Annotated in this window: 109 protein-coding genes and 1 other annotated feature (2 of these 110 only partly in view); of the genes, 40 read left to right on the top strand and 69 right to left on the bottom strand. The window is 35.5% G+C overall.

From position 1 onward, the window contains the following. The 7 genes from O1A01_RS06555 to O1A01_RS06525 all read right to left on the bottom strand — a co-directional run. Positions 1–341 carry the 5' portion of an N-acetylmuramoyl-L-alanine amidase gene (locus O1A01_RS06555; RefSeq protein ID WP_270065810.1) on the bottom strand. The gene continues 1,048 nt to the left of window position 1, outside the view, so the window shows 341 of its 1,389 coding nt (coding positions 1–341); the start codon lies at positions 339–341; its stop codon lies off the left edge, out of view. Between the two features lie 82 nt (positions 342–423). Further along, complete coding sequence (locus tag O1A01_RS06550) at positions 424–678, bottom strand: hypothetical protein (protein ID WP_066414752.1); 255 nt, start codon at positions 676–678, stop codon at positions 424–426. Positions 679–805: 127 nt separating this feature from the next. After that, a complete protein-coding gene (locus O1A01_RS06545) occupies positions 806–991 on the bottom strand; it encodes a hypothetical protein (protein ID WP_270065809.1) in 186 nt (61 codons plus the stop codon). A gap of 127 nt (positions 992–1,118) precedes the next feature. After that, entirely contained in the window at positions 1,119–1,310 is a 192-nt protein-coding gene (locus tag O1A01_RS06540; protein ID WP_066414756.1) for a hypothetical protein, read from the bottom strand. 221 nt (positions 1,311–1,531) lie between these two features. Then, the gene (locus tag O1A01_RS06535) at positions 1,532–2,518 is read right to left on the bottom strand and encodes a CgeB family protein (RefSeq protein ID WP_270065808.1); all 987 of its coding nucleotides are present in this window, start codon (positions 2,516–2,518) and stop codon (positions 1,532–1,534) included. After that, the gene (locus tag O1A01_RS06530; protein WP_084380336.1) at positions 2,508–3,653 is read right to left on the bottom strand and encodes a polysaccharide pyruvyl transferase family protein; all 1,146 of its coding nucleotides are present in this window, start codon (positions 3,651–3,653) and stop codon (positions 2,508–2,510) included. Before O1A01_RS06530 ends, O1A01_RS06535 begins: the two co-directional genes overlap by 11 nt. A gap of 505 nt (positions 3,654–4,158) precedes the next feature. Beyond that, on the bottom strand, positions 4,159–6,222 hold the full coding sequence (locus O1A01_RS06525; RefSeq protein WP_066422005.1) for a cation:proton antiporter domain-containing protein: 2,064 nt from the start codon (positions 6,220–6,222) through the stop codon (positions 4,159–4,161). Positions 6,223–6,712: 490 nt separating this feature from the next. Here O1A01_RS06525 and O1A01_RS06520 point away from each other — a divergent pair, with 490 nt between their 5' ends. Further along, on the top strand, positions 6,713–7,900 hold the full coding sequence (locus O1A01_RS06520; protein ID WP_066421469.1) for an FtsW/RodA/SpoVE family cell cycle protein: 1,188 nt from the start codon (positions 6,713–6,715) through the stop codon (positions 7,898–7,900). A 13-nt stretch (positions 7,901–7,913) separates the two neighbouring features. Then, positions 7,914–8,660, top strand: coding sequence for a bis(5'-nucleosyl)-tetraphosphatase PrpE (gene prpE, locus O1A01_RS06515; RefSeq protein ID WP_066421472.1), 747 nt, complete (start codon positions 7,914–7,916; stop codon positions 8,658–8,660). A gap of 10 nt (positions 8,661–8,670) precedes the next feature. Here the strand turns inward: prpE and O1A01_RS06510 are convergent, their stop codons facing one another. From O1A01_RS06510 to O1A01_RS06495, 4 genes are read right to left on the bottom strand one after another with little or no spacing between them, the layout of a single operon-like run. Next, on the bottom strand, positions 8,671–9,561 hold the full coding sequence (locus O1A01_RS06510; RefSeq protein ID WP_066421475.1) for an RluA family pseudouridine synthase: 891 nt from the start codon (positions 9,559–9,561) through the stop codon (positions 8,671–8,673). Positions 9,562–9,619: 58 nt separating this feature from the next. Beyond that, positions 9,620–10,414, bottom strand: a complete 795-nt coding sequence (locus O1A01_RS06505; RefSeq protein WP_066421478.1) for an NAD kinase — start codon at positions 10,412–10,414, stop codon at positions 9,620–9,622. A 15-nt stretch (positions 10,415–10,429) separates the two neighbouring features. After that, the gene (locus O1A01_RS06500; RefSeq protein WP_066421480.1) at positions 10,430–11,059 is read right to left on the bottom strand and encodes a GTP diphosphokinase; all 630 of its coding nucleotides are present in this window, start codon (positions 11,057–11,059) and stop codon (positions 10,430–10,432) included. Between the two features lie 54 nt (positions 11,060–11,113). Continuing rightward, positions 11,114–11,488 carry a UPF0738 family protein gene (locus O1A01_RS06495; protein ID WP_066421482.1) on the bottom strand — a complete coding sequence of 125 codons (375 nt, stop codon included), beginning with the start codon at positions 11,486–11,488 and terminating at the stop codon, positions 11,114–11,116. A gap of 142 nt (positions 11,489–11,630) precedes the next feature. On the opposite strand from O1A01_RS06495, the gene O1A01_RS06490 reads away from it, so the two are divergent. From O1A01_RS06490 to O1A01_RS06475, 4 genes are all read left to right on the top strand, one after another. Further along, a complete protein-coding gene (locus O1A01_RS06490) occupies positions 11,631–12,236 on the top strand; it encodes a CYTH domain-containing protein (protein ID WP_066421484.1) in 606 nt (201 codons plus the stop codon). After that, entirely contained in the window at positions 12,226–12,852 is a 627-nt protein-coding gene (locus O1A01_RS06485) for a lytic transglycosylase domain-containing protein (RefSeq protein ID WP_066421486.1), read from the top strand. Before O1A01_RS06490 ends, O1A01_RS06485 begins: the two co-directional genes overlap by 11 nt. Before the next feature lie 268 nt (positions 12,853–13,120). Next, positions 13,121–13,528 carry a globin domain-containing protein gene (locus tag O1A01_RS06480; protein WP_066421488.1) on the top strand — a complete coding sequence of 136 codons (408 nt, stop codon included), beginning with the start codon at positions 13,121–13,123 and terminating at the stop codon, positions 13,526–13,528. Continuing rightward, complete coding sequence (locus tag O1A01_RS06475; protein WP_270065807.1) at positions 13,521–14,390, top strand: ClpXP adapter SpxH family protein; 870 nt, start codon at positions 13,521–13,523, stop codon at positions 14,388–14,390. The genes O1A01_RS06480 and O1A01_RS06475 overlap by 8 nt, the downstream gene beginning before the upstream one ends. A 21-nt stretch (positions 14,391–14,411) precedes the next feature. Here O1A01_RS06475 and O1A01_RS06470 read toward each other — a convergent pair whose 3' ends face one another. Continuing rightward, positions 14,412–14,600 (bottom strand): hypothetical protein, encoded by a 189-nt coding sequence (locus O1A01_RS06470; RefSeq protein ID WP_066421489.1) that lies wholly within the window; start codon positions 14,598–14,600, stop codon positions 14,412–14,414. Between the two features lie 625 nt (positions 14,601–15,225). Here O1A01_RS06470 and O1A01_RS06465 point away from each other — a divergent pair. Beyond that, positions 15,226–15,402, top strand: coding sequence for a hypothetical protein (locus O1A01_RS06465; protein ID WP_169714869.1), 177 nt, complete (start codon positions 15,226–15,228; stop codon positions 15,400–15,402). A gap of 325 nt (positions 15,403–15,727) precedes the next feature. On the opposite strand, the gene pepF is transcribed toward O1A01_RS06465, so the two are convergent. The 4 genes from pepF to mecA all read right to left on the bottom strand — a co-directional run bounded on the left by pepF (position 15,728) and on the right by mecA (position 21,221). After that, the gene (pepF, locus tag O1A01_RS06460) at positions 15,728–17,542 is read right to left on the bottom strand and encodes an oligoendopeptidase F (protein WP_066421722.1); all 1,815 of its coding nucleotides are present in this window, start codon (positions 17,540–17,542) and stop codon (positions 15,728–15,730) included. A gap of 143 nt (positions 17,543–17,685) precedes the next feature. Further along, a complete protein-coding gene (locus tag O1A01_RS06455) occupies positions 17,686–18,831 on the bottom strand; it encodes a competence protein CoiA (protein WP_270065806.1) in 1,146 nt (381 codons plus the stop codon). 113 nt (positions 18,832–18,944) lie between these two features. Continuing rightward, a complete protein-coding gene (gene cls / locus O1A01_RS06450) occupies positions 18,945–20,456 on the bottom strand; it encodes a cardiolipin synthase (protein WP_066421724.1) in 1,512 nt (503 codons plus the stop codon). Between the two features lie 87 nt (positions 20,457–20,543). Then, on the bottom strand, positions 20,544–21,221 hold the full coding sequence (gene mecA / locus O1A01_RS06445; RefSeq protein WP_066421725.1) for an adaptor protein MecA: 678 nt from the start codon (positions 21,219–21,221) through the stop codon (positions 20,544–20,546). Between the two features lie 630 nt (positions 21,222–21,851). On the opposite strand from mecA, the gene O1A01_RS06440 reads away from it, so the two are divergent. Further along, on the top strand, positions 21,852–22,010 hold the full coding sequence (locus tag O1A01_RS06440; RefSeq protein ID WP_157729274.1) for a hypothetical protein: 159 nt from the start codon (positions 21,852–21,854) through the stop codon (positions 22,008–22,010). After that, on the top strand, positions 22,001–22,666 hold the full coding sequence (locus O1A01_RS06435) for a TerC family protein (protein ID WP_066422073.1): 666 nt from the start codon (positions 22,001–22,003) through the stop codon (positions 22,664–22,666). Before O1A01_RS06440 ends, O1A01_RS06435 begins: the two co-directional genes overlap by 10 nt. Positions 22,667–22,745: 79 nt before the next feature. Here O1A01_RS06435 and spxA read toward each other — a convergent pair whose 3' ends face one another. Further along, positions 22,746–23,144, bottom strand: coding sequence for a transcriptional regulator SpxA (spxA, locus tag O1A01_RS06430; protein ID WP_066416607.1), 399 nt, complete (start codon positions 23,142–23,144; stop codon positions 22,746–22,748). Between the two features lie 408 nt (positions 23,145–23,552). Between spxA and O1A01_RS06425 the strand changes: the two genes are divergently transcribed. The 3 genes from O1A01_RS06425 to O1A01_RS06415 are packed head-to-tail and all read left to right on the top strand — an operon-like array spanning position 23,553 to position 28,596. Continuing rightward, the gene (locus O1A01_RS06425; protein WP_066416609.1) at positions 23,553–24,779 is read left to right on the top strand and encodes an efflux RND transporter periplasmic adaptor subunit; all 1,227 of its coding nucleotides are present in this window, start codon (positions 23,553–23,555) and stop codon (positions 24,777–24,779) included. After that, on the top strand, positions 24,776–27,841 hold the full coding sequence (locus O1A01_RS06420) for an efflux RND transporter permease subunit (protein WP_066416611.1): 3,066 nt from the start codon (positions 24,776–24,778) through the stop codon (positions 27,839–27,841). Before O1A01_RS06425 ends, O1A01_RS06420 begins: the two co-directional genes overlap by 4 nt. Before the next feature lie 23 nt (positions 27,842–27,864). Then, entirely contained in the window at positions 27,865–28,596 is a 732-nt protein-coding gene (locus O1A01_RS06415) for an SGNH/GDSL hydrolase family protein (RefSeq protein ID WP_066416614.1), read from the top strand. A gap of 170 nt (positions 28,597–28,766) precedes the next feature. On the opposite strand, the gene O1A01_RS06410 is transcribed toward O1A01_RS06415, so the two are convergent. Next, positions 28,767–29,339 (bottom strand): GNAT family N-acetyltransferase, encoded by a 573-nt coding sequence (locus O1A01_RS06410; protein WP_066416616.1) that lies wholly within the window; start codon positions 29,337–29,339, stop codon positions 28,767–28,769. 183 nt (positions 29,340–29,522) lie between these two features. Between O1A01_RS06410 and O1A01_RS06405 the strand changes: the two genes are divergently transcribed. Continuing rightward, a complete protein-coding gene (locus O1A01_RS06405) occupies positions 29,523–29,711 on the top strand; it encodes a hypothetical protein (RefSeq protein ID WP_066416618.1) in 189 nt (62 codons plus the stop codon). A gap of 210 nt (positions 29,712–29,921) precedes the next feature. Here O1A01_RS06405 and O1A01_RS06400 read toward each other — a convergent pair whose 3' ends face one another. From O1A01_RS06400 to O1A01_RS06375, 6 genes are all read right to left on the bottom strand, one after another. Further along, positions 29,922–31,124 (bottom strand): putative glycoside hydrolase, encoded by a 1,203-nt coding sequence (locus O1A01_RS06400; protein ID WP_270065805.1) that lies wholly within the window; start codon positions 31,122–31,124, stop codon positions 29,922–29,924. Between the two features lie 245 nt (positions 31,125–31,369). Then, positions 31,370–32,311 (bottom strand): ABC transporter ATP-binding protein, encoded by a 942-nt coding sequence (locus O1A01_RS06395; RefSeq protein WP_066416623.1) that lies wholly within the window; start codon positions 32,309–32,311, stop codon positions 31,370–31,372. Next, on the bottom strand, positions 32,312–33,379 hold the full coding sequence (locus O1A01_RS06390) for an ABC transporter ATP-binding protein (RefSeq protein WP_066416626.1): 1,068 nt from the start codon (positions 33,377–33,379) through the stop codon (positions 32,312–32,314). 22 nt (positions 33,380–33,401) lie between these two features. Then, a complete protein-coding gene (gene opp3C / locus O1A01_RS06385; RefSeq protein WP_066416628.1) occupies positions 33,402–34,409 on the bottom strand; it encodes an oligopeptide ABC transporter permease in 1,008 nt (335 codons plus the stop codon). Beyond that, on the bottom strand, positions 34,409–35,338 hold the full coding sequence (gene opp3b / locus O1A01_RS06380; protein ID WP_066416631.1) for an oligopeptide ABC transporter permease: 930 nt from the start codon (positions 35,336–35,338) through the stop codon (positions 34,409–34,411). Before opp3b ends, opp3C begins: the two co-directional genes overlap by 1 nt. A gap of 155 nt (positions 35,339–35,493) precedes the next feature. Then, positions 35,494–37,188 (bottom strand): peptide ABC transporter substrate-binding protein, encoded by a 1,695-nt coding sequence (locus tag O1A01_RS06375; protein WP_066416633.1) that lies wholly within the window; start codon positions 37,186–37,188, stop codon positions 35,494–35,496. A 382-nt stretch (positions 37,189–37,570) separates the two neighbouring features. On the opposite strand from O1A01_RS06375, the gene O1A01_RS06370 reads away from it, so the two are divergent. After that, on the top strand, positions 37,571–37,948 hold the full coding sequence (locus O1A01_RS06370) for a DUF3899 domain-containing protein (RefSeq protein ID WP_066416635.1): 378 nt from the start codon (positions 37,571–37,573) through the stop codon (positions 37,946–37,948). A gap of 58 nt (positions 37,949–38,006) precedes the next feature. Here the strand turns inward: O1A01_RS06370 and O1A01_RS06365 are convergent, their stop codons facing one another. From O1A01_RS06365 to O1A01_RS06355, 3 genes are all read right to left on the bottom strand, one after another. Next, on the bottom strand, positions 38,007–39,191 hold the full coding sequence (locus O1A01_RS06365; protein ID WP_066416677.1) for an amidohydrolase: 1,185 nt from the start codon (positions 39,189–39,191) through the stop codon (positions 38,007–38,009). A 65-nt stretch (positions 39,192–39,256) separates the two neighbouring features. Further along, positions 39,257–40,660, bottom strand: coding sequence for an MFS transporter (locus O1A01_RS06360; protein WP_066416638.1), 1,404 nt, complete (start codon positions 40,658–40,660; stop codon positions 39,257–39,259). A gap of 260 nt (positions 40,661–40,920) precedes the next feature. Beyond that, positions 40,921–43,266 (bottom strand): helix-turn-helix domain-containing protein, encoded by a 2,346-nt coding sequence (locus O1A01_RS06355; protein WP_270065804.1) that lies wholly within the window; start codon positions 43,264–43,266, stop codon positions 40,921–40,923. Between the two features lie 138 nt (positions 43,267–43,404). Then, positions 43,405–43,586 (top strand) — a binding site (T-box leader). 58 nt (positions 43,587–43,644) lie between these two features. Between O1A01_RS06355 and trpS the strand changes: the two genes are divergently transcribed. Beyond that, on the top strand, positions 43,645–44,631 hold the full coding sequence (gene trpS / locus O1A01_RS06350; protein ID WP_066416642.1) for a tryptophan--tRNA ligase: 987 nt from the start codon (positions 43,645–43,647) through the stop codon (positions 44,629–44,631). 55 nt (positions 44,632–44,686) lie between these two features. Here the strand turns inward: trpS and O1A01_RS06345 are convergent, their stop codons facing one another. The 10 genes from O1A01_RS06345 to O1A01_RS06300 all read right to left on the bottom strand — a co-directional run bounded on the left by O1A01_RS06345 (position 44,687) and on the right by O1A01_RS06300 (position 55,787). After that, entirely contained in the window at positions 44,687–45,430 is a 744-nt protein-coding gene (locus O1A01_RS06345; RefSeq protein WP_066416645.1) for a YjbA family protein, read from the bottom strand. Between the two features lie 93 nt (positions 45,431–45,523). Next, entirely contained in the window at positions 45,524–45,739 is a 216-nt protein-coding gene (locus tag O1A01_RS06340; protein ID WP_174522375.1) for a YuzI family membrane protein, read from the bottom strand. 610 nt (positions 45,740–46,349) lie between these two features. Beyond that, complete coding sequence (gene opp4C / locus O1A01_RS06335; RefSeq protein ID WP_066416646.1) at positions 46,350–47,264, bottom strand: oligopeptide ABC transporter permease; 915 nt, start codon at positions 47,262–47,264, stop codon at positions 46,350–46,352. 14 nt (positions 47,265–47,278) lie between these two features. After that, positions 47,279–48,229 (bottom strand): ABC transporter permease, encoded by a 951-nt coding sequence (locus O1A01_RS06330; RefSeq protein ID WP_066416648.1) that lies wholly within the window; start codon positions 48,227–48,229, stop codon positions 47,279–47,281. A gap of 188 nt (positions 48,230–48,417) precedes the next feature. After that, entirely contained in the window at positions 48,418–50,106 is a 1,689-nt protein-coding gene (locus tag O1A01_RS06325) for a peptide-binding protein (protein ID WP_066416650.1), read from the bottom strand. A 95-nt stretch (positions 50,107–50,201) separates the two neighbouring features. Continuing rightward, positions 50,202–51,236, bottom strand: coding sequence for an ABC transporter ATP-binding protein (locus O1A01_RS06320; RefSeq protein ID WP_066416659.1), 1,035 nt, complete (start codon positions 51,234–51,236; stop codon positions 50,202–50,204). Continuing rightward, positions 51,233–52,216 carry an ABC transporter ATP-binding protein gene (locus O1A01_RS06315; protein WP_066416660.1) on the bottom strand — a complete coding sequence of 328 codons (984 nt, stop codon included), beginning with the start codon at positions 52,214–52,216 and terminating at the stop codon, positions 51,233–51,235. Before O1A01_RS06315 ends, O1A01_RS06320 begins: the two co-directional genes overlap by 4 nt. A gap of 399 nt (positions 52,217–52,615) precedes the next feature. Then, entirely contained in the window at positions 52,616–53,407 is a 792-nt protein-coding gene (locus tag O1A01_RS06310) for a DUF2268 domain-containing putative Zn-dependent protease (protein ID WP_066416661.1), read from the bottom strand. 178 nt (positions 53,408–53,585) lie between these two features. Further along, on the bottom strand, positions 53,586–54,821 hold the full coding sequence (fabF, locus tag O1A01_RS06305; RefSeq protein WP_066416662.1) for a beta-ketoacyl-ACP synthase II: 1,236 nt from the start codon (positions 54,819–54,821) through the stop codon (positions 53,586–53,588). 33 nt (positions 54,822–54,854) lie between these two features. Beyond that, positions 54,855–55,787, bottom strand: coding sequence for a beta-ketoacyl-ACP synthase III (locus O1A01_RS06300; protein ID WP_270065803.1), 933 nt, complete (start codon positions 55,785–55,787; stop codon positions 54,855–54,857). Between the two features lie 271 nt (positions 55,788–56,058). Here O1A01_RS06300 and O1A01_RS06295 point away from each other — a divergent pair, with 271 nt between their 5' ends. Further along, entirely contained in the window at positions 56,059–56,313 is a 255-nt protein-coding gene (locus O1A01_RS06295) for a hypothetical protein (RefSeq protein WP_066416664.1), read from the top strand. A gap of 15 nt (positions 56,314–56,328) precedes the next feature. Here O1A01_RS06295 and O1A01_RS06290 read toward each other — a convergent pair whose 3' ends face one another. The 5 genes from O1A01_RS06290 to O1A01_RS06270 form a co-directional block, all read right to left on the bottom strand. Beyond that, positions 56,329–56,517: a ComZ family protein gene (locus O1A01_RS06290; RefSeq protein ID WP_066416667.1), complete on the bottom strand. Its 189-nt coding sequence runs from the start codon at positions 56,515–56,517 to the stop codon at positions 56,329–56,331. Positions 56,518–56,528: 11 nt separating this feature from the next. After that, a complete protein-coding gene (locus O1A01_RS06285) occupies positions 56,529–57,485 on the bottom strand; it encodes a BMP family ABC transporter substrate-binding protein (RefSeq protein ID WP_066416669.1) in 957 nt (318 codons plus the stop codon). Positions 57,486–57,564: 79 nt separating this feature from the next. After that, positions 57,565–58,338 (bottom strand): Rossmann-fold NAD(P)-binding domain-containing protein, encoded by a 774-nt coding sequence (locus O1A01_RS06280; RefSeq protein ID WP_066416673.1) that lies wholly within the window; start codon positions 58,336–58,338, stop codon positions 57,565–57,567. Between the two features lie 105 nt (positions 58,339–58,443). Then, positions 58,444–59,181: an alpha/beta fold hydrolase gene (locus tag O1A01_RS06275; protein ID WP_066416674.1), complete on the bottom strand. Its 738-nt coding sequence runs from the start codon at positions 59,179–59,181 to the stop codon at positions 58,444–58,446. Positions 59,182–59,367: 186 nt separating this feature from the next. Then, positions 59,368–59,493, bottom strand: coding sequence for a hypothetical protein (locus O1A01_RS06270; protein WP_268874275.1), 126 nt, complete (start codon positions 59,491–59,493; stop codon positions 59,368–59,370). Positions 59,494–59,608: 115 nt separating this feature from the next. Between O1A01_RS06270 and O1A01_RS06265 the strand changes: the two genes are divergently transcribed. Next, positions 59,609–59,791: a YjzD family protein gene (locus tag O1A01_RS06265; RefSeq protein ID WP_066416675.1), complete on the top strand. Its 183-nt coding sequence runs from the start codon at positions 59,609–59,611 to the stop codon at positions 59,789–59,791. A gap of 94 nt (positions 59,792–59,885) precedes the next feature. Here O1A01_RS06265 and clpB read toward each other — a convergent pair whose 3' ends face one another. The 4 genes from clpB to O1A01_RS06245 form a co-directional block, all read right to left on the bottom strand. Then, complete coding sequence (clpB, locus tag O1A01_RS06260) at positions 59,886–62,462, bottom strand: ATP-dependent chaperone ClpB (protein ID WP_270065802.1); 2,577 nt, start codon at positions 62,460–62,462, stop codon at positions 59,886–59,888. 449 nt (positions 62,463–62,911) lie between these two features. Next, complete coding sequence (locus O1A01_RS06255) at positions 62,912–63,091, bottom strand: YjzC family protein (RefSeq protein ID WP_066420074.1); 180 nt, start codon at positions 63,089–63,091, stop codon at positions 62,912–62,914. Positions 63,092–63,185: 94 nt separating this feature from the next. After that, the gene (locus tag O1A01_RS06250; protein ID WP_066420075.1) at positions 63,186–63,491 is read right to left on the bottom strand and encodes a metal-sulfur cluster assembly factor; all 306 of its coding nucleotides are present in this window, start codon (positions 63,489–63,491) and stop codon (positions 63,186–63,188) included. Positions 63,492–63,510: 19 nt separating this feature from the next. After that, a complete protein-coding gene (locus tag O1A01_RS06245; RefSeq protein WP_270065801.1) occupies positions 63,511–64,254 on the bottom strand; it encodes a prolyl oligopeptidase family serine peptidase in 744 nt (247 codons plus the stop codon). Positions 64,255–64,362: 108 nt separating this feature from the next. Between O1A01_RS06245 and O1A01_RS06240 the strand changes: the two genes are divergently transcribed. From O1A01_RS06240 to O1A01_RS06230, 3 genes are all read left to right on the top strand, one after another. Further along, on the top strand, positions 64,363–65,172 hold the full coding sequence (locus O1A01_RS06240; protein ID WP_066420077.1) for a Cof-type HAD-IIB family hydrolase: 810 nt from the start codon (positions 64,363–64,365) through the stop codon (positions 65,170–65,172). Positions 65,173–65,278: 106 nt separating this feature from the next. Next, positions 65,279–65,428, top strand: coding sequence for a hypothetical protein (locus tag O1A01_RS06235; RefSeq protein WP_169714868.1), 150 nt, complete (start codon positions 65,279–65,281; stop codon positions 65,426–65,428). Further along, complete coding sequence (locus tag O1A01_RS06230; RefSeq protein ID WP_066420078.1) at positions 65,429–65,623, top strand: DUF3813 domain-containing protein; 195 nt, start codon at positions 65,429–65,431, stop codon at positions 65,621–65,623. It begins immediately after the preceding gene. Between the two features lie 439 nt (positions 65,624–66,062). On the opposite strand, the gene O1A01_RS06225 is transcribed toward O1A01_RS06230, so the two are convergent. Next, positions 66,063–66,881 carry a Gmad2 immunoglobulin-like domain-containing protein gene (locus O1A01_RS06225; protein WP_066420079.1) on the bottom strand — a complete coding sequence of 273 codons (819 nt, stop codon included), beginning with the start codon at positions 66,879–66,881 and terminating at the stop codon, positions 66,063–66,065. A gap of 14 nt (positions 66,882–66,895) precedes the next feature. Then, positions 66,896–67,738, bottom strand: coding sequence for a YitT family protein (locus tag O1A01_RS06220; RefSeq protein WP_066420080.1), 843 nt, complete (start codon positions 67,736–67,738; stop codon positions 66,896–66,898). 142 nt (positions 67,739–67,880) lie between these two features. On the opposite strand from O1A01_RS06220, the gene O1A01_RS06215 reads away from it, so the two are divergent. Both O1A01_RS06215 and O1A01_RS06210 read left to right on the top strand, forming a co-directional pair. Beyond that, positions 67,881–68,741, top strand: coding sequence for a DegV family protein (locus O1A01_RS06215; protein WP_270065800.1), 861 nt, complete (start codon positions 67,881–67,883; stop codon positions 68,739–68,741). Between the two features lie 26 nt (positions 68,742–68,767). Then, positions 68,768–68,929 (top strand): DUF3941 domain-containing protein, encoded by a 162-nt coding sequence (locus O1A01_RS06210; RefSeq protein ID WP_270066382.1) that lies wholly within the window; start codon positions 68,768–68,770, stop codon positions 68,927–68,929. A gap of 20 nt (positions 68,930–68,949) precedes the next feature. Here O1A01_RS06210 and O1A01_RS06205 read toward each other — a convergent pair whose 3' ends face one another. Continuing rightward, positions 68,950–69,804 (bottom strand): CvfB family protein, encoded by an 855-nt coding sequence (locus O1A01_RS06205; RefSeq protein ID WP_270065799.1) that lies wholly within the window; start codon positions 69,802–69,804, stop codon positions 68,950–68,952. Positions 69,805–69,951: 147 nt separating this feature from the next. Here O1A01_RS06205 and O1A01_RS06200 point away from each other — a divergent pair, with 147 nt between their 5' ends. Beyond that, positions 69,952–70,443, top strand: a complete 492-nt coding sequence (locus O1A01_RS06200; RefSeq protein ID WP_270065798.1) for a YajQ family cyclic di-GMP-binding protein — start codon at positions 69,952–69,954, stop codon at positions 70,441–70,443. 38 nt (positions 70,444–70,481) lie between these two features. Here O1A01_RS06200 and O1A01_RS06195 read toward each other — a convergent pair whose 3' ends face one another. Further along, positions 70,482–70,994: a GNAT family N-acetyltransferase gene (locus O1A01_RS06195; protein WP_270065797.1), complete on the bottom strand. Its 513-nt coding sequence runs from the start codon at positions 70,992–70,994 to the stop codon at positions 70,482–70,484. A 104-nt stretch (positions 70,995–71,098) separates the two neighbouring features. Between O1A01_RS06195 and O1A01_RS06190 the strand changes: the two genes are divergently transcribed. Next, complete coding sequence (locus O1A01_RS06190) at positions 71,099–71,968, top strand: SDR family oxidoreductase (protein ID WP_270065796.1); 870 nt, start codon at positions 71,099–71,101, stop codon at positions 71,966–71,968. 35 nt (positions 71,969–72,003) lie between these two features. Here the strand turns inward: O1A01_RS06190 and O1A01_RS06185 are convergent, their stop codons facing one another. The 5 genes from O1A01_RS06185 to O1A01_RS06165 all read right to left on the bottom strand — a co-directional run bounded on the left by O1A01_RS06185 (position 72,004) and on the right by O1A01_RS06165 (position 78,411). Then, positions 72,004–73,044: a LacI family DNA-binding transcriptional regulator gene (locus O1A01_RS06185; RefSeq protein WP_270065795.1), complete on the bottom strand. Its 1,041-nt coding sequence runs from the start codon at positions 73,042–73,044 to the stop codon at positions 72,004–72,006. Positions 73,045–73,321: 277 nt separating this feature from the next. Beyond that, positions 73,322–74,866: an alpha-amylase family glycosyl hydrolase gene (locus O1A01_RS06180; RefSeq protein WP_270065794.1), complete on the bottom strand. Its 1,545-nt coding sequence runs from the start codon at positions 74,864–74,866 to the stop codon at positions 73,322–73,324. 54 nt (positions 74,867–74,920) lie between these two features. Continuing rightward, a complete protein-coding gene (locus O1A01_RS06175) occupies positions 74,921–75,763 on the bottom strand; it encodes a sugar ABC transporter permease (RefSeq protein WP_270065793.1) in 843 nt (280 codons plus the stop codon). After that, positions 75,763–77,055 carry a carbohydrate ABC transporter permease gene (locus O1A01_RS06170; RefSeq protein WP_066420094.1) on the bottom strand — a complete coding sequence of 431 codons (1,293 nt, stop codon included), beginning with the start codon at positions 77,053–77,055 and terminating at the stop codon, positions 75,763–75,765. The genes O1A01_RS06175 and O1A01_RS06170 overlap by 1 nt, the downstream gene beginning before the upstream one ends. Before the next feature lie 75 nt (positions 77,056–77,130). Beyond that, complete coding sequence (locus tag O1A01_RS06165) at positions 77,131–78,411, bottom strand: sugar ABC transporter substrate-binding protein (RefSeq protein WP_066420096.1); 1,281 nt, start codon at positions 78,409–78,411, stop codon at positions 77,131–77,133. Positions 78,412–78,771: 360 nt separating this feature from the next. Between O1A01_RS06165 and O1A01_RS06160 the strand changes: the two genes are divergently transcribed. Continuing rightward, positions 78,772–80,535, top strand: coding sequence for an alpha-glycosidase (locus tag O1A01_RS06160; RefSeq protein WP_270065792.1), 1,764 nt, complete (start codon positions 78,772–78,774; stop codon positions 80,533–80,535). Between the two features lie 86 nt (positions 80,536–80,621). Here O1A01_RS06160 and O1A01_RS06155 read toward each other — a convergent pair whose 3' ends face one another. Further along, the gene (locus O1A01_RS06155) at positions 80,622–81,488 is read right to left on the bottom strand and encodes an AraC family transcriptional regulator (protein WP_235858263.1); all 867 of its coding nucleotides are present in this window, start codon (positions 81,486–81,488) and stop codon (positions 80,622–80,624) included. Positions 81,489–81,646: 158 nt separating this feature from the next. Between O1A01_RS06155 and O1A01_RS06150 the strand changes: the two genes are divergently transcribed. The 3 genes from O1A01_RS06150 to O1A01_RS06140 all read left to right on the top strand — a co-directional run bounded on the left by O1A01_RS06150 (position 81,647) and on the right by O1A01_RS06140 (position 84,968). Continuing rightward, positions 81,647–83,029 (top strand): MATE family efflux transporter, encoded by a 1,383-nt coding sequence (locus tag O1A01_RS06150; protein WP_066420103.1) that lies wholly within the window; start codon positions 81,647–81,649, stop codon positions 83,027–83,029. 198 nt (positions 83,030–83,227) lie between these two features. After that, a complete protein-coding gene (locus O1A01_RS06145) occupies positions 83,228–83,569 on the top strand; it encodes a P-II family nitrogen regulator (protein WP_066420104.1) in 342 nt (113 codons plus the stop codon). Positions 83,570–83,591: 22 nt separating this feature from the next. Continuing rightward, positions 83,592–84,968, top strand: coding sequence for an ammonium transporter (locus O1A01_RS06140; RefSeq protein ID WP_066420105.1), 1,377 nt, complete (start codon positions 83,592–83,594; stop codon positions 84,966–84,968). Positions 84,969–85,544: 576 nt separating this feature from the next. Here O1A01_RS06140 and asnB read toward each other — a convergent pair. Continuing rightward, on the bottom strand, positions 85,545–87,392 hold the full coding sequence (gene asnB, locus O1A01_RS06135; RefSeq protein ID WP_066421866.1) for an asparagine synthase (glutamine-hydrolyzing): 1,848 nt from the start codon (positions 87,390–87,392) through the stop codon (positions 85,545–85,547). Between the two features lie 233 nt (positions 87,393–87,625). Between asnB and O1A01_RS06130 the strand changes: the two genes are divergently transcribed. Beyond that, positions 87,626–88,204, top strand: coding sequence for a DUF2777 domain-containing protein (locus O1A01_RS06130; protein WP_270065791.1), 579 nt, complete (start codon positions 87,626–87,628; stop codon positions 88,202–88,204). Positions 88,205–88,349: 145 nt separating this feature from the next. Here the strand turns inward: O1A01_RS06130 and O1A01_RS06125 are convergent, their stop codons facing one another. Further along, a complete protein-coding gene (locus tag O1A01_RS06125) occupies positions 88,350–90,338 on the bottom strand; it encodes a sensor domain-containing protein (protein WP_270065790.1) in 1,989 nt (662 codons plus the stop codon). Between the two features lie 587 nt (positions 90,339–90,925). Beyond that, the gene (locus tag O1A01_RS06120) at positions 90,926–91,288 is read right to left on the bottom strand and encodes a YisL family protein (protein ID WP_066420930.1); all 363 of its coding nucleotides are present in this window, start codon (positions 91,286–91,288) and stop codon (positions 90,926–90,928) included. Positions 91,289–91,498: 210 nt separating this feature from the next. Here O1A01_RS06120 and O1A01_RS06115 point away from each other — a divergent pair, with 210 nt between their 5' ends. After that, a complete protein-coding gene (locus tag O1A01_RS06115) occupies positions 91,499–92,695 on the top strand; it encodes an ornithine--oxo-acid transaminase (RefSeq protein WP_066420929.1) in 1,197 nt (398 codons plus the stop codon). A 34-nt stretch (positions 92,696–92,729) separates the two neighbouring features. On the opposite strand, the gene O1A01_RS06110 is transcribed toward O1A01_RS06115, so the two are convergent. Then, positions 92,730–93,638 (bottom strand): fumarylacetoacetate hydrolase family protein, encoded by a 909-nt coding sequence (locus O1A01_RS06110; RefSeq protein WP_066420928.1) that lies wholly within the window; start codon positions 93,636–93,638, stop codon positions 92,730–92,732. A gap of 156 nt (positions 93,639–93,794) precedes the next feature. On the opposite strand from O1A01_RS06110, the gene O1A01_RS06105 reads away from it, so the two are divergent. Further along, positions 93,795–93,983, top strand: a complete 189-nt coding sequence (locus O1A01_RS06105; protein ID WP_066420927.1) for an aspartyl-phosphate phosphatase Spo0E family protein — start codon at positions 93,795–93,797, stop codon at positions 93,981–93,983. Positions 93,984–94,017: 34 nt separating this feature from the next. Here O1A01_RS06105 and O1A01_RS06100 read toward each other — a convergent pair whose 3' ends face one another. After that, positions 94,018–95,190, bottom strand: coding sequence for a DUF418 domain-containing protein (locus O1A01_RS06100; protein ID WP_066420925.1), 1,173 nt, complete (start codon positions 95,188–95,190; stop codon positions 94,018–94,020). Between the two features lie 142 nt (positions 95,191–95,332). On the opposite strand from O1A01_RS06100, the gene O1A01_RS06095 reads away from it, so the two are divergent. The 7 genes from O1A01_RS06095 to O1A01_RS06065 all read left to right on the top strand — a co-directional run bounded on the left by O1A01_RS06095 (position 95,333) and on the right by O1A01_RS06065 (position 97,730). Next, a complete protein-coding gene (locus O1A01_RS06095) occupies positions 95,333–95,554 on the top strand; it encodes a spore germination protein (protein WP_066420924.1) in 222 nt (73 codons plus the stop codon). Between the two features lie 22 nt (positions 95,555–95,576). Further along, positions 95,577–95,807, top strand: a complete 231-nt coding sequence (locus tag O1A01_RS06090; protein WP_066420922.1) for a spore germination protein GerPB — start codon at positions 95,577–95,579, stop codon at positions 95,805–95,807. A gap of 105 nt (positions 95,808–95,912) precedes the next feature. Continuing rightward, on the top strand, positions 95,913–96,545 hold the full coding sequence (gene gerPC / locus O1A01_RS06085; RefSeq protein ID WP_066420921.1) for a spore germination protein GerPC: 633 nt from the start codon (positions 95,913–95,915) through the stop codon (positions 96,543–96,545). After that, on the top strand, positions 96,542–96,718 hold the full coding sequence (locus O1A01_RS06080; RefSeq protein ID WP_066420919.1) for a spore gernimation protein GerPD: 177 nt from the start codon (positions 96,542–96,544) through the stop codon (positions 96,716–96,718). Before gerPC ends, O1A01_RS06080 begins: the two co-directional genes overlap by 4 nt. An 11-nt stretch (positions 96,719–96,729) precedes the next feature. Further along, positions 96,730–97,101 (top strand): spore germination protein GerPE, encoded by a 372-nt coding sequence (locus O1A01_RS06075; protein WP_066420918.1) that lies wholly within the window; start codon positions 96,730–96,732, stop codon positions 97,099–97,101. 20 nt (positions 97,102–97,121) lie between these two features. Continuing rightward, entirely contained in the window at positions 97,122–97,340 is a 219-nt protein-coding gene (locus O1A01_RS06070) for a spore germination protein (RefSeq protein WP_066420917.1), read from the top strand. Positions 97,341–97,511: 171 nt separating this feature from the next. Next, positions 97,512–97,730, top strand: a complete 219-nt coding sequence (locus tag O1A01_RS06065; protein ID WP_066420916.1) for a spore germination protein — start codon at positions 97,512–97,514, stop codon at positions 97,728–97,730. A gap of 113 nt (positions 97,731–97,843) precedes the next feature. Here O1A01_RS06065 and O1A01_RS06060 read toward each other — a convergent pair whose 3' ends face one another. From O1A01_RS06060 to addB, 5 genes are all read right to left on the bottom strand, one after another. Further along, the gene (locus O1A01_RS06060; RefSeq protein WP_066420915.1) at positions 97,844–98,155 is read right to left on the bottom strand and encodes an HNH nuclease-like protein HlpB; all 312 of its coding nucleotides are present in this window, start codon (positions 98,153–98,155) and stop codon (positions 97,844–97,846) included. 18 nt (positions 98,156–98,173) lie between these two features. Then, positions 98,174–101,575, bottom strand: coding sequence for an AAA family ATPase (locus O1A01_RS06055; RefSeq protein WP_270065789.1), 3,402 nt, complete (start codon positions 101,573–101,575; stop codon positions 98,174–98,176). After that, complete coding sequence (gene sbcD / locus O1A01_RS06050; RefSeq protein WP_270065788.1) at positions 101,572–102,753, bottom strand: exonuclease SbcCD subunit D C-terminal domain-containing protein; 1,182 nt, start codon at positions 102,751–102,753, stop codon at positions 101,572–101,574. The genes O1A01_RS06055 and sbcD overlap by 4 nt, the downstream gene beginning before the upstream one ends. A 406-nt stretch (positions 102,754–103,159) precedes the next feature. Continuing rightward, positions 103,160–106,918: a helicase-exonuclease AddAB subunit AddA gene (gene addA / locus O1A01_RS06045; RefSeq protein WP_270065787.1), complete on the bottom strand. Its 3,759-nt coding sequence runs from the start codon at positions 106,916–106,918 to the stop codon at positions 103,160–103,162. Next, a complete protein-coding gene (addB, locus tag O1A01_RS06040) occupies positions 106,911–110,426 on the bottom strand; it encodes a helicase-exonuclease AddAB subunit AddB (RefSeq protein WP_270065786.1) in 3,516 nt (1,171 codons plus the stop codon). The genes addA and addB overlap by 8 nt, the downstream gene beginning before the upstream one ends. Before the next feature lie 487 nt (positions 110,427–110,913). Between addB and O1A01_RS06035 the strand changes: the two genes are divergently transcribed. After that, positions 110,914–112,056 carry an MFS transporter gene (locus O1A01_RS06035; protein WP_270065785.1) on the top strand — a complete coding sequence of 381 codons (1,143 nt, stop codon included), beginning with the start codon at positions 110,914–110,916 and terminating at the stop codon, positions 112,054–112,056. 37 nt (positions 112,057–112,093) lie between these two features. On the opposite strand, the gene yidC is transcribed toward O1A01_RS06035, so the two are convergent. From yidC to O1A01_RS06020, 3 genes are all read right to left on the bottom strand, one after another. Continuing rightward, positions 112,094–112,861, bottom strand: coding sequence for a membrane protein insertase YidC (gene yidC, locus O1A01_RS06030; RefSeq protein ID WP_270065784.1), 768 nt, complete (start codon positions 112,859–112,861; stop codon positions 112,094–112,096). Positions 112,862–112,889: 28 nt separating this feature from the next. After that, positions 112,890–113,150: a hypothetical protein gene (locus O1A01_RS06025; protein ID WP_066420219.1), complete on the bottom strand. Its 261-nt coding sequence runs from the start codon at positions 113,148–113,150 to the stop codon at positions 112,890–112,892. A gap of 107 nt (positions 113,151–113,257) precedes the next feature. Continuing rightward, on the bottom strand, positions 113,258–114,757 hold the full coding sequence (locus tag O1A01_RS06020) for an acyl-CoA synthetase (protein ID WP_270065783.1): 1,500 nt from the start codon (positions 114,755–114,757) through the stop codon (positions 113,258–113,260). A 146-nt stretch (positions 114,758–114,903) separates the two neighbouring features. Here O1A01_RS06020 and O1A01_RS06015 point away from each other — a divergent pair, with 146 nt between their 5' ends. Next, positions 114,904–115,343 carry the 5' portion of a YitT family protein gene (locus O1A01_RS06015; protein ID WP_270065782.1) on the top strand. Its footprint extends 181 nt past the window's final position, so the window shows 440 of its 621 coding nt (coding positions 1–440); the start codon lies at positions 114,904–114,906; its stop codon lies beyond the right edge, outside the window.

Genomic DNA, 115,343 nt, shown 5'->3' with positions numbered 1-115,343 from the left:
GAACTAACTATATTTCGGTGCATCGATTCATGTAGCGCTTTTGTTTGAGGTAAAATAGGTCCGTTATATCGAAAACTTTCAAATCCTGTTCCCCCACCGGCATTTATATGAATGGAACAAAAATAGTCTGCATTATTTGAATTAGCAATGTTTGTTCTTGCCTGTAATGAAAGGGTTTGGTCGCTATCTCTCGTCATCAATACCGTAGCATTATAATTAGCTTTTAAGATGCTACTAACTTTTTTAGAAATGGTTAAAGTGAAATTTTTTTCTTGATAGTTATTATTGACAGCTCCGGGGTCATTACCGCCATGTCCTGGATCTAGGACAATTAGTGTCATATTTTTCCCTCCTAATTTTTTAATTAAAGAAGACCGCCGCTTATTAAAGTCAGCGGCCTTCCCTTAAGCCCTCTTTTAATATTTAAAAATCAAATTGAGCTTGAGATTGCCCTTGATTTGCTCGTGCGAATGAATCAGCATCGATTCTAATATTAATGTTATTCACATTTACTACAGATGCATCTGAATCGGATCTACGTTTCTTACTCCAACAATATTGGTCGCTAGCACCAGCTACGTCTCCTCCATATCGCCCCCTAGCTCCAGCTACGCTACCTTTTTGATACTGATCACTTACTCCAGCTACATTACCAGTTAAATTCCATTTGTTACCCAATTTTTTTTCCTCCTTTTTCTAGTAAACTCATTATTATATTATTCGAATTAATAGATTTTGATTGGACTTCCTTTTAGATGATTAACTCATTTTATTACTTTGCTTGGCTAATATTTTTAATATTTTTTTAGTCTTGTTCTTGTGCTTGGACTTGACCTTGATTTGCTCTTGCTGTAGATTCTGCGTCAATTCTAATATTTATATCATTTACATTGACTACAGATGGATTAGTATCACCTCTATCTCTTTTTCCCCTATTAAATTGATCACTAATCCCAGCTACGTTACCATTTAAGCTCCAGTTCTTACTCATTTATTTCCCTCCTTTTTATATGAAACTCACTATTATTTTATTCGTAATAGAATATTTTGATTGGACTACAATATAGTTGAATCTTTCATTTTCTTGACCATTATCAGAGTTTACATTGTTTTTTTCATTAACTTTGTCCTTGTGCTTGACCTTGGTTTGCTTTGGCAAAAGAATCTGCATCTAGTGTTATATAGATATTATTTACATTTACAACAGAAGGTTGCCCCCTTACCGCAGACTTTCGGTTCGTTAAGTCCGTAGTACCAGCTAAGTTTTCAGCTAATAGACGGTTAGTTCCCAGTTCTCTATAATATTTCACTTATAACCCTCCTTTCTATATTTTATTAACTATTAAAACATCCCTCCTTTCTATCAAGTTCACGATATAATATGTTGAATGATAGATTTGAGCGTGGACTACTTACATAAAAATAATGCTCATTTTATAAATTACATATTTACACATTATTATTAATAAAATAATAGAGTCGCGTTAATTGCGACTCTATCATGATTGCAAATCTAATAGTTTTAAGTCTTTTAAAAACAACTTTCTTTTATTTCAATAGAATCTAAAAATGAACTTAACCTTTTCTTCCATGTATGTTCTTGCATACATTTCATACGTCCAGCTTGAGCTATTATATTAGCTTTGGCAGGATTCTCTAAATAATAATATATTTTCTTAATTAGATCATCCCTATCCTTATAACCAACAATTTCTTTATCATAATCAAAAAAATCTTTCATTTCATCAAAATATTCGGTCATTATTAATCTTCCTGTTGCTGCCGCTTCGAAAATACCAACTTTTACGTTAGTATAGCCAGCCCCTGTTTTTGGAAAATTAACAATTATTTTCGTAGAGTACATAGCTTTAAACCATTCATCGTCATAAACTGGCCCTTCTGACTGAATTGGCCAATCTCTCCCAAAAATCTTCACATTGAAACTCTCTCCTAACAAGGGACTGGCTATTTCTAACCGGTTTGGTCGATAATGGCCGATGATAGAAACATCTGAACGGTATTTTTGTTCCGATAAACGTGGTTCAAAAAATCGAGAATCGATACCAAAAGGGAGATAATGAATATTACGATGTCCTAAATCCTTATAGTCCTTGTATGATTTTTTTGAATTGGTTGTGTGATAATCGAATAAGTCTGCATATTTACTTACCGTTGGAAAAACATCTGGGTCGCTTAAAGTTAGACCTATAACGGTACACTTTCTTTTAACCTCTTCCATTACCTCCTTGGAAAAGGTCAAGCCACCGGCACAAAATAATATAATATCCGGCTTAAAGGTCTCTACTTCCTCTTTAATGAATCTCCAATCCACATATACCGGCCCATGTCCACCATATTTTTTGTATGGGTTCTTCACAATATTAGGACGAGAAGAAATATTAATTTCGTGTACATCGTAACCATTTTCCAACAAGCCCATATAAATACTTCTTACAATTCCAGTTTGACCTTCTGTATATCTTCCAATAAATACGATTTTCAAACGTTTATTTATCATTAGAATTCAACTCGCAAATTTCTATTAGACTCTTTCTATTATTATCTTCCCTCTCAATTAAACCTTTTCGTTTATTTTGCTGAATCTTTTTATGAAATGTTGGCCTTTTTAAACAATCTTCTATTTTTTCATAAAGCTTATCGTAGTTAGGATTATTAAATTCAAAACAATAATCATTCAATTGTAGTTCATTAAAAAATTGCCCCACTTTTCCATCATATGAGATACCAATACTAGGTACACCTTCATAGATTGCAAAAATACTAGCATGTAACCTCATTGCAATCATTAAATCTAGTTTGCCACATACATATTTATATCTTTCTGGAGAATTATCGTATGTTATTACTTCTGCATTTCCATTTAACAATTCCGCAAGTTCTTTTGCTTTCTTCACTTCTGAAGGAAGTTTGTTAAAAGGCATGATGTAGTATTTAATGGCATATTTATTAGCTATACTATTTAAATAGTTTAAAAGATTGCCTTGTATTTTTATTAGTTCCTCTTCAGCATAAGACCAATTACGCATATTCAAACCAATATTCAACTCATTAGGTGAGTTTTTCGTTAACTTTTTAGCAACTGTACTAAGTTTTGATGGTAACTTTATTGCTGGATCGGCTGCTAAAACATGTTTAGTAACCCCTAGTTTTCGTAATAGCTCATAGGAATAGGTATCACGTACAGTTATATTATCGGCTATTTCTGCAATCCATCTCATAGTTTGTTTAGAGTCTTCTTGATATAAAGGACCAATACCAACAGCATAAAGCATTGTTTTAACGTTTAACATCTTTGCTAAAATAATGGGGTAAGAATAATAATTCAATGCTCCCTGTTGATTAATAAATATATTTTCAGGACTGAATGAATTATAATCTTGAAAAAGCCCACCACCACCTACAATTAATAGGTTGCAATCTTTTAATTTAGATGTTATTCCCTTTATGTCGCTTCCAAGAATACTAGTGGTATTTTCTTGGTCATAATACGCTGAAATATTATTTGACCTAGTTGTTACCGTTACTTCTACCTCTTTATCAAGATCTTTCAACGTATTTATAATAGAATGAAGGATTGCATCATCACCTGCATTACCTGCACCATAAAAACCGTGAATCAGAACTTTCATCATATCTCTCCTTCTCTATTTATTTAAGTGATAAAGCTCCTTTTAATATATGCAAACGAGCAGTTAATAGTTATATAAAAATAGCGATATAGTTATATTTACTATGCACATTTCTAATTATTTTTAAATAACAAAAGCGCAGGCGCTTTGAACAGGCCCGTACAAACTGGACTGTTCCGGATAGGAAATAAAAGGAAACACAATGAACGTTTGGTAGGCTGTTGTTGACTTATCGTAAGGGACGGAACAGGAAGTTTGATAGGTCCTAAGCGCCGACACAAAAGCGGAGGCGGCTCAGTCTGGCCCGACAAGAAAGGTGCGGCGCTGCCGGTGGAAACTCTTTGTCCACCGGAAGTGACTGACTTATGTCTCGAGGGCCTTTTCCAAAGGAGCTAGACGTAACGTAAGTAAAGTTAGTAGTTATCCACAAAATATACACGCTTATAGTTTCTAAACGATAAAAAGCCATATTAACTGAAATCAGTTAATATGGCCTTAAGACTTTTAATTAATCGTAATCATTCGTAAACAATACTTCACGTGGCACTTCAGTTCCTCTTGACCCACGTAGGTCTGATTGTCCTTCAGCTGGATAGAAAATAATAAAGCTTTCCGGATTCATCGAAGCTAGGCGTTTCGGTATGCGCTCTAGCTGTGGATGCCACCCAACCGTCCCTTTTCTTGCACTTAATACGATAACGATATCGTCTTTTTGCAATGTTTGAAGTTTTTGTTCGTATAGAGTTACCCAATCTTGTACCCATTCCACAATTGTTGGAGGGTTTGGCTTTATTTCCTTCATATGAGCTTTGTACGTATCAGGAAAGTCTTTTAATACATAACATTGAATCGTTGCACCTAAGTTACTAGCTATTACTTTCACTTTTTTTAACGCATCCCAATAACCAGATTTATGGTCCATTCCGCTCGGTATCACAAGAACGATTCGTTTCGTCGTATTTAATTTATGTCCTAATTTCGTAATGAGTACCGATATATTCGTTTGATCTAATACTTGGTCAATAACGCCGCCAAATATCCTCTGTGGACCAGAACGCTCTCCATTCCATCCTGCAACAAGTGTCGTAATTCTCTCTTCTGCAATTGCTCGGTTAATACCGATAGCAACGTTTCGATCAACACGTGTTGTGACTCGGAGCGGTACATCTGCCCCACTAGCGTACGTAACGGCTGCACTTAACATTTTTTCAGCTTTAGCGACTTCTGCTTCAGCTGACCACATATCACGTTGAACTACACTTAACGCATAAAGCGGATTATCGACGGATCGTGTTTGCCTAATGACAAAAGCTAAATCTAACAACCCACTCATCGTTTGCGGATTTGCAACTGGTATTAAAATACGCTCTGGCGCTTCATTACTTTTCATTGGCTGTTGCTCTTCTAATAGTGCTAATTTACGGCCATACTTTTCAACAATGTATGGGCCAATAATACAAGTAATTAAAATCATAATAATAACACCGTTAACCGTTACTTGATCAAGTAAACCGACATTAAATCCTACTAGTGTAGCTGCTAAAGTTGCTGCCGCTTGAGGCGTTGTTAAACCAAAGATTACTAAGTTCTCTTCTTTGGAATAACCGTATAACTTACTCGTTAAGAGGGCTGCACTATATTTTCCAATTAATAAACCTAAAACGATCAAACCCGTTAACACCCAAGCTTTCGGATTGCTTACAAGCACTCTTAAATCCATTAACATCCCGACAGAAAGTAGGAAAAATGGAATAAAAATCGCATTGGCTGTAAATCGAATTCTGTTCATTAACGCACCTTGTTCGAAGATGAAACGATTTAGTGCTAACCCAACCAAAAAGGCACCGATAATTGGTTGAAGACCAGCAACCACCGCTAACGAACCAGCTGTAAATAAAAGGACCATTACATATGTAAATTCTACAGGTCCTTCCGTCGTTACATTGCGGAAAAACCAACGTGATATGAATGGAGTTCCGAGGAAAATAACGGCAACAAAAATAATGATAGAAATGGTCAATTTAACTCCAAAATAAATATCTAACTGACCAGCTGCTGCTCCCGTAATTACTGCAAGTATTAATAAAGCAAACGTATCCGTTAAAAGACTTCCACCTACTGCTGTAGTGACAGCTTTATTTTTTCCTATACCTAATCGGCTAGCAATTGGATAGCCTAAAAGCGTATGGGAACCTAAAATAGACCCGATTAATACAGAAGCAGCTAAATTGTATCCGAGCATTAAGCTTACTAACGTTCCTAAAATTAACGGTATCCAAAAGGATAATAAGCCGTAAACAATACTTCTATTTCGGTATTTTTTAAATCCGTCTAAATCCATTTCTAATCCAGCGATAAAAATAATAAATAATAAGCCTACCGTACCTAATAATTCTATCGTTTGCGTTCGTTCTAATACCCCTAGCCCATTTGGTCCAATTATTACACCTGCTAATATTGGCCCGATAAGACCAGGAATTCGTAATAATTTCATAAAGTAGGGAAAAATAAAGAAAATGATCATTGCAATCGCAAATAATAAAACTGGTTCGGTAATAGGAAATTCAAACAAAGCTTTCCCCCCGATCCTTTCAAAATTGCTTTTTACACATAGTTAAAGATTATACCATCCCCAAACATGACGGTAAAGCAAACAAAACTGCGCATGAAGGATGATGCATTATATTTTATAAAATAATAATACAAAAAGTTGGGTACGGATTTCTATTGTTTTCCCTCGAAAATAGGCTACTTTAGGAAAAATAGCAATTCTATTTAGAAGACATTGATTGTTGTTATTCGTTAATATGGGTCCATCTCTTTTGAACTGATACAATATTTACCTTTCAGATTTAGAACCGTGAGTGGAACGGAGCGGAAGACACTTGACTCCTGCGGGATGTAGAGGGAAGGTCGAGACCCCACAGGCGCAGCCGAGGAGGCTCGACTCCCTCCCCGCGGAAAGCCAAGTGTCTGTAGCGAAGTGAAACGGATTAGCTTAAGCCCGATGGTGAATATTTCACTTGCATTTTTATCTATATTAAAGGAGGAGTAACGTAACGATGGAAGAGAATATGACGACGGAATATAAGATTGATTACACCGTTTTAATGATTATTTTTTTATTAGCACTTATTAGTCTCATTATATTATCTGCCATTCAGCCGTCATTACCAGCTAAATTACAGTCTGTTCATTTTGTTCAAAAACAAACGTTTTGGTATATTATTGGAAGTACTGGTACTGTTTTATGTCTCTTTTTTGATTATGAGCGTTATCGACATTTCGGTTATTATTTATATGCGATTGGAATGATTTTATTAATTGGGTTAGATATATCAATCTCGCCTCAAGTATTAACGATTAACGGGGCTACGAGTTGGTATTCCATTCCTGGCATCGGAAATGTGCAACCGTCAGAATTTATGAAGCTTTTTTATATATTTGCTTCTAGTATCGTATTAACACAGTTTCGTGAAAGCTTAGAAGAAGACGAATTACACTTTGATGCCATTTTAAAAAAAGAATGGATGCTTATATTTAAATTAACTTTTCTATTTTTATGTCCTGTTTTATTTTTAGTTAGGCAACCTGACCTCGGAATGACGATGATTTATACTTCCATCTTCATCACGTATATATTAATTTCAGGTATTAGGTGGCGTTTATTGCTAGGATTAATGACGTCAATCCTACTAATCATTTCTAGTTTTATTTTTTTATATTTAAAATTCCCAAACTTTTTTTACCAATATGGGTTTCATGAGTATCAATTAGGTCGTTTTTATGGGTGGCTAGACCCACATGGTCATTCTGATGCTTATGGATACCAGCTTCTGCAATCTTTAAAAGCTGTTGGTTCTGGAACGTTATACGGAACAGGTTTTGGTCATGTAGAGGTAGCTCTTCCTGAGTCACATACCGATTTTATTTTCGCTATGGCGGCAGAGCAGTTTGGTTTTCTTGGCGGTAGCATTATTATTTCATTGTTTTTCATATTAATTTTTCGTATTGTATCCATTGCCTTACAATGTAACGACACGTTTGGAAGTTTTCTATGCGCAGGTATTGTCGGAATGATAGGTTTTCAGGTGTTTCAAAATATCGGAATGACGATTGGCCTCCTGCCTATTACAGGACTCCCACTTCCATTTGTAAGCTACGGGGGAAGCTCATTAGTTACATACATGGCCGCAATTGGGATTGTGTTAAATGTTTACGGCAAATCGAAACAATATATGTTTGATTAATGGAGGAGAAAAAATGAAAATAGATATTATTGGTGATATACACGGTTGCTATGATGAATTAAAAATTTTATTAGAAAAATTAGGCTACACGATTGATGAAGAAAGTAGGGTTAGACACCCTGAAGAGAGAAGGCTTGGTTTTGTAGGGGATCTAACGGACCGAGGACCTCACTCCTTAAAAGTAATAGAATTTGTAGCAAATGTAGTATCAAGCGGGAAAGGTTATTACGTACCCGGAAACCATTGTAATAAATTGTATCGATATTTTTTAGGAAATAAAGTACAAATAACGCACGGTTTAGAAACAACTGTAGCAGAATTCGAAGCACTTAATAGAAAAGACCAAAAGAAGTATAACCATTTATTTGTAAAGCTTTATGAAAATGCACCATTGTATCATGTTTTAAACGGCGGAAAACTAATTATTGCCCACGCAGGAATTAAGAAAGATTATATTGGGAAGCATTCCAAAAAGGTAAAAACGTTCGTTCTATATGGAGATATTACTGGTGAGTTTGAAGCAAACGGTATGCCTGTTCGCCGTGATTGGGCGAAACAATACGATGGGGACGCATGGATTGTTTATGGTCATACTCCTGTTAAGCAACCGAGGTTTGTCAACAATACGGTTAATATTGATACAGGAGCAGTGTTCGGTGGTTCTTTGTCAGCCGTTCGTTATCCTGAGATGGAAACCGTGTCTGTTCCATCGTCTATGCCGCTAGTAGAAGAGAAATTTCGGGACCTTGATAAGGAGTAGGATTATTATCCTACTCCTCCATATTTAATAGTTGTTGCATATCTGCCGGAAGTTTTGACTGAAAGTGTAACTCTTGCTCTAAAACCGGATGAAAAAATGTTAATTCGCAACTGTGAAGTGCTTGTCGCTTTATTAGGTCTCTTTTTCCGCCATATAAGTCATCTCCCAGTAGTGGATTTCCGACGTATGACAAATGTACTCGAATTTGGTGTGTTCGACCAGTTTCTAATTTTAATTTTAATAAACTGGATTGTGAATACTCTTCCATCACTTCATAATGGGTAATTGCGTGTTGCCCATCTTGTCGCACTTCCCTTTCAATAATACTCGTCTCTTTTCTTCCAATCGGCTCATTAACTATTCCATTTCGTTTCTTTAGCCTGCCATGAACGATTGCAATGTAGGATCGTTGTATAGAGTGATCTTTCTGTTGCAAAGAAAATAAATGGTGAATGTAACGGTTTTTCGCAATGAGCATTAGGCCCGATGTGTCTCGATCTAATCTTGTTACGATATGGACAGCACTATGCAACCCATTTTTTTTATAATAATATAGGAGTGCATTCGCAACAGAACCTGTTGGGTGTTCTCTTGATGGGATTGAATTCATGTATGGTGCTTTATTTAAGACGAGAACATAATCATCTTCGTAAACAATATCGAGCGGCAACTGTTCAGCTTTTAACCCCTCACTACTTATTTCTTCTGGAAAAGTGACTTCTATATCATCACCAATTCGAAGCATATACCTAACTGTTACTCGGTTGCCATTTACAAGAATGGATCCGCCAGCAAACTTAATATCTGCTAGAGCTGATTTAGAAATATGCTTTTCTCTTAAAAATTCCCGGAGTAGTTTCCCTTCGTCTTGTTTTTTTACAATAAAGTGAAGTGTGAACATGTTTTACCCTCTTTAAAATATTAATAAAAAGCAACCAGACAAGTGCTGATTGCTTCGTTTAACCAGAAATAAAGGAATCACGAACTCTTTTCCAAAATGGAAACGGACGAAATCGAGCAAACCTTATTTTCTCTTTAGCCACTCGGCATTGAATCGACTTTACATCTTTATGAAGTAATGTTAAATGATCGATTGTTATTTGATAATCTACATCGTTTACGGGTTTAAGTAAGCATGTATGATGATCTGGTAAAACTAACGGTGAACCGATTGTACGAAAAACACGATTATTAATAGAGGCCATTTCTGCAATTTGTATGGCTGGTAATGACGGATGCAATATTGCCCCACCTAACGCTTTATTGTAAGCAGTACTTCCAGAAGGTGTGGAAATACAGAGACCATCTCCACGGAACGTTTCAAAAGGCTGGCCTTTAATTTCAACGTCCATTACTAACGTTCCTTCTACACTTTTCACTGTACATTCATTAAGCGCTAAATATCTCGTTTCTTTGCCACCATCTATGTAACGGATAATCACCTCTAGAAGAGGGTATTCAATAGTCTGATATGGTGTTTTAGCAATGGCGATGACGAGCTTTTCTATCTCCTCTGGTACCCAATCGGCATAAAAGCCTAAATGTCCAGTATGCACTCCGATAAAAGCAGTCTTATCTAATCTACTTTTGTAGCGATGAAAAGCATATAGTAATGTCCCGTCTCCACCAACGGAAACGACGATATCTGGACGATCCTCATCATAAATGAGCTCAAAGTCTTGCAAATATGTTTTCATTTTTAACATTAACGTATTCGACACTGCATCACCTTTGGACGTAATCGCAAACCTCATCTGCTCACCTCCCCATTATGTATCCATTTCTTTTTTTCTTGAGAATATTGCTTGTGCTTCTTGTATTTCCCCACGGATTTGGGACATTTCTTCGTCTAAAAGATAAGCGGCTTCCGCTGCTCGAACGAGACGTTCATGTATTTCTTGTGGAAACTGACCACTATATTTATAGTTTAAAGAATGCTCAATGGTAGCCCAAAAATTCATTGCTAACGTACGTATTTGAATTTCGACTAGAATAATCTTTTCTCCCTTAATCGTTTGAACTGGATATTCTATAACCATATGATAAGACCGATACCCGCTTTCTTTCTTTCGAGTTACGTAGTCTCTTTCTTCAATAATTTTAAAATCATTCCGCTTCCTCAACAAATCAACAACACGATGGATGTCATCAACGAACTGACACATCATACGTATTCCTGCAATGTCCTGCATTTCTTCTTCTAACCGCTCTAGCGGAATACCTTTACGTGTTGCTTTATCTAAAATGCTAGCAATTGGCTTTACACGTCCTGTTACGAATTCAATCGGTGTATGCTCTGAATGCATTTCAAACTGTGAACGAGCACCTTTCAATTTCACCTTTAATTCATCAATCGCCTGCTTATACGGCGCTAAAAATAAATCCCATTGTTGAATCATACGGCATACCCCTTTTAACTCTCTATATCTGCTTTGTAAGCATAAACTTCTTTATTAGGCGAAAAATACTTCGGTAACTTTCTTCTCCATGTCTTCCCCGTAGTTTGCGTTATCTTTAATATTTTCTACTAAGTATTGTAACTCTTCTGCAAACTGGGTTAATAATAATGCTATTTTTCCTACTACTAATACAATTGCTTTCTTTTCTTCCACCGCATTTTTTATCGCAGACCAAAAAGAATGTGAAATGCTCACATAAACAAATTCTGTTGCTGTTTCTAGCTTATAAATAAATGAAAGTTGGTCAGAATCTACTAACATTTGATTGCTCGCTTGCACTTCCTCAAGAGAGAAAGCCACTTCGTCAGCAAGTAATTGCAATTGCTGTGAATTAACTAACGTTTCTTTAATTTCTATTCTTTTTTGCATGTGCATCTCCTTCCAAGCGATTTCCTCCTATATTTTATCATAGTTTATTCCTTTCCATAAATTTTTCCTCAATCTTTTTCCATTGAAATTAGAATCATTTATGCCGATAATAGAAATAGACAAAGCGAAATGAGGAAATGTTATGCATCAAGAAATAGAGATTGAATTCAAAAATATCATAACGAAAGACGAGTATTCCCGTCTATTAAAAGCATTTCAACATACTGCCGATGAAGGTGTAATACAAATTAACCATTATTTAGATACACCTGACTTCCACTTAAAGCAAAACGGTTGTGCTTTACGTATACGCGAAAAAAATAAGGCGTACCAATTAACGTTGAAGCAACCTGCAGGAGAAGGACTGTTAGAAACTCATGAAACGATTCTTCAGTCAGATATGAACCGAATACTCGATGAAGGAAGACTATTGGATGGTGGTATCTCCTCTGTTTTGAAGACAAGCTTAAATATTGATCCTACTACTGTACAATATTTCGGCTCCCTTACGACAAAACGAGTGCAATTCTCTTATGAAAATGGCCTCCTCGTGTTAGACGAATCTAACTATTTAGGTGTTACGGATTATGAATTAGAATACGAGGCTTCCTCCTTTAAGGAAGGAAAAATAGTTTTTGAAAGGTTATTACACAAATACGAAATACCAATCCGTCCAACAAAAAATAAAATTGTACGATTTTACGAGCAAAAAAAAGCGTTAGAAGGTGACTATAAACATGAGAGTTAATCAGTATCGAACTCTTTTAGAAATTCAAGCGTTACAAAATATGAATGGAACAAACAAAAGCAACAATAACTTAACAACATTTTCTAGCATCTTTCAGCAAACGGTAGGGACTCCCCCTTCACAAAATGTTGGAAATAGCTTATTTACCCATCCATTAAATAGCGCTACAACAGAATCGTTATTACCACTTTTACAAAAATCTTTGGATCCTTTAAACACGAACACAACTTTGTTAACGAAAACAAACTATGACGACATTATTAAAGAAGCCTCCGAAAAATATAATGTCGATGCGAAACTGATTAGATCAGTTATCCAACACGAATCGAATTTTAACCCTAATGCGAAAAGTCATGCTGGTGCGATGGGACTAATGCAATTAATGCCTTCAACAGCCCGTGGCTTAGGTGTTTTGAATCCATTTGATCCGCGAGAAAATATATTAGGTGGAACGAAATATTTAAGTCAAATGCTCCAAAAGTATAACGGAAATACGACGTTAGCACTAGCTGCATATAATGCAGGACCAGGCAATGTAGATAAATACAATGGTATCCCACCATTTCGAGAAACAGAACGATACATTGCGAAAGTAACAGAAAGCTATTACGCATAACTTTAAAAGCCCTAAGACAAATTTAGGGCTTTTTTTAAGTCTATTTTCTCTTCTATAAAATAATATTTGGTAATTATTAGTGATTCCAACTCTTCTCCTAATAGTTTCCTTAGTTTTTCGAATCTAATTATTTGAGATATAACAACCACATTGATAAAATAATATACAATTAAATGAAATATTTGTTATCCATTGTAGATAATAAAAAAGCGTATTAATAGTCCTAAAACATATATTCGCTTAACTATTGAGAAGAGGAGTTCTTATTATGGTGAATCCAATCAAATCACCTTTTGAAGCAATTGGTGGGGAGGATGTTATTAATCGTTTAGTCGATGCTTTTTATGCACGTGTTAGCCAGCATCCAGATTTATCACCCATTTTTCCTGATGATCTAACTGAGACTGCCAGAAAGCAAAAACAATTTCTTACCCAATATTTAGGCGGACCTAATTTATATACTGAAGAACATGGTCACCCAATGTTACGGGCGCGTCACATGCCTTTTGAAATAACACCTAAACGGGCAAAAGCATGGTTAAGTTGTATGCAAAAAGCAATGGATGAAATCGAATTAGATAGTCCTTTGCGAACGGAATTTTTCCATAGGCTTGTACTAACAGCACAACATATGGTCAACACTCCAGATGATGAAGAGGAAGATTCCAGTGATTGAACAAGATAAACACTTTTTTTATTTAAATACAATCAAGCATACAACAAATAAACCAATAGAGATTTACTTATTTATTGATCCGTTATGTCCAGAATGTTGGGGTTTAGAACCGATTTTAAAGAAACTCCAAATTGAATATGGCCGTTATTTCACCATAAAGCATGTGTTAAGCGGGAAGCTTGCTACACTTAATCTAGGTAAGAAAAACGCTCCTGAAACGATGGCAAAGACTTGGGAGCGTACTGCAAATCGTTCTGGAATGTCCTGTGATGGTTCCCTTTGGCTAGAACAACCGATTTCCACACCATTTGCTGCTTCCGTTGCTATTAAAGCTGCGGAATTACAAGGACGAAGATCTGGTAGTAAGTTTTTACGAAAGCTTCAAGAGGTGTTGTTTTTACAAAAACAAGACATCTCTAACATCGACGTCTTGAAAGAATGTGCTATCTCCGTTCAGTTAGATGTGGAAGAGTTCGAAAGAGATTTGAAAGAAGAGTATGCAGCTAAAGCTTTACAATGCGACTTAAAGATCACATCCGAAATGGAAGTGCAAGAAATTCCTTCTCTCGTTTTCTTTAATGAAAATATTGAAGCGGAAGGTATTAAAGTTTCTGGTTGTCACTCATATGAAATATATGTAGAAATACTACAGGATATGATTAACGAGACATTAAAGCCAGATATACCACCATCTATTGAGCAGTTTTTAAAAAGGTTCGAATTTGTCGCGACGAAGGAATTAGCAGTAGTCTACAATTTAACTGAGCAAGAAGTTGAACGAGAAATGAAAAAGTTAGTCCTAAAGCAAAAAGTAGAACAAGTACCAGTAAAGTATGGTACATTCTGGAAGTATTTAGAATAATGAAAGGTCGGTGTACGCTAGTTACACTGACCTTTTTTGTTTACTTTTTAATTGTCGCACTACCTCTTTTGCTTTTATAAGGTCACTTTTACATACTTTTAACGTTTGAACCGGTGGGATGGAGGCTGCAAATCTTATATCTGTCTTCTCCATACTAATTTTATATTTTTTAATTCCTGCATCTCGAAGCAGTTGTTGTGCTTTATACATTTTCTTAACATCATTAGTAGTAAAAACGGGATACGATTTTGTAAAGAATGTGTCAATTAGCCATGAAATTATAAGTTTCCACCTCGCTGTGTAAAAGTAGTCTCTCCCTTTTGTATCCGATAACTATAGGAGACCTTCAACCCCTAAGGATCAATATGAATAAGAGATCTACTAAGATACGGATATTACTATTAAAAGTTTCATCATAATCGCATTTGCTTTACTAAAGCTTCACTTTTAATATCTCACTTCCTAACTTTTGGATCATTATTGACGCACTTGTGAGATTTTTTGCTGCACTTGCGAAATTTATTGACGCCCCCTCCCATCTATTCCATACAAAAGAAAACGCCCCGGCATAAATGCCAGGGCGTTTTCCTTGTCTTTAATAGACAACAAAGGGGATGGGAGAAATTTTTCACGGTCAAACAAAGGGGTATATGTTTGTATGTGAATCGTTTCACATCTATAATATATCAGATTTTGTCGACTTTTGGCAAGTCCCCTTTGTATTGTTTCACAACTTTGTAACATTTCCGTTTTGAATTTTCTAGTAAATTATATATAATCTTTCGCATACATTAGTACAAGACAGATAGTCCATTACGGGGAAGGATGAGTATTTATGAACAAGTGGACCTTTATTTTATCTATTGGGTTTATTATCTTTGCTTTTATTTTAAATATATTTGGTTTAATGCGCGTCTTTCCGCTTTTGTTTACATCGGTTCTTTTGTTTTTATCCTTATTAATTTTTGTGTCGTTATTAAACAATCAGCATCGGTTTAGAGGGTTTAAATAAGATAGAAATAATTTGCTAATATTGACACGTTTATATATTAGCTATTAGTTACTAGTTAGGGTGATAATTTTGAAACACTTTATTCTGTATTGGAGAGTATTTTTCATTGTAGCACTTGTATTACTTTTTATAACAAATGTAATAAGTCCATTTATTTTCAGTTCATTTTTATCCGGAATCATTATCTTTTTTGGAATCCCTTGGGTATATACTAAGATTACAGAAAAGTAGCTTTGCAACTTGTTGTTGTACTATTAGCATCGAATGACAATATATTTTTTACAAATACAAAAGCAAGGTACAATATGCACCTTGCTTTTTAGTATTACGATAGTAGCTTTTCCATTTCTGTAAGCTTTTGCTCGAAAACTTTACATGCTTCTTCGATTGGTGAAGATTGTGTCATATCTACTCCTGCTTTTTTCAGTACTTCGATTGGATAGTCGGAGCTTCCAGCACTTAAAAATTCAATATAACGGTCTACTGCTGGTTGACCTTCTTCCAATATTTGCTTGCTTAATGCTGTTGCTGCACTATAACCAGTTGCATACTGATATACGTAGTAATTGTAATAGAAATGTGGTATTCTTGCCCACTCTAGACCAATTTCTTCATCAATATGAATGTTCTCTCCGAAATATTTCTTATTAAGTTCATAGTATTTTTCCGTAAATAAGTCAGCAGTTAACGCTTCACCGTTTTGAGCTAATTGGTGAATTTGGTGTTCGAATTCAGCAAACATCGTTTGTCGGAATACTGTACCACGGAATCCTTCTAAATAATGATTTAATAAGTAAAGCTTTTTCTGTTCATCATCGATTGTTTTTAATAAATAATCATTTAATAAAGCCTCGTTACAAGTAGAAGCAACCTCCGCTACGAAAATTGAATAATTTCCATACGGATACGGCTGAGTTTTCCGAGTATAGTAGCTGTGAACAGAGTGTCCGAACTCGTGAGCTAACGTAAATAAGTTGTTAATATTATCTTGCCAGTTCATTAAGATGTAAGGATTTGTTCCGTACGTACCAGAAGAATAAGCACCTGAACGTTTTCCTTTATTTTCTTGAACATCTACCCAACGATTGTTAAAGCCTTCTTGAACGATGTTTAAATAATCTTCCCCGAGTGGAGCTAAACCTTTTAACAAATAGTCTTTCGCTTCACCATATGGAACTTTCATTTTCACATCTTTTATTAAAGGAGTATATAAATCATACATGTGTAGTTCATCTACACCTAACACTTTTTTACGTAGATCAACATAACGGTGTAAAAGGTGTAGGTTATCATTAATTGTATTCACTAAATTATCATAAACAGTTTCAGGTATATTGTTGTTACTTAACGCAGCATGGCGAGCTGAATCATAGTTACGTACTTTTGCTTGGAAATTATCCTTCTTGACAGTCCCCGAAAGCGTGCTTGCGAATGTATTTTTATATTTACCATACGTTTCATAAACACCTTTAAACGCATCTTCACGAACACGACGATCTTCACTTTCTAAAAAGCGAATATAACGACCATGCGTAATTTCTACTTCTTCCCCATTCTCATCTTTAATGGATGGGAACGTTAAATCAGCATTATTTAACATTCCGAACGTATTAGAAGAATTGCCCATTACTTCTGATGCTTGCGCTAATAACGATTCTTCTTTTGCTGAGAGAATATGTGGACGCTGGCGATTAATTTCGTCTAAGGCATGCTCATAAAGTTGTAAGTCTGAATTGTCTTGAACAAAATTCTTTAGCTGCTCTTCATCCATTGATAAAATTTCTGGCACAACAAATGATAAAGCACTCGCTACTTGAGTGTAAAGGTTCGCAGCTCGGTCATTTAATCCTTGGTAAAAAGCATTAGTGGTGTCTTGATCATAACGCATATGAGCATATGTATATAATTTACCTAAACGACTAGAAATTTCGTCTTGATATTGTAATACTTCATATAGTTTATTGGCAGAAGTAGATAGCGTTCCAGCAAATTCACTAATTTTCGGAATCATATTTTTCACTTCAAGGAATTCATTTTCCCAATCTTGATCAGTCGGAAAAATATCTTCTAATCTCCATGTATCTTCAACAGTTATTTCGTGACGCTCAGGTAACTTATTCACTGTTTTTTGTTCTGACATTTTGAAACCTCCTAAATTATAATGGCATCCTTCTATTATATGAGAAAATCTCCATTATAAGAAATATTTTGATTTTTTCTCCATTCAATATTATTCGACACTCTCCGTTTTTCTCCTTTTTAATTTTTCCTTTTAAAGAATAGTCATACTAACGAAATTGCTTTTATAAATCTTTCGTCTTGTTTCATTAACTCTTCCATATTAGCGTTAGAATTAATCGACCTTCTTTTCACATAAATGTTTTCCATTTTTTTACTTAGTAATCCAATGGCAACTAACGCTTCAACATATTGGCGAACAGCGTTTGTATAATCGACTCTTTCTACGAGTGGTAACGTTCTTATTTTAATTTTTCCTTCTTTTACTCTCCTTTCAAACATTTGTACAACAGAAGGAAGGTGAATAATAGAGCCGGTAGGTACAGTAAATATACAATCGTAAAAGAGCCATGCTTGCCATTCTATTAAAGGTGTTTGCATGAAAAATTGTGATGGAACAGGAAGACCGATCTCTGCAGGGAGCTGTGTTAACGAAACGCCATAATGTTGATAGCAATATTTTTTTAGCGCTATCATTCCGTTATACAGACAGTATTCGTACCGCCATTTTCGTTTATATTCAACCCAGCGCTTACGCCAATAAAATGGAAGTTTCATACTTGGAAAGCTGTGAACGTATAAATTTTCCGTTGAAAATGATAGGATAAACGCCTTTTGTTGACTATAAGGGAAGTAAGGAATAATGTATGTGAATTTTTTATCGTAAGGACAAAAGCTTATAAAAAATGGAGTGGTAGAATGGGTAGGATAATTTAAATATAGCCACTCAAACGAAGAAATTGTTTGATGAAGGGTATTTTGAAATCTTTTCTTACTTAAAATCCAAAGAGGAAACAAGTTTTGTGAGAAATAACTTTTCGTTCTTTCTACCATTAATGTTGCTGGAATAGTAGAACATTGAAATTCAACGGCATAACGTCTGTTTTTCGTTTCTAGCAGCACATCTATACGTTGCCTCGTTTCTATCACGTAATGTTCCATCGTTGTGTTTCCATATTTTTTTAGTAAATAATAGAGTTGCCTTTTTCCTTCTAAATGGTACAGGGATTCTCGCTCTGTTGAGGCGTTGCAATCTGCACGGTAATGAGCAAAATGAGGACGTCTTTTTTGTCCAACTTTCATTTGAAGTTTTCCACCACATGCTGGGCAAAAATATGGACCACTATTGGGAATTGGCTTACCATCTAATAATGAATAGTACGAGCCATCTTCTCTTTTTGCTATAAACATTTTTCCATCTATCTCCTTTGATTAGCTAGGAAATAGAAACTGACACTCTTTACTTCGACAAATTTTTTATATATCCTTTTAAAAAATAAAAAACCTAGAAATATCTCTAGGTTTTATAAGAGCGGGCTCGTTAAACGGCATAACGACTCCATTATTCTTTGATAGAAAGGTCGATTTGCAAATACTTCTTTAACAATCGGTTTAGAGTTCTTTATATCATCTTCATAGTCTTCCACAAGTTTGTGTAAGCTTTTCGTATTATACAAAAAAGCATTAACTTCAAAATTCAAATGAAAGCTACGCATATCCATGTTTGCAGTACCAATTGACGCAACTTCTTCATCTACAATAATGACTTTACTATGCAAAAAGCCTTTTTCGTATTCAAAAACTTTCACGCCTGCTTCCATTAGTTCAGGAAAATAAGAACGAGAAGCGTAAAAAACAATCTTTTTATCAGGACGGCTTGGCATTAATAACCTTACATCTACTCCACTTAATGCAGCAACTTTTAAAGCAGAAAAAATATCGTCGTCTGGAATGAAATATGGTGAAGCAATCCAAATCGTTTTCCTCGCTGACGTAATCATCGCAAAAAATAAGTTTTTGATAACTTCCCATTCTTGGTCAGGTCCACCTGCAATCATTTGAACTCCGCCATGATTAATATTTTCTTGTAATTTAGGAGATAAATACTCTGGTGAAAGCAAAGATTGTTCGGTCATATAATACCAGTCTTGTAAAAAAATAAGTTGTAGTGAACGAACCGCCTTACCTTTTACATAAAGATGAGTGTCTCGCCAATATCCGAAATATTTATCTTTACCTAAATATTCATCCCCAATATTTAAGCCACCTACGAAGCCGATGTTTCCATCAATAACGATTATTTTTCGATGGTTTCGGAAATTAATTTTATTATTAAACACTGGAAAGCGAACAGGTGAAAAAGGAACAATTTGCACTCCGGCTTCTTTTAAATCATTAATATATTTGTTTGATAGCTTAAAACTACCAACTGCATCGTATAAAAAGCGGACGATGACCCCTTCTTTTGCTTTCTTAATAAGGATATTTTTAATTTTGTTTCCTAAATCATCATGGCGAACGATGTAATATTCTAAATGAATATGGTGGTTGGCTTTTTCTAGTTCTTCTATTATTTTTGAAAACGTCTCGTCTCCATCCGTTAAAACCCTCGTTTCTGTCGCAAATGAAATTGGGCTTCTTCCAAGATTTTTGGAAAGTTGAAAAAGCGAACGATATTCATTACCGAGCAGCTTCATTTCTTCTTCTGAATAGCTTCGATGGCCTTCTATATGTTCTGCTGTATGTTTATCCAATAACGCCTTTTTTTGAAAGAGTCTTTGCTTTCGGACATTCCTGCCAAACAAAATATAAAATATAAACCCTAATACAGGGAAGCTCCCTAATACGACTAACCATGTTAACGTTCTAGTTGGATGTCGATTTTCAAAAAATATGAGAAAAGCAATGAATAGAACTGACAAGGGAAACAAAACGGAGAGTATCCCAAGTACCCATCCACCAAGATAGTCCTTAAAAACATATAAAATAGAAATAACCGCTAACAAAAACAAAGTGACTCTAAACGTATTTTTCAAGTATCCCACCTCCGATGTCACCTAAAACGAGTATAACGTTTTAAGGCTTAAAAAAACCGATTCCATTTCAATGAAATCGGTACACGATTATAGTGAAAAGTGCTTTGAAATTTCTTCCATAGCATTTCCTTTATTAATTATCGTACCATACTCAGCTAGACGGTGAATCGTTACTTGTGTTTCTTCACCGTACTCAAGTAAGACACTTAGTACATTATCTATTTGATCATCCGTATAATGCTCGCTTGCAAAATCTACGTATAAATAATATTTTCCTTCAAAGGAGTATAGACTATTTTCCATGTTATCTAAGTTTTTTAACCGATGACTGACAGAAATGAAATCTTCAAAGTCTTTAAACTTAATCATAAACTGTAGTAAATCTTCATCTTCATTTCCTAGTTCATCATCTTCTTTAGTAGGGTTAAAATGATGATCTAACATTGATTCAATACGCTCATCAACTGGGAAATCCATCTTTTTATCTTCTGAAATTGGAACTTCGAAAGTCTTTCCATCTCTTGATAATTGCGCAAGTGTAACAATTACTTCTAATCCTTTATCTAAAGCTTGCACTTGTATCCAAAGTGGGCCCTCCACAGCAAAATCTTCTTCATCATGAGCCTCATCCATCATTTCCCAAAACAATTCTTCACTACGCTCACGATTGTACCAAATTTCTTCCCTAGAAAAGCCTCTTTCCTCTATATCACCATACGAAATATAAAATTTAACTGTATTTTCGTTAATTCTTTCGATTTCCATTTTTCATAACAACTCCCTTCAATGATAGGTAAATGATACACGCTTCCTACCAATATTTATTTTGGAAGCAATTAGAGATGAACATTAATCCATTCACGTCTCATTTTCCTTTTTTTCGTTCCTTTGGAAGGGAAACCTCCATAAAAACTGACCTATTGTAATACTGTTTCCATTTACTAACTAGCATAAACATATAGTCTATGCATCAATAAAATACCTTGTACTCTTATTCTATGACATTTATTGTTGGAATGGAAATAAAAAATGCTAAATTTCAAAAAAACGACTCCTGCCTATACGAAAAGCGGAGGGCGTTTGGTAGCGGCGTACAAACTGGACCTTTCCTGCCGGAGATAAAGGAAACACAACGAGCCAGGAGGCGAGTTGATGTTGACTTATCGTACGGAGGAAAAGTGAAGTTTGAGCCGGACCTAGCCGCCGGAGCTAGACAATCCGAAAAGCGGAGGGCGTTTGGTAGCGGCGTACAAACTGGACCTTTCCTGCCGGAGATAAAGGAAACACAGCGAACGTCAGTGAGCTGATGTTGACTTATCGTACAGAAGGAAAGGGAAGTTTGATAGCCGCTAACGCCCGGAGCTAGACAATCCGAAAAGCGGAGGCGGCTCGCTTATGTCCAATCAAACTGGAGCTTTCAAACAAAATAAAAGCAATATCCATTTACTTTCCATAAGACTATCAAGTTCGTTTGAAAAAAACAAGCATATTATCCTCGCTTCCCCATTATATTTAATATTAATGGGACAAGAAGGAGAGATATCGTGGACATAGAATTAATTACTTCCATTCTTATTATAATTGGGATAGATATTATACTTGGTGGTGACAATGCTATTTTAATTGCGTTAGCATGTCGTGAACTACCAGAGAAACTTCGTAATAAAGCGATCATTATTGGAACAGTATTAGCTATCGTTTGTCGTATTGTATTAACTATTCTCGCTGTCTACTTATTAACAGTCCCTTTTCTACAATTTGTTGGCGGTGTTTTACTTGCTTACATAGCTTACGGATTGTTAAAGAAAGAAGAAGAGCAAGTTAATGTACGCGGTAGCGCTTCTTTATTCACTGCTATTAAAACAATAATTGTAGCAGATCTCGTTATGGGATTTGATAATGTTATGGCAGTAGCAGGAGCAGCACATGGACAGTTTATTCTTGTAGTTATTGGACTTCTATTCTCCATTCCGATCATTATTTGGGGAAGTAAAATTATCCTTTTAATCATGGAGAAATATCCTATTGTTATATACATCGGAGCCGCTATTTTAGCATACACAGCTGGTAAGATGATGATCTCGGAGCCGATGATTCAACATGCGATTCCTTCTTCGAATTGGCTTAATATATTTCCGTTTGCCGTTATCTTATTCGTAACAGGCTTATCCTATATCCAAAAGTTTACGAGAAGAACGACTATTCAATAAAATTTCCAGTCTTTCCTATTCCTATTATCTATAATTAAAAAATAACGAAGAGGTCAATCTATGATTGACCTCTTTTTAATTACATATTTACTAAGCGTTGTGCTTCTCGTAATTGATAACTTCTAACTTTACGTGGTAAAAATCTACGAATTTCATCTTCGTTGTATCCAACTTGTAATCTTTTTTCATCAATAATAATTGGTCTTCTTAATAACCCAGGGTGCTCTTGAACAACAGAGTACAGCTCCTGTAAAGGCATCGATTCCACATTTATATTCAGTTTTTGGAATACCTTTGATCTTGTTGAAATGATTTCATCTGTACCTTCTTCTGTCATTCGTAAAATTTCTTTAATCTCTTGTAGAGATAGTGGTTCCGAAAAAATGTTTCTTTCTTTAAATGGAATATCGTGCTCCTCTAACCACGCTTTTGCTTTACGACAAGATGTACAACTTGGAGATGTATATAACGTTACCATGAACTTTTCCTCTCCTTTTAACGAATATGGACAATGCTAATCTATAATAATTATTCTTATTTGAAATAACTTTAATTTAGTAATTTCTATTATCAATTATACATGAAAAATGTTAAAAAATATAGTCTAATTTCTTCTATTTATACACTTTACACTTCCTGTATGTACTTTTTTTCCTCACTCCTTTAATATTTAGCCATTGATAATGATTATTAATGACTACTCTTTATACATTATATAACGAAAAATCGAATATAAAAGTTTCATTTTTTTGAACGTTTTAACGAATGTTCACAAAATGTTAACATTTCCAACACTCCCTTTATATCCTGTTAAATCTTAAATTGTACGCTGCACTTATACATGATAGTTTTATATTTAGACAACATAAGTAAGTGGTGATATTTTTTGTTTAAAAAATTTCTATTATTATTTTTACTCCCTTTCTTGTTAGTAGCTTGTACTCAAAAAGAAATAACAAGTCAAAATACGGAAGGCAACGAAATTCCTGTAACAGTAGAAACTGTTTCCGTTCAAAACATTACGAATTCCATTGAGTTATCTGGTGTTGCAGTACCTAGTGTACAAATGCCCCTATTAACTACTTCCCCTCTGACGGTTGAGAAAGTTCACGTTCGAATTGGAGATCGTGTTAAAAAGGACGACCTAATCGTTACGTTAGATTCTTCAACTGCAAAAGAACAAGTCGCTCAAACAAGAGAAGCGATAAATGAACTAGAAAATGCATTATCTAAAATGAAAGAAGTGGAAAATATGGCGAGTAATGATACTCTTCTTTCTGAAATACCCAAACTCCAAGAGGAATTAAACCAATCTCTACAAAAATCTCAAAGCCTGTTAGACGGTGTTGAGACTGGAGCAGTCACCTCACTAGATTTAATTCAAAGTTCAATAGAAGTAATGATAAAACAAGCACAACTTTCGTCTGTAGCTAGTCAAGTTCAACAAATACCAACCTTTAATACAGCAGAATTAGAAATGCAATTAAAACAAGCACGCCAAAGTTTGAGACAAGCGGAGCAATTAGAAGAACTAACACGCATCACAAGTCCAATTGATGGCATTATATCAGAATTAAATGTTATAGAAGATGGAATTGCGACGCCACAATTACCGATCGCTACCGTTATTCAACTTGATACAATTAATGCAACCTTTGCTGTGAATAGTTATCAAGTTAGTAGTTTATTACCTGGGCAAAATGTAACCTTAACTTTTCAAGGTGTATCTGACTCGTACGAATCGTCCATTGATGTCGTATCACCTACTGTTAACCAACAAACAAATATGTTTACCGTTACAGTACCTGTAAGTAATACAGAAGGGAAAATATTAGGTGGAATGCGAACTACTGCAATTGTAGATATTGATGAATTAGAGGCCCAAACTGTAGTGCCCATCGAAGCAGTCCTGTATGAAGAAAATGAACCATATGTTTTTGTAATTGAAAATAATAAGGCGGTTCGAAGACAAATAACAGTTGGTTTCAGAGATGATAAAGTTATTCAAGTTATGGAAGGTTTATCCGAAGGTGACATAGTCGTAACCTCTGGGAAGGAACGATTGAAAGATGGTTCTGAAATTTTAATTCAAGAAAGTGGACAAGATTCATGAATATAGCAAAGTTATCCGTTTTAAGACCAATAGCAATGTCTATGGTTATTGTTCTCATGCTTATATTAGGTGGAGTAAGTATGAGAGGAATGCCTGTGGATTTATTTCCTGAATTAACATTCCCTATCGTGGCTGTTACGACAACGTACGAAGGGGCAGGTCCAGAGGAAATTGAAAACTTAGTTTCAAGCCCTATTGAAAATGCGATGGGAACTTTACCTAACGTAGAATCTGTTACTTCCATTTCTCGGTCTGGAGGTTCACTTGTACTAGTCGCCTTTGAATGGGGTACAGATATGGATTTTGCTTCACTCGACATGCGAGAAAGAATCGATTCGGTTCGTGACTTTTTACCAGCTGGTGCGAATACACCGAGAGTTCTACGGTTTAATCCTAGTGATTTACCGATTGTTCAATTAGCTGTTACCGATCCGACTGGTGAAATGACAAAAGCAAAACAATTGGCTGAGCAAGAAATTGTCCCTGTTTTAAATAATGTTGATGGGATTGCATCCATTTCTGTTGAAGGTGGGGCTGCGAACGAAATACGAATTACGTTAGATCCAAATAAATTAAATTCTTATGGAGTAACGTTAGATCAACTTCAACAAATTATCGCCTCTGAAAATTTAAATTTACCTGGAGGGGCCCTACAGGACCAAAATCAAAATTTACCAATAAGAATAACTGGACAATATGAAAATATTTTTGACGTTAAAAGTCTTCCAATTCCAACTAAAAACGGAGTAATTACACTTGATGAGCTTGGTGAAATAATAGAAACATTAGAGCCAACGACTCAACTTAGTTACTTAAACGGGGAGCCTGCTGTAGGTATTTCTATTTTAAAACAATCAGGCTCTAACACAGTTACTGTAGCAAATGATATCGAAAAACAAATAGAAGAAATGAAAAAAATATTACCAGAAGGGGTACAAATAAAATCAATCTTTAACCAGAGTGATTTTATTGAACAATCCATTCGAGCAGTAGCAACAAATATGATTGTTGGTAGTATACTTGCAGCACTAGTACTTTTTCTCTTTTTAAGAAATGTACGAAGCACATTAATTATCGCCTTCTCGATTCCTATATCTATCGTTACTACTTTTATCTTTATGTATTTCACAGGTCAAACTCTCAATTTATTAACGCTTGGTGGATTAGCATTAGGTATTGGTATGATGGTCGATAACGCGATTGTTATTTTAGAGAACATTTATCGCCTACGCCAAAGTGGATTGTCTTTAAAGGATGCCGCAATTAAAGGGGCTGGGGAAGTTGGACCTGCTATCGTTGCTTCTACTTTGACGACCGTAATCGTCTTTTTACCGATTGTATTTGTTGACGGCTTAGCAGCTCAATTGTTTAAACCACTCGCTTTAGTTATTTCTTTTTCATTACTAGCATCTTTATTTACAGCTTTAATTATTGTACCTTTATTTTCTTCCCTTCTTTTAAAGGTGAATAAAAAGCAATCGAATTTCGAAGAAAGGTTTTCTACTTTTACTCAATGGTACAGACGTGTATTACAATCAGCACTTAAACACCCAAAAAAGACGGTTTCGCTCGTTTTATTTCTGTTTTCTATTTCACTAATAGGCATTCCGTTCTTAGGAAAAGAATTTTTACCTCAACAGGACCAAAGTTTTATTTCTATGTCGGCTAGGTTGCCAGAAGGAAGCGCTTTAGAAGCAACTTACGCTGTTATGGAAGATATTAATGAACAATTACAAATGTTAGATGAAATAGATTCTACGTTTATTACAGTTGGCGGAGCTGATAACTTTTCCGTTCGAGCAGGTACGCAAACGAACCGAGCAAATTATAGTATTTTATTAAAACCTGTAAATGAACGGAATAGAACAGATATGCAAATAGCAGATGACATTAGGCAACGTTTAAAAAACATTCCTGGCGCGGATATTTCAATTTCATCTAGCGATTCCGGCTTTTCATCTCATCCTATTTCATTAAGCATTACAGGACCAGAATTAAACACTTTAAAAGGTATAGCAGATGATGTCATTTCTATAATTTCAGAGGTAGACGGTGTAAGAGAACCTACTTCTAACTATACAGAAGGGAACCCTGAAATAGTTGTTCAGCTTGATCGCACAAAAGCTAGTCAATACGGGATAGGTAGCGCTCAAGTAGCAATGGCTGTTTCGAACGCTACTAGAGGTATTGTTGCCTCTCAACTTGCTCGAGACGGTGAAGAGTTAAATATTCGACTTGCATTAGAAGATACATATACTCAATCTATTGAACAGCTTGAAAATTTACTTATTACAACACCACTCGGTGAAACGATTCCGTTACAAGCTGTTGCTAGCATTAGTCGCGGACAAGGGCCAACGCAAATTACGAGAACAAATCGTTTACGGGAAATAACGGTAAATGCCCATATTGTAGATCGTGATTTAGGCAGTATTGTAGACGATATTGAAAAGGAATTAAGAGATAGGATATATTTACCAACAAACCAATACAAAATCTCGTTCGGTGGTCAAGACGAGCAAATGAACGATGCTTTCTTTAAGCTGGGAGGAGCTCTACTTCTAGCAATCGTTTTAGTGTACATGGTGATGGCCGGCCAATTTGAATCTTATTTCTACCCTTTGATCATAATGTTTTCTATTCCGCTAACGGCAATAGGTATAATTACTGGGTTACTCTTAACGAATCAACCTATTGGAGTTGGCTCACTCGTCGGGATGCTCATATTAACCGGAATCGTCGTTAATAATGCGATTGTATTCGTAGATTATGTCAACATATTAAAAAAGCAAGGTCTTTCAACGACAGAAGCAATTTTAGAAGCAGGTCCTACGAGAATACGACCAATCTTCATGACTGCACTAACAACTATTTTAGGTTTAATTCCTTTAACGATTGGAATTGGAGAGGGAATGGAGATTCAACAACCAATGGCAATTGTTATCGTATTTGGTTTAAGCTTTGCAACGGTGATTACTTTAATTTTCATCCCAGTCGTTTATTACCTATTTGATCAATGGCGAGAAAAAAGAAGAAATGCTAAAGATCAAATAACAGCCTAATTTGTATTGGAGGGGAAAATACAATGATCAAAAAAGGCTTATTTGTTTTCATCCTTCTCTTTGCCTGTTTTATCATTTATCCTGCAGCCAACGCTGAATCACCAAGAAACATTTCGTACATTGCCATCGGTGATTCATTAACTGCAGGTTACGGCTCAACAGAACATAATTATTTAAGAATTAACGGTTTTGTTCCACAGTTTGTTTCCTATTTAAGAGAAGCTAACGAAGTAACAGTTGAAAATTACGGGATACCTGGAATATCAAGCATAGGGCTACTCACATACCTACAAACAGATATAGGCTTGCAAAACCGACTAAAAGGGGCAGATATTATTACACTTTCTATTGGGGGTAATGATTTTTTACAAACAATTAGAGCCCTACCAAATGTTGAAGAACGTGAATTAAAACAGCGAGCGCTCTTGTTAGAACAAACGTATAATGCATTATATGCTTTTTTACGTGACTTAAATAAAGAGGCTCAAATATATTTAATCGGCCTATATAACCCATATCCAGAGAATCATCCGTTACGTGAACCTGGAGTTAGATATGCGGAGGCCTTTAATGAGCAGCTAGAAAAACATAGTAAGAAAGATAACACGTTTCTAATTAACCCTTTGCAACCTTTTTTTAATAAGGAAACTACGTATACGCATATAAAAGAGGACGACATCCACCCTACAGATGAAGGATACACCATCATCGTGAAAGAGCTTATTAAACAGTACGAGGAATTCAATCAAGAATGAAGAAGTTAAGGCTCTCCAAAACATTTAGACAGTGGGAAACGATTCGTTTTCCCACTGTCTTTGTATTAATAACTAACATACGTGCAATATTTAAACCTATTCTATTTTAATGTGTTAGATGTAAAAAGTTCTAAAAGTCAGTCTCTACTGACTTTTAGGACATCCCTCGTTTATATTTGCCGTAGCATATCGTCCTCATTATTTTCATTATATGTTAATACCTTTTCAACAGCTTCATATGATTCACCATACAGTTGCTTATCTTTGTACGTATGAATTTGTTCATACATCTTTTTCATACCATTGTATATCGTTTCCTCATCTTCGTTTGTTGGAGACCAATACAATATTTCCATTTGATTCACTTCGTTCGTTGCTAAACTACGACGTCTATACCCGATAGAGGACGCATGCTGAAATCCTTCACGTTTGTAAAAACGCAACCTTTTTTCCGAATCAGAATCTTCATAATCAATTGGTTCCACCTCTAAAATAATTGGTTTATTTTTATTTTTTAGTTTTTCAATAAGTTTTCTACCTAACCCTTGTCCTCTTGCGTTGCTGGACACGAATAAATAGTCAATAAAAATAAACTGTTCGAACTCCGCATACATTAATACGTGATGTTCTCCTTCATCTTTATGATAAACTTCCCCTTGCTCTTTTAATAATAATTCCATATGTTCCTTCGACTTCATTTCCTCTATTGGAAAATATTGGTTTAGTTTTTCATACCAATTCACAGGTTAGTTAAACTCCTTTCTACCTTATATATATGTGAACGTAAAACAGATTCGTGCTTATAAATGTTAATATCCCCCCTTTCTTTTCCGGTAAACATGCAATACAATAAAGATAAGAGGTAAAGATTTTAATTCCTAAAAATAGTTATTAAAAAGATTTTTACATAAAAAGGGGATGGAATTATGCTTGATTACTTTATCGATTTTACAATTGTGATGGTGTTAATTATTGCGATAACTGCTGTGATGGGTGTTCTTACAAACGGTATTGGGGAAAGACTTTTTGGCGGAAAAAAGAAAACAGTCGTTGCTGATAAATCAATAAGTATCCAAACAGGTTGGAAAAATGTTGGGGGAAAAAACAATAATTAACGGGGCTGTCCTAAAAGTCAGTAGAAACTGACTTTTAGGACTTCTTTTGTTCGTGTCCCTTATTAGGATTTCAAAATTTCATTAGTTATTACTACAAATTGTGTTTATTCTTTATACCATGAAAACCTACTTTCTGAATGAAATCCTTACAAACAAAACAGTGGAAAAACAATTCGTTTCTCCACTGTTTTGTGACTTTTTGGTCAGCCCCTAGTCATTATTCGGTTTATAGGTAACACCTGACGTATACCTATTTCCAGCATTCCATAATAGAAATTCATGAATTCCATTATCATTTAATGCGCGAATTTGTGCTTCTACTTCAGCTTTTCCGTACGGAATATAATTCCCCGCACCTAACCATGTCGCTGTAAAGTCTTGAATCCACGGTCTTGATATTGGTCGGTTTTCTAATTGATCTAGCTTTGCATTTTCAAGCTTCGCATATTCAGCAACAAGCTTATATGGCTCTAGGTCTGGTTTCGGAATTCCGAAATAGGCGGTCCAATGACTTGGATATATCATTGATGAAATGACGTCTACATGCTCGGAAATTTTACTGAAGTTTTGGCCAATGCCAGGAGCTTCAGGTAACGTTGCTGTATAACCAAATATATCTACACTTACTTGAACGTTATATGGCTCTAATCTTTCTTTTGCATATTCAACGAAGTTTGTAACTGCTTCCACTCTCTTTTGAACATTGTCTAATTCCATGTCTTCATAATCGCCAAGACTATATTTTAAATCTTCATCTCGCTTCTCAAAACCTTCTGGAAAACGAACGTAATCGAATTGTATTTCTTGAAATCCTAATTTTGCTGCTTCAATTGCAATGTCAATATTATAATCCCACACTTCTTTCAAAAATGGATTTACGAAAGCTTCTCCTCTTCGATTTAGCCATACTTTATCTCCATCTAAGAACGACCATTCAGGTTTCATTTCTGCAATTACACTATCTTTAAAAACAACAATACGACCGATTGGATAAATTTGCTTTTCCTCTAACGTAGCTATCATTTGATGTGGGTCTTTAATATATGGTTGTGCAATATTAGAAAAAGGTGAACCTTCATCAGGTAAGTAAGTTAAATAGCCATGGTCATCTTTTATATCAATAACCATCGCGTTTAAATCTGTTGTGTCCATTAAATCCAATAGGCTTTCAAATCTACTTCCACCAGCTGAATGACCAGTAACATATATTCCTCTAACAGCATCTGGATATTCAAAAACATGACCAGAATCAAATGCAAATCTTTCCATATCATTCGGTATTTCACGTAGTTGAGTCATAATTGGTTTTAACTGATGTGTTGTTATCCTTTTCACTTCATCTGCTGCGTTTTTTATTGGAAAGAGTGTAAGGAGCAATACGATAGAGACGACGATCGATAATTTTTTTTCCATTTTTATCCCCCATTTACTTTGCTGCTACCTCTATTATAAAGGATACTCGATATTATTTTATGTATTTCAACAAAATTCTTCAAAAAAAACGAAGTCCAATTAAAGGTATTACTTTTACTTTTTATTGAAAATTTATAATAGTATTTTTTATTATTCTATTGTAAAATATATTAGATATTAATAATATTTTAAATATTACTATAAATAAAAAAAAACGACCTCGAATAATGAGATCGTTACAATAATTAGTTGCCATATTGTTTTTTATATTCTGCGTATTCTTTTTCCGAACATAGTACAAGATGACCAGGTTTAATTTCACGTAATTTTAATTCCTCGTCTTTTGAATAATTGTGCATTTTCGGATCATATGCAATACGTTTACGTTGGCGTTCTGTATCAGGATCTGGTTGAGGTATTGCAGACAATAGTGATTTTGTGTAAGGGTGAATCGGATTATTGTATAACTCCTCACTCGTTGTAAGCTCTACAATTTTACCGAAATACATAACTCCAATACGATCACTAATGTACTTAACCATGGAAAGGTCATGGGCAATAAATAAGAAAGTTAATCCTTTTTCACGTTGAAGTTCTTTTAATAGATTAACAACTTGCGCTTGAATAGAAACATCTAGTGCTGAAATAGGCTCATCAGCAATGATAAATTCCGGCTTAACTGCTAACGCGCGTGCAATTCCGATACGTTGTCTTTGTCCACCACTAAACTCATGTGGGTATCGGTTAGCATGTTCTTTGTTTAAACCAACCGTTTCTAACAATTCATGAACTCTTGCTAATCTTTCTTTTTTATTACTTACCAAACCGTGAATATCTAATCCTTCTGCAATAATATCAGCAACCGTCATTCTTGGGTTAAGGGATGCATAAGGATCTTGGAAAATCATTTGCATTTTACGGTTAAATTTTAGTAAATCTTTTTTAGATTTTTTACCGTGTACGTTTTCACCTTCAAACAATACTTCACCGTCAGTAGCATCGTAAAGACGGATGATCGTGCGTCCTGTTGTAGATTTACCACAACCGGACTCACCTACTAAACCTAACGTTTCACCACGGTAAATATCAAAATTTAAACCGTCTACTGCTTTAACCATGTTAGGTTTTCCGACGTTGAAATATTGCTTTAAGTTTTTTATTTCTACTAGTTTTTCTTGCGTAGCCATTTATTCAACACCGTCCTTTACCATAACAGGCTTGTCATAATTGTTTGGCATATTGCGCTGACGTTTTTTAACCGCTAGTGGTGGTTGTACGTCTGGAGCATTTTCATGTAATAACCAAGTTTTAACGTAGTGTGTATCAGACACTTTAAACATTGGCGGTTCCATTTCATGATCAATTTGCAGTGCAAACTCATTACGCGGAGCAAATGCATCACCTTTTGGTGGATCTAATAGATCTGGTGGTGTACCCGGTATCGCATAAAGTGCCGCTTCTTTCAAATCTAAATCTGGCATGGAACTTAAAAGCCCCCAAGTGTATGGGTGACGTGGGTCATAGAATATTTCATCAACAGTTCCCATTTCAATAATTTGGCCAGCATACATTACTGCAACTCGATCTGCTACGTTCGCAACTACCCCAAGATCATGGGTGATAAATACGATAGAAGTATCAATTTTCTTTTGTAAATCCTTCATCAAATCAAGAATTTGAGCTTGAATTGTTACGTCCAACGCTGTTGTTGGTTCATCTGCAATTAATATTTTTGGATTACACGCAAGAGCGATCGCAATTACAACCCTCTGCCTCATACCACCAGAAAATTGATGAGGATACTGTTTGAAACGCTCTTCCGGCATTGGAATACCAACAAGTCTTAATAAATCAATTGCTTTTTCTTTTGCCGCACCTTTGCTAAGTCCTTGGTGTTTAATGATACCTTCCATAATTTGTTTTCCTACAATCATCGTTGGATTTAACGATGTCATTGGGTCTTGGAAAATCATCGAAATATCTTTACCACGGATTTTTTGCATTTGAGATTCTGTTAATTTTGCTATATCTTTACCATCAAATAATATTTCTCCTTCTTTAATACGAGAATTATTTTCTGGTAATAAGCGCATAATTGTTTTTGTTGTAACAGATTTACCCGAACCTGATTCACCAACAATTGCTAACGTTTCTCCTTTTTTCAAATCAAAGGATACACCACGGATTGCCTTTACTTCACCACCGTACGTATCAAAAGAAACGTGTAAGTTATTTACTTCAAGTATTTTTTCCATTATTGTTCACCTACCTTTATGACTAATCTTTCATTTTAGGGTCTAGTGCATCTCGCATACCATCAGCTACTAAGTTAAATGCGATCATTAATAAACTGATAATGATTGCAGGGAAGATCATAATATGAGGGAAAATCTGCAACGATTTAAATCCATCATCAATTAGAGTACCTAAAGAAGCCATTGGTGCTTGTAACCCTAAACCGATAAAGCTTAAGAAAGCTTCAAAGAAAATCGCACTTGGGATGGTAAACATAGTATTGATAATAATTACTCCTACTACGTTAGGTAGTAAATGTTTAGAAATAATTCTATTATTCGTAGATCCTAACGTTTTAGACGCTAATACGAACTCTTGACCTTTTAGCTTTAATATTTGGCCACGAACAACCCGGGCCATACCAACCCAACCGGTGATGGTTAAGGCTATGGTTATCGCTATAATACCTGGTTCCATTACTAGGATCATCAAAATAACGATAACAAGGTTCGGTATTCCTACTAGTACTTCAATAATACGTTGCATCACGTTATCTACTCGTCCACCATAAAATGCGGAAATACCACCGTAAGCAACACCAACAATCATATCAATTACTGCTGCAAGTAACGCGATATAGATAGAGATTCTAGTACCAGTCCATACACGAGTCCAAAGGTCACGGCCTAGTGCATCTGTTCCAAACCAGAAATAATCCTCTACCCCTCTTGCTTCGTACATATCTACACCGTTTTTCGTTCCGTCTAGTATTCCTAAATTCTCAATAACTGGAATTTTCGGAGGTAGATTTGATCTAGTTAAGTCCTGTTCTTTAAAGGTATATTCATTCATAAATGGCCCAAAAAGTGCCAAAAATCCGATAACAATTATAATGAATACACCAAAGATTGCAGCCTTATTTTTCTTTAGGCGAATCCAAGCTGTTTGCCAATAATTTAAACTCGGTTTAGTTATTTTTTCACTACTATTAGGATCAATAGCTGCCGGTTGAAATAAATCTTTATTTAAGTTTTCATAGTTGTTTTTCATTATTTCTTACCTCCAGCTAAGCGAATACGCGGGTCGATAACTCCATAAAGAAGGTCAACTAATAAAATTACGAAAATAAACAATGCCGCAAAGAATAGCGTAGTCCCCATAATTACAGGATAATCTAATGTTTGAATGGAAATTACGAACTGCTCTCCTAAACCAGGAATAGCAAAGATTTTTTCAATTACTAGAGTACCTGTCATTAAGCTTACTGATAAAGGTCCTAATACCGTAACAACCGGGATTAGTGCATTACGAAGGGCATGTTTATAAGCAATATCAAAGGAAGAAGCTCCTTTTGCTCTTGCTAATGTAATATAATCTGACCCTAATACTTCAATCATTTCTGTTCTCATAAAACGGGATGCAATCGCAATTGGGAACATTGCTAATGCAATCGTTGGTAATATCGTATACTCCCATCCATTCCAAAAGGCGACAGGGAACAACCTTAACTGTACTGCCAAATAATACTGTAATAGCCCTGCAAATACGAAGGATGGAATAGATTTTCCAATTACAGATAGGATCGTGGATGAGTAATCAATCCAAGTATTTTGATTGAGTGCTGCTACCACCCCTAAAAATATACCTACTATCGTTCCAACTACTAACGCTTGAAAACCTAATTGTGCTGACGGACCGATTCGTTGACCGATAATTTCTGTAACAGATCTATTATCGTATTGAAAGGATATACCTAAGTCACCCTTTAATAAACTGCCCATATATTTTGCATACTGCACAGGGACAGGGTCATTCAACCCATACTTTTCTTGCAGTATTACTTTTTGCGCATCGGTTAGTTTTTCTTGCATCGTAAAAGGAGTACCAGGCATCAATTTCATTAAGAAAAATGTAAATGAAGCGATTAAGAATAAAGTAATGAACATATACAGTAATCGCTTTAAAATGTACTTTGCCATTAACCGCACCTCCTGTTAGATGTATTGTAAAAGTATGAAAATTTTCTTTAAAATGCGAAAATTTCAATATAAGGGAAAAAGAGAGTATATGTACTAATATACTCTCTTTTCTCCACTTTCGAAAGAAAATTAATTATTCTGATATAACTTATTCCTTAGTTTTTACCAGTGATATAAGTCCACTTGTAAGTGAAATCTGGACCAAAGTTATGTTGGTATACGTTTTTCACGTATGGTTGCCATAATCTAGTTGTACCACGTTGGTAAAGAGGTACAATTGCTGCATCCTCTTCTAATGCAATACGCTCAGCTTCTTGCATTGCTTCAAAACGAGCAGCTGGGTCATTTGCATGAGTTGTCATTACATCGTTAATTAATTGGTCATATTCTTCGTTAGAATATCCCATCTTGTTATTTCCACCATCTGTAACCCAAAGGTTAGCAAATGAGATTGCATCTAAATAGTCTGGACCCCAACCTGCAACTTGCATGTCATAATCTAATTGCTCATCAAGTTGTAAGCGTTGTGCGAACGGTACTTCTTTAAGACGAATAGTTAAACCTGGTAGGTTAGTTTCGAATTGGTTTTGGAAATACTCTTGCATTCTTTTCGCAGACTCAGTATCGCCACCAAGAATTTCTAACGTTACAGAATCTACACCTAATTCATCTAAACCTTGTTGCCATAATTGTTGTGCTTCTTCTACATTGAATGAGTTAAAGTTACCGTATTCATCACGGAAGTCTTCCCCAGTTTCTGGGTGAGTTACGAATCCAGTTGGGATGAAATAATCAGCCGGGATAGATCCATTATTTAAAATAATGTTCGTTAAGTTTTCTTTATTTACAGCCATTGCAATAGCACGACGAATGTTTTCGTTTGCTAAAGCTTCATTTCTAGTTTGGTTAAGCTTTAACCAGAAAATAACTGGTTCTAATTCTTGTGTTAAGTTAGGATCATTTTGGAATTGAGTAACGAACTCAGAAGATAATCCTGGTGAAATATCAATGTTACCAGTTGTGTAAAGGTTAACACCAGTAGATACTTCTTTAACAACTTTTACGTTAATTTCATCTAATACTACCGTTTCAGCATCCCAGTAGTCAGCATTTTTCTTCATTGTCCAACCAACTTCATGCTCCCAGCTATCAAGTACGAATGGACCGTTATAAATTAAATGTTCTGGTTCTAATGCGTATCTGTCACCTTGTTCTTCTACGAACTCTTGATTTTGAGGGTAGAATGTTGGGAATGTCATAAGTGATAAAAAGTATGCGACCGGTTGCTCTAATGTTACCTCTAGAGTGTAATCATCTAATGCTTTAACACCAAGTTCTTCAATCGGAAGGTCTCCGTTTGCAACTTCAGTAGCATTTTGGATTTTACCTGTCATCATATATGGACCGTATTCAGATCCTGTTTCAGGGTTTACAGCACGTTGCCATGCAAAAACGAAATCGTTTGCAGTAACAGGTGTCCCGTTAGACCAAACAGCATCTTCACGAAGAGTGAATGTATAAACTGTTCCTTCTTCATTTACTTCATGAGTAGTTGCAATACCTTCTACGATTTCATCGTTTTCATCAAGACGATATAATCCTTCGAATACGTTGTTCATAACGTTAAAAGCAACTGCATCTGTTCCAAGTACAGAATCCATTGTTGGGATTTCCGCACTTTCTAAAACGTTAAGTACTTGTGGTCCAGTAGGCTCTCCTTCACCTGCTTGTTGATCAGTACCTGTCCCACCATTTTGTGCATTGTTATTTCCGCCAGCACCACATGCTGTTAAAAATAAACTAAGTACAAGAGAAAAAGTTAAGAACATCAAAAATTTAGACTTTTTCATTTTGTTTATCCCCCTTCTAAAATTATGTCGATTTGTGTCGCTGTTTGAGGTAACGAATTTTATTATACAAGTTTTCTAAACATTTTGCATACATTTTTTTTACACAAAAGTAACAAAGTACTGTTATGACTACCTTCATAGGAAATAAAATAGTTCTTTAGACCTATATATTTTAGTGTGCTAAATTACTAAACACCCCTCACCCTAGCCTAATGTTACAAAGATGTTACAATAAGTAATTCTAACCTTATAGTGTATCATTTGTATTTTTATATACGTTTTTGTACAATACTTTTTATAACAATTTTAAAGATGTTACGTTTAGGAAACACACTATGTTGTTTGTTTTACGAACGTTACAAAAGTAAGGAGTTTTATACTAATGCTCGTTAAGCATTTGCGACAAAGTACGATATACTTTCTCATTTTTTTAGCACTCACATTACTTATTAGCCTTGTCTACTACCGAACAATCAATTTGCTCACTTTTATTAATACTTCTTTTGCTGTATCAAGTGTAATGATTTTTGTATCGTTGTTTGTTTTTATTACTCAAAAAGGCTTCTTTGATGGAATTACATATGGATTCAGGAGAATTTTTGCAACAAAACAAGCATTAAAAGAAATGGAACATGATGTCCGTAATATGCGACCTCCTTCCGAATTAGCGGCACCAATTAGATTAACTACGATGTTTAGCGGGGCTTGTATATTGTTTTTATGCATGATGTTTTCTTTATACTTTTTCTATAACTTTTAATGAGCACTTTCAAGTAGAAAAAGCTCACATTATCGTGAGCTTTTTACCTAATATGACTTTAGCTATTCATGTACTCTAAAACAACATAACCTACTGATTTTGCGGCAACGAGAATAGCTTCTTCATCGATATCAAACTTAGGATGATGATTGAAATATGGTGTAGTTACTCCTTTTGGTGTACAACCGATATAAAAATAACAGCCTGGAACCTTCTCTAAATAGTACGCAAAATCTTCTGATGGAGACATCATAGGGAATTCTGTTATTTCTTTAATATCTGCATCTGCCACCTCTTTCAAAGTTTCCGAAACAAAGGTTGTCAATGTTGGATCATTATATAGCGGTGGATAGTCTCGTTCATACGTTAGTTCACAATTAACTCCAAAAAGTTCTTCTATTCCTTTCACAATACGATGAATTTCTTTCTCAATAATTTCTCTCGTTTCATTGTTGGAATAGCGAATATCCCCTTCTATTTCAATACTGTCTTTAATCACATTAAAGCTTCCTTTACCATCAAACGATCCAATTGTTACAACGCCCGCATTCATTGGGTCAACTCTACGGCTAACAATAGTTTGCACTGCTGTTACGAAATAAGCACCTGCAACAATCGCGTCATTTGCCTTATGTGGCGATGAGCCATGTCCACCACTTGCCTGTAAGTTTAGTTTAAAATAGGATCGACCATTAAAGGAGTAGCCACTACGATAGCCAACAGTCCCTGCAGGTGCGAGCGGTAATACATGGATGCCGAAAATTGCATCTACATCATCTAAATGTCCCTCTTCTACAATGCTTTTTGCTCCTCCAGGTGGAACTTCTTCTGCATGTTGATGTATGATTTTTACCGTTCCATGTAGCTTGTCCTTTAATTGAATTAGACAGTCCGCTAAAACGAGTAGATAAGCTGTATGAGCATCATGACCACAAGCATGCATAACACCATCATTTTTTGACTTAAAAGGAACATCCAATTCCTCTTTTATCGGAAGCGCATCAAAGTCAGCTCTTAATGCAACAGTTTTACCAGGTTTTTCACCTTTAATCGTAACAACTATACCCTCCCCATTACCTGCATTTGTAACGATCTCAACATCTTTTCCACTATAAAAACTTGCTATATATGCTGCTGTTTTTTCCTCTTGAAAGGAAAGTTCAGGATTTTCATGTAAATAACGACGAATATCAATCATTTCATTTTTTCGTTCTTCTAACATCGTCATCAATTGTTCTCTCATAAAAAGGTCCCCTTTCATTACTTTGTAGGAGGTAAAATGGATTACCTCCTACTTTTTTTACTTATCTATCCAGCTAATTTTTCTACTCTTTTTTCTTTTCTAGAAGCGTTTGGAACAAGAATAATGATCGATAATAATGAAACAGCTGCGAAAATAACGTTCGTGATAATTCCGACTGTTGCGGATACATGAACTGTACTTACTGCTGCTACAGTACTATAAACCGTTGCAGAAATGGCAATACCAAATGCATTACCTAATGAACTTGCCATTTTATAAATACCTGAAGCTTCTCCGACCTTATCGTCTGGTGCTGCCGAAACAGCAGTATCAGTTGATGGAGTTGCATACATTCCTAAACCTAAACCGAAAAGGATAAATCCGATGAAAACCATTGCTGTGTAAAGGAATCCTGGTAAAAATGTTAATCCCATTAAAGCAACACCGACTAACGTAATAGCTGAACCCCAAATCATCGGTTTTTTGGCACCTGTATTTTGCATGATCTTTTCACCAACACGAATCATACCTAAAACCGCTATTAAATAACCGATAGAAAGTAAACCAGATTGAAATGCAGTAAAACCGCGACCTACTTGTACATACGTATTAGCAACGATTAATGTCCCTGCTACAGCATTTAATAAAAAGTTTGAAATGGTTGCTCCCGTATATGGTTTGTTTTTAAATAATTCAAAATCAATAAGAGCATTTTTCCTTTTTGCTTCGTATTTAACAAATATGATAACTCCAAGAACGGATGCTACTCCTAATAATATTGTTGGTAAACTTGTCCAACCTAAGTCAGCACCTTGTGTTATTAATATGTTAATCGCTAACATCGTAACGATAAATATCCCTAATCCACCGAAATCGAACTTAAATTTACCTGTTGTTTTTGCTTTGCTTTCTGGTACCTCTTTAATTAGCCACATCGCTAAAAGTGCGAAAATGATAGAGAAAATGAATATCCATTTCCATCCCATATATGTTGCAATTGCACCACCGGCAAAAGAAGTAATACCAGAACCTCCCCAAGAACCGATAGACCAAAAACTAAGTGCACGTTGTCTTTCAGCACCTTCAAAATATGCTTTCATTAAAGCAATAGTAGCGGGCATGATACAGGCAGCAGATAAACCTTGCAGTATACGACCAATAATTAGTAATGTTGCCCCTTGTGCAAGTACTAAACATAATGAACCGATTACACTTAAAATAAGACCAATATACGTAATTTTCTTTCTTCCCATTCTATCAGCTAATCCACCTGCAACAACAATGAACATACCGGAAAAGAGAGAAGTTAAACTTATCGCTATATTTAATGCCCCTAGTTCAATACCTAAATCGGCTTGGACCGCGGGTACGATATTTACCATCGCTTGAGCAAATAACCAAAATGTAATAACACCAAATACAATACCTGCAATCATCTTATTCGTACCTTTATAGTTGGTAGCTTCCATGATGATCCTCCTTTAAAAATAAGAATATTGTTTCTTAGAGTAATGATTACTTGAATTTTTATTTAATAAGCAGCTTATTAACATACTTTTATTTTAAAAGAGATAATGAAAACGTATAAGTTATTACTTGCTCAGTTTTTCACAAACTCACACCCACTTCTTTATCACCAAATTAAATAGGTAAAAAAATGACGGCTATTTTTTTACCAATATAAATAGAACCAATGCTCGACACATTGATTCCTTCATAATAGTACTGCTTACGTGATTATTTTACGTATTTCAAAAAAATGGATTGCGTTAAAAGTTAAATAGGAATAAAACGACCACTCTTTGTCGAAGGACTTATCAAAGATTTCCAAGGATGGTTGACTAGTTTCGACGATATATTGAATCACTTCTTCATCAATACCATATTTACTATTTAAATTTCGCCATTGATTATAAAGTGCTCCGTGCTCCTTATCAAAAATATGTTTTCTAATTTGATACTCACCTGGTTCAAGATTTGATATCGTGACGTGAATATCTTTATTTAACTTCTTTAACAATGTTTCTTCCGTCGAATAATAAGGATTCACATTCGTATAGTTCATTAATACGAGCTGATAACCCCATTCATTTTCCGTCATGACATATTCGTTACCTTTTACAATTATTTCGCCTTGGAGTCTCCGCAAAAATTGTAGGGCAAAAAACGCTGGGCGCTTTCCACTAAAATAGTGATAAAGCTCCATTCCTTCCATACTAATTCCTCTGTTTTTCACTCGATTTTCATGCAGTTCTGTATTAATCCAAAAGCCAATTGATTCAACTTCCTTTGCAACCTCAAGAGCACTTTTAAAAACTAGCGCTCCGCGAAAAAATGTACCGTTTGTATAGCGAGTATTACCTGTCAACGTATTCCAGCTGACAAGGTGTAGTGGCTTTTCTTTATGATTTTTTCTTATATAGTTTTTAAACTTACCGGTTTTTTCGATTATATAGTTTTCCGCTAGCGCAAACCTCTCATCCTCTAAGTTTTCAAAATCTATTATTTCATTTTGGTTCGTTTCATAGCCAAAAAAATCGATTGGAACGTTCTTTTCTAATATCCACTCATGTTTTTTATTAGCTTTTTCATCCCTATAGGAAAAAGGAAAAAACACTCCTACATTTGTTTTAGGTATGAGACGTTTTATTGTTTGATACAACTTTAAATAAACACGGCTCATCTCCGCTTCACTGACAACGGTTGTAGCAGGTTCATAAAACATAAATTTCCAAGATTGCAAAAATGATCTCCCATTTACATTAAGACAATGCTTTAGGACGCCCTCTAGTTCTTTAAAATACTGCTGTTCATTTTCTGTTATTTCTTGATAATCTACACTTATAAATAAGGAGATTCCATGTTTTTGTAGGAAGGCTAGTGCAAAATCAGCATTATAATAAGGAGAAGTTGTTGCAACATCTTCGTCTGTTTCTACCGCAGGTGTTATCGTTGAACCATAAATTAGTCTGCTAACAGATACATAGTCTAATCCTAAATATTTTTTTGTCATTAACAATTGGGATCTGACGTCTTCTCTTAATACTTCTTTTAATTCCCCAATAGATAGACTATGGTTAGGAGTCACAATTTCTTCCTTTTGGTTTTTGTATAGTGAAACATCAATGATTAATTCCTCTGAACGCCACTCTGTATTTTCAAAAGAATCTATGACGTCCTCATTAAGGAAGATTTGCAGCTTTTTCAAAATATCCCTTGATTGCTTTAGTTCTAACGTATCTTCATGACTATGAATTTTTACAACATCCGTTACACTTTTTTGATGTTTTTCTCGATAAATTTTTGGTGTGTCATTATATGTTTCTTTAAATAAAGTCGTAAAAGATTTAGCACTTGGAAAACCATTATCAATAGCAATCTGTCCAATAGGATGCGACGTATACAGCAAATCCTTCACTGCATGATTAAGTCTTATTTTCGTTAAATAGCGATTAAAACCAATATCCATTTCTTGCTTAAAGTAACGCGATAAATAACTCGCTGAAATATAAAATTTCTTAGCCGTATCTTCTAGTGTAATTGCTTCTCTAAAGTTTTCTTCTATATATGTAATGACTTGTGTAATACGTGGATTATCTAAATTATGTTTTTCCGTGCTTAGCGCTTTTTGTTTAAAGCCACGTATTAAAATTAATAATATTTTACTTAAATAGGACTGCATTTCAACCTTATAGCTTTCATCTCTTCGATAATTAGAAATTAACATCTCCGCAAGCAACTTTCTTATAGACTTAACTAAATGTACGCGACCCATATCAATTTCTTTAGAAAAGCATTCAAAGCGATAATCTTTATAAGCTGGGTAGTATTTATCCATATATTCGTTTGATAGAGTAACAACTACCACTTTATTTTTATTATTACTCTCAATTTGATAAAGTTGATTTTGATTAATAACTAATAAATCTTTTTCTTCTAACGTATAGAAACGGCTATTAGTTTCGACTGTTAGTTCCCCGTTTATTAGCATCATAATTTGGAGACCTTGGTTTAACTTCGGATTTAATAATTGAAATTCTTGTAAGCTTATTGAATAATCAGTTTCTTGAAACATTTTGTTTCCTCACTTATTTTTTGTTTTTTCAACCTTAAACCTTTTTCCGTTAACAATTAAAGGAATTATATTACTTTCTCCCTTGCATTTCCTTTTAAGACTATTTATAATATATAAAAATAACATAAAAAATTAAATAACCTAGCAATGAAAAAGGCGTAGTACGGTTTATCCACTGATTTTTAGAGAGCTTGTGGTTGGTGAGAACAAGCATCAAGGTAAAACGGAATTGGACTTTCGAGCTATTTAACGATTAAAGTGATCTTGCGGCATTGTCTGTAAGATAACAAGGGTGGCACCGCGGTTCATTCGTCCCTTTTTTAGGGATGAATGGGCCTTTTTGTATTTGTATTAATTTTTATAAGGAGTGTTTTTACTATGAAAACTATATTCTCTGGGATTCAACCGAGTGGTAACGTTACGTTAGGAAATTATATTGGAGCTATGAAGCAGTTTGTGGAATTACAAGATGATTATAACTGCTATTTCTGTATCGTTGACCAGCATGCGATTACCGTTCATCAAGATCCTCAACAGTTAAGAAAAAGTATTAAAAGCTTAGCAGCTCTATACGTAGCAATAGGACTAGACCCTGAACGCGCAACACTGTTCATTCAATCAGAAGTACCAGCACATGCCCAACTTGGCTGGATTATGCAATGTGTTGCGTACATTGGTGAACTGGAACGAATGACTCAATTTAAAGATAAGTCACAAGGTAGTGAAGCAGTTTCAGCTGGATTATTAACATATCCTCCATTAATGGCTGCTGATATTCTTCTATATAATACAGATGTTGTCCCAGTTGGCGAGGACCAAAAACAACATTTAGAGATTACACGAGATTTAGCGGAGCGATTTAATAAAAAATATCGAGAAGTGTTCACAATACCAGAAGTAAAAATCCCTAAAGTTGGAGCTAGAATTATGTCGTTACAAGAGCCAACTAAAAAGATGAGTAAGTCAGATCCAAATCAAAAATCGTTCATCACCTTGTTAGATGAACCAAAGCAAATTATTAAGAAAATTAAAAGTGCTGTAACCGATAGTGAAGGCATTGTAAAATACGATAAAGAAAATAAACCTGGTGTATCTAATTTACTATCCATTTACTCTATTTTAGCTAACGTAACAATTGAAGAATTAGAGCAAAAGTATGAAGGAAAAGGGTACGGTGATTTCAAACAAGATCTAGCTAACGTTGTAGTAGACGCATTGGCACCAATTCAAGAAAGATATAACGAGCTAATAAACTCCGACGAGTTAGATCAAATTTTAGATGCAGGCGCTGAAAAGGCAAATAAAGTAGCCTTCAAGATGATTAAAAAAGTAGAAAAAGCGATGGGACTAGGAAGAAAAAGATAATATATATTCTATTAAAGCAAAATAGAGCGATGCAATTTTGGCATCGCTCTTATTTTTAGTTTACTTTTGGCTGTTGTTCCATGTCCCACAATTTTTCAAAGAATGGTTGTCCTTTTATAATATGTTCGCACAGCTCTTCGTGTTTCTCTGTCCAACCACTTTTTAATTCCGAATATAGCTGTTCCCATACTTCATGAAAATCCATACATTGAATCATTTCGTATGACACTGGATTCCATTCTGTATACCAATATCTTATTTCTGCTGTATTTTTCGTAGTTTTTAATTGATCTAATGCCATAAATAACAATTGTTTCAATTGTCTTTCTTTTCTAGTCAATCCTTTCATCATATCTGGTGAAGGCGACAGAATGTGATATTCTTTATTATTTACACCGTTGAAATCGTACTTTTCTACTTCATGGTTTTCTACCATATCGTAAACTAGTTGTTCTTGTCTTGGTATTAATCTGCTTTTTCGTATCGGTATGTTATAGCCGATCGTATCTACTGCTAATATACCTTGTCCATCTGTAACGATAAAACAATAGTCTTGCTGAATCCGTTCATGATTTTTCCTAATGTAGCTCTTCTGAAAAACGTCTTCTAGTAATTTCGCAGGAAGCTCTTGTAAATCATTTTCGATATAATGGAATAAAACACTTTCTACAAAAAGTAATGGAACTTGATCTAGTAACTCTACGCTGTCTTCTTTTCTCCATTCATGAAAATGACAAACATTATAGCCATTCTCTTCACCTTCAAACCAATTCACCCAAACATCATGGAGATATAACATGACTAACCCCTCACTTTATTTCTACTCGTTATTATCCATAAGTATAGGCAGACAAGTTCAAATTTATTCCATAATCTATATATTCATGGAAGTTTAATTAGAGGATTTTTTTCCATCAGGGGTGTAAATACTTGAAGCAACAATTAGTAGACCTATCGGTAAGAGGTAACATTCTGGTCGTTTTAATATGAATAAAAGGTAGCCTTTTAAATCTACTCCGTTTACAAATAAGTTTAAATAGGCAAGTGTACTTATGCCTCCAGCAACGGCTGAGCCAAAACCTACTAAAAATATAAATGCTCTAATCATCTCTATCACTAACAATCTTCGTTATCATACTCGTTCCTCCTTGTCCTACTCTTTATTTACTATATTCTATGAGAGGTTGTGAAAAAAATGATAAAAATAAGGAGAAATAGGCACGTAATCTTGTAAGTAAGTTGAGTTGGAGGCGCTTTTCAGTAGGTCAACCTTGGAAATTTTTACTGTTTTTAAGTTAGTCCGTTTCACTTCGCTACAGACACTTGCTTTCCGCGGGGAGAAACGGAAGCCTCCTTGGCGCAAGCGCCTGCGGGGTCTCCCGATTCCTCTTCTTCCCGCTGGAGTCCAGTGTCTTCCGCTGCGTTCCACTCACGATTCTAAACCTTAAGTACAAACCTTTAACCTTAAAACCGTTCAAAAACTGAAAAACTATTTTCATTCGCAACGTTGCACATTTTCACTTTCATAGGTGTCTATCTTGGGAATAATTTAGGGTTTGAGCTTGATTTTTGCACTACATTTCTAAACTTCGAAAGGGGAAATTTTCCGGAAGTTTAAAACAAGTACGAGAAATATATGTATATCCTAAAGTTGTCTCATTTTATATTCTTTCTAAATATAAAAAAGTAGAAAAGCCAAGATTGGCATCTTGACTTTTCTACTTTTCTAAAGTTTTTGGATCTAACGCGTCACGTAGACCGTCTCCTATAAAGTTAAACGCTAGTACTGTAAATAAAATCATTAGACCTGGGAATAAAGGATACCATGGATGCTTTAACATAATCGTAAAGTTTTGAGCATCTTGTAACATATTACCCCAACTTGGTGTAGGTGGTTGAATTCCAAGACCTAAATAACTTAATGTAGATTCTGCTAAAATTACTCCTCCTACCGATAACGTTGCTGCTACTATAATTGGTCCTAAAGCATTTGGTAAAATATGCGAGAATATAATTACATAGCTTCTTGTTCCTATTGTTTTTGCAGCTAATACGAATTCACGAGTACGAAGGGATAGAAACTCTCCACGAACTAGACGTGCTGTTCCAGTCCAACCAGTAAGCGCAAAAATGATAATTAACTTATCTAATCCTGGCTCAAAGATTGTTACTAACGTAATTAATAAGAATATGTTCGGGATTGAAATTACTACGTCAACGACACGCATTAAAAACGCATCTATTTTTCCACCGAAATATCCTGCAACTGCTCCAATAACCGTACCAATCGTAATTGCCCCTGCAACGGAAGCGAAACCTACCATTAAGGAGACTCTAGCTCCGTATAAAATTCTAGCAAATACGTCACGACCATATCGATCTGTTCCTAACCAATGTTCTGCGTTTGGAGCCTGTAATCGATTAAGTAAGTTTTGCTGTTGATAAGGGAATTGTGTAACTAATGGTGCAAAAAGTGCTAGCCCCATAATAATCATTAAAATTATTGCCCCAACAACTGCTAGCTTATTGTTGAAAAACTTTCTAACAGTAATTTTCAGTAACGTATCCTGTTTATTTTTCTTGGGGTCTAACGATAAATTGGAATTAGGTTGTGTAGATGGTTGTGTTTGCATCGATGCTCCCCCTTTTAGTATTCAATACGCGGATCAAATACAGCGTAAAGTATATCAGCGATTAAGTTTCCAATTACAACAAGTACTGCAGAAATAACCGTAAGTCCCATTATTACAGGATAATCACGTTGGAATGCTGAATCGATAAATAACATTCCGATTCCTGGCCATGCAAAAATACGTTCTACAACAACAGATCCGCCAATAAAAGAAGGAAGCATTAAACCGAAGATTGTAATAATCGGAATTAAACCGTTACGTAATCCATGTTTATACACTACTTTGTTTTCTTTTAATCCTTTCGCTCTTGCTGTACGCATATAATCTTGCCTTAAAACTTCAAGCATACTAGATCTTGTATAACGTGTTAAACCAGCCATATCAGCTGTAGCTAAAACTAATGCAGGCATGATTAAGTGATGTATTCTGTCCCAAATACTAAAAGGTGCATTTAATGTAGCGACTCCACCAGTAGGCATCCATCCGAGCTGAACAGAAAATAGCATAATCATCATTAAACCGATCCAAAAGTTCGGAGTTGCTAGTCCTAAAAATGATGTCACTGTTACGGTGTAATCAGTTAAAGTGTATTGCTTCCTGGCCGAAATAATACCGAATGGTATCGATATAATTAATGCCAAAACTGTGGAAACTACCATTAGTAATAATGTGTTTGGTAAACGGTTCATGATCATTTCACTTACAGGTACACCACGACGAATTAAAGAGTTCCCAAAATCACCCTGAACCATATTACCAACCCATTTTAAATATTGAACATGAACTGGGTCATTTAAACCGTACTTTTCTTCAAATGCTGCTAAATCACCTTTACTAATGTTAGGGTCTAACATTAAGGAAGATGGTCCACCTGGAGCCATTTTGATGATCGCAAATGACAGAATAGTAATCCCAAACAATAACGGAATTGCCATTAAACAACGGCGAATAATATATGAGATCATAGCTGATTCTCCTTTTCTGTCTAAACTTTATGCGGGCTATTTTTAGCTTATATTAATACTGTAATGTGAACAGCATTGCTTTCAAATTCAACTTACATTCGACAAATTTTGTACAAATTTGAAGAAAAAAGGGAAAGGGACAACCCCTTCCCCTATTTCCTATATAACTATATTTTAGTTATTAGTTATTATTGTTTTAACCACCATTTGTGGATGTTGTAGTACTCTAAACGCGCATGGAACTCAAAGCCTTCTAAGTTTACAGGCATTGCACGGTGTGCGTTTGGATAGTATAAGAAAGTATATGGTTGATCTTCAGCGATCAATGCATTAGCTTGCTTAATATAATCCGCACGCTCATCACGGTCCATAGTAGACATGTTTAGATCCATTAACTCGTCAGCCTCTGGGTTAGAGTATGCAACGAAGTTTAAGCCTTCTTCAATTTCTTTAGAGTGGAAAATACCACTTGGATCTGGATCTGTAGATAATGCCCATCCTAAGATGATTGCATCGAAGTTCCAAGCTGGTGGGTTAACATCAGCTAAGAATGCAGACCATTCCATAATTTCAGGTTTTACTTCAATACCGATTTGAGCGAATTGCTCTTGAACTACAACCGCGATATCTTCACGGATTTTGTTACCTTGGTTCGTTTTTAAGCTGAAAGAGAATTTAACTCCGTCTTTCTCAAGGATGCCGTCAGCACCTGGAGTCCAACCAGCTTCTTCTAACATTTGTTTTGCTTTGTCTACATCGTAGTCAAATTTAGGAACGTTCTCGTCATAAGCCCAGCTTAATGGAGACTCAGGTACGTGAGCAACTTCACCGTCACCAGCCATGATAGAAGCAACGATTGCTTCACGGTCGATAGCGTGAGTTAATGCTTGACGTACTTCTTTTTCTTTGAATAAGTCGTTACGTAAGTTGTAACCTAAGAAAGTGTAAGATAATGCTAAACCAGATTCGATTTTAAGATCTCCAGCTTCTTCCCACTCTAAAACAGTGTGGTAGTCAGATGCAGGAACTGTGTAATAATGTACGTCACCTGTAGCTAATTGCGTTAATAAAGCATCAGCATCAGGAACGATTTTGTAAGTGATTGTATCTAAGTAAGGACGACCTTCATGGTAGTCTTCGAAAGCTTTAACGCGTACATATTGTCCATCTGCCCACTCGTCAAATACGAAAGGACCAGAACCGATTGGATTTTTCGTGTTAAACTCATGCTCACCTAAGTCAGCAACTGGAACGTCACCTAAAATATGTTTAGGTAAGATTGGGAATCCAAATGCTACGTGAATAGATGGGTCGATATCACTTAAAGTAATAACGATTGTTTTCTCATCAGTAGCTTCGATTGATTCGATTTTCTCGAAGTAACCTTTACGAGGACCATCATAATCTTCATGTAAAGGAATGCTTAAAGAGAATACTACGTCTTCCGCAGTTAGAGGCTCTCCATCATGGAATTTTAAGCCATCTTTTAATACGAAAGTGTTAACCATATAATCATCAGATTGATCCCAGCTTGCCGCCATAGAAAGTGTAGTTTCAAAAGAAGTGTCACTTCCAATTAGAGAATCAAAGATAAATCCTTCAATTGCAGAACTTGCAGTGTCAGAAGAATAGTAACCGTTAAATAATGTCGGGCTACCTGTAGAACCTAAGATTAGGTCTCCTCCATAAACAGGCTCATTGCTGTCTACTTCTTCTTCCTCATCTTCTGGATCATTGCCAGTGTTGTTAGTAGCGTTGTCAGTGTTGTTGGTGTTGTTGTTTTCGTTTCCACCAGTGCTACCACTACAAGCCGCTAAAAACATTGATAGTACTAATGCTAGTACGATGAATAATAAAGACTTTTGTTTTAGCTTCATCTTGTGTTTCCCCCTTTAAATTTTTAATGTTCTGAAAATGTTCGGTAAAATATTACCTTCCGTTTTCAATTTATATCATCGTTGCTTATCACCTATTATTCATATAGGTGACAAGCAACAAAATGATCAGGTTTAACTTCTTTAAATTGCGGCATAATTTCTCTACAAGCATCCATCGCAGCCGGACATCTAGTGTGGAACACACATCCTTTTGGAGGGTTTGCCGGACTTGGTAACTCACCTTTCAACACAATTCGTTCTCTTTTTACTGTTTGACCTTTTCTACGCAGAGTTGGTACCGCAGAAAGTAACGCTTGTGTGTAAGGATGAAGTGGATCATTATATAAATCATGCTTGTTAGCCAACTCCATCATTTTACCTAAATACATTACCCCTACACGGTCGCTTATGTGTCGTACAACACTTAAGTCATGAGAAATGAATATGTATGCCATTCCCATTTCTCTTTGTAGGTCTTGCATTAAGTTAATAATTTGAGCTTGTATCGATACGTCTAGTGCAGATACAGCTTCATCCGCAATAATTAAATCCGGATTTAATGCAAGTGCTCTAGCAATACCAATACGTTGACGTTGCCCTCCAGAAAATTCATGGGGATAACGACTAATATATGATGGGTCTAAACCAACTGTTTCTAGTAGGTTTTCAACCTTTTCATCTCGTTCTTTAGGTGTAAACAATTTATGAGTGTTGTATGGTTCTTTCAGAATAGCCCTTAATGTTTTTCTAGGATTTAACGTTGCAAAGGGATCTTGGAAAACCATTTGTATATCACGGCGAACGGTTGCGCGAAGTTCACCTTCACTCATTTGCGCAATATCTCTTCCTTTAAAGAAGATGTTTCCTGCCGTTGGTTCATAAAGCCTAATTATTGTTCTTCCTGTTGTAGACTTTCCACAACCAGACTCTCCAACTAGACCAAGCGTTTCACCCTTTTTCACAAATAAGTTTATGTCATCAACTGCCTTAACATTACCAACATTTCTTTGTAATAAGCCAGCTTTTATCGGGAAATACTTTTTCAACCCTCTTACTTCTAGCAAATAATCTGGGTTACTTTCTGTTACAATATTATTAATCTCGTTGTTCTTTGTATCTGTTGCTGTCATTGTACTGCCTCCTCCCCATCATATAAGAAGCACCTTACCGAACGGTTCCCATCTTCGTTTAGAAGATCTGGTATCTCGCTAAAGCAACGGTCAAATGCTTTCGGACAACGAGGAGCAAAACGACAACCTTGCGGTAAATTTGTTGGTGGTGGTACATTCCCCTTAATGGACTCTAATCTTGATATTTCATCTTCAATATTAGGGATTGAATTTATTAAGCCTTGAGTGTAAGGATGTAATGCGTCTTCGAATAAGTCCTCAACAGAAGCTTCTTCTACTACTTGCCCACAGTACATAACTACTACACGATCAGCAACTTCGGATACTACTCCTAAATCATGCGTGATTAATAGAATAGAAGTATCAAATTTATGACTTAAGTCCTTCATTAAATCTAGTATTTGGGCTTGTATTGTTACATCTAAAGCTGTTGTAGGCTCATCTGCGATTAAAAGCTTCGGATTACAGCTCATTGCAATTGCTATCATTACCCTTTGTCTCATTCCACCGGATAAACGATGTGGGTAATCATTTATTATTTCTGCAGCCCGTGAGAAACCAACAAGTTCTAGCATTTCAATTGCTTTTTTTATAGCCTCTCTTTTTGAAAGCTTTTGGTGAAGAGTTAATACCTCTGTAATTTGTTCACCAATTGTTAGTACTGGATTGAGTGAAGTCATTGGTTCTTGGAAAATCATTGATATATCGTTACCACGAACTTTACAAAGTTCATTTTCAGTTAATTTTGTTAAGTCTTTACCCTCAAACACTACTTCTCCACCAACGATTTTTCCTCCTGGACTTGGTACTAAGCCCATTATAGAAAGTGAAGTAATCGATTTACCAGATCCAGATTCCCCTACTAGTGCAACCGTTTCACCCTTTTTGATCGTGATATCCACACCATCAACAGCAGGCACCGATTCTTTTTTTCTGAAAAAGTGAGTTTGTAAATTCCTCACTTCTAATAAAGCTGACATAAAGCAGTCACCATCCTTTACTCTTTCGTTGCTACGTCTAAAAGGTGTTCTTTACCATATCTTTTTTATTGTTATAAATATTTTAAATACTTATTACACAAATATTACAAAAATATAAATCTATTTATTGGATACAGTAACTAATGAAGTTGTTTTGTAACATTATTTTAATAAACTAACTATGTCCTATTTACTAAATTGTTTGAAAATAGCTATCACATGTATGTATAATATTACAAAAACTTTACAAATTCAAGTGGAATTTTTAAAAAAACTAAAAATTTATTAAATTTCCATTTGGGCAAATCTTTAACATTTATTGATTATATTAAAAAATATGAAAAAAAACTAGCATTTTCGCTAGTTTTTTTTAATAATTCGACTTTTTTTACTATTCTTTCAAGGATTGTATCGTTTTATTATTTTTTTCAAATCATCTAACTGTAAAGATAGTAATTTTTGGTAGGGAAGTTTGCTTGTTTTTAACGTATTTTGAATTAAATAATAACCTATACAGTATCCTAACATTTTGGGATACCCGCGTTTTCCATATAATAGATTCATATGTTCTTTTTCATAGTTTTTCACATGTAGATTCGGTACAACAAATTGTAAATAGTATTTATTGCATGTTTCGTTATTGTAATAGTTGGTCCATTTCGAAACATAGGCTTCACCTAGTTGGTCTTTCACAGCACTTTCTGCTAAACCCTCTATTAAAATCGAATCAAAAAAAGTATATTCATCCTCTTTCTTTTTTTCTCTTCTTAACACACAAATGTGGTTATATTCGTGAGTTAATAGTGCTTTTAATTCGTTTTTATTTATATGCTCAGGTAAAAATAAAAACAACTTATCTTTAAAAGCAACACCTGATTTCCCGTTAAAATCTTTTTGAATTTCTCTGTTATATACATCAGACGGAAAGATAAACACTGGAATAGTAGGACCATTCCATTTTTTCTTTAATTCTTTGTATGCTTCCTGAACAATACCCCACACATCTTTTTCTTTAAGACTATCTATTGTCTCAAGTCCACCTCTAACAGGGCAATACATACCATGACTACGCAAATAATCATACAATTCCTTATCTGTAACATCTTCAAAAAATAATAAAAGTCTTTTACAAAGTTTTAACGGTTCAAAATAATCTTGTTGTAGCCATTTATCGGTTTGTATAATCGGCATTTTATACATCCCTTTACATATGTTTTCAACATTTTATGTAGAAGAGTTCAAATGGGTGAAAGGACTAAGTATTAGCTTATAAGCGATATTTACAAAGTCCCTTGTTGGAAATAGTTCTATTCCAGTGTTAAAAAAACACCCAAAAGTAAGATTATAAATCTAACTTTTGGGTGTAGTATTATTCGTATTTCTTAAATATTATCGTTGCGTTATGTCCTCCGAAACCTAATGAGTTACTTAAGGCAACTTTTACTTCTCTTTCAATTGCTTTATTTGGAACATAATTAAGGTCACATTCTGGATCTGGAGTTTCAAGGTTAATTGTAGGTGGAATTATGGACTGTTCAATAGCTTTGATTGAAAATATTGCCTCCACACCTCCAGCTGCACCTAATAGATGTCCTGTCATTGATTTAGTAGAACTAACCGCTATATTATAGGCATGGTCTCCTAATACTTCCTTAATGGCCATTGTTTCGTATTTATCGTTATATTCCGTACTAGTACCGTGAGCGTTAATGTAATCAATATCTTCCGGCTTTAGTCCGCCATCATTTATTGCCATTTTCATTGCTCTTGCTCCACCTTCACCAGCTGGTGCAGGTGCTGTAATATGATGGGCATCTCCAGTAGAGCCATATCCTACGATTTCAGCGTATATTCTTGCGCCTCTCTTTAACGCATGTTCTAACTCTTCCAGTACTAGAATTCCAGCACCTTCTCCCATAACAAATCCATCACGATTTTGGTCAAACGGTCTGCTTGCTGTTTTAGGGTCTGTATTGAATGATAATGCTTTCGCAGAGCTAAATCCAGCAAACGATATGTCTGTTAACGGCGCTTCTGTACCGCCTGTTACCATAACATCTGCATCTCCGCGTTGAATTACTTTAAAAGCATCTCCAATACAATTTGTTCCTGTCGCACATGCTGTTACTGTACAAGAGTTTACCCCTTTTGCACCTAATGCGATCGAAACCTGTCCTGTAGCCATATCTGGAATCATCATTGGTACAAAAAATGGACTAACACGTCTTGCACCTTTTTCTAAAAACGTTCTATATTGATTTTCGAACGTTTCCATTCCACCAATACCAGAACCTACCCAAACACCTACACGTGGAGCATTTGACTCATCAATTGTTAAATCGGCATCTTTTACTGCCATAAATGATGCTGCAACTGCGTATTGAGTAAATCTGTCCATTCTTCTTGCTTCTTTTTTATCCATAAATTTTTCAGGATCAAAATCTTTGAGCTCCGCAGCTACTTTAGCTGGAAACAACTCTTTATCTACTCTCGTTAAAGGTCCTACCCCCGAAACTCCGTTAATAGCATTTTGCCATGCTGTTTCTGCGTCATTTCCGATAGGTGTTACGGCTCCTAAGCCAGTTACAACTACTCGCTTTTTCATTTATTAGTACCCCTTTCAGTTACTTTCTTTCGATTATCTTCCCCAACGGATGGCAATAGCACCCCATGTTAAGCCGCCACCAAACCCGACCATCACTACTAGATCATCATCTTTTATTTTTCCATTTTCTAATTCTTCCACAATCGATATTGGAATGGAAGCTGCCGAAGTGTTTCCATATTTATGAATCGTTTTCGACATTTTTACAACTGGTAAGTTTAATCTTTCTCTTGCTGCTTCCATAATTCTAATGTTTGCTTGATGAGGAATAAGGAAATCTACGTCCTCTTTTGTTAAACCAGCCTTTTCGATAACATTAACTGCAGATTCTCCCATTTGACGAACAGCAAACTTAAATACTTCTCTACCATTCATTTGAATATATTCATCTTGATACAAATGTTTAGCTCCCGTACCGTCTGAACCTAACTCAAATGATAAAATACCTCTTCCTTCTGAAACTGGGCCTAACACAACCGCTCCTGCCCCATCTCCGAATAATACTGCCGTATTTCGATCCGTCCAATCGGTAATTTTTGAAAGTTTTTCTACACCTACTACTAAGATATGTTTATATACATTTGTTTCAATAAACTGTTTTCCTGTTATTATTCCGTACATAAAGCCTGCACAAGCTGCACTAACATCAAATGCTGCGGCCCGATGTGCTCCTATTCTTTCTTGAAGAATGCAACCTACAGATGGAAAAGGCTGATCTGGAGTTACGGTTGCAACAATTATCATATCAATTTCCTCTGCGGAAATACCAGCATTTTCAATCGCACGTTTAGCTGCTAATGTTGCCATATGTGATGTATCCATTGTGTCTTCAGCAACTCTACGCTCTTCTATACCTGTTCTTGTTTTTATCCATTCATCTGATGTATCAACCATTTTTTCTAAGTCTGCATTTGTTAGCACTTTTTCAGGTACGTAACGACCAATTCCCATTATCCCTGCATTCATTTCGCTACACCTAACTCTCTAAAATTTATTATCAATTATTATGACTTGGTACTAATTTTATATTATTTTTTGTTGATTGACAACTATTTAATAACTATTTTAAAGCTATTGATGGTTTTAACTGTAAATATAGGATTAAGTAATAGAAGTCCAGATAGAAATAATAAGGAAAAAACCTATTTATATAAGACATTTACCCAAACATGTTAATAGTAGCGGAATAAGATAGAAGTAGAAAGCAAAAGTACAGTATGTTAAAGGGGGATGGAATATGGAAAATAGTAAAGTGGAAGAGGTACAAGTACAAGAACAAGAAGTTGATCCTTTTACACGGTTAATGTTTGGAACACCTCCATCGGCACCAAAGACCGAAACAAAACAGAACGAAACACCAACACAAGAAGGAAGTTTACCTAATTACGATATCATTTTAGAACAAGTTGATTCTATTATGGAATCGGTCAACCGTTTAAAACCTTTAGTAAAAGAGTTATCCCCATTATTAGATTTAATACGAAAAAAATAGAGGACTAGAATGTTTCTAGTCCTCTTTACGTGCTAAACCTTCTTGTAAGCCAAGTTCGTATGCTTCATCCATTACTTTCGTTAGTAAAGAAATCATTGGTTGAATTTGTTCAAGATTCAACTCTACCCCTGACTCTTCAAGGAACTGTTTCGCTTCAGGTAAATGTTTCATGGCAATTTGCATATACAACATATTTTTTTCCATCGTTGTCACCTCTATTGTTGGTTTGGTAGTAGACCTGTTTGTTTATATAATGTAATATGATTTTCAATAGATCGTTGGAACTCTTCATCCACTAACGGGCTAAATGCACCTAGTGATATTACTTCGTCCTCAAAATCAAAAAATAGAGAGCCGGCAGTTAACTGCCCATCTTGAAAACGTCGTGCAACTATTTCGTAAAGCTCCGGTACATGTTGAATAGTACTCGTTAAAACTGTATTTTCTCCTAAATCTGATTGATCTGAGACGTATCCAATTGCGTATAAGCCTTTTTCTTTTAACGTATTAATTACAGGAATATTATATCCATCACCTGCTGGATAAACAATATCAACATCATTTTCTAACATTTCATTAAGCAACATTACCGCTAATTCTGGGTCGTCCCAATTTTGAGTGAATTCGATATGAACTTTTATATCTGGATTTTCAAAATAAGCACCTTCGAAATACCCGTCTACCTCTGGCTGCCATTCAAACGCAGCAAGCACACCGATATTATTCGTTTCTGTCATATGACTAGCTACCATCCCGGCAAAAAAGCCCATTGCATTAGCATTAAAATTTAAGGACGTTACATTTTCACCATATACTGCTGCATTAAAGCATACAAAATGAATATGTGGGTAATCTTTCGCTATTTCATTAAACACTTGTGCATATTGATTGCCGTGACCGAATATAAGATTAATTCCTTTTTCATCATATTCCTTTACTGCACTTTTTATAGAAGCTGATTCCTCTATCCCTTCCATATAAAATACATCTACGTTAAATTCGGATTGAATTTTTAACAATCCCTTGTACCCTTTTGTCCCCCATACTTGATCATGAATGGTATCTGGAACTAATAAGCCTACCTTATGTAATTTTTCTGATTGTTCAACTTGTCCACATCCTGCTAAAAAAAGGACAAGAAAGAATAAGAATGAAATAGTTCTTATTTTCATAAAAAAAGCACCATCCTAAAAGTGAGTTTTAGTTGGATTTTTACCGAATAGATTGCATCAACATGGTGCATAAATATTATTATTCTATAATCCTTTTACTTCGTAATTTTATCATGACGAATCTTTTCTGTAAATGTAGTCCTTCTTCTACTGTAATAGTTGGTTTATACGAAATAAAATCCCAAATTATTTTGTCGTTCTCGTTTATCCAGACATCTACTTCTTTGACTGGGATATTAAGCTCTTTACTAATTATTTCCCAAGAATTTTTTTCTGGATTAGTTGCAAATAATGTGGTCTCTGTTACCTTTTCTTCCCACAAGGCAACTAACGCTTCACATAAATTTTCTATATAAAGATAATCTTTTCTTTTAATTTGTAGTTCTTGTTGTTGTTCATCGTTACGTTCTATCCGTTGAAAAATAGCCTGTTGAATAGGGGAAGATTCTGAATCCCACGGTCCAAAAAGTTCTGGAGTAATTACTGTAATATATTTATCATTCGAATTAGTTAAGTTCCTATTATTATGTTGTAATGCAGAACAAGTTACAATGACTTTTTGCACACAGTTTGATAGCTGATTAATTTGTTCTACTTCCTCTTCTGTCCACTCTTTTTCCGCACAAATAAATAAAACATCATATTCTTCTTTATCTACATTCGATTGTAAATCTTGCATCAGTGCATATTGAAAAAAAGCATTCCTACCAATTTCCATCAATTTTTCTTCTTCTGATTCCGTCCGTTTTATTATTGGATCAACCGCTAAAACATCAAATTCCTTTGAGATTAATGTTTGGCATAATTGAAAACCTATAAAGCTAGTAGCACCAACAACTATTGCACTACTCATATTTTCCACACCACCTCTTTAATAACTTCTCTCAAACATCTTATACAGTATCGTATGCAAAAACATAATAATAGTCCCTATCATCGAGAATTCGAAGTAGGGACTTTATAGCCTATGTTCATACTTACGGAAAAATTGACAAATGGAATATCCGTAACTATATCGTTTTTCAACTAAATGAAAGGTAAGTTGGATTGGACTTTGCTCTTTTTTTCTAAGTTCTTCAAATTTTTTGCAATGACGATTTGGGTCATAAATGAACCCCGTTGTCGTTTGCCATATTTTAACTGGAATAGTCGTTTTAAATTGTTCCATTTTTAGTAATTTTAGTTCATTATCCATTTGTTCTATCGGAAAGTTATATGCTTCTGCTATTTCTCGTCTCAACTTTTTAAAGAAAAACCTTCGTTCCTTTTCCTGTTCTAAATGATTCTGTAAATCTAAGCATGGGTTAATCATTGCAACCGATCTTAATTGATGAGGCATTTCCTCCATTAATTGCAAAGCTATTAAACCACCCATTCCTTCTACTAAAATATGAATTTTATCATTCAATATTTCTTGTTTAAGGACAATATGGTACAGCTGTTTTACAAAATCTTTTGCTTTTTTACTCCCCCAATTTGTACCGTACAAATTGGAATAAAAAATAGTGTACCCTTCTTCTAATAACTGAGAGATTATTCTCCTTCGGCCTAAATGCTGTATCCATAAGCTTTTTTCTTCATCTACGAAGTGGTTCGTATCTCCAAGAATGAGAACTCCAAAACCGTTAGGCTTTTCCGGTACATGTACGATATTCCATTGCCCACCCATGTAAAAAATCCTAAAATCTTTATTCATGACCATCGTGCCTCCAGCTCCATACTTGTATACTGTATGTTATGATAAAAAAAATGCTATGTTAAAGGCGAAAGTTGGATTTTTTACTTCAAATAAATGAAATGCAGACAGAAAGCTGTATGAAGACGTAGTAAATTTTATAGATACATAATTTAAGCTACGTCCTTATTAAATTGATTCGACTGTTTATTCTACATCGTGACTTAGTTCCATTTTTAAGCGTTCAATCGTTTCTTTCCCTAATGAGGTTAGATTTGTTTCTTCTTGTTCTAACAACAGCTCCAATTCTAACAATTTTTCAACATTACTCATGGAATCCAGCTCCTTTTAGAAGTTCTTCTCATTTTTACATTTATTATATGCTTTATTTATGGTAAAATATCCGAAGAATAATATTGTACACTTCAAGAAATGGAGGGGAAGATCGTTGCGTATCATTGCTACTTTATTTTGGACACTTCTTCTTGTGAACATGATTTCATATGTAGTTGCTAGTATGCAGGGGGATACATATAATTTTATTACCTCTTCTATCGTAGCCGTTATATTTGCTGGATTTGTAATGTTGATTGGTAAAGCGCTACCAAACGAACCAGTGGAGAAGCATTAATTTTTATACTTTTCTGGAACAAAAGAACTTGGCCAAGTTGGACAAGTTCTTTTGTTTGTAGAAGATATCTTCTCAAGCTTCTACATATATAGTTCTATTTTATTGTTAATTTTCCTTCTTCCAAACCAATATTTATTTGGCTATCCTCTTTTATTGCTCCACGAATTATTTCTTTAGCAAGTAGCGTTTCTACATGCTTTTGTATATATCTTTTTAAAGGTCTTGCACCATAGGTTGGATCGTATGCAGCATCAACGATATAATCTTTCGCCTCATTCGTAATAGTTAACGACATTTGCTTATCTTTTAAACGAAGCTGTAGTTCTTTCATCAATTTATCTACAATTCCTTTTATTATCGCTTTATTCAAAGGAGTAAAGACTATCGTATCATCTATTCTATTCAATAATTCCGGACGGAAATGTTGCTTTAATAAAGTAAGAACTTTTTCTTTCGCTTCCTCAAGCTCATCACTTTCTAATAAAATATGGGAACCTATGTTAGATGTCATTATAATAACAGTATTTTTGAAATCAACAGTTTTCCCTTGAGAGTCTGTTATGCGTCCATCATCTAACATTTGTAACAAGATGTTAAATACTTCTGGATGCGCTTTTTCGATTTCATCTAATAATATGACCGAGTATGGCTTTCTTCTTACGGCTTCCGTTAATTGTCCACCTTCTTCATATCCAACATAGCCTGGAGGTGCCCCAATCAACCTAGATACCGCATGTTTTTCCATGTATTCTGACATATCGATTCTTATTAATTGATCCTCACTATCGAACAATGAATGAGCTAATGCTTTTGCTAATTCTGTTTTTCCTACTCCAGTTGGTCCTAAAAAGATAAACGAGCCGATTGGGCGGTTCGGATCTTTTATACCAGCACGAGCACGAAGAACTGCATCGGCTACTAACTCAACCGCTTCATCTTGACCTATTACTCGCTCATGTAAAACTTCTTCGAGCTTTAACAGCTTTTCTCTTTCGCCTTCTACTAACTTTGTTAACGGTATGCCAGTCCACTTTGAAACAATGCTAGCAACTTCTTCTTCTGTTACTTCTTCTCGCAATAGTCGGTTTTGTTTTTCAGTCTGCGAGTTTACTTCTAATTGCTGAATTTCTTTTTCAAGGGCTGGTAATTTACCGTGTCTAATTTCTGCAGCTTTATTGAGGTCATATTTTTCTTCGGCCTCTTCTAATTCCCTTTTTAGTCGCTCTAATAGCTCTCTTTTTTCTCGTATACCTTGGATCGATTGTTTTTCGAGCTCCCATTGTGCCTGTAAATTGGATACTTTTTCTTTTAATGTAGCAATTTCTAGTTGAACTTTCTCTCTTCGCTCTATAGACACTTTGTCTTTTTCTTTACTTAACGCAGCTTCTTCGATTTCTAATTGCATCACTCTTCGCGTAATTTCATCTAATTCACTTGGCATCGAGTCAATTTCTGTCCGAATTGTTGCACATGCTTCGTCTACTAAATCAATTGCTTTATCGGGCAAAAATCGCTCTGAAATGTAGCGATCTGACAATGTAACAGCAGACACAATGGCACGGTCTTGTATCCTAACTCCGTGGTGTATTTCAAATCGCTCTTTTAAACCACGTAGTATGGAAATGGCATCTTCGGTTGAAGGTTCACGAACTAACACTTGCTGGAACCTTCTTTCTAATGCTGGGTCCTTTTCAATATATTTACGATATTCATTTAATGTTGTCGCGCCAATACAATGAAGCTCCCCTCTAGCTAGCATCGGCTTTAGCATATTTCCAGCATCCATGGCTCCTTCTGTTTTTCCTGCTCCGACAATAGTATGAAGTTCATCAATAAAAAGGAGAATGTTTCCATCACTTTTTCGCACTTCATTTAAAACAGCCTTTAAACGTTCTTCAAACTCTCCACGAAACTTCGCACCTGCAACTAGAGCACTCAAATCTAATGAAAAAATTGTTTTATCTTTTAATCCTTCTGGCACATCCTTTTTCACTATTCTTTGAGCTAACCCTTCTACAATTGCCGTTTTACCTACGCCAGGCTCCCCAATTAAAACTGGATTATTTTTCGTTTTTCTTGATAATATTTGAATGACTCTTCTTATTTCTTCGTCTCGTCCGATAACAGGGTCCAGTTTACCGCTCTTTACTTCTGCAATTAAATCTCGTCCATACTTTTTTAGCACTTCATATGTCCCTTCTGGCTGCTGAGTTTCCACTTTTTGATTCCCCCTTATCCCTTTTATTGTTTCTTCTACTTTTGAACTGGAAAGATTATACGATTTTATTATTGTTCGTAATTCATAATGATTTGTTTTTTGGACGAATGATAAGAAAAAATGTTCAACGGAAATATAAGCATCTCCCCATTTTTCTCTTAACGTATCTGCATGTTGGAATATGTGTAGTAGCTGAGGAGAGACGTGTGGTTGTTGAGATTGTTCACTTGTAATTTCTGGATTATTCAATAAAATTGTATTTACTTCCTCTAATAACTGTCTTGTGTTTACAGAGAGCAATTCTAATATTCTTGGTACTAATCCACCTTCTTCTTTCATTAAACAGTACAGTACGTGCTCAAGTTCTATTTGCGGATTTTTCTTTTCTTTGGCGAGCGCTTGTGCGTTTATTAATGCTTCTTGTAGTTTCTCTGTTAACTTATTCATCTCCATGACCAGCTTCTCCTTTGACCAATATTGACCTTAACTATATTATAAGCAATGCATAAAAAAACGACAAGAAATTAGAAGAGAGCCACCCTAACAGTAGGATGGCTTTCATAAAATCACGAGATCCTGCGGAATAAGCTCCAGTTTGTTTGGACCTGAGCGAGCCGCCTCCGCTTTTCTGACTGTCTAGCTACGGCGGCTAGGTCCGGCTCAAACTTCACTTTTCCTCCGTACGATAAGTCAACATCGGCTCTCTACGTTCGCCGTGTTTCCTTTATCTCCTACCGGAACAGTCCAGTTTGTACGGGCCTGTTCGAAGCGCCTCCGCTTTTCGGATTGTCTAGCTGCAGGGGCTAGCGGCTCGAGGTCACAAGTCAATGTCAAAGAGCGACCTGCTAGCCGGCTTGCCTTGTGCTTGTCGCCGCTAAACGAGCCCCTTCCGCTTTTCTAGTTTACGGTTTTCTTTTTCTTGCCCATACTCTGTTGTGGTTAGATGTTTCCGGGAATGTGTCTCCTGCTTTTAGAGTGACACGTTTAGGGTGAAGTACTGTACTTCCTGTTTCACCAATTTCTAAATATGTTCCATTATTCGGAGCCTTCTGTCCAGGCTTGAACTGATTGTTTTGACCCATGCTGTATCCCTCCAATATTAAGAGCGTACATATACATTTTCCCCAGTGAGCAGGTTTTTCATGAGTCTTTTTCTTTTCCGAATAAATCCAACTGTTAATCCGTTACATTTAACGCAATTTTAGCGTAGCGACTCATACGGTCTTTACTCCATGGCGGGTTGAATGTAATGTTTACATCTACTTCTTCTACGCCTTCAATTGGTTCCACTTTGTTTTTGATATCTTCTACTATTGTTCCTGCTAACGGACAACCTATCGAAGTTAATGTCATTGTAATCATTACTTTTCCATCATTAATTTCACAATCGTATAATAAACCTAAATTGACAATATCGATACCTAATTCTGGGTCATTTACCTCTTCTAATACTTCCATTACTTTATCTTTTAATTCAGCCATTTTTATTGCCTCCTTATTTTTATAAATGTTCTGCAAACCAGTTTGCCGTTGCATACATTCCTTCTTTTGAAACTTTATGACTTCCATTAGGATCTATCACTAATTTAACGTTGGATCCTTCAGGAATTGTTTCACCAAATTTTTGTATATGGTGTACTGGCACTTCTTTATCTAAAGCTCCATGCCAACAATATAATGGGCGTCCATTAAGTAGTTCCGGTTTTTTACTTAAATCGAATGGTTTTAATTGCTCTAACGCTTCAGCAATTTCTACCTCACTTAATGTTATTTGCCCCTTAAGTGCATTTAATTTTTCTAATGCAAATTGCTCGTATGAAGGAGTACCCATTAAACTAACTGCCGCTTTTATCCATGAATATTGTGTTAGGCATCCTAACGTCGTAATTGCGCCCATGGACGTACCTGCAACTCCAATTCTTGCTTCTTCTATCTTTCCCTCTTCTATATAAACTTTTCGTAACGTATTTACATCTGTAATATTTGTTAATACAATCTTCCAAAAAGTTGCTGCTAACTCATGCGGTTGTAATCTTTTTCCTCTCTCTCCGTGATAAAGGCTATCTGGTAAGACAACACGAAAACCTTTTTCAGCCATTAAATACGCATAAGAGAGATTCATTTCTTTCATACTTGTTATACCATGAAAAAAGAAAATGGTTGGGGCTTTTTCATTTTTTATGGATTGATCATAAACTTCCAATAACGGTATTTCCTTTATTTTTCGTTTTTCTATATGTATCATTACTAATCCCCCTATACGACTTTTCCTTTATAAGTGTAACATGTAGAGATTTTTTTTAAAAAAGGTTACACTTGAAATAGAAAATATTTCATAGAGCAAGGAGTAAATATGACAAATAACAAACATTTAATTGCAGTCGATTTAGATGGCACCTTATTATCCGACGATAAAAAAGTTTCACAACGTAATAAAGCAGCCTTACAAGAGGCAATGAAACAAGGTCATGAAGTAGTGATTGCAACTGGTAGACCGTTTAGAGCAAGCTATATGTATTACCAAGAAGTTGGGATGACAACTCCAATTGTTAATTTCAACGGTGCTTTTGTACATCATCCACAAAATGATAACTGGGGAACTTTTCATGAACCACTTAGCTTAGATGTTGTAAAGGACGTTATTCAAGTAAGTGAAAAATACCAAATCCATAATATTCTTGCCGAAGTAATGGACGATGTTTACTTTCATTTCCATGATGAAAAATTACTTGATATTTTTGGTTTTGGAAATCCTCGTATGGAAACTGGTGATTTAAAACAAATATTAAAGAAAGACCCTACATCTGTCCTTATCCATGCTAGTGAGGATGAGGTAGAGAAAATTAGAAAGTACTTATCTGAAGTGCATGCCGAAGTTATTGATCACCGACGATGGGCTGCCCCATGGCACGTTATTGAAATTGTTCGTTCCGGAATAAATAAAGCAGTAGGATTAAAAAAAGTTGCGGATTATTATAATATCCCGACCTCTAACATTATTGCGTTTGGTGATGAGGATAACGATTTTGAAATGATTGAATTTGCTGGAGTTGGTGTTGCGATGGGTAATGCAATTCCTCAATTAAAGGAACGAGCAAATGTTATTACGAAAACAAATGAAGAAAACGGTATTGCGCACTTTTTAGAAAAAAACTTACTATAATTTTTAAAAGAGCCATTTATTGCCCCTTATATATTTTACGATATTTCTCACACTAAGAAATGGACAACGTAGTTCATGTCCAATTGTGATAAGGGGGAATTCTACTATGGGCAGAAGCAACAAATCAAAACGCTTTGTACAACAAGGGAAAAACTCCGTTCAGCAACACGATCAACGAATTCCGTATCATCTTACGCTAGAACAATCGGAACGAAAAGCAGAAAAAATGGAAAATTCTTCGCTTGGAGGAATATAAATGAGCAATCAATTATTTCAATCCGCACGCGAAGCTGTTTATAACGTTGAACAAGTTGCAAGTTCCGGACAAGCCTCTGTACAAAATGAAATAAACGTTGCAAAAAATGCGCTATCCTCCGCATACGCAAATACAACTGAAGCTGAACAACGCCAGCTTCGGGAGCTACAAGAACGTTTAAAGAAATATGAATAATAATTAATAAAGAGTGCCAATTATTATATTGGCACTCTTTATTATTTCAGCTATTTTTGAAAAGTTGTTAAATAATTTTGAGTGGTTGTTAAGTAATTTTCGTTACTTGTTAAGTAACTTTGATATGATGTTAAGTAAATTTCCGTACCTGTTAAGTAAATTTAAAAAGGTGTTATGTAATTTTCAATACCTGTTAAGTAAATTTAAAAAGTTGTTAAGTAATTTTTAATACCTGTTAAGTAAATTTGAAAAGGTGTTATGTAATTTTCGTTAGTTGTTAAATAAAATTTCGAAACCGGGATCATATTCTCTCATACCACATAAAAACGGTTCTCCATTTTATTCTAAGAACCGTTTTTACTATTACATTTCACATATTTGGATTGAAGTTCGTAATAAATTTACATTCCCAGCCCTAGGCGAGCCACCTCCGGCCTTTCTAATCAAAATGTTCTAACGCAACATAGTATTGATTGATGATGGAGTCATCTTTGGCGCTCCGTACAAACAATATTAACGTTAAGGTACCATTCTTCGGAAGGTCTTCTTGATCGATGGAAATGTTTATCTCAAATGGAGACCAAGCTGGACCTCCTTCTGCCACCATCACGGGAGTTTCATCAATGAGGATGTTATGACCATCTTCTACCATATACATAAATTGCGCCTCGAAAACTCTCGCTTCTCCACGTACTATATACTCACCTTGCGCTCCCTCAACGGAAACATCTCGAAATGCATTATTTTCTGCTGGAACTTCTATTTTTGTTGTAGAGTATAGGGCAGCATCATTTACTTCCATTTCACTAATTTTATATGGCAAGAAATATATAAACATATCGTAACTACCTGGTGAAACTCTAGTTCCGTCCTCCCTTTTATAATCCCATACTGTTGTCCATTCTACCGACTCGCTAGCATCAATCGTAATCTGATTACCAACTGTCTTATTAGGATCATCTACTAACTTTCGGAAAACAGTGTCACCATCTTCTCTAATTACTAATTCAAAAATTTGATCGTTCAAAAACGATAAGTCTGCTTCTACTTCATTTTCATTCCGCAATTCTACTTTTATACCAACTTGTTCTGAGCTAGGGCTAGTTACGATCTCCGCCTTTAATCTATTTAAATCAACATATTCTGCTGGTAATTCTCTATCAACATCTATTATTGAACCTTCATTCGGCTCATTAGGTTGAAAGTTACAGCCGAATAGTAATAAAAAAATTAAAATTAATACTGCTAGCCACTTCATATGTACACCTCTTTTCATTCTCTTCTAAAAAAGCCGAAGATTCCAGTCGTTTGAACAATATTTGTAAAGGCTTGATCATCTACCTCTTTTATTATATGTTCCAAATCATATAACTCGTAACGAGTAATGACCATTAATAACATTTCTTTATCTTCACCTGAAAAAGCTCCTTTTGCTGGTAGCGTCGTTATTCCTCTTACCATTCTTGCATGGATAGCGTCTTTTAATTCTTTTCCTTTTTTCGTAATAATCATGGCTGTTAGTTTCTCATGTCGGGTATGGATAGCATCAATAACACGAGTAGAAGCATACAATGTAACTAATGTGTACAATGCTTTTTCCCAACCAAATAAAATACCAGCGGATAAAATGATAATAGCATTTAATCCAAAAAAGTAGGTACCAACTGGCTTGTCCTTCATTCTAGATAGTATCATTGCAATAATGTCCAGTCCACCAGTCGATGCTCCCCATTTTAATGTAATTCCTACACCAATAGCCGCTATGACGCCTCCAAACACGGCATTTAATAATATATCATCGTTCACCCGATAGATCGGTACAATCTCTAAAAATAGTGACATTAAAAATACACTTAAAAAGCTATATATAGTAAAACTCCTACCTACCTTTTTCCAAGCTAATATTGTAACAGGAATATTTAAAAGGAATAGTGTAACTCCTGTTGACACTGTAAATGGAAAATAGTCTTCTGATATTCTAAACAATAATTGCGCTACACCTGTAAAACCACTAGCATACACATCGGCAGGAATTAAGAAGAAATTCATTGCAATCGCGTTTAAAAAAGCACCGATAATAACAATTATTACTTTTTGAGCATGTTGTATAACCATCCGTATTACCTCCTATTCTATTGTTTCCCTTTTTATACATTCTTTACCCACCAATCCTTATTTTTAGCAAAAAAACCTTTCATTTTCCATATGTTAATTGTATGTTATATAATAAGAAGTCTATGAAAAGAAGGTGAAAATATTGGGAATTAAAATTATTGTTGATAGTGCTTGTGATCTACCTAAATCCTATTTAGAAGAAAATAACGTAGAATTACTTTCACTAAAAGTTTTGTATAACGAAAAAGAATACGATGATATGGTTTCTATTCAAGCGAAAGAAGTGTTCGACGCTATGCGAGAGGGTGCAGTAATTAAAACGTCACAAGCAGCTCCTACTCAAGCGAAGGAAGTGTTCGAGAACATCGCTAAGAATAAAGAAAGTGCTATTTATATCGCTTTTTCTTCTGAATTATCTGGTACATATCAAATGGCGATGTTAATGAAAAATGATGTTTTAGAGGAATATCCAGGTTTAGATGTTACCATTATTAATACGAAAGGTGCATCGTTAGGAATTGGATTAATTGTGAAAAGAGCAGTCGAACTTGCAAACATCGGGGCTTCTAAAGAAGAAATTATTGCCGAAGTAGAAAAATACGTAGCTCAAATGGAGTATGTTTTTACTGTTGACAATCTTGACTATTTAGCTAGAGGTGGGCGTGTAAGTAAAGCGTCTGCTTTCGTTGGAGGTTTATTAAATATTAAGCCATTACTTCATATGGAGGATGGGAAATTAATACCGATTGAAAAAATCCGTGGTCGCAAAAAAGTATTACGTCGCCTGGTTGACCTTATGAAAGAGCGCGGGGGTAGTTTTGAAAACCAAACAATCGCAATTAGTCACGGTGACGACGAAGAAACAGCTCTTGTTTTAAAGGAAATGATTCAAACTGAGACAGGTGCAAACGATTTTTACATTCATTCAATCGGTTCTGCTATAGGCGCACATGCCGGTCCAGGTACGATTGCACTATTTTTCTTAAATAAAAACTACTTCTAATATGTTCGTATATTTTGGGTATTCTAATCTTATCCATTCATAAAGGAGAGATGAAGATGCCACATACGAGCGATAACGATAAAAAAGCAAAAGATAATAACGCAAAACGTCAAGAGAAAAATAAACAACGTGAAGTTAATCGACAAAAAGGCGAGCGTCAATATTCTAAAAAAACGGATCACTTATAAAAAACGGAGTAGGGATTTCCCTACTCCGTCTTTCTGTATGTCCATCCTTCTTTTTGATAAACTTTTCCTTCCTTCATTAACCTACCTAAAGCTCTCTTAAATGCAGCTTTACTCATATGAAAGCGTTCTGTAATATCTTCTGGAGCACTTTTGTCACTATAAGGCATCGTACCGTTTCTCGTTTCCATATAGTCAAGTATTACTTGGGAATCTTCATCTAACGCTTCTTGTTTTCTCGGTAATAATGAAACATTAATTGTTCCATCTCTTTTTACATCGATAATTCTTCCTTCTACGATGTCACCAAGTCTCGGTTCTTCTTTTCTTTCGGAGTGATGAATAAAGCCAACATATCCTTCATTCGTAAAAATATAGCTTCCTACTTTTAATAATCGATAAATCGTTCCTTGAATATTTTTATTCAAAATCTCCTTTGGTGCAGCGACAGATTTATCTAACATAACATCATGTGTTGCAAGTTTTCCTAACAGCATCCCTCTGCGATCTGTTTTGATGCGACAAAAAAGAAGAGAACCTTCCTTCGGCCACAAACTCTCAAAAACAGGCAAATCTTCCGCTGGAATAAGCGCATCTTTTGATAAACCGATGTCGATAAATACACCTAAGTTACGTACCACTTCTACAACTTCAACCCAATCATGACTTTGATAACCTTTTGGCATATGCATCGTTGCAGAGAGGCGACCTTTTTGATCTGTATAAAGGAAAACTTTCACCGTTTCTCCAACTGTCACTTCTCCATTTACTTCGTTGCTATGTAGAAGAATGCTTTCTTCCCCATTCGTTAAACTAAATCCTAGCGGTGTTTCTCTTTCTACTTCTAGTTCTATTAAGTTTCCTACACGTAATTCCATCTATAATAACCTCTTTCATTTAATAATCATTTGTATGTAAGTTGTCCAAGTCGCTATATTTTACTATAATTTAGTATGTACATAAAGAAAAACTTCCATTGATACAGTTTTAAACAAAAATACTTTTTTATAAGGAGGAAAATTTCAATGGCAAAAGACGCTTCATTTGATATTGTTTCACAAGTTGAGTTACCGGAAGTAACAAACGCAATCTCGATTGCAATGAAAGAAATACAAACTCGTTATGATTTTAAAGGGTCCAAAAGTAATCTTTCATTGGAAAAAGAAGAAATCGTATTAGTATCTGATGATGAGTATAAATTAGAGCAATTAAAAGACGTATTAATTAGTAAGTTAATTAAGCGTAACGTTCCAACGAAAAACTTAAAATATGGCAAAATCGAAAACTCATCTGGTGGAACAGTTCGTCAAAGAGCAACTCTTGTACAAGGAATTGATAAGGACAACGCAAAAAAAATTAATACTATTATTAAAAATTCCGGTTTAAAAGTGAAAACACAAATTCAAGATGATCAAATCCGTGTAACTGGTAAAAATAGAGACGACTTGCAACAAGTCATTGCTGCTCTAAGAGAAGCACAACTAGACGTGGAGTTGCAATTTACTAACTATCGTTAAAAATGGAGCAAGGTCCAGAGTTTTTCTTCTGGACCTTATTACTTTACAGACAATCCCATATTATATTCATCTGCATACGTTCCATCTTCAAACTTAATATGCTTTTTCTTCATTCCTTCGATAACAAATCCATACTTTTCATAAACATAAATTGCTCGTTCATTTGAAGCAAATACTTCCAAACAAATTTTTTCTATTACTTCATCTTGTTTTGCCCATTCAATTAGTTTTGTAATTAATTGACTGCCAATCCCTTTATTACAATATGCTTCTTGAATGCTAATTCCAAATTGACAAAGGTGCTGCACTCTTTTTCTTGTGCTTCGCGTTGCATTTAACATTCCAACAATTTCATTATGTACTTCCGCTACAAGCACAAGGTTATTGGCACGCTTTTGCTTTTCAATCCATTGTTCTTCTTCCTCGATAGTTAGAGTAAATTCCTCAACAGTAGTTAATAAATTTCTACCTTCTCCAAATACTACCTTACTATGTTTTAATATCCCTTCTGCGTCCTCCAAAGTTGCTTTACGAATGTTAACACTACTCACTTGCAATCCCCCTTGCTTCATTCCGTTAATATTTTAAGGGTAGCATAATTTCACCATTTTTTCCTCATACTACGTTAATGATTAAATGATGGAGGTGCTTTAAAATGACAAGTTCTAATAATGAAAAGCAGACGTTACCACCTCAACAACAAAATAAACAACCTGGAATAGAGTCAGAAATGAATCCACTACCAGTTTGGGAAGATAAAAACTATAAAAGTAGCGATAAGTTGAAAGGTAAAGTTGCTATCATTACTGGTGGAGATAGCGGGATTGGTAGAGCGGTATCTGTCCTTTTTGCGAAAGAAGGAGCAACTGTTGTAATCGTTTATTTAAACGAACATGATGATGCCCAAAAAACGAAAGAAGCAGTTGAGAAACAAGGGCAACAATGTTTATTATTAGCTGGTGACGTAGGGCAAGAAGAGTTTTGTCAACACATCGTAGATGAAACGATAAAGCAATACTCTCGAATTGATATTTTAATTAATAATGCTGCCGAACAGCATCCACAGAATAGCATTGAAGATATTACAAGTGCACAACTTGAACGAACTTTTAGGACAAATATCTTTTCGTTCTTCTACCTTACCAAGGCGGCATTACCTTATATGACAGCTGGTAGTACGATTATTAATACAGCCTCCGTTACCGCATATGAAGGAAATGAAACGTTATTAGACTATTCAAGTACGAAAGGTGCTGTCGTCACCTTTACTCGTTCTTTAGCGAAACAACTAGTCACAAAAGGAATACGTGTTAACGGTGTAGCACCTGGTCCAATATGGACACCGTTAATTCCTTCTACGTTTAATAGCGAAAAAGTAAAAAGCTTTGGAGCGAACACACCGATGGGACGCCCTGGTCAACCAGTTGAATTAGCACCGAGCTACCTTTTACTCGCTAGCGATGATTCTTCTTATATGACAGGGCAAATGTTACATATAAATGGTGGAACTGCAGTTAGTGGGTAATTAATATATAAAAAGCTAGTCTCTTTAGGATCGGACTAGCTTTCCACCATTTCCTTGTTAAATTGTTGACATGTTTGTCTTACGATCATTTTATGCGGTATCGTAATTCGTTTTATCGGTTCGTCTGAGTCAGAAACAATATCAATCAATGTTTTAGTCGCTTGGAATCCGAGTTGATAAATATTTATATCTACTGACGTTAAAGGTGGCCTCGAGACTTCTGAAAGTAATAAATTATTAAAGCTAACAATGGAAATTTGCCCTGGGACACTAATACCCATTTCATGTAGCGTATTTAAAATACCTAATGCCATTAAATCGTCAGCAACTACTAAAGCAGTAGGCGGTTCATCTAAAGACAGTAATTCTCTAATTGCTTCCTGTCCACCTTCTTTTAAAAATTCTTCATGAACGATATATTCATCTTTAAACGGAATACCAACATTCCTTATCGCTTTTTCATAACCTAATAAGCGATCGATTGTTACAACTAAGTTCACACTTCCTCCTACAAAGGCGATAGATTGATGACCTAATTTTATTAAATGCTCCGTCGCTTCCTTTGCAGCTCGATAATTATCATTATCTACGTGAGTAATTTCCTCTTCATGTGTAAAAGGTTTTCCTACTACAACAAAAGGAAATTTATTTTTTACTAAGTACTTTAAAACCTTATCTTCCACTTTCGAATATAATAAAATGATTCCGTCCACTCTTTTACCTTGAACCATTTGTATGACACCGTCTAAAATTTCATCATCTGTTACACCTGTCGACAACTGAATAGCATACTGCTTATGATGAGCAGCAGTACTTATCCCACGTAACACTTCTGGGAAAAAGGGGTTTTGAAACGTCTTATCTACAGCTCCAGGCATTACTACCCCGAGTACTTTCGTAGATTGATTCGCTAAACTTCTCGCAATGAAATTCGGATGATACCCGAGTTCTTTCATCGCTTCCCTAACTTTCCTTTTTGTTTTCTCACTAATACGAGGGCTATTAGCTATGACTCGTGAAACAGTTGAAGGTGCTACATTCGCTACTTTAGCTACATCTTTAATCGTAACTGCCATGCACGAACCTCTCCCTTTCGTATAACCCCAATAGTTTTTAGATTTTTCTATATAGTACAATATATAATTTAGAAAGCATACAATTATTTTTTCCTTTTTGCACAATAACTTCGTTGGTTGATTTTGTAAAACAACGACCAGTTAGTACCTGGTAATAAAAGAATCAAGCTTAGCAATGAGTTGCACACGCTTTCATTTTTAGTCCTCTAATCATAAACATAAAAATCTTCCACAATTTACATGAACGGAGCAAACGAGAATTTGCTCCGCCATCTTTTTATTCTTTACTTTTCTTTTTTCTTCTTCTCACTAAGAAAATAACAAGTGCTGCAAAACCACCGTAAATAAATACCATTGTGCCGAGGAATAAATAGTTTAATCCTGAATCTTCAGTTACATTATAGATTTCAACCATATCACGATCTAATCCTACTTTATATACTCCATTAGTAGAACGAATTAGTTCGTCATTTAAAAAGCCTCTAAGCTCCTTGTTTTCACCGATAACTTCTTCTGGAATGTCACCAATTTTTGTTCCTGTTGAATTATTAATCGCAATTATGGCCATTTCGTCTTCATATTGTCTTTTAAAAATGGCGTATCCGCCGTCATCATGAAGTAACTCGAAAGTACCCTTCGTTAACGCTGGATGCATTTTACGAATTTCTGCTAATCGACTAATATATTCAATTAACTCTGTATCCGCACGGAATGTCATACCACGTCTATTATCTGGGTCTTCCCCGCCATCTAACGCAATTTCCGTACCGTAATACATAATAGGTATACCTGGTGCTGTATATAAGTAAGATAAAGCTAGTTTTATTCGAGTTACTGGATATTCTTCATTTCTTAACGCTACTCTAGTAAAGCGTTCTACATCATGATTATCAATAAATGTCCCTAACATATGGGGATTAGAAAAATATGTTGAGTTATGAGCATAGATTGTTTCTAATCTTCCTAGTGATTCGTTAGGTTTAGAAAAAACACGAGAGATTTCGTTATATAATGCAAAATCAACAAACGAATCGATCCCTGTCTCTTCATAAGCAGCTACATATCTTGGATCTGTGTCCCATACTTCTCCAATTAAGAAGAAGTCTTCTTTTACCGATTTCACTTCTTTCGTAAACTCTTCCCAAAATGATTTTGGTACATGTTTCACTGTATCGAGTCGATAACCGTCTATATTTGTTTCTTCAATCCACCATTTCGCCATATCAAATAAATATTCTCTTACTTCAGGGTTGTCCTGATTTAAGTCAGGTAACCCGTAAATCCAGCCTCTTTCTACTTGCTCTTGGTTAGTCCAATCAGAAATGTTCCGATTCGGGTTAAACCAATCTTCCTTTTCAGGATCATTTAACCATTCATGTTCATATCCTGTATGATTCACGACTAAATCCACGATGACTTTTATATCGCGTTTATGTGCTTCTTCTACTAATTGCTTAAACTCTTCTAACGTTCCGAAATGCTCTTCTACTTCATAAAAGTCTTCTGCCCAATATCCATGATAGCCACCGGGTTCATTTTTCACGATAGGAGTTAACCAAATAGCCGTAAAGCCCATATCACTAATATAATCTAATCGGTTCATAATTCCTTTAAAGTCTCCACCGTGGTATGCTTTTGGATCATTTCGGTCTACTTCATAATCGTTACTCGTATCCCCATTATTCCATCGGTCAGTCATAATAAAATAAATAATCTCATCTTGCCATGCATGTTCTTCCTTTTCCGCTTGTACACTAGGAGCGTTGAAGCTAGAAAAAAGAAGAAACGGAACGAGAATGAGCAATAATACTCTTTTCTTCATTTCCGTTTCCCTCCTTTACAATCGTTTTTATAGTCCAATAACGATTATATACTATTAACCTTTCGTTCCACCAGCCGTTAAACCTGAAATGAGGTAACGTTGTAAAAATAAGAATACTAACGCAATCGGTATAGCAATTAAAATCGAACCTGCAGCAAATCTTGTAAAATTGTTTGCAAACTGGTCAGCAATAAAGTTGAATAAACCTAATGCTAAAGTGTAATTTTCAGGATTTCTTAAAATAATTCGTGGCAGTAAGAAATCAGTAAATGGTGCCATGAAATTAAATAGTGCTACAACTGCTAAAATCGGTTTCGCTAGTGGTAACATTATTTTAAAGAATACTCCGAAATGTCCTGCTCCATCCATTCTTGCTGCTTCATCCAGTTCTTTCGGAATTGTATCGAAATACCCTTTCACTAACCAAGCGTTAAACGGAATTTGTCCACCTACATAAATTAATATTAATCCTGTTAAAGTATCTAATAACCCTAACATGTTTAATAAAATGTACAACGCAACCATCGCCATTAAAGCTGGGAACATTTGAAGTAGTAAAAATGCATACAAACCATATGTTCTACCTTTGAAGCGATAGCGAGAAAATGCATATGCAACAAAAGCTGTTATTACTACAGAGAAAAACGCATTTGCGATCGCTACGATTACACTGTTTTTATACCATATTAAATAATCACTATTTGGATCCGTAAACAACCATTTGTAATGCTCAAAAGACCAGTTTTCTGGAATAATGGAAGCACTATATAAGCTTGTACCAGGGTTTAATGAAATACCAATTGTCCAAAGCAATGGATAGGCAATGATTAAGGCCATAAATCCGATGAATAGATAAATTAATGACACTTCAATCCGCGATTTTAATTTTCTGCTCATTAGATATTGCCCTCCTCTTTAAACGAACGAGTTCGACGGAATTGGAAGAAAGCAAATCCTGCAACAATAAGTCCTAGTATAATCGAGATTGCTGCTGCCATATTGTAGTTAAATGACTCGAACGTAAGTTTATATACCCAAGAGATTAGAATGTCCGTACCACCGGCATCTTGACCACGAACAGCTGGGCCACCTTGGTTGAATAAGTAAATAATATTAAAGTTATTAAAGTTTCCAGCATATTGCATAATTAGTAGTGGTGCTGTTGCATAAAGTACGTGTGGTAACGTAATGAAACGGAACTTTTGGAAACGTGTTCCGCCATCCACATCAGCAGCTTCGTACCAATCTTTCGAAATACTTTGTAGAACCCCAGTAAATAGAGCGAAAACGAACGGGAATCCTAACCAAGTTTGAATCATTATTAATGCTACTTTTGCCCAAAATGGGTCTGTTAACCACGGAATCATAATATTAAATGTACTTAAAATCTCATTATTAATTGCTCCGTAACGATCGTTAAACATTGCTGAGAAGATTAAAATGGTTACGAACGCTGGTACAGCCCAAGGTAAAATTAAAATCGTACGAATTGTACGTTTGAATTTCACACGTGGGTCATTTACGATTAATGCTAAAAATAACCCTAAGGCCACTTGTAACGTTGTTGCAACTAATGTCCAAGTAATCGTCCAAGCAAATACGCTAAAGAACGTATCTTTCCAAAGTGGTAACGATACCAGGTCTATGAAATTTTGAAACCCTACCCAGCTTAATAAGTTTCTTGGTGGGGAATTGTATAAGTTGTAATCTGTAAATGCTAATGAAACCATGAACAATAAAGGTAATACTACAACAAATAATAATAGTAGTAGCCCAGGAATAACCATGAAATATGGGAATCCATTGTCATAAAACTTTTTTAACGCATCTTTAACGGTTGGATTCGGAATCCCTTGTTTTATGTTTTGTGCATTTTTCTTTGCATCTAAAATATTAAAAATATAGAGAGTACCGAAAATAACGACAACAATAACGGATACTAACCCTTGTATAAGTAAAAAGACGGAGTGGTCTACCATTGGAATTTCACCTAGCGTAATTAAACCCCAAAATCCAATGTTGATAAAGTCAAAGAATGTAATTAAAAATGATGCCTGTATAACGATAAAAAGAATACCTTTCAAATATCTGCGGTTATAAATTTGTCCTAACCCTGCAAATAAAATAGAAAGGATCATGGCTAACGTTGGGTTATGCTTACTTGTTTTTGCTGATAGTTCGCCAGACATTTTAGATCCTCCTTTAAAGAATAATAGTGGATAGAACGGAGTGTTCGCTCCCTTCTATCCACCTTTCTGTATTACTTAGTTGCCTCCACCACTAGCTTGGATACGATCTTTAATTTGTTGTACTGCTTCTTCAAGCACTTCTTGTGGATCGTCACCATCAGCAATGAAACCTAATGCGTTTGCCACTGGCTCCCAAACTTGAGACATTTGTGGGATGTTAGGCATAGGCTGGCCGTATTGTGTTTGTTCAGCAAAAGCAGCCATAATTTCGTCGTTTACGATTTCATCACTCTCTAATGCTGTTTGTAATGCAGGCATTTCTCCAGCCATTTCATAATATTTCATTGCATTTTCATGCTTCGTAATAAATTTCATTAAGTCTACAGCCCATTCTTGGTTTTTAGAATAAGCGTTTACAAACCAAGCTTTAACACCTACGAAAGAAGGAGCAACTGTTCCATCTAATTCTGGAAGAGTAGTGGAACCTAATTTATCTCCAAGCGCCTCTTTGTACTGTGCTATTCTCCATGGACCTGTTAAAACAGCAGCGATATTACCATTTTGGAATTGGTCATTCATGAAGTCATCCGTAATAGAACGGTTCATATAGTCGTTCGCATACCAAGTTTGGATAAGTTCTCCACCTTTAACAGCACCTTCATTATCTAAACCGATGTTAGCTGAATTAAAACCATCTTCTGTAATTTCAAATACATAACCACCGTATCCAGAAAGGAATGGGTATGTGAAATAGAAATCTGTAGCGTTCATTACGAAACCAAATTTGTTATTAGCTGCATCTGTTTGAGCTTCTGCAACTTCCATTAATCCTTCAATTGTTTTAATTTCTTCTTCAGAAACTAAATCTTTGTTGTAGAAAATACCGTAAGTTTCAATAACTTGTGGTACTCCATAAACTTCTCCATCAAATGTTAAAGCATTGATAGCTGTTTCGCTATAAAGGTTAGCATCGTCACCTAAGTCTACTGGAGCTGCGATACCTTTAATAGCCATATCACCTAAACGGTCATGAGGTTGGTAAAATACGTCTGGACCTCTTCCAGCAGCTGCATCTAACTCAAGAGCATCTAACTGATCAAGCATAGACATTTTAGTCATTTTAACTTCAATACCTGTTTCTTCTTCATAAGCTTTTAAAATTTGCTCTAATGCTGCACTTTGCTCATCTTGGTCGTTAACCCAGATAGCTAGTGATTCGGGCTTGTCTGTACCCTCTGTAGTCGTGCCTTCTCCACCATTATTCGTTCCTTCGTTTGTGTCACGTTGTGGTCCACAAGCTGCAAGAACACCTAATGTAAGAATAGCAACCATCATCATCGCTAAAAACTTTTTCATTTTGACCCCTCCGTCATTAAAAAATGATTTCTAATATATTTTGTACAAACGTTTGCACTTTCATGAAGACGAATTTAATCGCTTACATTAGTTAGTGAAAACGATTGCATAACTTACACTTTTAATTATACATGCTTTTGCCCAATTGACAAGCAATTTTTATTAAAAATTTTTGAAGATTAATAGAACAATAGATTATTACTACTATTAATTATATTTTAATAGAATATTTTATTGTTCTTACATTGACTTTCTTTTCTTTTTTCACTACTCTTATGTTGAATGAAATGGCAATGAATATATTCAACCATTTTTTTCTCAAAAAATGCAATCGCTTGCATTATATAAGGAGAGGTTGAAATGAATAAAGAAGCTATCTATCATCGTCCAAAAAACAATTTTGCTTACGCATATGATGAAAAAACGCTACACATCCGAATTCGCACGAAGAAAGATGATGTGAATTCGATACAATTAATCCACGGTGATCCGTACATTTGGGAAAATAATGAATGGGTTTTCGAGACTAAACATATGAAGAAAAGTGGTTCTGATTCTCTATTTGATTATTGGTTTGCTGAAGTACAACCGCCTTTTAAACGTTTACGTTACGGATTTATTATTTCTTCTAATGAAGAAACATCCACACTAACGGAAAAAGGATTTTTTGCTGAAACACCGAAAGATTCTGGTTTTTACTTTTGTTTTCCTTTTTTAAATAAACGTGATGTTTTCCAAGCACCCAAGTGGGTAAAAGATACTGTCTGGTATCAAATTTTTCCTGAACGTTTTGCGAACGGAGACGAAACGATAAATCCAGCTGGTACATTACCTTGGGCTAGCGCTGAACCAACTCCTACCAACTTTTTTGGAGGAGACTTTGAAGGAATTATTCAGCATATCAATCACCTTGTTGAATTAGGAGTGACTGGCATTTACTTTACCCCTATCTTTAAAGCACACTCTAATCATAAGTACGATACAATTGATTACATGGAAATTGATCCGCAATTTGGTGATAAAGAAACTTTTAAGAGGTTAGTAGACACATGTCACGAACACGGTATTAAAGTAATGCTTGATGCCGTCTTCAATCATAGCGGCTATTACTGGCCACCATTTCAGGACGTACTAAAAAATGGTGAGGAATCGAAATATAAAGATTGGTTCCACATTTGGGATTTTCCTGTAGTAACAGAACCGAAGCCAAATTATGATGCATTTGCATTCGTTAGTAGCATGCCTAAATTAAATACGGAGAACAAAGAAGTAAAAGAGTATTTACTAGACGTAGGGCGCTACTGGGTAAAAGAATTTAATATTGATGGCTGGAGATTAGATGTTGCTAATGAAGTAGACCATCAGTTTTGGAGAGAATTTCGTACAGCAGTAAAAGAAGTGAAAGAAGACACTTATATTCTCGGAGAAATATGGCATGACTCTATGCCTTGGTTACAAGGGGACCAATTTGACGCGGTTATGAACTATCCGTTTACAAATGCTACACTCGATTATATCGCTAAAGGTACAACAGATGCTGAGGGATTCGCCAACGCTATTTCTAATGTCTTACACTCCTATCCGGCAAACGTGAACGAAGTGTCGTTTAATTTATTAGGAAGTCATGATACACCACGTATTTTAACGATTTGTAACGATGATAAAAATAAATTAAAGCTTTTATTCCTATTTCAACTATCATTTATAGGAGCTCCTTGTATTTATTACGGGGACGAAATTAGTATGACAGGTGATCAAGATCCTGGATGTCGTAAATGTATGCCATGGGATAAAGAATTGCATGATATAGATATGTTTGAGCATGTTAAAAAACTTATTCATTTACGAAAAACGTATAAAGCATTTGGTAATCATGGAGATATTCATTTTATTGAAGCCAATAATGATACAAACCATGTTATGTACACGAAAATGACAGACGAAGAGATTATTTACTTTATTATTAATAATAGTGAACAAGAAATTACTGTTTCCTTACCAGAGCAACTTACTGATAGTGTCATTGAAGATCTTTGGACTGGAAAAGAGTTTGCAACAGAGGCAAATGAATTACAAGCAACTCTAGTCCCTTACCAATTTCACATTTTAAGAACAGTTAAATAATATTTTCGGGGCTGTCCTAAAAGTCAGTAAAACTGACTTTTAGGACTTTTTTATACGTTATCCTAGTTAGGGTTCAAAAAATATTATTATTCCCTTCTAACTAATCGGCGATATTCCAGCGGTGTGAGTCCTTCTTCTTTTTTGAACAGCTTAGAAAAATACGTTACATCATCAATTCCAACTTCTTTTGCAATAGTAGCAACCTTCTCATCTGATTGCACCAGCATTCTCTTAGCAAGATTCAATCGATAATACGTTACATATTGAACTGGAGTCATTCCGATCGTTTTTTGCATACACCTCGTAATATAATCCGGATGAAACATTAGTTCTTCACTTAACTTTTTCATTTTAAATGGCGATTGAAAATAATCTTGAATATATTTCATCGCTTTTTCACAAACCTTTTCGGTTGCAGTCGGGATGGAGAAGGCTTCTCTTTGCAATTGGATAAAAAGTTCAGAAAAAGCAAGTTGTTTTTGCAAATAATCGTCTGGTGAATGATCTTGTTCTTTATCAGTTTGGATAAGTTGCTGTAAATGTTGCTCCATTATATCTTTTCTCTTTAATTGTCCAAATTGTGGAATAAGAAAGCTATATTCTGCAGGCTCCGTAAAAGTTGCCTCTTTTTTGTAAACATAAGACCAATCAATTGCTTGATCTTTGACAATTAAATGATTATGAAGCGGTACGGTAAAATGTAACCAAATAACATCTGTCTCTTCTTCACAATCTCTATATCCTTTATGCTCTGTATCCGGTACTAATATTAAATATTGACCAGGTCCAATATCATATTGTCTATTCTCTTCTTGCAAAAATAGCATCCCTTTTCTTACATATAACAAATCAAAAACAGGAAAAGTTCGATGGAAATGTCTAGTCCCTTTTTGAGCAAAGTATTGACCTCCAGTAATAAAGGTTGGGAATGGCGGAATCGGAAGCGCTATCATTGACACAGCTTTCACCTCAGGTCGTTATTTTCCAATAAAAATCGTTATCTTCTCTTTCTATTATAATGAAATCAAGTTAAACTATAAATTGCTTTATGTCGGATTTAGAAAAATTCTTGTCCTTATTTTAATGGTTATAGTAAAGGGAGTTGACATCTATGGAAGAAAACAAAACGAAAAAGCTTACTTTATTTGCGCTAACTTGGCCAATTTTTATAGAAGTTTTACTCCACATGTTAATGGGAAATGCCGATACGTTAATGCTTAGTCAATATTCGGATGACTCCGTTGCAGCAGTCGGAGTAGCAAACCAAATTTTACAAATGCTTATCGTCATGTTCGGTTTCATCGCAACCGGAACAACGATTCTTGTGGCGCAATACCTCGGAGCGAAAGATCGCCATTCAGCATCCGAAGTAACCGTCATTTCAATAGTTGCTAATTTAATTTTTAGTTTAGGAATAAGTATTTTTATCTATTTTACAAGCTCTAAAATGTTACTAATGATGAACTTACCACCAGAATTATTATCTGAGGCAGATTTTTATTTGAAACTAGTTGGTGTATTTTCATTCGTTCAAGCATTAATCATGACAATTGGTGCTACGATTCGTAGCTACGGTTTTACGAAAGATACGATGTACGTAACAATCGGAATGAATATATTAAACGTTATAGGTAACTATTTATTCATCTTTGGACCTTTCGGAATTCCTGTATTAGGTGTTGATGGGGTTGCTATTTCAACTGTCGTAAGTAGAAGTTTAGGGCTTTTAGTTATGGTTTATTTGTTATTTAGAAGGATTGAAGAACCACTACCATTTAGGAAAGTATTTTCTTTACCATTTAGTCATTTAAAGAACTTGTTAAAAATTGGGGTTCCTTCTGCCGGAGAGCATATAGCTTGGAACGGTGCGCAAATGGTCATTACTTATTTTATCGTTATGCTTGGGACAGAAGCATTGACTACTCGTGTTTATGCCCAAAACTTAATTATGTTTATTATGTTGTTTGCAATTGCAATTGGGCAAGGTACGCAAATATTGATTGGTCATCAAATCGGTGCTAAACAAATTGAGCTTGCGTATAAGCGTTGTATGAAAAGTTTACGGTTAGGAATTGTATTAGCCTTTTCTGCCGCTATTGTGTTCTATTTACTATCGGATTCATTACTTTCACTATTTACTAACAACCCTGATGTTATTGCTGTAGGAGGCACGTTATTATTGCTTTCGGTCCTTCTAGAGCCTGGGCGTGCATTTAATTTAGTTGTAATAAATTCTTTACGGGCAACAGGTGATGTAAAATTCCCAGTATATATGGCTATTTTATCAATGTGGGGACTGCAACTACCTATCGCTTACATTTTAGGGATTCACTTTGAGCTCGGTTTAGTTGGTATTTTTATCGCGTTCATTTTCGATGAATGGTTTAGAGGTATTATTATGTTAATCCGTTGGCGTTCAAGAGTTTGGGTGAAATATTCCTTTGTTAATGAAGTGGAAGAAAAAGAAAATAAACAAGTGGCAAACGTAATGTAACCTCCTAATTATTAGGAGGTTTTTTTATTCATTTTTCTCCTAAATCCACCAATGTAATAAAACCTCACATACTTGTAAACGTTTACGCTTATTTTTTTGAAAATTCGTATTGATTTACACTTTTTTTTAGCATACGATAGTAAAAACAAGAAAACGATGTTATAAAAGTTAACATCTAATAAAGGAGATGTGGCGAGGTTGAAAAAGGTAGAAGCTATTATTCGTCCAGAAACATTCCGAGCTTTACGTGAAATGTTAGAAGATGTCGGAATAAACGGTTTAACTGTCTCAGAAGTGGCTGGATGTGGACAGCAGAAAGGACAGCAAGGACTGTTTAGAGGTAATACATTTGAAATTAAATTACTTCCAAAAGTGAAAGTTGAAATGGTTGTAGAAGACGAGTTTGTGGATGAAATTATTCATATTATCCAAGATACTTGTAGCACGAACACAGTCGGGGATGGCAAAATTTTTATTTATCCGGTCGAAAATGCTATTCGAATTCGAACTGGTGAATCTGGTAAAAAAGCAATCGTGTAAACTAAAAAAGGAGTGAAATAGAATGAAGAAAAAAGTATTTTCATTATTAGCTGGGAGTTTCGTTATCGCATCTACTGCTTCTGCTGCACCTCCTACTGTCGAAACGCTATCCATCTCATTAGATATGGTATGGATTATGGTTGGCGCACTATTAGTATTTTTTATGCATGCCGGATTTGCAATGGTAGAGTCCGGGTTTACTAGATCAAAAAACACACTAAACATATTAATGAAAAACTTTTTAACCGTTTCAATAGCATCCATTTTATATTTAGCTGTTGGATATGCGATTATGTTTGGGGGAACGTTTCAAGGTTTAATCGGCACGAATGGCTTTTTCCTTCAAGGCCATGAAGGTGAAATCGGATTTTTCGTTTTCCAAGCAATGTTTGCGGCGACATGTGCAACGATCATTTCTGGTGCGGTTGCTGAAAGGATGAAATTAAGTCAATATTTACTTCTCACTATTTTGATGGTTGCACTTGTTTATCCCGTTGTTGGTCACTGGGTTTGGGGTGATGGGTGGTTAGCATCACTAGGATTCACTGACTTTGCTGGTTCCACAGTTGTTCACTTAACTGGCGCATTAGGAGCTATTGTTGCAGTTAAGTTTCTCGGTGCACGGATCGGTAAATATTCTAAAGGTAAAGTTAACGCTATTCCTGGACATAACATTCCTCTCGGTGCTTTAGGTGTATTTATACTTTGGTTTGGTTGGTTCGGCTTTAACGGTGGTAGCACATTAGCCGCAGATCCGTCATTAATCCCACACGTTATTACAACTACACTTCTTTCTGCATCCGGTGGTGTTATCGCTTCAGCTTTTTACACGCAAATTAAATATAAACGTATAGATGCTTCCCTTACTCTAAACGGTGCACTAGCAGGTTTAGTCGGTATCACTGCAGGAACTGGTGATGTCTCTCCAATTGGTGCTATCATTATTGGACTTATTGCAGGAATTATTTTAGTCGAAGGTGTTCAATTATTAGATAAAGTATTGAAATTGGATGATCCTGTCGGCGCAATTGCTGTTCATGGTATTTGTGGAGTTTGGGGAACGTTAGCAGTAGGTTTATTCGCTACTTCTGGTGGTCTATTTTACGGTGACGGTATTTCCTTACTAGGAGTTCAGGCGTTAGGAATATTAGCTGTTATAGTGTGGACGATTAGTGTTGTAACTGTTTATTTATTTGTAGTGACTAGAGTTACAAGTCTTCGTGTATCTAAAGAAGAGGAGATTTCCGGTTTGGACTTTGCAGAACACGGTTCTTCTGCTTATGAATTAAAAGAATCATTATTGTCTGATCAGCAATCAGAACCAAGTAGCGAATTTGGAACCGGTTTAGTACATCGGTTAAATAGCATAGGCACAAAAGCTAAAGCTTCCGAGTTTTAGAAAAATCAAAGAGGTTGGGACACAACTATTTTTATAAAAGTAAAAAACGAACAAAAAATAGTAGAGTGCAAATAACCCGCTCCGGAAATATACTTCGCTTTCCGCGGGCGTGTCTAGTTACGGCGGCTTGGCCCTCGAGACATAAGCCCGTCACTTTCGTTGGGCAAAGAGCGCCCAACTGCAGCGCCTGTCTTATGCTTGTCGGGCCAGGTCGAGCCGCCTTCACTTTTCGTAACTGGTGAGCCTCCTCGTGCTAAAGCACTGCGGGGTCTCACCTATGCCTCTGCTCCCGCAGGACAAGGAAGGCTTCGGCAGCGAAACATCGCACGAAGAAAAATGCGGAGGCATTTTTCGAGGAGTCTACGTATATTTCCTCCGCTAATTCTGCAATTGTTCGTTTTTTATCATGATCATTTTAGTTTTGTCCCAGCCTCTTTTTCTGTATGTAGTTGAAATACTCATTTTTTCACCTAATTATTACCCTAAACTATGTTTATCACAAAATACTTTAAAAACATATTAAAAACACTTGGCCGGTTAACCAAGTGTTTTTAAAATTGCATTAAACTCTCAACTTTAAGATTTTATACTTACATTATACTTTTTAAACCATGTATCAATTTGAATTAAATGTGCTAACAATTGTGGACCTGTCATTAATTGCCCGAACCAAGGCACTCGGAATGTGTCACCATTTGAATCAACAATTTCATGAAGTTTCTTCTTATCGAGAAATTCATATAATGGCGAGTCATTATCTTTTAGTATATCTCCTAGCCAATTTTTCACTAGTTTCGTATAAACCGGATGATGTGTTTTTGGATACGGACTCTTCTTTCGATAAAGCACCTCATGTGGTAAAATTCCTTCTAATGCCTTTCTTAATATTCCTTTCTCTCTATTTTCGTACATTTTCATTTCCCATGGGATGTTCCAAACATATTCTACTAGTCGATGATCAGCAAATGGGACACGAACTTCTAGACTAGCCCCCATACTCATTCGATCTTTTCTATCTAACAGAGTCGTCATAAACCAGATGATATTTAAATAAAATAACTCTCTTCTTTTTGCTTCGACTGGATTTTCTCCTTCTAATCTAGGAGTCTCGGCTATTGTTTCTTCAAACTTCGTCGTAATGTAATCATCAATTTGCAGCTTTCTTCTCCATTCTGGGCGGAGTAATTCCATTCTTGCCTCTGTAGATCGCATCCAAGGAAAATTACTTGAGGCTAAATCTTCTGGGCGATGAAACCAAGGGTAACCTCCGAAGATCTCATCTGCGCATTCTCCCGAAAGTCCGACAACAAAGTTATATTTAATTTCTCGACAAAACCATAGGAGTGAAGAATCTACATCTGCCATTCCTGGCTGATCTCTTACTAATACTGCTTCCTTTAAGTTTTCTACTAACTCCTGTTGAGAAATAATCATATTATGGTGCACCGTATTATACGATTCTGTCATTTTTCGAATCCAAGCTTCATCCGAATTTGGCTGAAAATCATTCGCTTTAAAGTATTGATCATTTTCTTCATAATCGATAGAAAATGTGTGAAGTGGACCTTTGCCGCTTTTTTCAAATTCTTCAGCAGCAATAGCCGTAATCGCACTTGAATCTAACCCACCTGATAAAAAAGTACAAACAGGTACATCAGATACTAATTGTCTCTTTACAGCATCAGTAAACAAAAATTTAACATTATCTACTGTTTCTTCTAAACTATGTGTATGCTTTTTACTTTTTACATTCCAGTAGCGAATTACCTTTAAACCGTCTTTTGAAAATGTCATGAAATGTGCTGGTCTTAATTCTTTTATACTAGCAAATAAGCCATGACCAGGAGAACGGGATGGTCCTAAACCAAATATTTCGGCTAACCCATCATAGTCTACTTCGCTTTTGATACAAGGATGTGCAAGTAAAGCTTTAAGTTCTGAACCAAACATAAGCTTCTCTCCATCATGATGATAAAATAACGGTTTTACCCCCATCCGGTCTCTAGCAATAAAAAGTTTCTCTCTCTCCTCATCCCATATGCTAAAAGCAAAAATTCCATTTAAATGATGAACACAATCTTCCTTCCACTCTATATAGGATGTTAATAATACTTCTGTATCTGAGTGACTATTAAAAGTGTAACCTCTTTTTAATAACTCTTTTCTAATATCTTCTGTATTATATAGCTCTCCGTTATAACAAATGGTGTAGGAGAATCCGTTTTTATTTTTTGTCATCGGTTGACGGCCACCTTCTGGGTCAACAACAACTAACCGTTTATGACCAAACCATACATATTCGTTTCCCCAAATATTCGTATCATCCGGCCCACGTTTCGTTAACGTTTCGGTCATTTTTCTAACCGCTTCCTCTTCATGACGTACATCTTTTCGAATATTCATTAACCCGGTTATACCACACATGCTGTATAGTTCACTCCTTTAAGTTACATGGGCTTAATAAACTGCTCCTTTATCCTATGCAAGTGGAGCCTATCAGATGTAGCCTTCACTGGAAATAGTATGTTAGCTTCTTTTACATTTCCGCTTAAAATCTAATCCGGCAACAAAAATTATTTTTCGTTTTTGTTATAAACCATTGCGCAATTGTCAACAACAAAGGATAAGAAGATTAGTTACACTTGGAGGATATACGGATGAACATACAGCAAAGAAATAAAGACATTTACAATCAGAAAAGGTCCTTTATGTGTGGGACGATTGAATATATTAATGAACAATGGGTGTTTTTTGAAGCAGAGGAAGATGAGGCTTTTCTATTATTTGAAATCGCAGAAGATGGTTTAGAAATATATTTGTCTGATGAATGGGTACCAGCTGTTCTATTAGAGTCAGGTGAATTGTATTTACATACTTTACATACGTACGAAATGAATAATGGGGATGCAGTACGTATTCGAAAAAAACTTCCTTTTGCATATATGGAGTTGCTACAGGAGTTACCGGAGGATGCTTTTTTACAATTTACGAAGCTGCTGAATTCCATTAATATTTCGCTTTACGACAATGTGTATTGTCATAATACGCTTTACTTTTTACCTGCTAACAGACGAAAAGAGGGGGTAAATTTCATCGTGTACGATAATGGAACGTTTATTTGTTCTGTACAGCATTATTTTGAGCGTGGAAAAAATCAAAGTGATCGGTTTGAATATACTCTTCAAACTGGTAAACGTTTATTGTTTACGAAAATGGAGCAAAGAAAAGTGGAATAAAACAGTAATATGTAATCGATATGGGATTAACCCGTTCCTCTACCCTACGGACATTTACTCTCCTCAGGGAGGGACGGAAACCTCCCCGGGGCTACATAAGTTAATTTGAAAATAAGCTCGTTATAGTAAAACTTATAACCTAAAACTAAGTTGTTCTTGACCCTGTAGCTAAGAAGGTTTCAAATTGTTTTGCTGATAACGGTTTGGAAATGTAATATCCTTGTGCGAAATCACAGCCCATTTCTTTTAAAAGCTGCCACTGCACTTGTTGTTCAATTCCTTCTGCGATTACTTTCAATTCCAAACCTTTACTCATAGCGATAATTGCTCTAACAATTGCCATATCTTTTGTATTCGCATGAAGATTTTGGATAAATGAACGATCAATTTTCAAATTATTTGCAGGCAAATCTTTTAAATAACTCAACGAAGAATACACAGTACCGAAATCATCAATCGATATTTGTACCCCTAGCTTTTGTAATTCTTTCATCACATCAATACTGTATTGAACATTTTGTAGCATAACACTCTCGGTTAATTCTAATTTTAAATATTTTGGTTGTAGTCCACTCTTCTCAAGTGCTTCTTTTACTTCTTTAACAAAGTTTATTCCTTGAAACTGAACGGCGGAAACATTGACTGAAATGGTAAAGTCTATCGCACCTTTTTCCTGCCACATTTTCGCTTGACCACAAGCTGTTTGCAGCACCCAATTACCGATATTTAAAATTAGTCCTGTTTCTTCTGCTAACGGGATAAACTCTAGAGGTGAAACTAACCCAAGTTTCGGATGATCCCATCTAATGAGAGATTCTGCACCAATTATTTTTCCTGTATAAAAGTTAATAAATGGTTGATACGTTAAGAAAAATTCATTTTTTTGAAGAGCTTTCCTTAAATATCCTTCTAGCTCCATTTTGAATAAAGCTTGCTCATTCATATCAGCAGAAAAAAATTTAATTTTATTTCCACCTTGTTGTTTCGCCCTATTTAATGCAGTATCACCGTTCCGCAATAAACTCTCTTTTTCCTCCCCATCATTTGGATATATACTAATTCCAATACTAGCAGATACATAGTATTCTTTCCCCTTATGTGTAAGAGGCTCATTGATTTTTGATAATATGCTTTGAGAAAGCTGAATTACTTCATCCACGCTATTAACATTTGTTATTAAAAGAGTGAATTTATCTCCACCAAAACGAGCGAAATAACCTTCTGGCGGAATCACCATTTTAAGTCGACTCACAATTATTTTAAGAAAGTAGTCTCCTACCTCATGACCTAGGCTACTATTAATGAATTTAAAGCGATCTAAATCTATTACAATAATTGCTTTTTGCAATGATTTATCGTTTTTAAGCTGTTCTTCCAATTTTTGATTGAACGTCCACTTATTTGGTAAACCGGTCTCCATATCGTAAGAGGCTAAATAGGCAATTTTTTTCTCGGCTATTTTTTGTTCCGTTATATCTTTACCAATTACGAAAATACCAATCTTTCTTTTTTGGACAATGATTGGTATGTTTTTCATTAAAAATGTTTTATTCTCATTATGCTTATTCGAAATATTCAATTCGTACGTAACTTGGTTTCCCTTCAAAGAATTAACAAAATGACTTTTTACTAGTTTTACGTCTTTTTCATTTAAGAAGTGTAAAGCATTTTTGTGTAAAATATCCTCTTTTTTATATCCTAATACCCGTTGAAAAACTTCGTTCACGTCGGTAATATTTCCAAGTAAATCTGTAGCAAATACTATGTCCGAATTATTTTCAAACAGTGAGCGTAGTTTTTGTTCAGAATGTATTAGGCTTTCGTATTTGTTTTTCCAGTAGTTTTCGTCATTTGTTTCTACAAGATTACCATTAGGATGGATTGTGTATTGGATGGGTGTATCGTTAGAAGTAATACAGGTTAAAACAATTTTGTTAGTTTTGTCTGTACTTTTTACTGTAACTGTATGTACAGTTGCCTGAGGAATGATACTTTTAATTTTGTTAACTAGTTCTTTATTTTGTTCGGTTAGCAATAGTTGTATATGTACGTGCTTATAATTGGTAAGTTTATTCTCTGAAATAAAGTTTTGTATGGTTTCGATATTTTGAAAGTCTGTTGTATAAATGTTCATCCAAGTACTCCCTAACCATCTGTAGTTTGTAGACATTTTTCTACAATTTTCTTAATTATCACTCTACCATATTTATTACTTGAAAAAAAGTAAAAGACTCCTAAAAAGTTATAGGAGTCTTCCTTAAAAACTGGAGAGTAGTAAAAAGTTAGTCCGTTCCACTGCGCCACAGGTATGTGCTTTCCGCGGGGAGATGTCTAGCTCCAGCGCATTGGCCCTATCAAACTTCCCAGTCCGTTCGTACAATAAGTCAACATCGACTCAACTAACGTTTCGTCGTGTTTCCTTTATCTCCTACCGGACTGCTCCAGTTTGTACGGGCCAGAGCGATGCGCTTCCGCTTTTCGTGGAGCCGAGCCTCCTCGGCTGCGCCTGTGGGGTCTCGGCCTTCCCTCTTTTCCCGCAGGACAAGGAAAGCTTCGGCAGCATTACATCGCACGAAGAAAATGCGACAGCATTTTCGAGGAGACCTTCCGCTCCGTTTCACTCACGGTTTTTTACTAAAAAATAAAAACTTGATTACAGTTATATACCTATTAAAAGATACTGCTACCTTTAAATATCATTTACTGTAGTAAAACATCAAATTAAAACCATTCGATGCCTAGTGGTAAGCTAAAGCCTAGGTATAGTACAACTATTAGTAGTACGATGAAGATTCCTAAAATAGCACCTGTTGGTTTTCCTTTTGATTTTCGAGCGAGTAACACTTCCATTGCACCAATTACACCAATTCCAACAATAGATTTTAAAAGATGCTCTCCACTATAATTTGTGTTATGTAGTAATAACCAACCTGTAACAATAATTAAAATATAAAATACTCGTAATACCATTTGTACTATTTTTGTAGCTTTTGCATTACCTGCTTTAAGTAAAGATAATGCTACAACAAAAAGTATAATAGCAACAACCCAAGTGGTAATATGCGCATGCGTATTAGTAGCCATAAACCTTTCCTCCTTCTAAATTTCAATACTTGTATCATACCATGTTTTTCAAAAAACAAAAAATATAATGCAATGTTACAATTGAGTTGATAATATGCTTAAAAGTGCGTAGAGTAATAGACGATTAGCATTTTTCACCATTTGGAGTTTTGCATACAATTTTGTAATGCTATAATGTGTATGGTGAATTAAGCAAATGGAGGGATTTCATTGAGTACAAAAACAGAACAAATTATTGACCTAACAGAGCAGTACGGAGCTAAAAACTATCATCCACTTCCAATTGTCATTTCGAAAGCAGAGGGTGTTTGGGTAGAAGATCCAGAAGGTAATAAATATATTGACATGTTAAGTGCGTATTCCGCAGTTAACCAAGGGCATCGTCATCCAAAAATTATTCAAGCTTTAAAAAACCAAGCAGACAAAATTACGTTAACATCTCGTGCTTTCCATAACGACCAACTTGGTCCTTGGTATGAAAAAGTTGCGAAGTTAACGAACAAAGATATGGTATTACCGATGAATACAGGAGCGGAAGCGGTAGAAACTGCCGTGAAAGCCGTACGTCGATGGGCATATGATGTAAAAGGCGTTCAAGCAGATGCAGCAGAAATTATTGTTTGCGAAGAAAACTTCCATGGAAGAACGATGACGGCTGTTTCTATGTCTTCTAGTGAAGAGTACAAAAGCGGTTTTGGACCAATGCTACCAGGAATTAAAGTTATTCCATTTGGCGATTTAGAAGCATTAAAAGCTGCTATTACACCAAACACAGCTGCTTTCATTTTTGAACCAATTCAAGGCGAAGCTGGTATTAACATTCCGTACGAAGGGTTTTTACGTGAGGCATACGATGTTTGTAAGGAAAATAACGTTCTATATGTAGCGGATGAAATTCAAGCAGGGCTTGGCCGCTCCGGAAAGTTATTTGCTTGTGATTGGGAAAATGTAGAGCCTGATATGTATATTCTCGGTAAAGCATTAGGTGGAGGTGTATTTCCTATCTCATGTGTTGCTGCTAATAAAGATGTATTAGGGGTATTTAACCCTGGTTCACACGGTTCTACATTCGGAGGAAACCCGCTTGCATGTGCTGTTTCCATTGCATCATTAGAAGTGTTAGAAGAAGAAAACTTAGTAGAGCGCTCCTTAAAACTAGGTGAGTACTTCCAAGAAAAACTTCGTGAAATTAATAATCCGATCATTAAAGATATTCGTGGAAGAGGGCTTTTCATCGGAGTTGAACTATCAGAAGCTGCTCGTCCTTATTGTGAAAAGCTAAAAGAAGAAGGATTATTATGTAAAGAAACGCATGACACTGTTATTCGTTTTGCACCTCCATTAGTTATTTCTCAAGAAGATTTAGACTGGGCTATTAATAAAGTAAAAGAAGTTCTTTCCGTTTAATATAAAAAGCTGCCTGTTTGGGCAGCTTTTTCCTTTATTTCACTTCGTTTACTAATGAACCTATTTGTTCTATTTTAACCTCGATTACGTCACCAGTTTGTAAAAATCGTGGTGGTTTGAATCCTTTACCTACTCCTGCTGGTGTACCTGTTGCAATAATATCACCAGGCTCTAATGTCATTCCTTTTGAAATCGTGGCAATAATATTAGGAATCGTAAAAATCATTTGATCTGTGTTTGACTTTTGGCGGACTTCTCCATTTACTCTTGTTTCTATTGAAAGTTGTTCAGGGTTTGGAATCGCCTCTTTCGCAACAATTACCGGTCCCATTGGGCAGCTCGTATCTAAACTTTTCCCTAAGAAAAACTGCTTATGCTTCGATTGTAAATCACGTGCCGTAATATCATTTAGAATCGTATAACCAAACACATAATCATACGCCTCTTCCTCTTTTATTTCTTTGCCTTTTTTTCCAATAATGACCGCAAGTTCTCCTTCATAATCTAACTGCTCGGTTACATTTGAATGACGGTCAATAAAATCTAGGTGTCCAATAACAGTTGTAGGTGCTTTCGTAAACATCATGATGTGCTTCGGGATATCTTCCACACTTCCCATCTCAATTGCGTGTTCCCGATAATTTTTCCCGACACATAAAATATTTTTTGTTGGTCTAGTTATCGGAGCAAGTATTCTCACTTCAGAAAGTGGATACACATATTTATTATTCTCTACACTTATTTGTACCCAGTTTTGAATCTCTTTTACTTTTTCAATAAACTGTTCTCCTAATTGTATACAACTATGTAGGTCATTTGGCATTGTTAGTTGCCCATTCATTTTTTCGTCTGCCTCATTTAAATTAATACATACGTTCGTATTAAATGGCGGAACAACTCCTACAAACGTACTGTTTTCATATACCCCAGTTAAAAAACGCATAATTCTTTATTCCTCCCTTTATTATTCGACAAGTAATTTGTATATTTTTGTTTTTTTATGACTTGTTTTATCGAAGGTGTTTAAAGTCCTATTAAAACGTGGCATAATATATGTAAATGTTTTACCAGTATAAAAGTAAATGGAGATTCGAATATAATGATAGCTTATCAAATTGAAGCGAAACGCCAAGAGATGATTACTTATGCACAACAATATGGCTACTGCGCAAAAGAGACTGTTAAATGTAGTCAAGAATTGGACAATCTACTTAATCAACAATGGAAGTTTCATAAAAAAACGACCATACATTCAAAATCTATTACTAGCACATATCGTTTAGCTTAAGAGGTGATCCTTTCGAAAAGGATTACCTCTCTTTTTATCTCCTAAACGGTTGCTTTCTACCGTAAGTTCCAACTCTCCATAACCATTCCACTGGGCCATAATAAAAACGATTTACCCACCATTTACTAATGAAGATTTGAATAACAAATAAAATGAAACATGCTATTAAACCAGTTATTAATGTAATTTGTCCATACAATCCAAAGCCATATGAATAAAAAATAGTCGTACAAACAATTGATTGGAATAAGTAATTCGACAAACTCATTCTACCAACATATCTCAGAGGTGATAATAGTTTTAACCATGTTTTATTTCTAACTAGCAGCACTACTGATGTGAAATAAAATAACGCATGAAACGGTCCACCAAATATATCTTGTACATATTCGGTAAATTCGTTTGCTGATGAATAATATGGTAGCAATTTAAAAATAAGGGTTCCTACAACTGAAATAGCCCAAAGCTTCTTAAAGGCTCCAGCTTTTTCTTCCATGATCTCTAGCCATTTCGCTTTTGCTAAAGCTGCACCAAATAAAAACATTGGTAAAATACTAAATATAATAAATATAAAAGCATTTACATTGGCAAAAGACCAATCAGCTATTCGTTGCATCGTAACTTCTAGAAAAGTCCCATTGCTATAAACCTCTAATGATTGTGTAGCATATATTTGAAACTCTTCATAAACCCCGTCGGTTAACCCTAGTGAAACAGTTACTAATAGCATTAAAGATATTAAGGCATTTGGAATTACTAACAAAAGAATACCAGTCCATACCATTGTTTTACTAGAAAGGTTTCTTAACAAAAGAAGTAGAAATCCGATTATTGCATATGTAATTAAAATATCACCATGCCAAATGAGAAACGCATGGAAAATACCTATTAATAAAAGAACAACTAGTCTTCTACTAAAATATTTCGGCACAGATAATTGCTTCTCCTCTAATCTTTTTGTGAATATAACAAAGCCATATCCAAATAAAAACGAAAATAACGTATAAAAGCTTGCCTGTGCGACGATGTCTACAAAATTATAGCTCCATAAATCGATTGTCGATGTCCAATATTTTCTCGGTTCGATATAAAGAAAAGGTGCAAAAAAAGTTGGCATATTCACAAGTAATATTCCAAAAATTGCTAGTCCTCTAATTATATCTAGGACGACAATCCTTTCTCTTTCCTGTATTGGTTGAGCTTTCACAAACTTCCTCCTCCTTCTTTATCCTTTATTATAGCGAATAAATGGTAAGTATGCCCATCTTTTCTTCACTTTTACCGGGCATTTGTCATAAGATGCTTTATACACTTCTACTGACATTTTATTCAGAAAGGAGTTTGTGAACATGCCAGCAATTGTCGGGGCTGTTAACGTTAACAGTATTGGTAACTCCGGTATTTTTCATATTGGGGATGTATTTCAAATGTCGCCTGTAAGCTCCGCGAAAACATTTGCTGGAGCGGGTAGTTTTAACACAGGAGATCGTATAACGATAAGCAATACGAATAGTCAAACAAACACATATGATCAAGATGTTAATGATCAACCAGTCGCATTAAACCTTTAAAACGTAAGTGAGGAGAATTATTATGGCTACAAATTTTTTTATTCATCAAAATATAAACATTCATCAAATTAGAATTGGTGGTGTATCTAATTCGTCTATTTTCCAAATCGGAAGCGCTGGGGTTATTAAATCCTTATCTAACCTTTACAATACTGGCGGATATACAGAACCCGCTCCAGAAGCTAGCCCAATCGTTGGAGATGAAATTACGCAGGGTGGACCGTTTGTTCCTTTAGTTCCTCCAACAATTTAAAGGAATTTGGAGAACTAGGCATTCACCCATTTTTCTTCGATGCATAATGTATAGTAGGCTTCTTTTTATTTTGCCTATTTCTAGATTAAACGAAGGGGTGATCGTATGTTTCCATTCCAACAATATGTGAACGATTCTCAGCAAAAAATAAGAACGTTACAAGAAATTGTGACAAAACAAAATAAGCAAATTACCGCATTAGAAGATTTATTAAAAACAATGCAAAAAGAGATCATCCAATTAAAAGAAAAACCAACAATGAATATTGAACGAATTGAATATAAATTTGATCAGTTAAAAGTAGAAACCCTTGAAGGGACTTTAAATATCGGGCTAACTCCAGGATCTGCTGGCGCTATTGAAGATTTTATCGTAACGCAAGACAATTTACAGGTGCCAACACAACAGCGAAACGAACAAGTAGCTTTACAAATTGAGAAAGAATTAAAAGACTATTTAACGAAAAACGGTACCGAAAGAATCAAAAACGCCGCCAATCATGTCGGTCGTTCATTAGAAGAACATTACTATGACTTTATGATTCAAGATATTGCGAAACAATTACCGAAAAAGATAAACCTCTATTTAAACGAACTGACTCCTGAAGCAATTAAGCAGAACTATAGTAATGATCAAATAAAAAATGCTGCAGTTGACCAAATCAAAAAAGATATGGACGTAGCATTTACAACATTTATTAAAAATTTACCAACTAATAAAGGAGATGCTTCATCATGAATTTCCACGTCGTAAATCATGGGATTCAAGTACAACACGTAGATTTAATTGGTGTTTCTTCCTCTTCCGTTTTTTTAATTGGAGATACACATAATATTTGTTTATCCTCGATCTTCGACACTCCTCCAGAATCATTAATTATCGGTCCATTTGTCCCGTTAACTGTTGAATAGGAGTTTCATATATGAGGATTTCAAAGGTAGACGATATTAATATTCATGCACTTTCTTTTAGTTCCCACTTAACAATTGGTGATTCCGCGTATATAAACGCAAAAGCACGTGCACTAGCTGTGAAACGTGAATATCCATTATTTTATGGTAACGAAGGAAATTTTCTTGCTTTTAGTCTTTTTACTAAACCGATCCCACAGCCAGTAATTACAGAAAATGTTCGGATGACAGTTGAAAACCCAAACAGTGATATTGTCGTTAATACGGTAAATATAAAAGGGATATCATCGTCATCGGTATTTCAAGTGGGAGCTAATAAACAAATTCAAGCTGATTCACGAATAAAACATATACGTCAATTGTTAAGTAGTGGAGAACAATAAATTTTTTAGGAGGAATCCACATGCCTGCAATAGTAGGGCCAGTTCAAATTAATAGTGTTGGTGGAGGTTCATTAAAGTTTGGTGACGCTTTTTATATAAGTCCAAAAGCAGCTGGAAAAACGCATGGAGGTTCCGGCGCATTTAATACTGGAAACTTTATTAATGCAAATAACGGATTAAGCGCAACGAATACAATTGATCCTGATGTAAACGACCAACAAATTGTTGCGAATGAATAATACTTGTTTTTTAAATAGGTAAATTGTTTATCCTAAACTTATTGGTTACGGACACATACTAATCATAAAGGGAACTATCCTCATTTCAAAAAGTAACACACTATATTAAGCGAACAAAGTTCATAATACATCATATAGTAATAATAAATAGCGAAGTAAAGGATGTTCTTTATGCCAGCAATAGTAGGTCCTGTCGCCATTAACAGTATAAGTGGTGGTGTCGTCACCTTTGGCGATTCCTTTTACGTTTCTCCTAAAGGTACCAGTAAAACATCTGCAGGTTCCGGTTCATTTAATACTGGTAACGTTATTATTACAAATAACGGCCTAAGCGCAACGAACACAATTGATCCAGATATTAATGATCAAAACATCGCTGCAAATAATTAGAAACTGATGGCTCTTTGTTCACCTATATAATCCCGTTTTTTCAAAAATTCATTATGGTCAATGATTAATTTGGCACAAAAAATAAAGCATGTGGCATATTGTAGCCTCACGCTTTATTTTTTACGTTTTTTTCTTTCATTTGATTTTTTTATAACCGGTATTCTTGTAGCTGGCTGCTTTCGTATCCAGTTTATAAAGGCAGCCATTTTTCGTTCTTTTTTTAATTGACTAATCGTATTTAACTCTGTAGCTAAATGTTCATTTGTATATAACGCATGAATTTGTTTATGACAAGGAATACAAAGAGTAGCATTTGGCATGAACGTCCCGCCCATTTCTTTCGGTGTTAAATGATGTACGGTTATTTCTACCTTTTCTCTTTCACATAACTCGCATACTCCTACTTCCTTTTTCTTCCTTGCCATACTGTAAAGCCACCTTCATTATAAAGTCTCTAATTTCACCGTTGATCCTTTTCCGGATGGTTCTGCACGGGTAACGACTAATCTTCTTGGTAATCTTGCTCGTAACTCGGCAACATGACTTATAACTCCAACCGCTAAATGATCGGATTGTAGTTTTTCCAACGAGGTTACTACTCCGCCTAACAGTTCCGCATCTAGTGTGCCAAACCCTTCGTCTAAAAAGAAAAATTGCAACGGATATTCGCCTCGAAGCTGAATTTGTGCAGATAATGATAGAGCTAGTGCTAAAGAAGTTAAAAACGTTTCCCCACCCGAAAGAGTTGAAACAGGTCTTCTTACTCCACCATTCGCATCATCACGAATTACAAATCCACCTTGAGAATCTAATTCTAATGCATAACGTTGATGTGTTAATGCTCCTAAACGTTCTGATGCAGCCACACTAATTTGCATCAGTTGCTCTTCTGCTAAATATTCAACAAAGCTATTTCCTTTAAAAACAGACTGTAATTTTTGTAGCTTGTCTTTCTCTGCTGTAATGATCGCTTTTGTTTTTTCAAGTTCTTCGTATCGTTGATGTCTCTCTTGTAATGATGCTAATGAATGGTAGGCAGCACTTTTCGCTTCCATCTGCGCTCGGACTTCTTTCTTCTGCTCTGCTAACCTTTCATTTAAACTGATCCACTCTTCTTCACGTAATTCGGTTTCACCAATTAATTCAACAAGCTCTTTTAATTGTTTCTCTAAAATTTTACGATTATCCCAATATTCATCTACTTTTTGTTTCCATGCATCTTTTTTCGTTATAAATGGGATGGATGCTTCTACTTCGTCAGCTTTTGTAAATATGGATTGTTCCAATTGCTCGTTCCATTTCGTCTCTAAAGTTTGAAGTCTACTAGAGGTCTCGACAATCATTTGCTCCGCTTGCTTCTCTTTATTGTTCATTTCATGGAATTGTACTTGCGACTTTTGCCAACGAGTATAACTTTCTTCTTCTTTTTGTAACAATTCGTTTATTTGTCTTTCGTTTTTATTCATTAAAGTGGAAGCTGACTCCATTCCAACTATTTCAAACAACTCTTTTTCTAGTTGTTCTTTTTGAGAATGCTTTTCTTTCTTTGTAGAATCAGCCTGTAACATCTCTTTTTCAGCTTGTACGTATACCTCTTTCATAAGTTGAAGCTCTTTTTCTTTTTGATCAATAAATTCTATACTTTTTTCAATTCGATTATTAAACTCCTGAGCTTGTTTTTGTTTATTTCGAATATCAGAAAAGATTTTTTCGATTTGTTCAAATCCATAAGTAGAAAACTTCTTGTTCCACTCAGTTGTTGCAGTTTCAATTTCTTCTTTTAATACTTGAAGTCGTTTACTCCATTTACCCCACTGCTCTTCATACATTTTAATAGCATCAACATATTTTTCTTGTTGAGTAATCGTACTTCTCCAATTGCTTATATAATCCTCTTTTAATTGTTGTAATTGGATAAAGTCTTGTCTTAGCCCTTTATGTTGAATAATTTGATTTTGAAAAATAGTGTGTAATTCTTCATTACTTACTGGCTCTTTATGATCAATTTCCATCTGGGGGAACGAAGTCGACTCTACTTCTACCTCTTTCAATACGTCATGTAGTTCATACGCTAGTTGCTCATACTTAACTTTTATCGTAGCATTTAACTGTTTTTCTTTTTGAATTTTGGTTAACATTGCTTCTAAATTAGCGACATCTTCATTTTCGACTTGTTCCTCATGCAAATGAACAATGCCACCTTCATGAGTTGTAGATCCACAAACTAAACACGGTTCTCCTGCTTTTAACTCTCGCGAAATGTCATGGGCAAGTCTTTTTAGATTTTCTTTTTCAACTTTTTGCTTCCCTATTTTATAACGTCTATTTGTTTCATCTTGTAGCCAATCTAAATAAATTTCTATACTAGAGCTACTATGATAATACTTTTCCACTTTACGAAAAAGTTGGACTAACTTATCTTTTAAGCCATCCACTTGTTTTTCTGAATTTTTATTTTTCAACTGAATAGATTGAAGCTTATTATATATTTCTTGTTCGTCCGTTTGAGCTTCTTTCCATGAGTTTTCTTTTTGAAGAATAAGCTGCTTTTGCTCATAAGCCATTTCCACTTCTTCTACTTTTTCCATCGGTATTGAAACTTTTTGCTGTTCTTCTTTTAATTGTTTTTGTTTCACAACTGCACGATTGTATGTGTCGGTTAGTTTGTTAATATCGTTTTGTTGTTGAATTAAAACCTTTTCTTTACGCTCTATATCCGTTGTCATTTCATCGAGTATTTTAGCCCATTCTTCTACTCTTTGTTCTAATTGAGTAGCTCGTACTAATTGTTCTTTTTTAGCAAGTAGTTGTGGATGTAGTATACTTTTATCTTCTCGTATTTTTTCGTACATGCCAGAAGAATCATCTAGTTCTTTTTTGACAATTTGTAACTGTTTATGCACATTGTCTCGCTCTTTTTCCCACTGACGTAGATTATCCTTTACTTGTTTTAAATCTTCTAAAATAGGCTGTAAAAATTTTGCTTCCTCGGCCTTTTTTACGTTAGATTCCAAGTAAGAAATTTCCGCTTCTTGCTCTTTTAATACTCTTATTTTTCCGGCCAGTTTCTCTTTTTCTTGTTGCCAAGCCCACTTTCTCTTTTGTTCTTCAAAATTTTGTTCTAGTTGCGATAATTGTTGCTCGGCCTTTTCAACTGTAACAGCAATTTCTTTATACGCTTTTTCTGCCTCTAATACCGCTTCTTTTGATGCTTCACCTAACCCTTGTTGTTCGGCGGTAATTTCACCTAGTGTAATTGTTTTGTCCTGTAGTTCATCTTTTATTTTTCTATTTAATTCATCCCCATACTTTTCTAAGTGAAATAACCGTTGCAGCATTTGTCTTCGATCTGCACCTTTTAATGATAAAAATTCAGCAAATTTTCCTTGAGGTAATACAACTGCTCTCGTAAAATCATCTATCGTTAATCCTAAAATAGAAAGTACTAACTGGTTTACATCACTCGCTTTATCAGCAAGTACTACTTGTTCTGTCCCATTGTATTCTACTAATCTAGAAATACCAGATTTGACCCGAACTTCATCTGTACGTTTGAAAGTCCGTTCCACTTTATATCGTTTTGCACCAGATCCATTTTCAAGCTCAAATAAAAAAGAAACTTCTAAAACATTTTCCGCATGGTTCATAATCCCTTGAGTATTGTTTGATGCACGTTCTACTTTTCCATAAAGTGCTAACGTCATTGCATCCAATATAGAGGATTTTCCGCTACCGGTTGGACCAAAAATACCGAATACTCCACCTTCACATAAAGCTTCAAAATCAATAGTTTGCTTTTCTCTAAAACTATGGAGTCCAGCAATGGTTAGTTGTAGAGGTTTCATTGTTCCACCACCTCTTTCGTTTCTTCTTCATTTAGTAGGGTTAAAAACAGATGAACTAATTCGTCTTCTGGTTTCGCTCCACCTGTTTGCTTTTCATAAAAATTTCGGAAATGTTGTTCCATCGTCAAACTCTCTTTTTTCTTCTCGATTATTTCCTTTTCCATTTCCGGAAATATTGGGCGGATATGAATAATACCTTCGTGTTGTTTCCGAAGTCTATGAATTTCATCCATGGAAAGAGCGTTCGTAACATGAAGCTCTAAATCAATCCAAGCATTATAATCTTTTTTCTCATCAAGCCATTGATAAACTTCTTGTACACCATTTTTTGCTTTCCATGTTACAAGCGGTTTTCCGCTAGATAAGTAGATTTCCTCTACTTTCGCTTCTTCAGAAGGTTTCACATCGACAATTGTAACGCTCTTCGTGTAACTAGCTTCTGAAAAGCTATAAGCAAGTGGTGACCCTGAATATCTAGCAGCTGTCTTCGCTCTTTTTACAAATTGCGGTCGATGTAAATGTCCTAATGCAACATACTGAGCTTTTTCTGGTAAGCTTTCAGCTGCAACTGTAAATGCTCCCCCAACTTCAATTGGTCGCTCTGAATCTGTAGAGCTACCTCCTGCAACGAAAATGTGACTCATAGCAATGTTCACTGTGTCTGGCGTGAACTCTTCACCCATTTGAGCAAATAGTTGACGTATTCTTTCGTCATAATGGTTACGTATTGCTTTTTCTTCAAATTCGTCTCCTAGCACTTCATTTAAGCGTGATTCAGAAGGGTACGGCAAGGAAGCTAGCCGCAACGTTTCATCTGCTGATGGTACATAAATGGATTGAGTTGTTTTTGTCGGATAACCTAACAGTGAAATGTTTTGGCTTGTAGCTAATGGGCTTGAGGCGATGAGTCTGTCAGGATTATCATGGTTTCCTGCTATAACAGCTATTGGTCGTTTTCCGTTGTTAGACATTTGCTGTAATGATTCGTAGAAGAGTACTTCTGCTTGGGCAGGTGGGTTTACGGTGTCGTATACGTCTCCGGCCATTAATACTACATCAATTTTTTCTTCTTCTACTATTTTTGCCATTTCGGATAAAACTTGGGCTTGTTCTTCTAAGCGGCTTCTCCCTTCTAATGTTTTCCCTAAATGCCAATCTGCTGTATGCAAAATGCGCATTATGTGATCCCTACTTTCTTGTAGTTGATTTAAATGTTTTATTTTTTAAAACCTTCCTTGAAAATAGAGTTGAGGTTATAAGTTAGTTCGTTTCACTTCGCTGCAGGTGCTCGCTTATCCTTAGGCGTAACGAGCCTCCTCCTCGCTACGCTCGTGCGGGGTCTCAAGGCTCACGCTACTCCCGCTGGAGTCTCGCACCTTCCGCTCCGTTCCACTCTCGGCTCTAAATCTAGAAAGGTAAATTTGGTTATAAACCAGATCCTATTTTCAAGCGCCTTGGTGTACAACTTCACTTGCATAGGGTCTACCAAAATAGATTAGTTTTAAAACATGTACTAACATACTCATTAAGAAAGAGGTTGTCATGGTTTGTATTTTCCATGTTGGACAACCTCTTTCTGTGATGTTATTGTTCTACTTTTATTAATCGATTTCCGTCGAAGAAGTATAAGTATACTTCGGAGATTTCTTTTTTCCAAATGTTTTCTACTGCTTGTTTGTAATAGGAAAGTTGTTGTTCATATCGTTTTATTAATGTTGTTTCAATATCATCTTTTTCAGTAAAACGCCCAGTTATCGTATCTGTTTTATAGTCAAGTAAAACGATACCGCGGTCGTCTTCGAATAGGCAGTCAACAACCCCTTGCATAAGGACAGTTTCTCCGCTTAACTTATTTTCTTTATATAACTCATCTGCTTGTAATGCGAAACTAAATGGAACTTCTTTATAAATAGTCGTTGCATTTTGCAGACGTTGCCCAATTTCCGTTTTAAAAAATGCAAGTATGGATGATACGTCTACTACTTCTGCTTGTTCTTTCGTAATTAATTCATTTTGGACCATTGCTAAAATTTGATTTTGTATTTCCGTTTCTGTTCCTTCTGTAACTTTCACATGCTGCATGACGGCATGGACAGCAGTACCAATTTCAGCTGGCGTTAACTTTTTACTTTGCATAAACTTTGGTCGGTCTAAAAAGAAACGCATTTTCGTTGGGCTCAGCGCTTGGTCTGCATACGGATCTTCCGGTTCTTTTAATCTCTTTAACTCCGATACAGATTGCTTTGAGCGCACTTGACTTGCTTGTAGAAAAGGATATTCCCATTGCAAATGCTCTTTTACTTTTTCCTTTTCATCACTTTCGATCGGAACTGGACTACCTTCCATCACTAGTTGCGTTAATGCTTGTTCTTCTTGCTTTTCTTCCTCTATCTCTTTTAGAAGCTCTTGAATCGACATAATTGTTACTTTCCATTTTGCAGGATGCTCTAAAATGTCGGCTGGAATTTTTGATGAATCCGTTCGCAAGCTTTCTGCATCTTTATGTCGGATAAACGCGGGTCCAACCCAATCCATATAAGATTTTGCTTGAGCTCTCGCGAAATCTGGAAGTAACCAAGATGGAGTATTAGCATGTTCGTTCCAAGAGTCTAACGATTTATCTAAATCCTTTAATGTTCCTACTAAGTAAAGTTTTTCTTTAGCACGTGTTAGCGCTACGTATAATACACGCATTTCTTCTGCTAATAGCTGTGCTCTACCTTTTCGTTTCATCGCTAATTGTAAAATGGTCGGATACGTAATACGAAGTTTTGGATTTACGTAGCGTGAAGCTAGTCCAAACTCTTTATCTAATAAGTAACCGCTATTTAAGTCCATCATATTAAATTGCTTTGAAAGCCCAGCAACGAAAACAATTGGGAACTCCAGTCCTTTACTAGAATGGATGGTCATTAAACGTACAACATCTTCTTGTTCACCTAATGCACGTGCCGCACCTAAATCTTCTCCTCTATCTTGCATCCTTTCAATAAAACGTAAAAAGCGGAAGAGCCCTCTGAACGAAGTAGATTCATATTGTCTGGAACGATCGTATAATGCACGCAAGTTTGCTTGACGTTGTTTTCCACCAGGCATTCCTCCGACAAAATCGTAAAAGTTCGTATCTTTATACACTTGCCAAATTAATTCTGATAAGCCACCTTCTCTAGCAGCTGTTCTCCAGATTTGTAACTGCGCTAAAAAATGTGCTACTCTTTCTTTCAACGCTTCCTCTTCTGCAGTTGCAGCGGATTCACGATGGAATTTCATTAACGCTTCGAAATAAGTACCACGCTTTTGCTGGATTCGAATGACCGCTAAATCGTTGGAATCAAGTCCTACAATTGGCGATCGTAACACAGATGCTAACGGGATATCTTGGTATGGATTATCAATCACCTTTAATAGTGATAACATAATGGCCACTTCTGTTGCTTCAAAATAACCTGTACTTAAATTCGCATACAGCGGAATTCCTTCTTGCTTAAACTCTTCTAGAAATTGTGGTGCCCACGGCATGGAACGAAGTAGAATAACACAGTCACGAAATTTAATTGGACGCATTCTTTTCGCATCTCTGTCATAAATCGGATATCCAGATTGAACTAGCTCTTTTATTTTTTTTGCGATTAACTTTGCTTCAGCTTGAGCTGTTTCTAGTTCCGCTTTATTAAAAGTAGTACTCACTTCATCTGTTCCGTCTTCTTCATTTTCTTCCTCATCTGTCGAGCGATTAATTAAAAGGAGCTCCGTTTCCGTGTTGTCATGCTCTTCATAATCTTTTGCGCCCCATTTTAATTCAGCATCTTCGTCATAGACGATTTCTCCAACTTTTTCACCCATAATTTGTTTAAACACAAAGTTAGTAGCGTGTAAAACTTCTTTTCGTGAACGGAAGTTTCGATTTAAGTCTATTTTTTGCCCAGTACTTTTTCCTTCTACCGTAAAGCGTTTATATTTACTTAAGAAAAGAAACGGTTCTGCTAATCGGAATCGATAAATCGATTGCTTTACATCTCCAACCATAAACATATTACCTGTTTCTTCATCATCTTTTGTTACTAATTTTAAAATCGCTTCTTGTACCATATTCGTATCTTGGTATTCATCTACTAAAACTTCTTTAAAATAAGATTGATATCTCCAAGCAGCTTCTGTTCGTTGAAGTTGTCCACTTTCATCTCGTTGACCTAAAACATCTAAACATAAATGCTCTAAGTCAGAAAAGTCTACTAACCCTTTTTCTTGCTTCATTTCGCTGAACAGTTCACCGTATCGGTTAATTACATAAACTAATGTTTTCATTACTGGTGCTAATTCTTGTAAGTCTTTTAAGTAAGCACTTGGATTTCTAGAGAAAAGTTCTTCTGTTATTTTATTTATTGCCTTTTTTGCCTTATCTCGAAGCTTTGTCCATTTTTCTAGTAAGTCTGGATCATACTCATCCCCTCGACACGACTTTGCTCTTCCGAACGCAATCGTTGGGGCTATACTGTATGCCTCTTCCCATGAATGGTGAAGTGCACCGCTAAATTGCATTACCATTTCTAAATCTTCTTCAATATTAACCGCTCGTGGTGCAGGTCCCCCTGGCTCTCGGCAAACGTCTAAAGCTTTTTCTAATAGAGCTTTTGCTCCTTCTAGTTGCAGTATTGTGTCCTCTTTTAACAGTTGAATAAACGGTAATTCATCTAACGATTGTGTGTTTGCTGTCTCATATAACCTCACCATAGCATCTAACCAGTCTGTTGGAGAAGGATTAGCTCTTGAGAAATCATAAAGATCTAAAATGAGCTTTTGAAGGGCAACGTCATTGCGATCATTCGTAAAACGGTCTACTAAATCGAAAAACGGTTCATTCCCCTCTTTACCATATTCTTCTTCAAATAACGTCTCTAGTACTTCCTCTTGCATCAATTGCGTTTCCGTCGTATCAGCGATTCGGAAACTCGGATCAATATCAATTAAATAGTAATACTTCCGTATAACCTCTAAACAGAAAGAGTGAATGGTCGAGATGGAAGCTCTATTTAATAAGCTAAGCTGCCGGCGTAAGTGAAGGGAAGCAGGTTTCGCTTCTAACGTTTTTTCTAACGCTTCTCCAATTCGATGTCTCATTTCTGCTGCAGATGCGTTCGTAAAAGTAACAACTAATAAACGGTCGACGTCCACATGCTCGTTAACAATTTTATGAATCATTCTTTCTACTAGGACAGCTGTTTTACCTGAACCTGCAGCAGCTGCAACTAGTATATCCCTACCACTAGAAACAACCGCTTTCCATTGATCATCTGTCCATTTACTTCCTTCTGGTTTCGGATATAGCTCCATCATTCTACTCATCTCCTCCTTTCGGTTTCTTTAATTGCGTAAATAAGTCTTCTTTTGCAAGTGGCTCAAGTGGTCTATATTCATTTTCTTCAAGCGATGTATCCCAATGACAGACCGATTTAAAAGAACAATACGTACATGGTGTTTTATTTTTCAACTTATAAGGATTAATACTTGTCTCACCGTTCGTTATCGATAAACCTACTTCTTCAAACACGGCACGAACATGTCCACGCAATTGATCAAACTGTTCGTCGCTAGCGATAGAAGAGTACGAATGAAAACCACCTTTTTTCGTTAAGCCCGCAGAAATAATTTTCGAATGGCCATGACCTTCTTCTAAGCCTTCGTCCATAAGCTGAATCGTCTCTTGGTCACCAAGAAGTAGACCTTTCATTTTAAAGCTTTTAAAAATCTCTTCTTCGATCGCTTCTATATCTTGCATCCCTTTCGTTTTAATCATCGGGTTATGCACGTGGAAATATAGAACACCAGCCGGGCTCGCTTCATAGCCAATCCACGATTTTGAATGGGTTATAACAATATCTAAATACGTTAACATTTGTAAGGCTAGTCCGTAATATACTTCTGTTAAATCTAACGTTTTATCACTAGATTTATAATCAACAATTCTAAGTAACACACCGTTAGAACTTTCCGCTTTATCCACTCGATCGATACGACCGACTAATTCCATCGTGCATCCGTTAGGTAATGTAAATGTGATTGGTGGAAGCTCTGCCTTTTGTCCAAAGCCAAGTTCTAGTCCAATTGGTGTAAATTTACTTGCTTTCGCATGCTCACTTAAAACGAAGGAAGCACGTGAAATAATTGCTTGTAGCTTTCTTTTAATGTAATGATATCGATTTGAACTTAATAATATTTCAGATTGTAGCTTTGGCGCTAAATATTGAACTGCCTTTTCAGCAAGAATCTCACATTCAGTATTTGTTAACGACTTCCAATCACGGCCCTCTTTACGTAAATGTTCGGATATATGTTTTAACGCGGAGTGAAACAGCTCCCCAATATCCGGAGCTTCTAACCTGTATAACTTTCTTTCTCGAAGTTTTAAACCGTGTGAAGCAAAATGAGAAAAAGGACACGCATTAAACATTTCCATTCGAGAAACGCTTGCTTGTACATGTTCTCCATATAGTTCTCTACTAATGTTTTCTTTTAATTTACTAGCTTCATTTCGGTAAAATAAACTATTTAGCACCCGCTCCGTTTTTGTTTTATATTGGTCATGTTCGACTAAATAATTGTACACATCCCACCAAATATCTTTAATACCGTAATGCTTTTTCCATGCTTGTAATTGAACAGCAAGATGAGAAATGGTCGTCCTTGGAGTGTGCACAAATGATAGTTGTTCTTCTAGTGGTAATTCCGTCGGTTCATTAAATAGAACCTTTTCCTTAATAGTAGGAAACATTTCTTTTATTCTTTTTATATAGCTCGAAGCAAGTAATGATTTCCCTTCTTCATCCGCTAGCGGGTAACTTATATATAAATGCTCACTCGCACTTAAAAACGCAATGTATGCGAGGAAGTGATCGTCTAGCAATTTCTCTAAACTTCCTGGTGCAAGTTCTACCCCATAGGAAGTTAGCAGCTCCCGTTCTTCTTCCGTCATGAACCCTTCTTCTTTCACTTTAGCAGGGATAACTCCTTCGTTCACGCCAATAACAAACGTATGCTTAATTTCGGTTAAACGTGACAAATCAAAGTTTGCAACAATAACTTGATCGATTGCAGGAGGAACAAGACTAAAACGCATGCCTTCTAAACCACTTTCCATCATTTTTGAAAATAGTGATAAAGAAATCGATTGCTCTCCAATTAACTCCACCATTTGATCAAGTAAATGAATAACTGCTTTCCACACTTGTTCATGTTCTTTTGCTTGTTTTAAGTTGCCACTTTCTTCTGCAAGTTTCATTCTATTTTCTAACTTCTGGGCTATTTGCAACTCATCAATAAATTGGTAAACAGCGTGACAATATGCTTCAACTGTTTTTCCCCTCTTTAATCGCTTTTGAAGAGTTAAAATCGGGTTTACGATTAGTTGACGTAATTCGTTTATTTCTTTTTCGTATTGGAGCTCTTCATCCGTTTGTACGTATGGTCCTTCAGCATCTATATTGGCGTAACGCATATATTTCCACGGCTTCTCATTTGTCCACTTTGTCCCTTGTATTCCGTAAGATAAAACATAGTTTTCTAATCGATCTGTTTTTTCTCTCATTTCTAAAATAAAATGTTGTTTATCGAACAACAAGTCAGTTTTTACACAACGAAAAACAGATTCGTAACGCCAATTATTTGTCATTGTCTCAAACGTTGAGCGTAGCAATTCAATTAATGGATGATGAAGCATCGTTCGTTTTTCATCAATAAAGTGCGGTATTTCATAATCTTTAAATATCGTCGAAATTAAATCAACATAGTCCGCACTATTCCGAACAATAATTGCTATATCACGGTAACGATAACCTTTATCCCGGACTAACGATACAATTTCTCGTCCAATTCCCTCTATTTCTGCTCGCCTATTAACTGCTTGTAAAATAGATAGTTGAAGCTCCCCATCATACGTTACAGTTGGTCGCACATCAAAAAACCGATCTAAATGTTGTAGGGAAGGAGACTGAGTAAATCGGTAACCTTTTTCTTTCATAAATGGCTCTTCTATTTCACATCCTACTTCTGTTGCAAGCTGACGAAGCTTTTGATAGGTGACACCTGGCATACGGAATAAATGTAAATCGTATGGGGCCTCTTCGTTATACGGCTTATCTAGCGTTAAAGCTATTGTTACGCTTGTGCATGTTCGCATTAGTTCCGAAATAACCGTATATTCTTGCGGTGTAAAGCTATGGAATCCATCGATATAAATGTGTGCCTGTTGTAAGTAGTTGGAGTCTTTTATTTTTTCAGCGAGTAATGTTAAATAATCTTCTCCGTCTACATACTTGCCTTCTAGTAAACTTTCTAGTTGACGATAAACAACTAAAATATCGGTTAGTTTTTTAGACAACATTTTTTCATGGTCAGAAATATGATCATCATGTTCGATTCGACCAATTTTCTCGTTTAACGTTTCTGGTGTAATGCAATATCTTTTTAATTCCGTTAACATTGTTTCCATTTGCTCAATAAAGCCAAATTGTTCCGCAGAGCGACCAAACACTTGAAACTGTTTTTTATGTTCTTCTACTATTTTTCTCAAGATCATGTGTAGTCCAGTTTGGTCGATATGGAATCTACTTATTCCCCCAACTTCTTGAAGCACTCTCCACGCTAAACGTGTAAAGCTAAATACTTGCGCTCTTACCATCCCTTGAAGTTCTTTATTTTGGACCAATTTATATTCAGATTGGAATGTCATTTGCTCTGGCACTAAATATATAATTGGGTTTCCAACTGGTTGTTGTTTTAGTTCGTTCATTATTTCATTTAATGACCAAGCTGTTTTTCCGCTTCCTGTTCTACCAAGGACAAAACGTACAGACATGCCTCCACCCCCGTAACTTTCTTCTTCTTTTTATAAATGACAGTTGTTTTACTTTACGTTACATTTTCAAACTGATACAAGATTCTATTATTTTCTCCATCTTCTATTTTACTAAACAATGGGACTACATTTCCATTCCTGGTTGCAGTAAATAATGGTACTGTACTGTACTGAAAAGAAAATTGATTTTTGACCAGATAAATTAGCTTTAATAAATGTAGTAATAAAGTTTAACACCGTGAGTGGAACGTAGCGGAGGACACTTGACTCCTGCGGGAGAAGAGAAATCGGGAGACCCCACAGGGCTTTAGCCCGAGGAGGCTCCCGTTTCTCCCCGCGGAAAGCAAGTGTCCGTAGCGAAGTGAAACGGGCATGCTTATAACAACTACTTTATTATCTGGACTGCAGTTAATTAAATATGCTGTTTCTACTCATAACATTTTTCCCCTATTCCAAACATATTTTATATGGGAGGAGGTGTATCTTATTGTATGATTACCGATACAGGTTCTCGGGGTATTTGTTAGTTATAATGGCTATTGCGGTTGTTTGTAATATTTATATACTTATCCCACTGTACTCTTTAATCGCTAATGATTGGAATGTTTCCGTATCTCAAACGGTATTAGGAAGCAGTGTTTTTAGCTTCTTTTACGCGTTTGGCCTATTAACGTTTGGCGCTTTATCGGAAAAATTCGGTCGAAAAAACGTTTTAACATACGGTATGCTCGGTAGTGCACTTTTTACGCTCCTTGTCGCATTTTCTTCCGATCTATTTACACTTTACTTATTTCGAGCATTACAAGGATTCATTCTCGGTTCTTTTGCTCCTGTTGCTTTTTCCTATTGTTTTGACCACTTTAAAGAAACAAAAAGAACTTTAATCATCGCGCTCATTAATATGGGCTTTTTAGTCTCAGGTGTAGTTGGGCCTCTTATAAGTAGTTACGTTAGTTCCATTTGGCATTGGCAAGCCTCGTTTTTCTTTTTTGCCCTTCTTTATAGTTTACTTTTTATATTAGCTCTCATTTTTTTATTGCCCACTGAGAGGAAACAAAAAGAGTCTTCACAGCTTTTTTCTCAATATAAAGCATTATTATCCAATCGCAATCTCATTTATTGTTATCTTATCGTTTTTTCCTTGCTATTGTCGTTCGTATCTTTTTACGAGTCATTACACCGTTTTTACGAAGCAGAATCCATGACATTCGTTAAAGCTATCGGATTAATTGGTACAGTTGCTGCCCTTTTCGTTAGTAAATTAACGAAATATGTAGGTATGCAACGATCGATTATTATCGGTTTCGTAATGATGATCCTTTCTTTAATCTTAATAGCTCTGTCGAAATCCCCACTTATTGTTTCTATATTTTCTGTTGTCTTTGTTGCAAGCATTTCCATCATTATCCCGAGCATCATTTCGTATATCGGCTATTTAGGGGAAAAACATCGGGCAAATGCTATTTCGTTATATTCATTTATTTTGTTAACTGGTACGGCATTCGGACCAATTATAAGTGATGTGCTCTCGTTTCAGCACGTTTTGTATCTTTTAATAGCTTGGGCGTTCCTTAATATTATTTTTATCACTAGCGTGAAACAAGAGAAAATGAAAGAAGCTGCTAAATAACGTGACTAGCACTTTATTTGCAGCTTCTTTTTTCATTTTATACGGATGCAGTTTCTGCGTTCATTTTTAATTTTTCCATACGTTTCTTTAAATAAATACCTTGAGCAATACCGAATAAGTTTCCAATTACCCAGTACAATGCTAGAGCAGCTGGTAACGTAATCCCTGCAATTAAGATGACAATAGGGATAATATTCATCATTAGCTTCATCGGTGGCGGCACTTGGTTTGAAGTAGTCATACTGATCTTCGTTTGTAAATAGGTCGTAATTGCAGCTACAACTGGTAGTATAAACATTGGATCAGGTTGTCCTAAACTAAACCATAAGAATGAATGCTCCGCAATTTCCGTCGTACGACCAATTGCATGGTAGAACGCCAAAATAATCGGCATTTGGATAAAGATTGGTAAACATCCACCTAACGGGTTTACTTTATGCTCTTGATAAAGTCCCATCATTTCTTGTTGCATCTTTTGTTGCGATTGTTGGTCTTTCTTATCTTTATATTTTTCTTGAATTTTCATCATTTCTGGTTGAATAACTTGTAGTGCTAACATACTTTTTTGTTGTTTCAAGATTAGTGGTAAAAGGATGAGACGAATCATAACAGTAACAATAATGATAGATAAGCCGTAATCTCCAATCCAATGAGCTACTGTTACTAATACAAATGAAAGTGGATAGACGAAATAATGATTCCAAATCCCCGTACTTTCAGATGAAATCGGCTCTGTCATACTGCATCCTGCTAAAAAGATCATGGCAGCAACTGCCAATAATAAAATAAGGTATTTTCTATTCAACACGAATTCCTCCTAGATGTATTTTCTATTAAAAGATGTAAATAGGAATCGCGCTGTCTTCTTCGTCCTTTTCTTTAACCGGAATTTTTTTAAATACAGTTAAAAAGATACTTAAACTATTTCTTGAAAAATGGATAGTTCGATTTGTGTTAGAGCTTATCGTATTTACGGATAATCGTGAATAAAGATGAACTTCCTTTTTACCTATATATAAGTAGAGTGACACTAGGCATACTAATAATGATGTTACATATGGTGTGAAAAATAGTAAATCAAAATATAGTTCCATTAGTATCACTCCTTTCATTAAAGTTCTTTTTTATTTAATCATATAAAATAAGATACACCTAATTTTTCAAAAAAACTAGATGTATCTTTATGAATGTGAGGATAAATTTAACTATTTGTCGTAATATCCTCTTTTATATAGTACTCACTATACTTATTATATAGGGCTTTTTTATCAATTTTCCCAACTGGTGTTACTGGAATTGTGTCTAAAATAAAAAATTGTTTCGGTACTTTATAAGACGCTAACAGTTGTTTACATAATGTTGTCATTTCGCCATCTGATACTCGATCACGTAATGTAACGCAAGCGACCACTGCTTCTCCCCATTTCGGATGCGGTATGCCGAACACGACGACTTCTTTTACTGCGTCTACTTTTAAAATACTCTGCTCCACTTCTGTTGGATATACATTTTCCCCACCAGTTATAATCATTTCTTTTTTTCTACCAACTATATAATAATAGCCTTCTTCATCTCTCTTCGCCAAATCTCCGGTTTTTAACCATTTTCCATGTTTAGCCTTATTCGTTTCTAATTCATTATTCCAATATTGGAGAAATAAGTGATTTCCTCGAATCCATAGTTCGCCAACTTCATTTACACCTAATTCTTGTTCTTTTTCATTCATTATTTTAACATCATTGTAAAACATCGGTTTTCCTACTGAACCAATTTTTTTATACACATCTTGTGGCTCTATGAAAAAATTATTAGGACCAGCTTCTGTTAACCCATACCCTTGTTTAAACAGTAAGCCTTTCTTTTGAAACTCTTCATAAATCGTTAATGGACAAGGGGCTCCACCAGATAGAAATGTATGTACCGACTTAAACTCATTCGTTTGGAAGGATGGTTGTTGTATCATCGAATAATACATCGTTGGAACCATTAAAATATTTGTACAACTATATTGGTTTAACACGTGTATAACGCTTTCTGCGTCAAATTGCTCCATAATGACAACTGTACCACCGATATATAAATGTGGAAGTGTTAAGGCATTTAATCCACCAGTGTGGAACAGTGGTATGCAAGTTAATGTAACGTCTTTACTGCTCAAATCCCAACTTATTATCGTATTTAATGCATTCGTCTCAATGGACTGAAACGATAACACGACACCTTTTGGCTTACCTGTTGTACCTCCCGTATAGATAATTGCTAGTGGATCGTTTTTTGAAAGCTCTGTTTTCATCACACTAAATGTATCTGTAAAGGTTATATCCTCTATATTAAAGCATTGGTAGTTTTTGAGGATTTGTTCATCAACCTCTATTTTATTAAAAAATAAACATGAGACACCACTATCACTTAAAATATAGCTAAGTTCGTTAACCGATAAACGTATATTAAGTGGAACAAATATCGCACCTATATTCGCACAGGCGAATAACAAGTCTAAATAACAAATATCGTTTTGTGATAATAGAGCAACTCTATCCCCTTTTTTTATACCTTTCGCTTGCAAAAGCTTACTGTAGCTTAAAGACCTTCTATATAATTGTTTATATGTCCATCGTTCTCCACTATTTGCATCAATAACAGCAATGTGTTCAGGAGTTAACTGGGATCGTTTTTTTAACCATAAGCACTCATTCGACACAGCGATCTCTCCTCTACTCTAATAGAAATTACATTTACTATAAGGGTAGAAGGTTACAATACAGTTACATTATAATTTGTATTGACTTCTAAGTAATTTTCGATAGGCTTATAGTGTAATCAATCAGTCAGAAGTTTGGTGAAAAAATGAAGCAACTATTATTAAAAGGTTTATTTCTCGGAGTTGGGGCAACGATTCAAGGGTTAGCGATGGCTCTCTTTTTGTTCCCACATTTTATTCCTTCCGGCGGGGCTGCTAGTGTAGGGGTATTATTGTATTACTTATTACAAGTACCTTACGGAATTACGTTGTGGGTCCTAAATGCAAGTTTACTTTTTATTGCATTTAAATGGCTTGGAAAGAATAATGCTTTATGGACATTATTTTGTGTATCGGTTACGTCATTTACTATTTCGTACATAACCCCTTTTATTCATGGGACGATATCGTATGTTTTCGTCGATTTAGTTTTTGGGGCTATCCTTTTCGGCATCGGGATTGGCATGCTGTTTCGGTTAGGTGCTTCTTCTGGAGGAATGGATATACTTGCGCTAATTATTTCAAAGCATAAAAGAATTACACCAGA

It is taken from the genome of Sutcliffiella sp. NC1, assembly GCF_027594365.1.
GTDB classification, from domain to species: Bacteria; Bacillota; Bacilli; order Bacillales; family Bacillaceae_I; genus Sutcliffiella; species Sutcliffiella cohnii.
Note: the sequence above shows the minus strand (reverse complement) of the source record. Positions and strands in the feature narration are given on the sequence as shown.

Bases quoted from the DNA above. Each gene is read 5' to 3' on its own strand.
- O1A01_RS06545 (WP_270065809.1), bottom strand. From the start codon at position 991: ATGAGTAAGAACTGGAGCTTAAATGGTAACGTAGCTGGGATTAGTGAT.
- O1A01_RS06535 (WP_270065808.1), bottom strand. From the start codon at position 2,518: ATGATAAATAAACGTTTGAAAATCGTATTTATTGGAAGATATACAGAA.
- O1A01_RS06530 (WP_084380336.1), bottom strand. From the start codon at position 3,653: ATGATGAAAGTTCTGATTCACGGTTTTTATGGTGCAGGTAATGCAGGT.
- O1A01_RS06520 (WP_066421469.1), top strand. From the start codon at position 6,713: ATGGAAGAGAATATGACGACGGAATATAAGATTGATTACACCGTTTTA.
- prpE (WP_066421472.1), top strand. From the start codon at position 7,914: ATGAAAATAGATATTATTGGTGATATACACGGTTGCTATGATGAATTA.
- O1A01_RS06510 (WP_066421475.1), bottom strand. From the start codon at position 9,561: ATGTTCACACTTCACTTTATTGTAAAAAAACAAGACGAAGGGAAACTA.
- O1A01_RS06505 (WP_066421478.1), bottom strand. From the start codon at position 10,414: ATGAGGTTTGCGATTACGTCCAAAGGTGATGCAGTGTCGAATACGTTA.
- O1A01_RS06500 (WP_066421480.1), bottom strand. From the start codon at position 11,059: ATGATTCAACAATGGGATTTATTTTTAGCGCCGTATAAGCAGGCGATT.
- O1A01_RS06495 (WP_066421482.1), bottom strand. From the start codon at position 11,488: ATGCAAAAAAGAATAGAAATTAAAGAAACGTTAGTTAATTCACAGCAA.
- O1A01_RS06490 (WP_066421484.1), top strand. From the start codon at position 11,631: ATGCATCAAGAAATAGAGATTGAATTCAAAAATATCATAACGAAAGAC.
- O1A01_RS06485 (WP_066421486.1), top strand. From the start codon at position 12,226: ATGAGAGTTAATCAGTATCGAACTCTTTTAGAAATTCAAGCGTTACAA.
- O1A01_RS06480 (WP_066421488.1), top strand. From the start codon at position 13,121: ATGGTGAATCCAATCAAATCACCTTTTGAAGCAATTGGTGGGGAGGAT.
- O1A01_RS06470 (WP_066421489.1), bottom strand. From the start codon at position 14,600: ATGTATAAAGCACAACAACTGCTTCGAGATGCAGGAATTAAAAAATAT.
- O1A01_RS06465 (WP_169714869.1), top strand. From the start codon at position 15,226: ATGAACAAGTGGACCTTTATTTTATCTATTGGGTTTATTATCTTTGCT.
- pepF (WP_066421722.1), bottom strand. From the start codon at position 17,542: ATGTCAGAACAAAAAACAGTGAATAAGTTACCTGAGCGTCACGAAATA.
- O1A01_RS06455 (WP_270065806.1), bottom strand. From the start codon at position 18,831: ATGTTTATAGCAAAAAGAGAAGATGGCTCGTACTATTCATTATTAGAT.
- mecA (WP_066421725.1), bottom strand. From the start codon at position 21,221: ATGGAAATCGAAAGAATTAACGAAAATACAGTTAAATTTTATATTTCG.
- O1A01_RS06440 (WP_157729274.1), top strand. From the start codon at position 21,852: ATGTCCAATCAAACTGGAGCTTTCAAACAAAATAAAAGCAATATCCAT.
- spxA (WP_066416607.1), bottom strand. From the start codon at position 23,144: ATGGTAACGTTATATACATCTCCAAGTTGTACATCTTGTCGTAAAGCA.
- O1A01_RS06420 (WP_066416611.1), top strand. From the start codon at position 24,776: ATGAATATAGCAAAGTTATCCGTTTTAAGACCAATAGCAATGTCTATG.
- O1A01_RS06415 (WP_066416614.1), top strand. From the start codon at position 27,865: ATGATCAAAAAAGGCTTATTTGTTTTCATCCTTCTCTTTGCCTGTTTT.
- O1A01_RS06405 (WP_066416618.1), top strand. From the start codon at position 29,523: ATGCTTGATTACTTTATCGATTTTACAATTGTGATGGTGTTAATTATT.
- O1A01_RS06400 (WP_270065805.1), bottom strand. From the start codon at position 31,124: ATGGAAAAAAAATTATCGATCGTCGTCTCTATCGTATTGCTCCTTACA.
- O1A01_RS06395 (WP_066416623.1), bottom strand. From the start codon at position 32,311: ATGGCTACGCAAGAAAAACTAGTAGAAATAAAAAACTTAAAGCAATAT.
- O1A01_RS06390 (WP_066416626.1), bottom strand. From the start codon at position 33,379: ATGGAAAAAATACTTGAAGTAAATAACTTACACGTTTCTTTTGATACG.
- opp3C (WP_066416628.1), bottom strand. From the start codon at position 34,409: ATGAAAAACAACTATGAAAACTTAAATAAAGATTTATTTCAACCGGCA.
- opp3b (WP_066416631.1), bottom strand. From the start codon at position 35,338: ATGGCAAAGTACATTTTAAAGCGATTACTGTATATGTTCATTACTTTA.
- O1A01_RS06375 (WP_066416633.1), bottom strand. From the start codon at position 37,188: ATGAAAAAGTCTAAATTTTTGATGTTCTTAACTTTTTCTCTTGTACTT.
- O1A01_RS06370 (WP_066416635.1), top strand. From the start codon at position 37,571: ATGCTCGTTAAGCATTTGCGACAAAGTACGATATACTTTCTCATTTTT.
- O1A01_RS06365 (WP_066416677.1), bottom strand. From the start codon at position 39,191: ATGAGAGAACAATTGATGACGATGTTAGAAGAACGAAAAAATGAAATG.
- O1A01_RS06360 (WP_066416638.1), bottom strand. From the start codon at position 40,660: ATGGAAGCTACCAACTATAAAGGTACGAATAAGATGATTGCAGGTATT.
- O1A01_RS06355 (WP_270065804.1), bottom strand. From the start codon at position 43,266: ATGTTTCAAGAAACTGATTATTCAATAAGCTTACAAGAATTTCAATTA.
- trpS (WP_066416642.1), top strand. From the start codon at position 43,645: ATGAAAACTATATTCTCTGGGATTCAACCGAGTGGTAACGTTACGTTA.
- O1A01_RS06345 (WP_066416645.1), bottom strand. From the start codon at position 45,430: ATGTTATATCTCCATGATGTTTGGGTGAATTGGTTTGAAGGTGAAGAG.
- O1A01_RS06340 (WP_174522375.1), bottom strand. From the start codon at position 45,739: ATGATTAGAGCATTTATATTTTTAGTAGGTTTTGGCTCAGCCGTTGCT.
- opp4C (WP_066416646.1), bottom strand. From the start codon at position 47,264: ATGCAAACACAACCATCTACACAACCTAATTCCAATTTATCGTTAGAC.
- O1A01_RS06330 (WP_066416648.1), bottom strand. From the start codon at position 48,229: ATGATCTCATATATTATTCGCCGTTGTTTAATGGCAATTCCGTTATTG.
- O1A01_RS06325 (WP_066416650.1), bottom strand. From the start codon at position 50,106: ATGAAGCTAAAACAAAAGTCTTTATTATTCATCGTACTAGCATTAGTA.
- O1A01_RS06320 (WP_066416659.1), bottom strand. From the start codon at position 51,236: ATGACAGCAACAGATACAAAGAACAACGAGATTAATAATATTGTAACA.
- O1A01_RS06315 (WP_066416660.1), bottom strand. From the start codon at position 52,216: ATGTCAGCTTTATTAGAAGTGAGGAATTTACAAACTCACTTTTTCAGA.
- O1A01_RS06310 (WP_066416661.1), bottom strand. From the start codon at position 53,407: ATGCCGATTATACAAACCGATAAATGGCTACAACAAGATTATTTTGAA.
- fabF (WP_066416662.1), bottom strand. From the start codon at position 54,821: ATGAAAAAGCGAGTAGTTGTAACTGGCTTAGGAGCCGTAACACCTATC.
- O1A01_RS06300 (WP_270065803.1), bottom strand. From the start codon at position 55,787: ATGAATGCAGGGATAATGGGAATTGGTCGTTACGTACCTGAAAAAGTG.
- O1A01_RS06295 (WP_066416664.1), top strand. From the start codon at position 56,059: ATGGAAAATAGTAAAGTGGAAGAGGTACAAGTACAAGAACAAGAAGTT.
- O1A01_RS06290 (WP_066416667.1), bottom strand. From the start codon at position 56,517: ATGGAAAAAAATATGTTGTATATGCAAATTGCCATGAAACATTTACCT.
- O1A01_RS06285 (WP_066416669.1), bottom strand. From the start codon at position 57,485: ATGAAAATAAGAACTATTTCATTCTTATTCTTTCTTGTCCTTTTTTTA.
- O1A01_RS06280 (WP_066416673.1), bottom strand. From the start codon at position 58,338: ATGAGTAGTGCAATAGTTGTTGGTGCTACTAGCTTTATAGGTTTTCAA.
- O1A01_RS06275 (WP_066416674.1), bottom strand. From the start codon at position 59,181: ATGAATAAAGATTTTAGGATTTTTTACATGGGTGGGCAATGGAATATC.
- O1A01_RS06270 (WP_268874275.1), bottom strand. From the start codon at position 59,493: ATGAGTAATGTTGAAAAATTGTTAGAATTGGAGCTGTTGTTAGAACAA.
- clpB (WP_270065802.1), bottom strand. From the start codon at position 62,462: ATGGAGATGAATAAGTTAACAGAGAAACTACAAGAAGCATTAATAAAC.
- O1A01_RS06255 (WP_066420074.1), bottom strand. From the start codon at position 63,091: ATGGGTCAAAACAATCAGTTCAAGCCTGGACAGAAGGCTCCGAATAAT.
- O1A01_RS06250 (WP_066420075.1), bottom strand. From the start codon at position 63,491: ATGGCTGAATTAAAAGATAAAGTAATGGAAGTATTAGAAGAGGTAAAT.
- O1A01_RS06245 (WP_270065801.1), bottom strand. From the start codon at position 64,254: ATGATACATATAGAAAAACGAAAAATAAAGGAAATACCGTTATTGGAA.
- O1A01_RS06240 (WP_066420077.1), top strand. From the start codon at position 64,363: ATGACAAATAACAAACATTTAATTGCAGTCGATTTAGATGGCACCTTA.
- O1A01_RS06235 (WP_169714868.1), top strand. From the start codon at position 65,279: ATGGGCAGAAGCAACAAATCAAAACGCTTTGTACAACAAGGGAAAAAC.
- O1A01_RS06230 (WP_066420078.1), top strand. From the start codon at position 65,429: ATGAGCAATCAATTATTTCAATCCGCACGCGAAGCTGTTTATAACGTT.
- O1A01_RS06225 (WP_066420079.1), bottom strand. From the start codon at position 66,881: ATGAAGTGGCTAGCAGTATTAATTTTAATTTTTTTATTACTATTCGGC.
- O1A01_RS06220 (WP_066420080.1), bottom strand. From the start codon at position 67,738: ATGGTTATACAACATGCTCAAAAAGTAATAATTGTTATTATCGGTGCT.
- O1A01_RS06205 (WP_270065799.1), bottom strand. From the start codon at position 69,804: ATGGAATTACGTGTAGGAAACTTAATAGAACTAGAAGTAGAAAGAGAA.
- O1A01_RS06200 (WP_270065798.1), top strand. From the start codon at position 69,952: ATGGCAAAAGACGCTTCATTTGATATTGTTTCACAAGTTGAGTTACCG.
- O1A01_RS06190 (WP_270065796.1), top strand. From the start codon at position 71,099: ATGACAAGTTCTAATAATGAAAAGCAGACGTTACCACCTCAACAACAA.
- O1A01_RS06185 (WP_270065795.1), bottom strand. From the start codon at position 73,044: ATGGCAGTTACGATTAAAGATGTAGCTAAAGTAGCGAATGTAGCACCT.
- O1A01_RS06180 (WP_270065794.1), bottom strand. From the start codon at position 74,866: ATGAAGAAAAGAGTATTATTGCTCATTCTCGTTCCGTTTCTTCTTTTT.
- O1A01_RS06175 (WP_270065793.1), bottom strand. From the start codon at position 75,763: ATGAGCAGAAAATTAAAATCGCGGATTGAAGTGTCATTAATTTATCTA.
- O1A01_RS06170 (WP_066420094.1), bottom strand. From the start codon at position 77,055: ATGTCTGGCGAACTATCAGCAAAAACAAGTAAGCATAACCCAACGTTA.
- O1A01_RS06165 (WP_066420096.1), bottom strand. From the start codon at position 78,411: ATGAAAAAGTTTTTAGCGATGATGATGGTTGCTATTCTTACATTAGGT.
- O1A01_RS06160 (WP_270065792.1), top strand. From the start codon at position 78,772: ATGAATAAAGAAGCTATCTATCATCGTCCAAAAAACAATTTTGCTTAC.
- O1A01_RS06155 (WP_235858263.1), bottom strand. From the start codon at position 81,488: ATGATAGCGCTTCCGATTCCGCCATTCCCAACCTTTATTACTGGAGGT.
- O1A01_RS06150 (WP_066420103.1), top strand. From the start codon at position 81,647: ATGGAAGAAAACAAAACGAAAAAGCTTACTTTATTTGCGCTAACTTGG.
- O1A01_RS06140 (WP_066420105.1), top strand. From the start codon at position 83,592: ATGAAGAAAAAAGTATTTTCATTATTAGCTGGGAGTTTCGTTATCGCA.
- asnB (WP_066421866.1), bottom strand. From the start codon at position 87,392: ATGTGTGGTATAACCGGGTTAATGAATATTCGAAAAGATGTACGTCAT.
- O1A01_RS06130 (WP_270065791.1), top strand. From the start codon at position 87,626: ATGAACATACAGCAAAGAAATAAAGACATTTACAATCAGAAAAGGTCC.
- O1A01_RS06125 (WP_270065790.1), bottom strand. From the start codon at position 90,338: ATGAACATTTATACAACAGACTTTCAAAATATCGAAACCATACAAAAC.
- O1A01_RS06120 (WP_066420930.1), bottom strand. From the start codon at position 91,288: ATGGCTACTAATACGCATGCGCATATTACCACTTGGGTTGTTGCTATT.
- O1A01_RS06110 (WP_066420928.1), bottom strand. From the start codon at position 93,638: ATGCGTTTTTTAACTGGGGTATATGAAAACAGTACGTTTGTAGGAGTT.
- O1A01_RS06105 (WP_066420927.1), top strand. From the start codon at position 93,795: ATGATAGCTTATCAAATTGAAGCGAAACGCCAAGAGATGATTACTTAT.
- O1A01_RS06095 (WP_066420924.1), top strand. From the start codon at position 95,333: ATGCCAGCAATTGTCGGGGCTGTTAACGTTAACAGTATTGGTAACTCC.
- O1A01_RS06090 (WP_066420922.1), top strand. From the start codon at position 95,577: ATGGCTACAAATTTTTTTATTCATCAAAATATAAACATTCATCAAATT.
- gerPC (WP_066420921.1), top strand. From the start codon at position 95,913: ATGTTTCCATTCCAACAATATGTGAACGATTCTCAGCAAAAAATAAGA.
- O1A01_RS06080 (WP_066420919.1), top strand. From the start codon at position 96,542: ATGAATTTCCACGTCGTAAATCATGGGATTCAAGTACAACACGTAGAT.
- O1A01_RS06075 (WP_066420918.1), top strand. From the start codon at position 96,730: ATGAGGATTTCAAAGGTAGACGATATTAATATTCATGCACTTTCTTTT.
- O1A01_RS06070 (WP_066420917.1), top strand. From the start codon at position 97,122: ATGCCTGCAATAGTAGGGCCAGTTCAAATTAATAGTGTTGGTGGAGGT.
- O1A01_RS06065 (WP_066420916.1), top strand. From the start codon at position 97,512: ATGCCAGCAATAGTAGGTCCTGTCGCCATTAACAGTATAAGTGGTGGT.
- O1A01_RS06060 (WP_066420915.1), bottom strand. From the start codon at position 98,155: ATGGCAAGGAAGAAAAAGGAAGTAGGAGTATGCGAGTTATGTGAAAGA.
- O1A01_RS06055 (WP_270065789.1), bottom strand. From the start codon at position 101,575: ATGAAACCTCTACAACTAACCATTGCTGGACTCCATAGTTTTAGAGAA.
- sbcD (WP_270065788.1), bottom strand. From the start codon at position 102,753: ATGCGCATTTTGCATACAGCAGATTGGCATTTAGGGAAAACATTAGAA.
- addA (WP_270065787.1), bottom strand. From the start codon at position 106,918: ATGAGTAGAATGATGGAGCTATATCCGAAACCAGAAGGAAGTAAATGG.
- addB (WP_270065786.1), bottom strand. From the start codon at position 110,426: ATGTCTGTACGTTTTGTCCTTGGTAGAACAGGAAGCGGAAAAACAGCT.
- O1A01_RS06025 (WP_066420219.1), bottom strand. From the start codon at position 113,150: ATGGAACTATATTTTGATTTACTATTTTTCACACCATATGTAACATCA.